Consider the following 112939-nt stretch of genomic DNA (forward strand, 5'->3'; position numbering starts at 1 on the left):
TCAGCACCGACCCCACACCGCCATCGGCAAGCTCCCGCCCATCACTCGGCTCACAAACAACCTGCCTGGGCACTACACCTAGCGCGGCACGGTCCCCACGATCGTGAGGCCCCGGGCCCGCAGCAGGCGCGCATCCGCGTCCAGAGCGCGTTGGAGCCGCTCGTGCGTGCCGACGATGTGGCGATGGATGCTGTCCGCCGCGGCGTCGGCGTCCCGTGCGGCGAGCTGATCGACGATCGTCCGGTGCTCCTCCCAGGCCGTTCGCCGCGCCTCGGGCGTGCGCACCTCGAGCCAGCGCGTGCGCGCCAGGCGCGTCATCGCCGACGAGACGGTGTCGGCGAAGAAGTGGTTTCCGCTGAGCTCGGCGAGCCGCACGTGGAAGTGGGCGCCCTCACCGACCGCGTCGTCGCTCGGGCGATCCGGGTCGTAGCCGCCGAGAGCGTCCCGCAGCGCGCTGAGCGCGTCGTCGGAGGCGCGCGCGACGCTGAGGCGGACGCCCGCCGACTCCACGGCGTCCCGCAGCTCGCTGAGTCGGGCGATCTCGCCGAGGTCGATGGGGGAGATCTGCCACGCGCGTCCGTCGCGCTGCACGAGGCCCTCCGCCTCGAGTCGCATGAGCGCTGCACGCAATGGGGTGCGGGAGGCTCCGAGGTCTGCCTCCAGGCCGCGTTCGGTGACCCGCGAGCCGGGGATACGTTGCAGATCGAGGATCTCGGAGCGGAGTCGCTCGTAGACGTGGGGCTGCTCTGCCATCGCACTCCTTATTGGTATACCAAGCCGGTATACCGCTAGGGTATACCGCATGAGCGATCCGACGCGAGCAGACACCCGGAAGGTCCGAACCCCGCGCCCATGGCTGATGCTCGCGCTCGGCGTCGCCGGGCAGGCGAGCTCGACGGTCTTCGTGTCCACGCCGGCCTTCCTCATCCCTCTGCTGCACACGGAGCGCGGGCTCAGCCTCGCGCAGGCCGGTCTCCTGGCGTCGGCGCCCACGCTCGGCCTGGTGCTGTCTCTCATCGCCTGGGGCGCGCTGAGCGACCGGATCGGCGAGCGCTGGGTCATCGCCGCCGGACTGGCGATCACCGCGGGCGCCGCGGTCGCCGCGATGTTCGTGTCGTCGTACGTCGCGCTGGGTGCGCTCTTCCTCGTAGGAGGCATGGCCGCCGCGAGCCCCAACGCCGCGAGCGGGCGGGTGGTCATCGGCTGGTTCCCCAAGGAGCGGCGCGGCCTGGCGATGGGCATCCGGCAGATGTGTCAGCCCTTGGGCGTCGCCATCGCGGCGATCAGCGTCCCGCTGCTGGCGGCGTCCGGTGGGATCCCCGCCGCACTGGCGGTGCCCGCAATACTGTGCGGTGTCTCCGCCGTGCTGTGCGCGATCGGCATCGTCGACCCGCCGCGCCCGCAGCGGAAGACCGCCGAGGGCGAGGCCGCTCACCCGCACGCCGCGTGGCGCCCGTATCGCGAGACCTCGCTGCTGTGGCGCATCCACATCGTCTCGATGCTGCTGGTCGTTCCGCAGTTCACCGTGTCGACCTTCGGGCTGGTCTGGCTCGTCACCGAGCTGCATTTCACCTCCCTCGCCGCCGGCATCGTGATCGGGGTCAGCCAGTTCGTCGGCGCAGTCGGACGCATCGGCGTCGGAGTGCTCAGTGATCGGGTCGGCAGCCATCTGGTGCCTCTGCGTTGGGTGTCGGTCGCCGCGGTGGCCGTCATGCTGCTGATGGGCGTGGCATCGGCCCTCGGCTCGGTCGCCGCGGCCGTGATCCTCATCGCGGCGGCGGTCGTGACCGTGGCGGACAACGGCCTCGCCTACACCTCGGTGGCGGAGATCGCAGGCCCGTTCTGGTCCGGGCGTGCACTCGGGGCGCAGAACACCGGGCAGTTCCTGGCCGCGTCAGTCGTCGGTCCGGCGGTCGGCGCGCTCATCGGCTGGGTGGGCTTCCCGCTGGCGTTCGCCGCGGTGGCCGTCTGCCCTGCGATCGCCGCCCCGCTCGTTCCGCGCGACCAGGAGCTCGTCGTCGTCCCCGAATAGACTTCCCTGCATGCGCATCGACATCGTCACGATCTTCCCGACCTTCTTCGATGTGCTGGACATCTCGCTCCTCGGCAAGGCGCGGCAGTCCGGGATCATCCGGCTCGGTGTCCACGATCTTCGTGACAACACCCACGACCGGCACCGCACCGTCGACGACACGCCCTACGGCGGCGGCGCGGGCATGGTCATGAAGCCGGAACCGTGGGGGGAGGCGCTCGACGGGATCCTGGAGGGCTCCGACGACCCGGTGCTGATCTTCCCGTCGCCCGCGGGCGACGTCTTCACGCAGGCGATGGCGCGCGAGCTCGCCGCGGAGTCGCACCTGGTCTTCGGCTGCGGGCGCTACGAAGGCATCGACCAGCGGGTCTTCGACGAATACGCCGGCCGTGCCCGGGTGCGGCTGGTCAGTGTCGGCGACTACGTGCTCAACGGCGGGGAGGTCGCCACGATGGCGATGATCGAGGCGGTCGGCCGACTCATCCCCGGCGTCGTCGGCAACCCCGAGAGCCTCGTGCAGGAGTCGCACGAGGACGGCCTCCTCGAGTACCCGTCGTACACGAAGCCCGCGGAGTGGCGCGGCCACGACGTCCCTGCGGTGCTGCTCTCCGGCAACCACGGCGCGATCGAGGCCTGGCGTCGCGAGCAGTCGCTCGAGCGCACCGCTCGGGTGCGCCCCGACCTGCTGCCGTAGCGCCCACCGGGCGCCGTTCGCGGTTCGCTAGGGAGCGCTGAGGATGAGCGGGCCGTTCTCGGTGATGGCGACGGTGTGCTCGGAGTGGGCGCCGCGGGAACCGTCGGCGGAGCGCAGCGTCCAGCCGTCGGGGTCGGTGAAGATCTCGTCGGTCGTCTCCAGGAACCACGGCTCGATCGCGATGACCAGCCCGGGGCGCAGTGGAAAGCCGCGGCCGGGGCGACCGTCGTTCGGGATGTGCGGGTCGCCGTGCATCGTCCGCCCGACGCCGTGACCCCCGAACTGCGTGTTGACCGAGTAGCCCTCCGAGTGCGCCACGGCCGCGATCGCGGCAGAGATGTCACCGACCCGGCTCCCGGGCTGGGCAGCGGCGATCCCGGCGGTCAGTGCGCGCCGGGTCGTGTCGATGAGGCGCAGATCCTCATCGCGCGGAGAGCCGACCACCAGGCTCACGGCCGAGTCGGCCACCCAGCCGTCGACGCTCGCGGCGAAGTCGAGGCTCAAGAGGTCGCCGTCGCGCAGCCGGTAGTCGTGGGGGAGCCCGTGCAGGACGGCGTCGTTGACCGAGGTGCAGATCACCTTGCCGAACGGGCTGGCTCCGAACGACGGGTGGTAGTCGATGTAGCACGACTCGGCTCCGCGCGCGCGGATCAGGTCGTGGGCGAGGGCGTCGAGCTCCAGGAGGTTGACGCCGACCCGTGCCGCCGCTGCGGTCTCGGCCAGAACGTCGGCGACGAATCGTCCCGCCGGCCGCATCTGCTCGATCTCGGCAGGGGTCCTCAGCTCGATCACGTTCTTCCTCTCTCGCGTGCTCGACTCCAGTCTTCCATGCGGGCGCCCTCCAGCCCTCCCGCGAGGTGCGGTCCGCCTGTGGCGAACCCGCAGCCGCCGCACAGCCGTGCGACGCTACGCTGAACGCGTGATCATCCGCAAGGCGTTCTACTGGTGGCTCTTCCCGTCCGCCGTGGTGCTGCCCGTCTGGTTGCTGATCGGCTGGGCGGCCTTCCACCAGGGCAGCGGCTGGACGTTCCTCGGCCTCCTGGTGCTCTGCCCGATCCTCTTCGTGGCGCTGATCGCCGTCGGCGGACTCATGATGGCCCGCAAGAGCGTCCGCGACGCCCGTGCCGTGTCGTGGTACGACACCGGACTGCTCGCCGGCTGGAGCGCCTCCATCATCGCGTTCGGCTTCTTCCCGCCCGGCGTGACCGGCTGGCTCGCCGTCCTCGGAGTCCTGTTGTTCCTCGGACTCTTCTGGGTCGGGCTGTGGGAGCTGGTGTCCGAGACGCGCTCACGCGTGCAGGTGTCGTACGCCGCCTACCAGCGCGCCGCGAACCCCGAGCAGGTGAACAGCCCGCAGAGGGAGCCCGTCGTCGACGACGCCGATGTCATCATCATCGAGGAGCGCCGCGAAGACCGACCGTCGGCCTGAGCGGCTCCCACGCGGCGCGCTTTGGCATAAGGGCCGCGCGCATGGCAGAATAGATCTTCGTGCCGCCGCCAGGCTCTGCCGCAGGGGAGCCAGCATCTCGAGCGCGCACACCCCAATCAAATCCCGGCCGCTCCGCCTGTCATGCAGCATGCGGCCCCGAGTCCGTCCCCGACCTGCCGGCGGGTACAGAGAGCGAACAGCAATGCACATCCTCGATCAGGTGGACGCCGCGTCCCTCAAGCAGGACATCCCCGCGTTCCGCGCCGGCGACACCGTCAAGGTGCACGTCAACATCATCGAGGGCAGCCGCTCTCGTATCCAGGTCTTCCAGGGCGTCGTGATCGGCCGCTCGGGCGAGGGCGTCCGCGAGACCTTCACGGTCCGCAAGGTCAGCTTCCAGGTCGGCGTCGAGCGTACCTTCCCGGTGCACTCCCCGGTCATCGACCGCATCGAGGTCGTCACCCGCGGTGACGTCCGTCGCGCCAAGCTCTACTACCTCCGCGAGCTGCGCGGCAAGAAGGCGAAGATCAAGGAGAAGCGCGAGAACTGAGCGTTTCGCGCGCATCCTCCACTGAGCTCCCGGTCCTACACTGGACCGGGAGCTCAGTGCTTTGAGCGGCCCGGAACGAGACGTAAGGCGAGCGAATGACAGATGAGACGCTGCCGACCCGCTCAGCCGGGCGGACGCGCAGCCGGCGCGGAATCCTGCTCTTCCTCCGCGACGTGTTCATCGTGGTCGTGATCGCGCTACTGGTCGCCTTCCTGATCAAGACCTTCGTCGTCCGGTCGTTCTACATCCCGTCGGGGTCGATGGAGAACACCCTCCAGATCAACGACAAGATCCTCGTCAACGAGCTCCAACCGTCGGTCGTCGGCCTCAGCCGCGGCGACGTGGTGGTCTTCCGCGACCCGGGAGGCTGGCTCCCGTCGTCGCCGCCGGTAGCCCGCAACCCGCTGGCTCAGGCGGCGGACACCGCACTCACATTCGTCGGGCTTTCGGCCTCCGACAGCGACGACCACCTGGTAAAGCGGATCATCGGCCTGCCGGGGGACCACGTGGTCTGCTGCGACACGGCCGGCCGGATCACGGTCGACGGCACGGCGATCGTCGAGCCGTACATCCAGATCCCGCTCGGGCAGACGAACGCCGCGACGCTCGCGTTCGATGTCACGGTGCCGAAGGGGCATCTCTGGGTCATGGGGGACAACCGGTACGACTCGCAGGACTCCTCCCGCAACCAGGCGCTCCCGGGACACGGTTTCGTGCCGCTCGACCATGTCGTCGGGCGAGCGGTGGTGATCAGTTGGCCCGTGAACAGATGGACCTGGCTGGACGACTATCCTGAAGCTTTCCGAGGTGTGAAGGAGGACCGGTGATGATGGCCCCGATCGCACCGTCACTGCGCTTCGAGAAGGCGCTGTACCGCGACGGCGTCACGTCGATCGTCGCCGTCGACGAGGTCGGGCGCGGCGCCCTCGCAGGTCCGGTGGCGGTGGGAATGGTGGTCATCGACACGGCCGTCAAGCGGATCCCACCGGGGTTGCGCGACTCCAAGCTGCTCCCGGAGCCCGTGCGTGAGGCGCTGGAGCCGGCGTGCCGGCGCTGGTCGCTCTTCCACGCCGTCGGCCTGGCGTCGGCCGAGGAGGTCGACTCGCTCGGCATCATGCGCTGCCTGGGACTCGCCGGCGCACGCGCGTTGGCGAGCCTCGAAGAACAGGGCGCCCCGCTGCAGGAGAGCACTCTCATCCTCGACGGCAACTACGACTATCTGAACCCGGCGCTGATGCGGCCGGCCCGCGTGGTGACGCGGATCAAGGCCGACCGCGATTGCGCGTCCGTGGCCGCCGCTTCTGTCATCGCCAAAGTGCATCGCGATCGGCTGATGATCCAGCACGACGTGCAGTACCCGGGCTACGGCTGGGTGAGCAACAAGGGCTACTCGACCCCGGAGCACTTCGCGGCGATCGCCTCGCTCGGGCCCAGCGCGCTGCACCGGCTGACGTGGCTGAAGGACCTTCAGACGCTCGACATGCCGAGTGAGCCCGTCTCGCAGCTAGACTTGACGAACGATGGATGAGGACGAGTTCGACGACTACGACCGCGAGGTCGAGCTGGCTTTGTATCGCGAATACCGAGACGTCGTCTCGCAGTTCAAGTACGTGATCGAGACCGAGCGCCGCTTCTACCTCGCGAACGAGGTGGAGTTCGTGCGGCGGGACACGGAGCATGACTTCTATTTCGAGCTCACGATGAACGATGTGTGGGTGTGGGACGTCTACCGTGCCGACCGCTTCGTCAAGTCGGTTCGCGTGCTGACCTTCAAGGACGTCAACATCGAGGAGCTCTCGAGCAAGGAGTTCGAGCTTCCCAAGGAGCTCGCGCTCGACGAGTGAGGCGGCGCGGGAGTACGAGCCTGGTACCTGGGTTCTCCACAGCCCGCTGATTCGCCCACTTCTCCACTGATTCCCGCCCGACGCCTCGCGCCCCCGCCTCCCCGGCCAGTCTGGTCGTGGGAGGACACATGGCAGAGAAAGACCGATTGGGTCGTGACGGAGAGGCGCTGGCCGCGCGCTGGCTCCAGGAGCGCGGATACACGGTGCTCCAGCGCAACTGGCGTTGCACGGCGGGAGAGCTCGATCTGATCGTCCGGCGCGGAGCGACGACGGTGTTCGTCGAGGTGAAGACGCGCAGTTCGATGGCGTACGGGCATCCGTTCGAGGCGATCACCGTCGAGAAGGCGGCGCGGCTCCGGCGGCTCGCCGCCGAATGGTGCCGCGTGCATGGGCCGGTCCCGGGCGGGACGCGCATCGATGCGATCGCGGTTCTCGCCGCTCGGGCCTCGGAACCGTCCATCGAGCACCTCGAAGGGGTGGTCTGATGGCGGTCGCACGCACGTTCGCCGTCGCCCTGACCGGAGTGCGCGGCGACATCGTCGAGGTGGAGGCCGACATCTCGGCAGGCCTCCCGGCGTTCGTGCTGATCGGGCTGCCGGATGCCGCCCTGGGCGAGTCGCGCAAGCGCGTCTCTGCAGCGGCGACGAACGCCGGCTGCTCCCTCACGCAGCGCAAGCTCACCGTCAACTTGTCGCCCGCATCCCTGCGCAAACAGGGCTCGGGGTTCGATCTGGCGATCGCCGTCGCAGCGCTGGCGGCCTCGGGAGAGATCCCGGCGGAGGCCGCGGCCTCGGCCGTGCACCTCGGGGAGCTCGGCCTCGACGGGCGTTTGCGTCCGGTACCCGGAATCCTGCCGTCCGTCCTCGCGGCGCGCGACGCCGGCTTCCGACGGGTGCTGGTACCCGCCGCCAACGCCGACGAGGCCGGGCTCGTCGCCGGAATCGACGTGGTTCCCGTCGTGGGGCTGCGCGCGGCGGCGATCCTCCACGGCGCGGAGCTCGAGCCGGTGGACGAGCAACCTGTCCCGCTGACGGACGATGTGCCAGTCGCGGCCGCCGAAGCCGACATGGCCGACGTCTCGGGCAACGACGAGGCGGTCGACGCGTTCGTCGTGGCCGCCGCCGGTGGCCACAACGTGTCGATGGTCGGGCCGCCCGGGGCAGGCAAGACGATGCTCGCCCGTCGGCTTCCCTCGCTGCTGCCCGACCTCACAGCGGAACAGGCGTTGGAGTCCACCTCGATCCGCTCACTCGCCGGCAGGGGAGTAGGCGGTGCCTTGGTGCACCGGCCTCCGTTCGAGGCGCCGCACCACACAGCGTCGGCTGTCGCTCTGGTGGGTGGCGGAAGCACACGAATCGTCCCGGGTGCGATCGTTCGCGCCACCAACGGTGTCCTGTTCCTCGACGAAGCAGCCGAGTTCCCGCCGAGCGTACTCGACGCCCTGAGGCAGCCGCTGGAATCCGGGGGGATCACGATCCACCGGGCCACGGGCACGGCGGCTTTCCCCGCGCGCTTCCAGCTCGTGCTCGCGTCGAACCCCTGCCCGTGCGGCCGCTATGGCTCCTCCGACGAGGAGTGCAGCTGCACGCCGATCGCCCGCCGCCGCTACTTCGCGCGGCTGTCCGGTCCGCTGCTCGACCGCATCGACATCCGGCTCACTGTGCGCCGCCTCGGCTTGGGCGCTTTGCGCACGGCGACAGACGAGGGACCGCCGGAACGAACGAGCGCGGATCTCCGAGCACGTGTCGAGCATGCGCGGGCGAGCGCATACGAACGGCTCGCGGGCACCGGCTGGACCACGAACGCGCAGGCGGCCGGCCCGTGGCTGCGGTCCGCGCAGCGCCGGGTGCCGGCCGCCGCGCGTGCAGCTCTCGACAGAGCTCTGGAGCGCGGAGGCATCACTATGCGCGGCTACGATCGCGCGCTCCGCGTCGCCTGGACCCTCGCCGACCTGGACGGCGCAGCCAGCCCGACCGCCGACCACATCGGCCGTGCGTTGTATCTGCGTCGAGGGGCGGGGGCATGACAGAGGTGGGCGATGGCATCCCGGGCCTCTCCTCGAGCGAACTGGCCTCGGTCCTGGGTGCGGTGACGCCGGGGGAGCCGTACCCGGACGAGAGGTCGGCCGTGGCGGCCGTCGCCCGGGTCGCACTGTCGGCCGCGTGCGAGCCCGGCGACACCGACGCGGCGTCGCTCGTCGTGGCACTCGGTGCCCAGTGCGTACTGAACGCCGTCGTGGGCGACGCGACGGCTGAGCAGCTGCAGAGCGCCCTGGAGGCAGCGGGCGCGTCGCCGATCGCGACGGCCACGCGGTTGCGGGATGCCCTCGCGCGCTGGCGCTCGCGGCTCCCGGGCGGCCCGGTCTGGGCTCCGCTCGTGCGTGGCGCGCGCATCGGCGCACGGTTGGTGACACCAGAACACCCGCTCTGGCCCGAGCCGGTGGACGATCTCGATCATGGTGCACCGATGGCACTGTGGTTCCGCGGCGACCCGCAGCGTCTGGCGCTGCTCTCCCGCTCGGTCGCTCTGGTCGGCGCGCGGGCGGCCAGCGGCTACGGCGAGCATGTGGCTCTCGAAAGCGCAGCCGGGCTCAGCGATCGCGGTTTCGCGATCGTCTCCGGAGGCGCCTACGGTGTCGACGCCGCCGCACATCGCGCCGCGCTCTCCAGCGACCAGGTAACGGTCGCGTTCCTCGCCGGCGGCGTCGACCGTCTCTATCCGGCAGGCAACGACGACCTCCTCAAGCGCGTCGCCCGCGACGGTCTGCTCATCGCCGAACTGCCGCCGGGGTCGACCCCGACGCGCTGGCGTTTCCTGATGCGCAACCGGCTGATCGCGGCGGCGAGCAGCGCGACGATCGTCGTGGAGGCCGGTGCGCGCTCCGGATCGCTGAATACGGCGGCGCATGCCGCTCAGCTCGGGCGACCACTCGGGGCGGTGCCTGGACCGATCACGTCGAAAGCATCAGAAGGGTGCCACAGGCTGATCCGCGAATATGCAGCGACCTGTGTCACCACCCCCGACGAGATGGCCGAACTGGCCGACACGTTCGGCGTGCTGCAGAGCGCCGAGCGGCCGATCGACGACGATCAGCGAGTGCGCGCGCCGGAGGGCGATCCCGATGACCGCGTCCGTGCGGAGCTCTCGGCCTCGCGGGGGCGGGGCATCCACGAACTTGCCGAGCGCACGACCCTGTCGCGTGAATCGGTGGTCGCGGCCCTCGGGCGGCTCAGCGCGCACGCCGTGGCCCGGCAGGCGCACGACGGATGGCGTCGCCGATGACCGGCGCCACCCGTCGGACGGCTGTGCGCAAACGTGCCGGTTCATCCCTCGGCGTTCGTCGCACGTGCGTGCTGTGGCACCGAACACCCGTCAGCGGTGGCCTTCACCGTGTTCCGATGACTCTCGTCAACGCTCGGATCGCTGAACGACGATTCGTCGGCGCCGGTGCGTCAGGTGCCTCGCGCCGCACCGGATGGCGGAAGCTGAAGGGGTGGAACTCCGGCTCGCGGTCGACGGCTACCTCCGTCATCTCACGGTCGAGCGCGGGTACTCGGCGCAGACGGTGCGTGCCTACCGGTCCGACTTGACCCAGCTGGAGCAGTTCGCCCGTGATCGGCACGTGACGTCGACGGAGCAGCTGACGCTCGACCTGTTCAGGGACTGGCTCTGGGAAGGCGCTCAACGACAGCTCGCCAAGGCGACCCTCGCCCGACGATCCGCCGCTGCGCGCGGCTTCAGTGCGTGGACCGCGCGCGGCGCCGGCACAGATCTCGACCCGGGCGACGCGGCCTCGACAGCAGCGGTGTCCGACCCCGCGGCCCGCCTGCGGGCGCCGAAAGCTGACAAGCACCTCCCACGCGTGATCACGAGGGAGCAGATCGACGGACTCCTCTCGACGCTCGGCGAACGCGCTGAGGATGGCGATCCGGCGGCGATGCGCGATGTCGTCGTCATCGAGCTGCTCTATGCGGCGGGCATCCGCGTGAGCGAGCTCACCGGTCTCGACACCGACGACGTCGACCTCGAACGGCTCACGCTGCGTGTCATCGGAAAGGGCAACAAGCAGAGAGTGGTGCCGTTCGGGGTTCCCGCGCTCCGTGCAGTGCAGCGCTACCTCGCGACAGCACGACCGGCTCTCGCCACCGAACGCTCCGGTCCCGCGCTGCTCCTGGGGTCACGCGGTGGACGCCTCGGCACGCGCGCGGTCTACCAGCTGGTCGCGTCCCTGCTCATCGACCTGCCCGGTGGAGGGCCGGCCGGACCCCATACGCTGCGGCACACCGCCGCGACCCATTTGCTCGACGGGGGAGCGGACCTGCGGGCGGTCCAGGAGATCCTCGGCCACGCGAGCCTCGGCACAACCCAGATCTACACGCACGTCTCCACCGAACGGCTCAAGGAGACGTACCGGATCGCTCACCCGCGCGCGTGACCGCGACGGCCGCCCCGCGAAGCGACTGCATGCCGTGCAATGGCAGCAGCACCGAGTGAGGCACCCGGTCGAAGAACAGCAGGGGTGACACGTAGGCGCCGTCGATACGCACCCCTACGTGCAGGCAGACCTCCGAGCAGTGTGCGCCGACGTCGACGACCCCGATCGGGGATCCGCGTGCCACGAGGTCCCCCGGTTGCAGGCCGTCCGCGACCACGGGCTCGTACGACGACAGAATCCCGGAACCATGATCGAGCGTGAGGACGGGTCGGTCGACGACGACTCCCACAAAGCGCACCGTCGCATCCGACGGAGCGAGTACGGTGCTTCCCGGCGCGGCTGCCAGGTCGATGCCCCGATGACCGGCCGCGTAGGGGGACGACGGTGCCGCATACGACTGGACGATGCGAGACGGCAGCAGTGGCCACTGCCACCGAGGAGTCGCGACCTCAGCACTCCGGGATCGCGCGGCCCGCGCTATCGCACCCCCATCCGCATCCGCGCTTCGGCTCGCGACCACCGCGCTCGCCCCCGGCGAGAACACCACCCAACCGAGCATGACGACCGCCGCCACGCTCACCAGCCCGCGCCAGACCCTCATCAGCCGTCCACCTCTCGTGATGCCTCGAACCTCTCCATCCACTCTGCTCAGCCCACGGCGCCCGCGCGCCCGGATCGCGCGATCTGTGGAAGGCCCGCCGATCGCCGGACGCTGTTGAGGACTCTTCTGCCCGCCCGGAGAGCGGCGTACCGTGTGCAACGCCGCGACTTTTCACTCGCGCGCTACAACCGAAGAGGGATGACATGTCTGATCCACGCAGCACCACCTCCGACGGGGAGGAAAGGGTCCCCGAGCCCACGGCGGCGATGAAACGCAAGGTCGTCGGCCTCGCGACCGCGGCAGCGGTCGGCGGGTTCCTGTTCGGATTCGACTCGTCGGTCATCAACGGCGCCGTCGACTCGATCCAGCACCACTTCGCGCTCAACGCGTTCGTCACCGGCTTCATCGTCGCGATCGCCCTCCTCGGCTGCGCCGTCGGCGCGTACTTCGCGGGTCGGCTCGCCGACCGGTGGGGCCGCATCCGGGTGATGCTCATCGGTGCGGTGCTGTTCCTGGCGAGCTCGATCGGCGCCGGGCTCTCGTTCTCGGTCTGGGATCTCGGGTTCTGGCGCATCATCGGCGGTCTGGGCATCGGCATCGCGTCGGTCGTCGCGCCGGCGTACATCGCCGAGATCGCGCCGAAGCAGCGCCGCGGCGGCCTCGCATCGCTGCAGCAGCTCGCGATCACGATCGGTATCTTCGTCGCCCTGCTCTCCGACGCACTCCTCGCGGGTGCTGCGGGCGCCGCGGCCAACCAGCTCTGGTTCGGCCTGGAGGCCTGGCGCTGGATGTTCCTCGTCGGCGTCATCCCGTCTGTCGTCTACGGAATCCTCGCCCTGCTGCTGCCCGAGTCGCCGCGCTACCTGCTGTCGACCGGCCGGCACGACGAGGCTCGGGCCATTTTCACGACTCTCGTCCCCGAGGAGGACGTCGACCGCCAGGTGCGCGACATCGAGCAGGCGATCGAACAGGACAAGGACTCCGCGAAGGGCACACTGCGCGGAAACCGCTTCGGGTTGAAACCGATCGTCTGGATCGGCATCATCCTGTCCGTCTTCCAGCAGTTCGTCGGCATCAACGTGATCTTCTACTACTCGACGACCCTGTGGAAGGCGGTCGGCTTCACGGAGAGCAACTCGCTGCTGATCACCGTGATCACCTCGGTCACGAACGTGGTGGTGACCATCGTCGCCATCCTCCTGGTGGACCGCGTCGGCCGCCGACCGATCCTGCTCACCGGCTCGGTGGGAATGGCGCTGTCGCTGGCGGTGATGGCGCTCTCGTTCAGCTTCGCCAGCAAGTCCGGAGGTGAAGTGTCGCTCCCGAACCCGTGGGGCCCGATCGCCCTGGTCGCCGCGAACCTGTTCGTGATCTTCTTCGGCGCATCGTGGGGGCCGCTGGTGTGGGTGCTGCTCGGCGAGATCTTCCCGCCGCGCATCCGCGGCGCTGCGCTCGGCGTGGCGGCATCCGCGCAGTGGATCGCCAACTTCCTGGTCACGGTCTCCTTCCCGCCGATGTCGGACTTCTCGCTGACGTTCACGTACGGTATGTACGCGGTGTTCGCCGCTCTCTCGTTCTTCTTCGTGTTCTTCAAAGTGCCGGAGACGAACGGGATGGCCCTCGAGCACGCCGAGACCCTCTTCGCCAATGCCGGCCGCAACCGCGGCCCGCAGGTGAGGTCGTCGGGAGACACCGTTCCGCGGTCGTGAGATCGCGCCTGGCGCGTCGCCGTTCCTGATAGGATGTTCTTTGCACTCCGCACGTCGGAGTGACTACGCGTGTCCGCAACGCCCTCTTCGCAGGGCGGGCGCGTCTCCACCGGTCTCCTGATCATCCACCACGGCTCGTCCGTGCGGGTGCGCGGGTGCGGAGCAGCGCAGGGCACCAGGCGCGACGATCGACCGATCGCCGCGGGACAACCGAGAGTCGCGACCCCGCCACTTGGCCGGGCGCGCAAGACAGGAGAACGGCAATGGCCGTCGTCACCATGCGCCAGCTGCTCGACAGCGGCGTCCACTTCGGACACCAGACCCGCCGCTGGAACCCGAAGATGAAGCGCTTCATCCTCACCGAGCGCTCGGGCAGCTACATCATCGACCTGCAGCAGTCGCTCGCGTACATCGACAAGACCTACGAGTTCGTGCGCGAGACCGTCGCCCACGGCGGCACCATCCTCTTCGTCGGCACCAAGAAGCAGGCGCAGCAGGCGATCGCCGAGCAGGCCACCCGCGTGGGCCAGCCCTACGTGAACCAGCGGTGGCTGGGTGGTCTGCTGACCAACTTCCAGACCGTCTCCAAGCGCCTCGCGCGCATGAAGGAGCTCGAGGAGCTCGACTTCGAGGGCACCACCAGCGGCTTCACCAAGAAGGAGCTGCTGATCAAGAAGCGCGAGCTCGACAAGCTGCACAAGTCGCTCGGCGGCATCCGCAACCTGTCGAAGACGCCGAGCGCGATCTGGGTCGTCGACACCAAGAAGGAGCACCTCGCGATCGACGAGGCGAAGAAGCTGGGCATCCCGGTCATCGCCATCCTCGACACGAACTGCGACCCGGACGAGGTCCAGTACCCGATCCCGGGCAACGACGACGCCATCCGCTCGGTCACGCTCCTCACCCGTATCGTCGCCGACGCCGCGGCCGAAGGCCTCATCCAGCGTCACCAGAAGCCCGAGGAGGGCTCCGAGCAGGCCGAGCCGCTCGCCGAGTGGGAGCAGGAGCTCCTCGCGCAGTCGAGCGACGAGGTCCAGGCCTCCGCCGAGAACGAGAAGGCGGCCGACGCCGACCTCGCTGAGGCCAAGGCGGACTCCGCCGAGGTCGTCGCCGAGGGCGAAGCCGACGCCGAGGCCAAGTAACCAACTTCCAACTTCGAGTCAGAAGGTTCCAGTCAGAACATGGCAAACATCAGCATCGCTGACATCAAAGCCCTGCGCGAGCAGCTCGGCACCGGCATGGTCGACACCAAGAAGGCGCTCGAGGAGGCCGGTGGCGACATCGAGAAGGCCACCGAGATCCTGCGCCTCAAGGGTGCGAAGGGCAACGCCAAGCGTGCCGACCGCTCCACCTCCGAGGGCCTCGTGGCCGCGAAGGAGAACGGCAACGGCACCGCGACGATGATCGAGCTCGCGTGCGAGACCGACTTCGTCGCGAAGGGCGAGAAGTTCATCGCCCTCGCCGACAAGGTGCTCGACGCGGCAGCCGCCGCCGGCGCCACCACCGTCGAGGAGGCGCTGGCCGCCCCCGCCGGGTCGCAGACCGTCGCCGAGCTCATCGGCGACGAGGCGGCGATCCTCGGCGAGAAGGTGGAGCTCCGCCGTATCGCGGTCGTCTCCGGCGAGAACTTCGCGGTCTACCTGCACAAGACCTCCAAGGACCTGCCGCCGCAGGTCGGCGTGGTCGTCGGCTACGCCGGCGCCGACGCGGAGACTGCTCGCAGCATCGCGCAGCACATCTCGTTCGCCAACCCGACCTACCTCACCCGCGAGGACGTCCCGGCCGACGAGGTCGAGAACGAGCGTCGCATCGTCGAGGAGATCTCGCGCAACGAGGGCAAGCCGGAGGCCGCGCTCCCGAAGATCATCGAGGGTCGCCTCGGCGCGTACTTCAAGCAGGTCGCCCTGCTCGAGCAGGAGTACGCCCGCGACAACAAGATGACCATCGCCCAGGTCCTCAAGGACTCGGGTCTGACCGTCTCGGGCTTCGCCCGCTTCAAGGTCGGCGCCTGACCCAGGCATGAAGGAGTCCGGATCGTGAATCACGATCCGGACTCCTTTTCTGTGCGCACGCGAACTGTTCACGCGCCGCACGCACTAGCGTTAACGAAACACACGGAAGGACTCGTACACGTATGTCGGCATCCACTCAGAGACGCAGGGTCCTCCTCAAACTCTCCGGCGAGGCGTTCGGCGGCGGGCAGCTCGGGGTGAACCCCGACATCGTCAGCAGCATCGCCCGCGAGATCGCCCAGGCCGCGACCGATGTCGAGATCGCGATCGTGGTCGGCGGAGGCAACTTCTTCCGCGGCGCCGAGCTTTCGCAGCGCGGCATGGACCGCGGGCGCGCCGACTACATGGGCATGCTGGGCACGGTCATGAACTCGCTGGCCCTGCAGGACTTCCTCGAGCAGGCCGGCGCGGAGACCCGTGTGCAGTCCGCCATCGCGATGACCCAGGTCGCGGAGCCATACATCCCGCGACGCGCCGAGCGGCACCTCGAGAAGGGCCGCGTCGTCATCTTCGGCGCCGGCGCCGGCCTGCCGTACTTCTCGACCGACACGGTCGCGGCGCAGCGCGCTCTGGAGATCAGCGCCGACGTCGTGCTGGTCGCCAAGAACGGCGTCGACGGGATGTACGACTCCGACCCGCGCACCAACCCGGACGCACGCAAGATCGACCAGATCAGCCACCAGGACGCCCTCCAGCAGGGTCTCAAGGCGGTCGACTCCACCGCGCTGAGCCTCTGCATGGACAACGGGATGCCGATGCGCATCTTCGGCATCGAGCCCGCAGGCAACGTGACGGCCGCGCTGCTCGGGGCCGAGATCGGCACCCTGCTCGGCTGAGTCCGGGCCGAACGCCCGCCGGCGAAGGCCGCCTGCCCCTGGCCGTGCACGGGCCGCCGGGCACCCTGGCCCTAGACTAGACACCGACTCACCGATCTGAAGGAGAAACCGTGATCGCCGATGTGATTTCCGACGCCCGCCAGCGTATGAGCAAGACCGTGGACGCGGCGAGGGACGACTTCGGCACGGTGAGCGCGGGGCGTGCGAACCCTGCCCTCTTCCAGAAGGTGCTGGTCGACTACTACGGTTCGCCGACGCCGCTCGCGCAGCTCGCCGGCCTCCAGAACCCGGAGGCGCGCGTCCTGCTGGTGACGCCGTACGACAAGTCCGCGCTCAAGGAGATCGAGAAGGCGATCGTCGCCATGCCGAACCTCTCGGCGAACGTCGGAAACGACGGCGAGATCGTCCGGGTGTCCCTGCCCGAGCTCACGGAAGACCGCCGCAAGGAGTTCGTGAAGATCGTCCGCAGCAAGGGCGAAGACGCCAAGGTCGCCATCCGCAACATCCGCCGCAAGGCGAAGGACGACCTGGACGCGCTCAAGGGCGAGGTCGGGGACGACGAGGTGGCTCGTGGTGAGAAGGAGCTGGAGTCCCTCACCCGCTCGCACGTCGACGCCGTCGACGAGGCCCTGAAGCGCAAGGAAGCTGAGCTCCTCGAGGTCTGAATGAGCGAGGGGAGCAGCCCCGGCGCGCCCCGCACGCCGGAGTCGGGCAGACGGGGGAAGGCGGCGGCACGCGCGGAGATCCGTGCGCAAGTGCAGGCCACCCGCGCCGATTTCGAGCGGCAGGTGCTGGCCAGAAAAGCTCAACTCGACGCGACCAACGAGCGGATCGCCGCGCGGACCGGTCGCAACCTCATCCTGGCGATACTGATCGGCCTGGGGGCAGGGGCTCTCCTCATCGTGAGCCTGATCTTCGTCAAGGAGTTGTTCCTGGTGTTCGGGGCGGCGATGATCGGGTTCGCCGCCTTCGAGCTCACGCAGGCATTCCGCGGCGCAGGCAGGCGCGTGCCCCGCATCCCCACGGTGATCGCTTCGCTGGCGATCGTGCCGGCGACCTTCTGGTTCCACGCGGGCGGCCAGCTGGTCGCCCTGGCGGCGGGCATCCTGCTGGTCGTCATCTGGCGGCTGGTGGAGGAGGCGGCGCTTCCCGCCAGACGCGCCGGGGGAGTGGCGCTCGCGCGCGATCTCGCCTGGAGCGTCCTCGTGCAGATGTACGTGACGCTGCTGGGATCGTTCGCGATCCTCCTCCTCGCCGAGAAGGGCGGGGAGTGGTGGGTGCTCGCCTTCCTGATCGTCGTCGTGGCTGTCGACACCGGCGCGTACGCGAGCGGGCTGTCGTGGGGCCGCCATCCGATGGCGCCGACCATCAGCCCCAAGAAGACCTGGGAGGGCTTCGCGGGAGCGGCCGTCGCGGCCATCGTCGCCGGCGTCCTCCTCTCGCTGTTCATGATCGGGCAGCCGTGGTGGTTCGGCGTCGTATTCGGTCTCGTGGCCTTGCTGACGGCCACGGCGGGCGACCTCGCGGAGTCGTTGATCAAGCGCGATCTCGGCATCAAGGACATGAGTTCCTGGTTGCCCGGGCACGGCGGTTTCCTCGACCGCCTCGACTCGATCCTGCCGTCGGCGGCGGCTACCTACGTGCTGTTCCTCATCTTCACCTGACAGAATGACGTGGTGAGCACCTTTCCCCGGAGCCCCAAGTCGAAGCTCGGATACGACGTCGACCAGGTCGACGACTTCCTGGTGAACGCCCGTGTGGCGTACGACGCGGACGCGTCGTCGAGCAACGCGCTGACGGCGGCAGACATCCGTCACACGGCGTTCTCGATGGCCAAGGGCGGCTATTCGACCTCGCACGTGGATGCTGCGCTCGAGCGTCTGGAGGACGCCTTCGCCGCTCGGGAGCGGGAGGCGGCGCGCGGTGACCTCAGTGACGCCCAGTGGTTCGAGCAGGCGCGCACGACGGCTCAGGCGATCCTCGATCGCCTCGAACGACCCGTCGGCCAGAGGTTTCAGAGAGTCAGCCTCTTGACTCTCGGCTACAACCGCCAAGACGTCGACCGCTTCGCCGGCCGGCTCGTGAAGTACTTCCAGGACGGCCGGCCGATGAGCGTCGACGAGGTGCGCACCGTGACTTTCCGCGAACAGCGCGGGGGGTATCGTGAGGCGCAGGTGGATCTCCTCCTGGACAGCGTCACCGACGTGATGCTGGCAGTCCGCTGAGCCTGGTCATTAGCTGAGGCTGGTCATTACCTGAATTTGGGTGTCTCTCCTTGGAAACTCGTGAATTGTTCGTTATGGTCTTGTGATCGTGGGTAGACGAGAAGCAGCAGAGATCGTTCCGCTGACCCCTGCCAACCCGGTCGGAGTCGCATTCCGCCGTTCGCGGCGCCCTCACATCAGGTCGCGAGCGGCCATCTGGGGATTCGCCTTCACGGCGGCCGTCGGCTTCGCGCTCGTCAATGTGGTCGACCCGTACTCGGGCAGCGCAGCCACTCCGGCGTATGCCGACGCCCTGCAGAACATCGACCAGACCTCCCGCTACGGAGACGCGCCGGTCCAGAGCCTGACGGCTCCGGATGCCTCCGCGACCACGGTCACGCGCGATGTCCTCGGCGTGAAGCCGAAACCCACGCCGACCCCCACGCCGACTCCGACGCCGACCAAGTCGTCTTCGAGCGGCAGCAACAGCGGCAGCGGTTCCAGCGCTCCCTCGGCACCCGTTCCCGACCCGGGGACGGCCAAGGCCATCGCGTACCAGATGGTGCAACAGCGTGGATGGGGCGACGACCAGTACAGCTGCCTCGTCGCGCTCTGGAACCGTGAGTCGGGCTGGCGCGTGAACGCGTCCAACCCCAGCGGCGCCTACGGCATCCCGCAGGCCCTTCCCGGCAGCAAGATGGGACCGGGCTGGCAGACGGACGCTTCCGTGCAGATCTCGTGGGGCCTCGGCTACATCGCGGGCCGGTACACGAACCCCTGCGGCGCCTGGGGCCACTCCCAGTCGAGCGGCTGGTACTGAGCGAGCGCTACTCCGCGTCCGGGTCCGAACCCGGGTTGTGCGGGGCGTAGTCGCGCCAGAATCGGTTGTAGATCCGTGCGCCGAACCACGTCGACGCGACGATGAAGGCGAGCGCACAGAGTAGCCCGACGGTCCAGGACCACCCGACATCGACGCCGTTCGTCACGAGCACCACACCGAAGAACAGTCCCAGCAGGGAACCGTTCACGACGAAGGTGAACATCATGCTGCTCCCGAAGACCTGGCTCTGACCCCGCCGCCCCAGGAAGTAATACGTGTGGGTCACGCCGGCCTGGTCGTCGTGCGTGGAGGCGAAGAGCCCGCGGGCCACGTCCGGGGCCAGCCGGACGTACTGCGCCCGAAGACGGTTCATCGCCAGCACGTACATCAGATCCTCCATAGCCACGTTCGTGACTCGGACCTGTGTGAGGACTCCCACAACGACCAGGAGGCCGAGCAAGGCGTCCGCGAAGGCCGGGAAAATTCCCGCGAAGTCCGTGGCCTGCCCGACGAGCGCGATGCTCACCAGCGCAGCCGACATCAGCGTCAACAACATGCTGATCCGCGTGAGGACCTCGTTCTGCGTAGTGCTGCGCGACGCGAGGAGGCTCCAGTGCTCGGTGGCGAGCAGCTGCGCCGCGAGGGCGTCGGTGTTACGAGCCTCGTCGCTCATGCGGCGATGGTACTGCGCGCGGGGAGGCAGGCGACACCCGGGCCTGCATAGACTGGGGGAGTGCCCCGCAGCAATCGCCCCCGCCGCCGTCATGGCGAGCAGCGTGAGGAGGAGCAGGACGGCTTCGACCGCCTGTTGGCGGGCTGGAAGCGGGTAGAGGTGCGGCGCGGCGTCGAATGGAACGTGCAGCCCGTGTCAGCGCTCCAGGCGCAGAAGAGCTACCTGTGCCCGGGCTGCGGCCGCGAAATCGCGCCGGCGGTCGCTCACCTGGTCGCTTGGCGCGCGGACGGCGTGCTCGGTGACTCGGCCGACCTCGCTGCGCGACGGCACTGGCACGTGACGTGCTGGAAGATCGCCTGAACGGGTGAAGGAGACGACGGACGTGACAGACACACCGACCGAGATCCGCGGCGGCATCGAGCTGCCTGCGCGTCGCGAGGACATCGAGCTGCGCACGAGGGACGGCCTGACTCTCGTGGGAGAGCTCGCGAGCCCGCTGGAGCGCGAGCCGGTCGCGACGCTGGTCACCCTGCACCCGCTCCCGACCGGCGGCGGCTTCATGGACTCCCACATCCTCCGCAAGGCCGCCGGGCGGCTGCCCGCGCTAGCCGACATCGCCGTGCTGCGCTTCAACACGCGGGGCACCGCGTCGCCGCGCGGTCGCAGCCAAGGTGAGTTCGGCCACGGCATCGACGAGCGCTACGACGTGGAGGCGGCGATGGCCTTCGTCGGCGAGCGCGGCCTCCCGCACCCCTGGCTGCTCGGGTGGTCCTTCGGCACCGAACTCGCGCTGATGTACGGCCGGGAGTGCCCGGTCGATGGCATCATCCTGCTCTCGCCCCCGCTGCACCGCGCCAAGCCGGAGCACCTCGCGGCCTGGGCCGGTGACGAGAGACCGATCGTGGCGCTCATCCCGGAGCACGACGACTACCTGAAGCCCGCGGAGGCCGCGGAGCGGTTCCGGCCGCTGCCGCAGATCGAGCTGGTCGACGTCGAGGGCGGGAAGCACCTCTGGGTGGGTGAGAACCAGACACGTCGGGTGCTCGACGAGATCGTCGAGCGGCTGAACCCGGCCGCGCTGCCGTTGCCCACGCAGTGGCCGCCCGCCTGAAACCCCACTAGAGCTCGTTCTGCCGCGGGATGACCACCTGCTTGATGATGAGCAGGATCGCAGCGGCGAACGGGATGGCGACGAGAGCGCCGAGGATGCCCAGCAGCGTGCCGCCGGCCAGCGCGGCGACCACGACGAGGGCGCCCGGAACGGACACTGCGCGGTTCATGATCCGCGGGCTGAGGATGTATGCCTCGACCTGCATGTACGCGAGATAGTAGATCGCGGCGGCGATCGCGGTCGGAGTTCCGGAGAGGAAGCAGACGGCGACGATGATCACCGAGCCGGTGATCGTGCCGACCAGCGGGATCAGCGAGAATAAGAACGCGATCGATGCGAGCAGGATGGGGAACTTGGCGCCGATGATCGTCAGGAAGATCGCGCTGAGCACGCCGTTCACCAGCGCCAGCGACACCTGGCCCATCACGTACTTGCCGACGGAGTCGGTGATCTGGTCGCCGAGGTCGGCGAACCGCGAGCGGCGGGAGGCGGGTACGAGCTGGTAGGCGGCGCGCTTGATGCTCGGCAGGGAGGCCGTGAAGTAGATCGTGAGGATGACCACGATGATCACGCCGAAGGCGCCTTGAACGATCCCGATGCCCGTCTGCAGCACCTTCGACGTGATGTCCGGGAGGTTCTTCTGCAGCCAGTCGGTGACCGCGTTGATGTTCTGCTGGTTGACGATCGTCGGGAACTGGTGCTGGAGGCTGAGGAACCAGCTCTCGGCCCCGCCGTTGTTGACCCAATTGATCGTGTTGTTGACCAGTTGTGTGGCCTGGCCGACGGCGACCGGGACGATCGCCCAGATCAGAGCGACGAACAGACCGAGGATGACGACCAGTGTGAGGACGAGTGCCAGCCAGCGCGGGAACTTCCGTCGCTCCAGGAACGAGATGGACGGCTCGATGCCGAGCGCGAGGAACAGCGCCGCGCCGATGTAGGTGATGATCGTGGCGAGGCTGACGATCGACGTGAGGATGAGGACGCCGAGTCCCACCCCCAGCGTGCCGATCAGCCCCACGCGGAACGCGTTCTGGATCTTCACTGAGTTCCCCTCCGCAGCCGACCCCTCCGGCCGGCCGGAGGTCAGTCGTCGGCTGACACCTTGTCGGCCTGCTGGAGCATACCCCGCAGGTTCTCGAAGTACCCGGCCACAGCCTCGCGCTCAATCCTAATCTGGGACAGGCGCTCTTCCGCGTCGGCGACCAGGCGTTGCGTGCGCTCCTCCGCCTCCTCGATGAGGGCGTCGGCCCGCTCCTGGGCGTCGCGGACGATGCCGGCGGCGACCTTCTCGGCCTCCTTGCGGGCCGACTTCACCGTCTCGCGGGCCTCGGTGTCGAAGGTCTCGGCCTCCGTGCGCGCCTGCGCGGTGCGCTTGACCGCGTCGGCGAGCTGCACGTTGGCCTCGTCGAGGTACTTCTGGGTCTGGGCCACGGCCTCCTGGTGGCGGCCGAGGTACTCCTTCTCGGCCTCGTCGCGCCGGGCGCGCAACTCGACGTCGAGGTCGATCCGCGCCTGCTCGATCTCGTGCGTGCGCCTGTCGAGCTCGGCCAGAGTGGAGGTGCGCTGCGCGGCGAGTTCGGCCTCGAGGGCCGCACGCGCTGTGGCGTCCTCCTGATCGAAGGCTGCCTGCTGCTCGGCGAGTTCGGCGTCGAGTGCAGTGCGCGCCTCCGCTGTCTCGCGCGCGATCTCGGCGCGGGCCTTGGCCGTCTCGGCGTCGAGCGCTACGCGAGCCCGCTCGGTCTCCTCGGCGAGGGTGACGCGGGTCTGCTCCGCCTCACGTTCGAGCTCGAGCCGCTGCTGCTCGCGGTCGTTCTTGAGCTCCTGCGCGGTGGTCGCCCGCTGGTCGGCGAGATCGGCGGTGGTGCGCTTCACCTGGGCGGCGAGTGCGCTGCGCGTCTGCTCGCGGTCGTCGGCGAGGCGCGATCGGGTCTCTTGCTCTTCGGCGGCGAGGGCGGACTTGGTCTGCTCGACCTCGGCGGCGAGAGCGGACTTCGTGGTGGCGACTTCGGTTTCGAGAGCCGACTTGGTCTGCTCGACTTCGGCGGTGAGCGCGGACTTCGTGGTGGTGACCTCGGCTTCGAGGGCCGACTTTGTCTGCTCGACCTCCGCCGCCAGCGCCGACTTTGTCTGCTCGACCTCCGCGGCCAGGGCGGTCTCGGTGGTGACGACCTCGGTTTCGAGGGCGGACAGAGTCTGCTCCTTCTCGGTCGCCAGGCGCACTGCGGTCTGATCGACGTCGGCGGCGAGCTGGGCGCGCGTGGTGGCGACCTCGGCGGCCAGGACGCTGCGCTCGGTCGCCAGCTCCTCGGCGAGGGCGGTGCGGGCCTCTCCGACCTCGGCGGCGAGGTCGGCACGGATGCGTGTGGCTTCGGAGTCGACCTCCTTGCGGAGCGCGTCCACCTCGGTGGCGAGCTGTGAGCGGGTGGTCTCGACCTCGGCGGCGAGGGCGGCCTGAGTGGTCTCCACCTCTTCCGCGAGTTCGGCGCGGGCGGTCTCAACCTCTTCCGCCAGCGCGGCACGCGTGGTCTCGACCTCCTTCGCGAGGGCGGAGCGGGTCTTCTCGACCTCCTTCGCGAGCGACGCCTGCGTGCGCTTGACGTCTGCGGCGAGGGCCGCCTGCGTGCCCTCGACCTCTGCGGCGAGGTCGGCGCGCGTGCTCTCGACCGTCTCGGCGAGTTCGGCGGCGGCGCGCTCGCGGTCGGCCGCGAGCTGGGCGCGGGTGTTCTCGACCTGGGTGGCGAGCTCGTTGGCCGTACGGTCGCGGTCGGCGGCGAGCGTGGCCGCCGTCGAGATGCGGTCGGCTTCGAGGGCAGCCCGCGTCTCCGTCGTCTCGCGCTCGAGCGTGGTGCGGGTCTGCAGGACCTCGTCGGCGAGCTCCTTCTTGGTGCGCTCGACCTCGTCGGCGAGCGCGGACCGCGTCGTCGTGACGTCGGTCTCCAGCTGCGAGCGCGCCGCCGTGACGTCGGCCTCCAGCTGCGAGCGGGTGCTGGTGACCTCGTCGGCGAGGGCCGACTTCGTGCGGGTGACCTCGTCGGCGAGCTCGCCCTTCGTGCGCGCGACCTCGTCGGCCAGGGCAGCCTTCGTCGTCGTCACCTCGTCGGCGAGTCGCGCCTTGGTCTGCTCGACCTCCGCCGCCAGCGCACTCTTGGTCTGCTCCACCTCGGCGGCGAGGGAGGTCGTCGTCTGTTCCACGTCGTCGGCCAACGCCTGGCGCGCCGTCGTGTCTTCGTGCTGGAGGTCGGCGCGGGTCTGCGCCGCCTCTGCCGCAAGGGCGGCGCGCTGCCGCTCCACCTCGTCGGCGAGCTCGGCGCGCGCCTCCGCCAGCTCGGCGGCGAGGGTGTCGCGGGCGGAGGTCTGCTCGGCGGCGAGGCGGTCGGTGGTCTCGGCCACCTTCTTGTCGAGTTCCAGGCGCGTCTGCGCGGACTCGCGCTCGAATACGGCCCGGTCGGCGGCGAGGGCGTTCTCGAGCTCGCTGCGGCGTGCGGCGATCGTGCGGTCGAGCTCCGCCGTCTCGGCGCGGGCGGCTTCGGCCTCGCGCAGTGCGACGGCCTTGAGCTCCGCGCCCTCGCGGTCGGCCTCCGCGCGGACCGCGGCGGCCTCGCGCTTGCTCGTCGCGCGCAGCTCGGCGGCCTCGGTGGCGACGGCGCCGCGGATCGCTGCCGCCTCGCGCATCGCGTCGGTGAGGAGCGTCTCCTTGTCGGCACGGGTACGGGCGAGCAGCTCGGCCGACTCGATCTGGGCGTCCTCGAGCGCGGTCGTGGCACGCGCCTGGGCGTCGGCCAGCACGCGCTCGGCCTGCTGTGCGGCGGTCTTCTTGATCTTCTCGACGTCGGCGGTGACGCCCGAGCGCAGCTTCTCGGCGTCGATGTCGGCCTGCGCGATCAGCCGGGTCGACTGCTCCTCGGCGACGCGGAGGGTGTTCTCGAGCTTCGTGCCGAGGCCGGAGTAAGTAGGGCTGCCGACTTCTTCGATCTCGGCGCTGAGCTCGTCGATGCGCAGCTGGAGGCGCTTGATCTCCTTGGTCTGGTCGGCCGACTGAGTGTTGGACTTGATGAGTTCGCGCCGGAGGTCCTGGACGGCCTGGTCCACTTCATCCTTGTCGTAGCCGCGGAAGACCTGGGTGAAGTTCGATTCGTCGGTGGCCACTGTGTTACTCCTGAAGGGGGATTCCGGGTGAGCGAGCCGCACGCGCGCCGCATCGATCTTACATTTCGACGCCCGTACCCGCATGGGGGACTGCGTGAGCGTGCAGACAACGGTTAGATGCCTCTCAGGGTGCTCCACTACTGTTGTGTGACTGTGCCCGCCCCTCCCGGCACATGAGGAGTCTGTTTGCGTTTCGTACTGGCCATCGTCGCGTTCGTGGTCGCTGCCGTCATGATCGTGGCCGGCATCGCCCAGCGCACGATCTTCGCACCCCCCTCGCAGATCGCTGCCACGGCGACCGTCGGCGGCGACGCACGCTACATCGTGATCGACAGCGCGGTGCTCAACGCCCACCCCGGACAGCAGACGCTGTCGATCGCGGGGGCGTCGGACGCCAAGACCCAGCTGGTCGCCTATGGACGCACGGCGGACGTGAAATCGTGGCTCGGCGACCAGAAGTACGCCGCCGTGAGCTACAAGGCGGCCTCGGGCGCCCTCGCCGTGAAGACGGTCACACCTCAGGCCTCCACCGACTCCGACTCCTCCGACGGGTCGACCGCGACCCCGGCTCCGACGGCGACGCCGACGCCGGCCCCCACGGCCGGATCCGGGTCGACGGCGGCCGCGACACCCGGACCCAACCCCGCGGGCTCGGACCTCTGGCTGGAGGAGTACGACGGGCAGGACGCCCAGACCACCAAGATGAACGTGCCGAGCGGCGTGAGCGTCATCATCGCGAGCGACGGCACCAAGCCGGCGCCCGACAAGATCCTGCTGACCTGGCCGGTCGACACCAGCACGCCGTGGGCCTTCCCGCTCATCATCGGCGGCCTCGTGCTCCTGGTGATCGGCATCGCGCTGTACCTGTGGGGGCTGTACACCCACCGCAAGTCGCGCGGCCCCCGACGCAAGAGCGGACCCAAGATGCCCAAGCTCCCCAAAGCCCCGAAGTACAAGCCGACGGCCTCCATCGAGGCGACCCCGCGCGGACGCCGTGCGAGCCGTCGTACCCGTGTGATGGTGCCTGCCGTGCTCGCCGGCGTCCTGGCGTTCACCGGTGCCGGAGCGGGCGCCGCGTTCGCCGACGGCCCGACCGGCACGCCGACGCCGACGCCGACGAGCGCGCCGAAGGGCGACAACCAGCTCCCACCCGCGGTCACGGTTCCGCAGCTCGAGCGCATCGTCAAACGCATCTCGGTGGCGGCGGCCAACGCCGACGCCAAGAACGACCCGGCGCTCGCGAAGCTCCGGTTCATCGGCCCCGCCCTCCAGCTCCGGGAGGCCAACTACGCCATCCGCGCCAAGAAGGCCGACCAGCCGGCCCTGCCTGCCATCCCGGCCGGACCTCTGGAGCTGTCGCTGCCGCAGGCGACCGACAGCTGGCCGCGAACGGTGACGGCTGTGCTGAAGATGCCGAACGACGCGACGGGCAAGGCCCAGGCCCCCCTCGCTCTCGCCCTCGTGCAGCAGACGCCGCGGGACAACTACATGGTCGAGTACGCCATCGCGCTCGAGCCGAACGTCAAGGTGCCCAACCTCGCTCCCGCCAGCATCGGCGCGGCGGTCGTGCCGCCGGATTCCAAGCTGCTCAAGGTGCAGCCGAACGAGATCGCCGCCGCGTACGGCGACATCCTCCTCAACGGCGACAAGAGCAAGTGGCTGTCGAGCTTCGACCTGACGGACGACAAGCTCGTCGCCCAGGTCGGCGCCTCGTGGAAGCAGCAGGAGCAGGCGCGCCTGGCGCAGCAGTTCGGCAACACGTCCTCGTTGACCTTCGCGAGCCGGCTGGGCACGGGGCCGGTGATCTCGATGGCGACCAACGACTCGGGAGCCATCGTGTGGGTCAACCCCGAAGAGGTGCAGCTGCACAAGGTCCAGGAGGCCGGCGCCCAGGTCATCGCGGGCGCGACGACGGCCGCGCTGAGCGGGGTCGCCCAGTCGAACACCGGCATCGAGTCGGTGTACGGCTACCAGCTCGCGTTCTACGTGCCGCCGGCGGGCTCGTCGGAGAAGGTGCGCCTGCTCGGCTTCTCGCAGGGCCTGGTCTCTGCTCGAGAAGTGCAGTAGCCGGCCCCGCGGGGCGCACTAGCCGCTCGCGACGTGCCGTGGCCCGCATCGCCGTATCCTGTTAACTCGTTCGGACGTGTCGTCCATGAACCGCCAGCCTCAGGAGAACCGCATGAGCCAGATCCCGCCCACCCCGACCAACCTCCGCGGCGCCGTCGACCTGAGCGGCCTCGTCAACCGGCCGCAGGGGGCAGCCGACGGTGCAGCCGCGGGCGGCTCCGCAGAAGCGGGCGCCGGAGAGCCGATCGAGCTCCCCAGCCTGTTCTTCCAGGGCACCGACGCGAACTTCAACGACTTCATCGACCTGTCGATGCGGGTGCCGGTCGTCGTCGCGCTGTCGGCCTCGTGGGCAGATCCCGATCGGAGGCTGGCCACCGTGCTCGACAAGGTCACCTCCGACCTCGCGGGCCGGATCGTGCTGGTGCAGGTGGATGTCGACGCCAACCCGCAGCTCGTGCAGGCGTTCCAGGCGCAGTCCGTGCCCACCGTCGCCGGCATCGTCGCGGGCCGTCCCGTGCAGCTGTTCGCCGGCGCGCTTCCTGAGGACCAGGTGAAGGACGTCGTCGCCCAGCTGCTCGAACTGGCCGCGCAGAACGGCGTCGCCGGCACCGCGAAGGTCGATGTCGCCGCGGGCGAGACCCCCGAGGGCGAAACGCCCGAACCCGAGCCGGAGCCGTTGCCGCCGCTGCACGCGGAGGCCTACGAGGCGATCGACCGCGGCGACTACCCGGCGGCGATTGCCGCGTACAAGACCGCGATCGCGCAAGACCCGCGCGACACGATGGCGATCGCGGGGCTCGCCCAGGTGAGCCTGCTCGACCGCCTCGCCGGTCGCACGCTGGACGAGATCCGCTCCGCCGCGGCGGCCGACCCCTCCGATCGGGAGGCCCAGCTCGCCGTCGCCGACCTCGACCTGTCTGGCGGGCACGTCGACGACGCGTTCGACCGGCTGCTGACGCTGTTCCCCACCCTCGACGCCGCGGGCAAAGAGGCGGTGCGGGCGCGCATCCTGGAGTATTTCGAGATCGTCGGTGTGGACGACCCCCGCGTCGGCAAGGCGCGGGCTAGGCTGGCCTCGCTGCTCTACTGACGGCCAGCCTCCGCTTTCGGGAGGAACCGGCGAGATCGTGGACGGCTGACACCCCCTCGCCTGGAAGGCTCGCGCATGTCCCGTGTGCTCGTAGTCGGCGGAACCGGTCTGGCCGGTCGCGCCGTCGCCGCCGAGGCCGTGGAGCGCGGCCATCGCGTCGTGGTCGCGGCCCGGCGCATCCCCGACGACGACTCCGAGAGCTATGTCGTCGGCGCCGACTATGTGACCGTCGATCTCGTGTCAGGCGATGGACTCGAGGAGGCCGTCGACGGTGTCGACGTCGTGCTCGACGCGAGCAACGCGACCGGGCGACGCGCGTCGCACGTGTTCGCGCACGGATCCCGCAACCTCCTGCACACGGCGGCGCGTTTCGGAGTGGGCCAGGCCGTGCTGCTCTCGATCGCCGGCATCGACGACGCGCGCTATCCGTACTATCGCGCCAAGCTGGTGCAGGAGCGCACCTACCTCGACTCTCCGCTGGAGACCCGGATCGTGCGCGCGACCCAGTTCCACGATTTCGTGACCGCGGTCTTCGAGCGCGGTCGCCGCTTCGGCATCCTGACCGCGCCCTCGGCCACACGGTTCCAGCCCATCGCGGTGGCCGACGTCGCCCGCGTGCTCGTCGACGCGGTGGAGGGAGCGGGCGACCCCGACTCGATCCGCACTGTGGGCGGACCGCGCGTCGAGTCCGCGCGCTCGCTCGCCCGGCAGTGGAAGCAGGCCAGCGGCAGCCGCCGCCCCATCCTCCCGGTGCGACTCGGCGGACCGCTCGGGTCGGCCTGGCGCTCCGGGCGGAATCTGGCGCCCGAGCACGCCGTCGAGGGCCTCGGTTATGCGGCCTGGCTCCGCCAGGCGGCGGTCTGACCCGCTTCTCAGCGGCTCAGCGCCGCCGTCTGTTCAGCGCCGCGGCCGGAGGTACAGCGCGCCCAGCGGAGGCAGGGTCAGCACGGCAGAGGCCGGACGGCCCATCCACGGCTCGTCGTGCGCCGTCACGCCGCCGAAGTTGCCCACTCCCGAGCCTCCGAAGTCGCTCGCGTCGGTGTTGAGGAGCTCCTCCCACTCGCCGGCGAACGGCAGGCCCACGCGGTAGCCCTCGTGGGGGGCTCCGGAGAAGTTGAGCAGCACCGCGATCGGCGAGCCGTCGCGATCCTTGCGGAGGAACGCCAGCACGTTGCCGGCAGCGTCGGACCCGTCGAGCCATTCGAAGCCGGCCGGGTCGTTGTCGAGCGCCCAGAGCTGCGGGTTGTCCCGGTAGACGGCATTGAGCTGTGCGACGAGATTCCACAGCCCGCGGTGGCTTGGCTGGTCGAGCATCCACCAGTCGAGGCCGCGCTCCTCGCTCCATTCGGAGTACTGCCCGAACTCCTGGCCCATGAACAGCAACTGCTTGCCCGGGTGCGCCCACATGAACGAGAGGAAGGCGCGCACGTTCGCCAGCTGCTGCCAGTGGTCGCCCGGCATCTTGCCGATGAGGGAGCCCTTGCCGTGCACGACCTCGTCATGGCTGATCGGCAGCAGGAAGTTCTCGCTCCACGCGTAGACGAACGAGAACGTGATCTCGCTGTGGTGGTAGCTGCGCCACATCGGGTCCTCGTGGATGTACTGGAGCGCGTCGTGCATCCAGCCCATGTTCCACTTGAGTCCGAAGCCGAGACCGCCCGAGGAGGTCGGCGCGGTGACGCCGGCGTAACTGGTCGACTCCTCGGCGATCATCACCGTGCCGGGGTTGCGCTTGTAGGAGGTCGCGGTGACCTCTTGCAGGAAGCCGATGGCCTCCAGGTTCTCGCGACCCCCGTGGATGTTGGGCTCCCACTCGCCCTCGTTGCGCGAGTAGTCGAGGTAGAGCATCGACGCCACGGCATCGACGCGCAGCCCGTCGATGTGGAACTCCTCGAGCCAGTACAGGGCGTTGGCGACGAGGAAGTTGCGCACCTGCGAGTTGCCGTAGTCGAAGATGTACGTACCCCAGTCCTTGTGCTCGCCGCGACGGGGGTCCGAGTGCTCGTAGAGCGCCTGTCCGTCGAAGCGGGCGAGCGCCCAGTCGTCCTTCGGGAAGTGGCCGGGCACCCAGTCGAGGATCACGCCGACGCCCGCCTGGTGCAGTCGGTCGATCAGGTACTTGAGGTCGTCGGGGGAGCCGAACCGGCTGGTCGGCGCGTAGTAGCCGGTGACCTGGTAGCCCCATGAGCCCCCGAACGGGTGCTCGGCGAGCGGCAGGAACTCCACGTGCGTGTAGCCGAGGGCGCCGACGTAGTCGATGAGCTGGTCGGCTGCCTCCCGGTATCCGAGGCCGGGTCGCCAGCTGCCGAAGTGGAGCTCGTAGACGCTCATCGGCCCGGCGTGCGGGTCGCTGGCGGCCCGATGCCTCATCCACTCGCCGTCCTCCCACGCGTGGCGGCTGACGGTGACGACGGAGGCCGTGTTGGGAGGGGTCTCGGCGGCCTGGGCCATCGGGTCGATCTTGCGCACCCATTCGCCGTTCGTGCCGAGCAGATCGAACTTGTAGAGGGCGCCTTCGCCGAGGCCGGGGACGAACAGCTCCCAGACGCCGGAGGCTCCCATGTTACGCATCGCGTGGAGGGTGCCGTCCCAGCCGTTGAAGTCGCCCACCACGCGCACGGCTCGTGCGTGCGGCGCCCAGACGGTGAACGCCGTCCCCGCCACGCCGCCCAGGTCGCGCACGTGCGCGCCGAGGGCCGTCCAGAGCTGCTCGTGCCTGCCCTCTCGGATCAGGTGGAGGTCGAGCTCGCCGATGGTCGGCAGGAAGCGGTAGGGGTCGTCGGTGGTCCAGGTGGCGCCGCCGGAGTAGCGGGCCTCGATCTCGTAGGCGCCGGGCCCGACGATGTCGACGCCCTGCCAGATCCCGTGGGCCAGGTGGGCGAGTTCGATGTGCGCGCCGGTCGGAAGGATCGCGAAGACCGCCTCGGCGAGCGGCCGCAGCGCGCGGATGACCGTGATCGGGTCCTCCACGCCGCGTGCCGCGACCTGGTGCTGACCGAGCACCGCGTGCGGGTCGTGGTAGCTCCCGGTCGCGACGGCGTGCAGGACGGCGTCGTCGAGGGCGGGCAGGTCGACAGCGGCAGCGCCTTCGGGGATCGGGGTCATCGTGCGGCCTCCAACGGCTTGATGGTCAGGATGTGCACAGGTTCGGTGAACGCGTCGAGGCGCGCGTAGTTGTCGGCGCCCCAAGTCCACCGCTGGCCGGTCACCAGGTCGCGCACCTCGAACTGCGCCCCCGGTGCGATGCCGAATGCGGCGACATCGAGGTGCACCATCGTCTCGCGCACCGAGTGCGGGTCGACGTTGGCGACGACGAGGACGGCGTCGGGCTTGCCGCTTCGCGTGAACTCGCCGGCGAGGAACTTCGAGTACACGAGGACCGAGTCGTCTTCGCTCCCGTGCACATGCAGGTTGCGCAGCTGCCGCAACGCGGGGTGCTCGCTGCGCGCGCGGTTGAGCATGGTGAGGTAGGGCGCGAGCGAGCGGCCGAGCGCGGCGGCGCGGGCGTAGTCGCGCGGACGGTACTCGTACTTCTCGTTGTCGATGTACTCCTCGGCGCCCGGGCGCGCGACGTTCTCGTAGAGCTCGAACCCGGAGTACACGCCCCAGGTCGGCGCTCCCGTCGCCGCGATCGCCGCGCGGATCTTGAAGGCCGCAGGGCCGCCGAACTGCAGGTATTCGGTGAGGATGTCGGGCGTGTTCACGAATAGGTTGGGCCGCAGGAAGTCGGCGGTGTCGTCCGCCAGGCCGCTGAGGAACTCCTCGAGCTCCTCCTTCGTGTTCCGCCAGGTGAAGTAGGTGTACGACTGCTGGAAGCCGGCCTTGGCGAGCGTGTGCAGCAGCGCGGGCCGCGTGAACGCCTCCGCGAGGAAGACCACGTCCGGGTCGGTCTCGTTGACCGTGTGGATCAGCCACTCCCAGAAGTGCAGCGGCTTGGTGTGCGGGTTGTCGACGCGGAAGATCCGCACGCCCAGCGACATCCAGTACCGCACGATCCGCAGCACCTCGGTGCGGAGCCCGTCGTAGTCGTTGTCGAAGTTGATCGGGTAGATGTCCTGGTACTTCTTCGGCGGGTTCTCCGCGTAGGCGATGGTGCCGTCGGGGAGGGTGGTGAACCACTCCGGGTGCTGCGTGACCCAGGGGTGGTCGGGGGAGGCCTGGAGGGCGAGATCGAGGGCGATCTCGAGGCCGGCCTGCTTGGCCTTGCCGAGGAAGAAGACGAAGTCCTTCTCGGTGCCGAGGTCTTTGTGGATGGCGTCGTGACCGCCGTCGGGGCCGCCGATCGCCCAGGGTGAGCCCGGGTCGTTCTCGCCGGCCTCCAGCGTGTTGTTCGGGCCCTTGCGGAAGGTGCGGCCGATCGGGTGGATCGGCGGAAGGTAGACGACATCGAAGCCCATGGCGGCGACCTCCGGCAAGCGCTTGGCCGCGGTGCGGAAGGTGCCGGACTGCCAGCTGCCGTCCGGGAGGCGCTTGGCGCCCTCCGACCGGGGGAAGAACTCGTACCAGCTGCCGACGCCGGCCCGCGTGCGCTCGACCAGCACCGCGCGCGTCGGCGACAGCGACGGCAGAGCCACGACGGGACGCTCGGTGAGGATCCGCTTGATCCGGTCGTCGATCGCCGCTTGGAACCGCTCGTCGACTCCGCGATCGGCGTCGGCGACCACGCGTGCGGCTTCGGAGAGGTGCCGGCGCTCGGCGGTGCTGCGGCGCTTGTCGGCCGCGGCGGTGGTGAGGAGGTCATGGGCGATGGTCAGCATCAGCTCGACGTCGATGCCCGCGGGCACCTTGACCTCGGCGTTGTGCCGCCAGGTGGCGTACTCATCGGCGTAGGCCTGGACCCGGTAGCGCCAGAGGCCCTCCTGCTCCAGCTGGACCTCGACCTCCCACCGGTCGGTGCCCGGCGCGATGGCGTGCATGTGGTGCTCGGTCTGGGCGCCGGACGGGTCGAGCAGGAGCAAGTCCACGCCGATCCGGTCATGGCCTTCCCGGAACGCCGTGACCCCGAACGGAACGACCTCGCCGCTGAACGCCGTGGCCGCCCAGTGGCCCTCGTCGACCTGGGGGGAGAGGTCGAGGATCGGGATGCGGGGGAGCAGGGGCTCGTACTCGGCGGTCGCCGCCTGGGTGGATCCCGTCTCGACGGGTGCCGACGCCGGTTCTGCTGCGGCGGCTGATGGTTTGGTCGCTGCGCTCTTTGCCACATGCCGACCGTACACTCATTCATCCGCCCGTCATGAGCCCGACTTAACCATCCCGTCACGAGCCTCGTTTATGCTCGTGCGAGTGAAGGCCATCCGTAGATTCACCGTCCGCGCCGTCCTCCCCGAGAACCTCTCTGCTCTGGAGAAGATCGCAGGAAACCTCCGCTGGTCGTGGCACGAGCCGACCAAGGAGCTGTTCGCCCGCATCTCTCCCGAGCTGTGGCAGGAGGTCGGGCACGACCCCATCGCCCTGCTGGGCTCCGTCGAGCCGTCGCGGCTCGCCGAGCTGGCGGCAGACTCCGGTTACGTCGACTGGGCGAACCACGTCAGGGACGAATTGCGGTCCTACATCCACGACCCGCGCTGGTACCAGTCGCTCGGCGACGCCGCGCCGGCCTCCATCGCATATTTCTCGCCCGAGTTCGGGATCGCGGCGACCCTGCCGCAGTACTCCGGCGGCCTCGGCATCCTCGCCGGCGATCATCTGAAGGCCGCGAGCGACCTGGGGGTCCCCCTGGTCGGCGTCGGGCTCTTCTACCGCTCCGGCTACTTCTCGCAGGCGATCACGCCCGACGGCTGGCAGCTGGAGAGCTACCCGGTGCTCGACCCGGACGGCCTCCCCCTCAGCGTCCTGCGCGACCCGGACGGGTCGCCGGTGCAGATCACGCTCGCGCTGCCCACCGGCGAACTGCACGCGCGCGTCTGGCAGGCCGCGGTCGGCCGGGTGCGGCTGCTGCTGCTCGACACCGACATCCCCGAGAACGACGAGAGCCTGCGCTCCGTCACCGACCGGCTGTACGGCGGAGGCGGGGAGCACCGGCTGCTGCAGGAGCTGCTGCTCGGCATCGGCGGCGTGCGCGCCGTCAAGGCCTGGACCGAGCTCACCGGCGCGCCTGCCGCGGAGGTGTTCCACACCAACGAGGGTCACGCCGGCTTCCTCGGCCTCGAGCGCATCTCCGACCTGATCGGAGAGGGGCTCACGTTCGACGAGGCCCTCCAGGTCGTCCGCGCCGGCACCGTCTTCACCACCCACACGCCCGTCCCCGCCGGCATCGACCGCTTCGACCGGCCGCTGGTGGAGCGCTACTTCTCTGCGCCGCTGCTGCCGGGCGTCGAGGTGGAGCAGGTCCTGCCGCTCGGCGCCGAGGACTACCCTGGCGGCTCCGACGCTGTGTTCAACATGGCGGTCATGGGCCTGCGGCTGGGCCAGCACGCGAACGGCGTGTCCCGGCTGCACGGGGAGGTCAGCCGGCAGATGTTCGGCGGTCTGTTCCCCGGGTTCGACAGCCCCGAGGTGCCGATCGACTCGGTGACCAACGGCGTCCACGCGCCGACCTGGACGGACCCGATGCTGCGGTCGCTGGCGCTCGAGCGCCTCGGCACCGCCGACACCACGCACGCCGACTGGGCGAACTCCGGCGCGGTCAGCGACCTCGACCTGTGGAGCGTCCGCACCCGCATGCGGGAGCAGCTCGTCCGTGACGCGCGCCGGCGGCTGGCGGCGGCGTGGGAGGCCCAGAACCCGGGCGGCATCGCGCCGGTCTGGATGAGCGACCTCCTCGACCCGAACGTGCTCACGATCGGCTTCGCGCGACGCGTGCCGACCTACAAGCGGCTCACACTGATGCTGCACGACCCGCAGAGGCTGCGGAACATCCTCCTGCACCCGGACCGCCCCGTGCAGTTCGTGATCGCGGGCAAGTCGCACCCGGCCGACGACGAGGGCAAGCGGCTCATCCAGAAGCTCGTGCAGTTCGCGAGCGAGCCCGAGATCCGGCAGCGGATGGTGTTCCTGCCCGACTACGACATCGGAATGGCCCAGCAGCTGTACCCGGGCACCGACGTCTGGCTGAACAACCCGCTGCGACCGCTGGAGGCCTGCGGGACCTCCGGCATGAAGGCGGCGCTGAACGGCGGGCTCAACCTGTCGATCCTCGACGGCTGGTGGAACGAGTTCTACGACGGCGAGAACGGCTGGGCCATCCCGTCGGCGGACGCCGCGGGCGACGGCGCCGAGCGCGACGCGCTGGAGGCCGAGGCGATGTACGACCTGATCGAGCACCAGATCGCGCCGCGCTTCTACGACCGCGACAGCGACGGTGTGCCCGACGCCTGGGTCGCCCAGATCCGCCACACGCTCGCGACGCTGTCGGCCCCGCTGAGCGCGGAGCGGATGGTGGGCGAGTACGTGGAGCGCCTGTACATGCCCGCGGCCGCCAACGAGAAGCGCCTGAGCGCCGACGACTACCGCGACGCGCGCGACCTCGCGGCGTGGAAGGACCGCGTGCGATCTGCGTGGCCCGGCGTCAACGTGGCCCATGTGGACGCGGGAGGACTCGACGCCGTGCCGCAGGTCGGAGACCAGCTGCGCGTGCGCGCGCTGGTGCACCTGAACGGCCTCCGGCCGGAGGACGTCGAGGTACAGCTCGTCTACGGCCGGAGTTACGACAGCGAGGACCTCACCGGTGTGCGCTACGAGCGTCTGCACCTCGATCACACCATCCCCGGTGCGGACCCCTCCGTGGCCCTCGAGTTTTCGGGGGGAGTGACGCTCACCTGGGCGGGTTCCTTCGGTTATACCGTCCGTATCGTCCCCGTCAACGACCTCCTGCTGTCGGCGGCCGAGCTCGGCCTGGTCGTCTCCGCCTGAGGGGACGAACGGGGCTACTTGGCGAGCGGCGCGTAGGTGGCGGCCGTGGCGGCGAGGAGATCTGCAGGGCTCAGCTCCACGTCGAGGCCCCGGCGGCCTCCCGAGACGAAGACGGTGTCGAAGAGCTGCGCGGTCTCGTCCACGACGGTGACGTGACGGCTCTTCTGCCCGATGGGGGAGATGCCGCCCACCACGTAGCCGGTGCGGCGCTCGGCGACGGCCGGGTCGGCCATCGTGGCGCGCTTGGCGCCGACAGCCGCGGCCAGCGCCTTGAGGTCGAGCATCCCGGTCACCGGAACCACGCCGACGACGATGCCCAGTTCGGTGTCGGCCAGGAGGGTCTTGAAGACGCGCTCCGGTTCGACGCCGAGTGCCGCGGCGGCCTCCAGACCGTAGGAGGTCGCGGCCGGGTCGTGCTCGTACGGGTGCAGGATGAACGGGATTCCCGCCGCGGCGAGCGCCGTGGAGGCCGGGGTTCCGGCGCCGGCGGGTCGCTTCGCCATCAGGAGGCGGCCTCGGCGGTCGCTTCCTCGGCCGCTCCCGCGGGCGTCTCCACGCGTGGCCCGTTGGCGCGGTACAGCTGCATCGACGTGCCGCCGACCATGCGCATGGCGCCCGGTTCGAGCTCGACGCCGTCCTCGGCGATCGGGACCTGGGTGGCGCTGTCCCACAGCAGCTGGTACGATGTGACCCCCGGCGCGACCGGGAGGGACACCTCCACGTCGTCCTCCACGCCGTGCACGATGAGGAGCACCCGGTTGAAGTCCTCCTTGTCGGGGGTGGAGGCCGCGAGGTACTGCAGTGTGCGGTTCTCGGGCGAGTTCCAGTCCTCGTCGTCCATCAGCGCGCCGGTCGAGTCGTACCAGTCCATGTGGCTGGCGTTCGGCGTGGTCTGCCCGAGCACGGCGAACCGGCTCGGCCGAAGCGCGGGGTTGTCGCGGCGCAGCTCGAGGAGCCGCCGGGTGGTGTCGAACATCTCGCGCTGCTCCCGGGTGCGCAGCCACGACATCCAGGTGAGCTCGTTGTCCTGGCAGTAGGCGTTGTTGTTTCCGCGCTGACTGCGCCCGAACTCGTCGCCCGCCGTGATCATCGGCACGCCGGCCGAGAGCAGCAGTGTGCCCATCAGGTTGCGCATGGCCTTGCGCCGGTCGAGGAGGACGCGCTCGTCGTGCGTCGGCCCCTCCGCCCCGTGGTTGAACGAGCGGTTGTTGTCGGTGCCGTCGCGGTTGTCCTCCCCGTTGCCGAGGTTGTGCTTCACGTTGTAGGCCGTGAGGTCGGCCATCGTGAAGCCGTCGTGAGCCGTGACGAAGTTGATGGAGGCCAGCGGGCCGCGCTCGGGCGAGAACGTGTTGGACGAGCCGGCGAGGCGCGTGGCGAAGCCGCCGATGCCGATCGGTGCCTGGCCGTTCCGCCGCGCGTCCGCGATGTCGGCGAGCCAGAAGTTGCGCACGCGGTCGCGGTAGCGATCGTTCCACTCCGACCAACCGTCGGCGAAGTCGCCGGTCTGCCAGCCCCCCATCCCGACGTCCCACGGCTCGGCGATGAGCTTGCTGCCGGAGAGCACCGGGTCGTCGAGCATGGCGGTGAGCAGGGGATGATCGCGGTGGTAGGCGTTGTCCTCCCCGCGGCCGAGGGTGACGGCGAGATCGAAACGGAAGCCGTCGATCTGCACCTCCTCGGCCCAGTACCGAAGCGAGTCGAGCACCAGCCGCTGGGGCACCGGGTGGCCGAAGTCGACGGTGTTGCCGCAGCCGGTCACGTCGATGTAGACGCCGTCGGCGTCTTGGCGGTAGTAAGTGGCGTTGTCGATGCCGCGGAAGCTGGTGCGTGGACCGCCGATGCCCTCTTCGGAGGTGTGGTTGTAGACCACGTCGAGAATCACCTCGATGCCCGCCTCGTGGAGCAGCTTCACCATGCCTTTGAACTCACGGAGGACGCCCTCGGGCCCTTCGGCCTGCGCGGCGCGTGTGGCGTACGGAGCGTGCGGGCTGAAGAAGTTCAGGGTGTTGTAGCCCCAGTAGTTCGTCAGACCCTCGCGGATGAGTCGCTGCTCGGAGGTGAACGCGTGCACGGGGAGGAGCTCGACAGCAGTCATGCCGAGGCTCTGCAGATAGGCGATCGTGGAGGCGTGCGCGAGACCCGCATAGGTTCCGCGCAGCTCCTCCGGCACCTCCGGGTTCTGGTGGCTGATGCCGCGCACGTGCGCTTCGTAGACCACCGTATGGTCGAGCGGGGTCGCGGGCTTGCGCGAGTCCCCCCAGTCGAAACCGTCCGAGACCACGGTCGAACGCCACTCCTCGGGGCCGACCCGGGTGAGCCCGCGCGCGTAGGGGTCGAGCAGCAGACTCTCCGGGTTGAACATGTTCTGCGGCGACGCGGGCCCGGAGGCCCGGATGGCGTAGAGGCTTCCGACCTGGAGGCTGCGCGAACGGCCCAGCCACACGTTGTTCGCATCCCGGTGCATCTCCACGGTCTTGGTACGCCAGTCCGGGTCCTTGGGATCGAAGAGGCAGAACTCCATCGCGTCGGCGTGCTCGGAGTAGACCCGAAGCTCGCCGCCGTGCGGACCGATACGGACGCCCAGGTTGCGCAGAGGATCCACGGAAGTCATGCGTTCTAGAGTAGTGACACACCGTGCCGCACCCTGAGGAGGCCCCGGTGCCCGTCTACCTCGACCACGCCGCCACCACGCCCCTGCGTCCAGAAGCGCTCGCCGCCTTCACCGACGCGCTGGGGCTCGTCGGCAACCCGTCGAGCATCCACAGTCAGGGCCAGCAGGCCAGGCGGATGCTGGAGGAGGCGCGCGAGGCGGTGGCCTCCACTCTGGGCTGCGACCCGATCGAGGTCGTGTTCACGTCGGGCGGCACGGAGGCGATCAACCTGGCCGTCAAGGGCATGTTCTGGGCCAGGAACGGCCAGGATGCTCGTTCGCGCATCCTGGTGCCGGGCGGTGAGCATCACGCGACCGTCGACGCGGTCGAGTGGCTGGAGCGCGCGGAGGGCGCCCGGCCCGACTGGCTGCCGCTCGACGACGAGGGGCGCATCCGCCTCGACGCGGTCGAGTCGGCTCTCGCCACGCCGGACGACGTCGCGCTGCTCACGTTCCTGTCGGTGAACAACGAAGTGGGGACGATCCAGCCCGTCCCCGCGCTCGCGGCGCTGGGGCGCTCGGCGGGAGTTCCCGTCCATGTCGACGCGGTCGCCGCCTACGGGCACCTCCCCGTCGACTTCGCCGCCCTCGGCGTGGACGCCCTCAGCGTCTCGGCGCACAAGATCGGCGGCCCGGTGGGGATCGGTGCGCTGGTGCTCGGCCGTCGATCGGCGGTCGTCCCGCTGATCCACGGTGGCGGCCAGCAGCGTCACGTCCGCAGCGGGACGCAGGACGTGGCCGCGGCCGTGGCGTTCGCGGCGGCGGCCCGGGCCGCCGAAGCCGAACGCGTCGAGGAGGTGCGGCGCCTGACAGCGCTGCGCGACCGGCTGATCCGCGGGGTGCGGGAGGCCGTTCCGGAGGCCGTGCTGAGCGGGCCGGAGCGGGCGGACGGATCCGCGGTCGACGAGCGGGTGGCCTCCAATGCGCACTTCGTCTTCCCGGGCGCCCAGGGCGACTCGCTGCTGTTCCTGCTCGACCTCGCGGGCGTGTCGGTGTCGACCGGCTCCGCCTGCCAGGCGGGCATCCCCGAGCCGTCGCACGTGCTGCTGGCCATGGGGCGCAGCGAACAGGAGGCCCGAGGGGCGCTCCGGTTCACGCTCGGGCGCACCTCCACCGACGCTGATGTGGACGCTCTGCTGGCGGCGCTGCCCCCGGCGTACGCGCAGGCCTCGCGGGCCGGGCTGGCCGAGCGGGCGCCCGGCCGCCGCTCAGGAGCCCCGGCGTAGACTCTTCGGGTGCGAGTTCTGGCAGCGATGAGCGGTGGCGTCGATTCCGCCGTGGCGGCGGCGCGCGCCGTCGAGGCGGGGCATGACGTCGTGGGCGTACACCTGGCCCTCAGCAGGATGCCGGGCACCCTGCGCACGGGCAGCCGCGGCTGCTGCACGATCGAGGACTCGATGGACGCGCAGCGCGCCGCGAACATCATCGGTATCCCGTACTACGTGTGGGACTTCTCGGAGCGGTTCAAGCTCGACGTCGTCGACGACTTCATCGCCGAGTACTCGGCCGGCCGCACGCCCAACCCGTGCATGCGCTGCAACGAGCGCATCAAGTTCGCCGCGCTGCTCGAGAAGGCGCTCGACCTCGGCTTCGACGCCGTCTGCACGGGGCACTACGCGAGCGTCCTCACGGACGCCGACGGCAATCGGGAGCTGCACCGTGCGAGCGCCTGGGCGAAGGACCAGTCGTACGTGCTCGGCGTGCTCACGAGCGAGCAGCTCGCGCACGCGATGTTCCCGCTGGGCGCCACGCCTTCCAAGGCCGAGGTGCGCGCCGAGGCGGCCGCACGCGGGCTGAGCGTCGCGAACAAGCCGGACTCCCACGACATCTGCTTCATCCCCGACGGCGACACGCGCGGCTGGCTCGCCGAGCACGTCGGCGCGGCGCAGGGCGACATCCTCGACCGCGAGGGCAACCGCCTGGGCTCGCACGAAGGGGCCCACGCCTACACCGTCGGGCAGCGCAAGGGGCTCAACATCGGGTATCCGTCGCCCGATGGCCGGCCGCGATTCGTGCTCGAGGTGCGGCCGAAGGACAACACGGTCGTCGTCGGCCCGAAGGAGGCGCTCGACATCGCCGAGATCGCCGGGTCGCGCTTCACCTGGGCCGGCCTGCCGCCCGCCGACCTCGAGACGCCGTTCGCGTGCGAGGTGCAGATCCGGGCCCACGCCGATCCGGTACCCGCTGTCGCGCAGGTCCGCGACGGCGAGCTGGTGGTGCGGCCGGACGACCCGCTGAACGGCGTGGCCCCCGGCCAGACCGCCGTCGTCTACGTCGGCACCCGCGTCCTCGGCCAGACCACCATCGACCGCACCGTCTCCGCCGTCCCGGCCTGAGCGTCGGCAACTCCGGAGGCCACGGGCGACAGGCCGCCGGGTGTACCGCAACTCCGGAGAACGGGTCGTTTCCGGCCCCCGACCTCCGGAGTTGTGGTGCAGCTGGCCGCGTTTGCAACTCCGGAGATATCCGGGGATCTCGACCCTATGTCCGGAGGAACGATACACGCGGCGGCGTGTCGTGTACGGACTCCGGAGATACGGCGTCGGCTCCCGCCGGTGTCGGAGCCCGTCCCTAGAATTGCTCTGTGAGCGACATCTCTGAGACGGACGGCCGGCCGATCGAGTTCGACGGTCTCGACTTCGACGGGGCGCGGGCCGAAGCGCGGCGCCTCGCCGATCGGATCGACGCCGCCCGGATGGCCTACTACGGCGACGGCGACTCTTCGCTGTCCGACGCCGAGTACGACGCCGACTTCCACCGGCTGGAGGATCTCGAGCGGGTCTTCCCCGAGCTCGCAGGGCAGGACAGCCCCACCCAGCAGGTCGGGGCCGCGGTCGTCTCCGCCGGGTTCCCCGAGCACGAGCACGCCGAGCGGATGCTGAGCCTCGACAACGTCTTCTCGATCGACGAGTTCCGCGATTGGGCCGCCAAGACGGCCGCGGCGGCCGGCCGGCCGGTCCGTTGGCTCACCGAGTTGAAGATCGACGGCCTGGCGATCAGCCTGGCCTATCGCAACGGCGTACTCGAGACCGCGACGACCCGCGGCGATGGCCGGGTCGGCGAGGACATCACCGAGAACGTCGACTGGGTGCCGGCCATCCCGCGGCGGCTCAGCGGCTCCGGCTACCCGGAGTTCTTCGAAGTGCGCGGCGAGGTCTTCCTCCGCAGCGCCGATTTCGAAGCCCTGAACGCGCGCCAGCACGCCCTCCAGGCCGCGTTCACCGAGCAGGAGCGGGTGAAGGGCAAGCCCGAGGAGGCCATCAAGACCCGGTATCCCGAGTTCGCGAACGCGCGCAACACCGCCGCTGGCAGCCTCCGTCAGCGCCGCGAGAAGAAGAGCGCGACCGAGCTGGAGCTCATGCGCGACCGTCTCGGCCGCCTGTCGCTGTACCTGCACGGCATCGGTGCGTGGCGGAACCCCGAGGTCACGGCCCAGTCCGAGATCTATGAACTGCTGGCCGGCTGGGGGCTCCCGGTCTCACCGCATTCGCGCGTGTTCGGCTCGGTCGACGAGGTCGCGGCGTACATCGCCGAGCGCGGCGAGCACCGGCACGAGGTCGAGCACGAGATCGACGGCATCGTCGTGAAGGTCGACGAGCTCGCCCTGCACGACGAGCTCGGGGCCACGAGCCGAGCTCCGCGCTGGGCTATTGCTTACAAGTACCCGCCCGAGGAGGTGTACACCACCCTGCTCGACATCGTCGTGAGCGTGGGCCGCACCGGACGGGCGACGCCCTTCGCCGTGATGGCGCCGGTCACCGTGGCCGGTTCGACCGTTCGCCAGGCGACGCTGCACAACCAGGAGGTCGTCCGCGCGAAGGGCGTGATGATCGGAGACCGCGTCGTGCTCCGCAAGGCCGGCGACGTCATCCCCGAGATCCTCGGAGCCCTCGAGCAGGAGCGCGACGGCACGCAGATCGAGTGGCACATGCCCGAGAACTGCCCGGAGTGCGGCACCCGGCTCGCCCCGGCCAAGGAGGGCGACATCGACCTCCGCTGCCCGAACGCCGAGTTCTGCCCGGCACAGGTGCGCGGCCGTGTGGAGCACATCGGCTCCCGCGGCGCCCTCGATGTCGAGGCGTTGGGGGAGGTGGCCGCAGCGGCCCTCACGCAGCCGCGCTTCCCCTCGACAGCTCCGCTGCCGACCGAGGCCGGCCTCTTCGGCCTCACCCTGAGCGACCTCTTCCCGATCGAGGTCGTCGTCCGCGACTCCGAGACCGGTCTGCCCAAGCTCACGGAGTCGGGCGACGAGAAGGTGGTCGCACCGTTCCGTCGCCGTCGGCAGAAGGCGGACGGCGCCTTCGAGCCCGAAGCGGCCGAGTTCGGCGGCGACGAGCTCTTCGTGCCCTCCAAGAACGCCCTCGACCTGGTCGCGAACCTCGCCACGGCACGGACCAAACCACTCTGGCGCATCCTCGTCTCGCTGAACATCCGCCACGTCGGGCCGGTGGCGGCGCGAGCGCTGGCCGATCACTTCGGCTCGCTCGATGCGATCCGTTCCGCCACCCGCGACGAACTCGCCGCGGTCGACGGCGTGGGCGGGATCATCGCGGATGCCGTGCTCGCGTGGTTCGAGGTGGACTGGCACCGCGAGATCGTCGAGCGCTGGGCCGCTGACGGCGTGCAGTTCGCCACCCCCGGCCATGCCGGGCCCGGCGCGCAGGCGGAGGCAGGCGGCGTGCTCGCCGGGCTCACCGTCGTCGCCACCGGCTCGCTGGACGGCTTCACCCGCGAGGGGGCGCAGGAGGCGATCATCGCTGCCGGAGGCAAAGCCGCGTCGAGCGTGTCCAAGAAGACCGACTTCGTGGCGGCGGGTCCCGGTGCCGGATCGAAGCTGGCCAAGGCCGAGGAACTGGGCGTGCGCATCCTCGATGCGGCGCAGTTCGCGATCCTTGTCGAGAAGGGACCAGCAGCGCTGGACGAGTAGTCCGCCGGTTTGTGGACAGACGACAAGTTATCCCCCTGAATCGGGGGTAGAACGACCATCCGTCCACCGCTCTGGTGCCGGTAGAGTCGAGGTGTGCGCTCGCCCGGTGCACACAAGGGCTTAGCTCGCTCGCTCTCGGAGGGACCCGGACGGAGTGCTGGTCGGCTTTGCAGCAGCTTCCATCGTCACCTCGGTCGTCACAGGACTGACCGGGGTCGTCGTCATGCCCGCTGAGAGCGCTCACGCGGCCGTCGCGCCCGTCGCAGCAGTCTCCACGATCGAGCAGAGTTCCCTCGGCCGCAGCATCGGCCCCGCGTCGATCGGGGACGCGCCCACGAGTTCCGGGCCGGCCGAGGCCGTCGCCCCGGGCCATAGCGCGGCGACCGTCTTGAGCTCGATCCAGGCCGTCGACCCGGCTGCGTTGCCCGGTTTCCTCAGCGCGCACGCCTCCGACCTCGACCGGCTGCTCGTCGACCCGCCCGCGGCCTCCGATGTCAGCCAGCTCTGGAAGCTGCTCGACCCGGGCCGCCAGGCGGAACTCGTGAAGGTCGCCCCGCACGTGGTCGGAAATCTCGAGGGCGTGCCGTACGACATCCGCGGCAAGGCCAACCGCCTCGACCTCGAGCGGACGATCAGCTCCGCTCAGACGAAGCTGCGCACCGAGCGCGGGAAAGCTGCGCGCGTCGCGCTCAAGCGCCAGCTCACGACGCTCGGCAACGTCAAGACGGCGCTGGCGAAGAAGGACGGCGTGACCCGCACGCTGGTCGCTCTCGATCCGTCGGACGACGCCAAGGCCTCGATCGTCGTCGGCGACCTCCGCACGGCGACCTACGTGAGCGTGCTCGTCCCTGGAATGTACATGGCGGTGGGCGAGCAGATCGAGGCGTGGTCGCAGGTCGCGCAGAACCTCTACGACCAGCAGACCGGCTTCCTCAAGCGGCTCGGCGGCGCGGGCACCACGAAGCGCACACCCGGCGTGGCGGTCGTCGCCTGGATCGGCTATCAGACCCCCGTCCTGACGAACATCGGCGGCCTCGACCTGGCCCGGCAGGGCGCGGACAGCCTGGAGCGGACGCTCATGGGCATCCAGTCGCTGCGGGTGTCCCACCCTCCGTACCTGAGTGTCCTCGCGCACTCGTACGGGTCGACGGCGGCGCTGCTCGCGCTGGAGCGCGGCACGGTCACCGTCGACGCGCTGGCGTTGATGGGGTCGCCGGGATCGGACGCGCAGTCGGTGAAGCAGCTGGGCGTGCGCGGCGACAACGTGTTCGTCGGCGAGGCGCCCTTGGATCCCATCGTGAACAGCGCGTTCTTCGGCAGTGATCCGGGATCGCCGACGTACGGGGCGAAGCCGATGGGGGTCGGCGGCGCCGTGGATCCGATCACGCACCGTGCGCTCACCGGGTCCAGCGGGCACAACGAGTACTTCACGGCAGGCACGGAATGCATGCGCAATCTCGCGCTGATCGGCATCGACCGGGGTGACTTGGTCCTCGGCGGGCGCGGGACGGCGGCGACGCAGCCGGCATCCACCCACTGAGCCCCGGTTACGACCCGCGCGCATAATGGGACCGATGGATCCGGACGAGAACGAACAGCGCGACCCCGAAGTCACCCGTCGTCCTCCCGCGTCCTCGCGCCGCGCCTTCCTGAAGGGGGCGGGGCTGGTGGCCGCCGGAGCAGTCGCCGGGGGAGCGGCCGGAGGCGCGATCGGCGCGGCCACCGCTTCGCAGCAGTCGGGAGCCCCCGGCACGCACGACGAGCAGGGCGAGGAGTACCCGACGCTGCCGCCGCCGTCGAAGCCGGGGTTCGACCACCTGGTCGTGCTGATGTATGAGAACCGATCCTTCGACAACCTCCTCGGCTACCTGTACGACGAGAAGACCCTCCCGGAGGGCGCCCGCTTCGAGGGGCTGGCCTTCGGCGACTACAGCAACCCTGATCCCGCGGGCGGCGAGATCCCCGTGCACCCGTACGACGGGTCGACAGACTTCATCATGCGCCAGCCGTCCCCCGACCCGGGGGAGGTCTATCCGCACGTCAACACGCAGCTGTTCGGCGTCGTCGACCCGCCCTCCAACGAGGACGCCCGGGTGCGCGAGATGCAGCCGCCCTACAACGCGCCGCCGGCCGGGATGAAGCCGACGATGAAGGGCTTCGTGCGCGACTACATCGGCGTGCTGCGCAAGGACACCGGCGCCGAGCCGGGCCCGGACGACTACCGGCGCATCATGGGATCCTTCACCCCGGAGATGCTCCCGGTGTTCTCGACGCTCGCCCGGCAGTTCGCGGTCTACGACGACTGGCACTGCGCCGTGCCGAGCCAGACCTTCTGCAACCGCTCGTTCTTCCACGCTTCGACGTCGCACGGCTACGTGGACAACGCGGGCGCCGGAGGCCTGCGCAAGTGGTTCGATCCCTCCCACGACGCGCCGACGATCTTCAACCGACTGCAGGAGGCCGGGCGCAGCTGGCGCGTGTACTTCGACGACCGGCAGCTCATCTCGCTGACCGGGTTCATCCACGCGCCGGTGCTGGAGGCGTACTGGAAGACGCATTTCCGGACCATGACCGACTTCTACGCCGACGTCGCGGAGGGCACACTCCCGGACTACGCATTCATCGAGCCGCGCCTGCTCTACGACCACAACGACATGCACCCGCCTGGCGGCCCTGAGACCTCGGAGGACGTCGACGGCACGCTGATCGCCGGCGGCGGAATCTCCGACGTTCGGGCAGGTGAGCTGCTGCTGCATCAGGTGTACTCGGCGATCCGCGGCGCCCGCAGCGCGAAGGGCTCGAACGCGCTCAACACCATGCTCCTGGTGACGTTCGACGAGCACGGCGGCACCTACGACCACGTCGCGCCCGGCCCGGCGGCACCGCCGGACGGCGGCGGACCGGGCGAGAACGGCTTCACGTTCGACCGGCTCGGTGTTCGGGTCCCTGCGATCGCGATCTCCGCCTACACCGCTCGCGGCACGATCATCCACGACGAGATGACGCACGCCGCCGTGATCGCGACGCTGTGCCGCGACTTCGGGATGCCGCACCTCACCGAACGCGATCGCGGCGCCCGCACGATCCACAACGCGGTGAACCGCACGACCCCACGTCAGCCGGGGACCTGGCCGGACACCCATCCGCAGTACCTGCCGCCGAACCCCGAGGCGGCCTCGCCGGCAGCCGGAGACGCCGACCGCCCGCTGAGTCCTCCCGGCGTCGGGCTCGTCGGCCTGCTGACCGCGCGGTACGGCGCTCCCGGCGAGCCGGTGCCGCGCACGTACAAGGAGGCGTACGACGCCGTCGACCGCCTGGGGCGCGGTCTGTTCGGCTGACCATAGAATTGGTTCCGTCCACCCAGAAACCAGCACGGAGACGCATGTCCGAAATCAGCGCAGAACAGGTCGCTCACCTGGCGAACCTCGCCAGGATCGACCTCAGCCCGGAAGAGATCGAGAGCCTCACCAGCGAGCTCGGTCAGATCGTCGAGGCGGTCGCGAAGGTGCAGGAGGTCGCCGGCCCCGACGTCCCCGCCACGAGCCACCCGCTTCCGCTCACCAATGTGTTCCGCGCCGACGAGGTGCGGCCGTCGCTGACCGTGGAGCAGGCGCTCTCCGGTGCTCCCGAGCGCGAGGGCGACCGCTTCAAGGTCGCCACCATCCTGGACGAAGACTGAGCCGAGGAGCGACCGAATGACCGACCTGACCAGGCTGTCCGCCTCTGCCCTCGCCGACCTCCTCACCGCGGGCGACGTCACCTCCGTGGAGGCCACCCGCGCCCATCTCGACCGCATCGAGTCGGTGGACGCCGACGTGCACGCGTTCCTGCACGTGGCCGGCGAGAACGCGATCCGCACCGCCGCCGAGATCGACGGCCGCCGGGCCGCGGGCGACCCGCTCGGCGCGCTCGCGGGCGTGCCCGTCGCGATCAAGGACGTGCTCGCCACCCACGACATGCCGTCGACCTCCGGCTCGCGCATCCTCGAGGGCTGGATCCCGCCGTACGACGCCACCGTGGTGCGCAAGCTGCGCGAGGCCGACCTCGTGCCGCTGGGCAAGACCAACATGGACGAGTTCGCCATGGGCTCCTCCACCGAGCACTCGGCCTACGGGCCGACCCGCAATCCGTGGGACCTCGAGCGGATCCCTGGAGGCTCCGGCGGTGGTTCGGCCGCGGCGGTGTCCGCGTTCGAGGCGCCGTTCGCGCTCGGCTCCGACACCGGAGGTTCGATCCGTCAGCCGGCCGCCGTCACCGGTTCGGTCGGCGTCAAGCCGACCTACGGAGGCGTCAGCCGCTACGGCGCGATCGCGCTGGCGAGCTCGCTCGACCAGGTCGGCCCCGTGTCCCGCACCGTGCTCGACGCCGCGCTGCTGCACGACGTCATCGCGGGCCACGACCCGCTCGACTCGACGTCGCTGACCGACTCGTGGCCGTCGATGGCCGACGCGGCCCGCGCCGGCCTCCGTGACGACGCGCTGCGCGGCGTGCGCGTCGGCGTCGTGCGCGAGCTGAACGGCGCAGGCTTCCAGGCCGGTGTCAAGCAGCGTTTCGACGAGACGCTGGCGCTCCTCCAGGCCGCAGGCGCCGAGGTCGTGGAGGTCGGGGCCCCGAGCTTCGAGTACGCCGTCGCGGCCTACTACCTGATCCTCCCGGCCGAGGCCTCCAGCAACCTGGCGCGCTTCGATTCGGTGCGGTTCGGCCTGCGGGTGAACCCCGAGGACGGCCCGGTGACGGTCGAGCGCGTGATGGCCGCGACCCGCGACGCCGGGTTCGGCACCGAGGTCAAGCGCCGCATCATCCTCGGCACCTACGCGCTGAGCGCGGGATATTACGACGCCTACTACGGCTCGGCGCAGAAGGTGCGTACGCTCATCCAGCGCGACTTCTCCGCCGCTTTCGAGAAGGTGGACGTGCTGGTCAGCCCGAGCGCCCCGACGACGGCGTTCAAGTTCGGCGAGAAGCTGGCCGACCCGATGGCGATGTACCTCAACGACATCACCACGATCCCGGCGAACCTGGCCGGCGTGCCCGGCATGGGCCTGCCGATCGGGCTGGCTGCGGAGGATGGCCTCCCCGTCGGCATGCAGCTGATGGCCCCGGCCCGCGCGGACGCGCGGCTGTACACGATCGGCGCAGCGCTCGAGCGACTGCTGGAGCAGCAGTGGGGCGGCCCGCTGCTGAGCCAGGCGCCCGACCTGAGCGCCACCGAGATGTTCGCGAGCGAAGAGGGAGCGGTCTGATGGCCACGGCCGAGTTGATGGACTACGACAAGGCTCTCGAGCTGTTCGAGCCGGTGCTCGGGTTCGAGGTGCACGTCGAGCTGAACACCGCGACCAAGATGTTCTGCGGCTGCGCGAACGAGTTCGGCTCGGGCGCCAACACGAACACCTGCCCCACCTGCCTCGGTCTGCCCGGCGGCCTCCCGCAGGTCAACGAGAAGGCGATCGAGTCGAGTATCCGGCTCGGGCTCGCGCTCGGCTGCGACATCGCGGAGTCGAGCCGGTTCGCTCGCAAGAACTACTTCTATCCCGACCTCGCGAAGAATTTCCAGACCTCCCAGTACGACGAGCCGATCGCCCACGACGGCGCGGTCACCATCGAGCTCGAGAACGGGCGCGAGCTGCACATCGAGATCGAGCGCGCGCACATGGAGGAGGACGCAGGCAAGCTCACCCACATCGGCGGCGCCACCGGACGTATCCAGGGCGCCGACTACTCGCTGGTCGACTTCAACCGCGGCGGCGTGCCGCTCGTCGAGATCGTCACCAAGATGATCGAGGGCGCAGAGGGTGATGCTCCAGAGGTCGGCCGCACCTACGTGCGCGCCATCCGCGACCTGGTGAAGGCCCTCGGCGTCTCGAACGCGCGCATGGAGGAGGGCAACGTGCGTTGCGACGCGAACGTCTCGCTCCGCCGTCGCGGCTCGTCCGAGCTGGGCACGCGCACCGAGACGAAGAACGTCAACTCGCTTCGCTCGATCGAGCGCGCCGTGCGCTACGAGATCCAGCGGCAGGCGGCGATCCTCGACGCGGGCGGCACGATCGTGCAGGAGACCCGGCACTGGCACGAGGACACCGGTTCGACCTCCGCGGGCCGTCCGAAGTCCGACGCCGACGACTACCGCTACTTCCCGGAGCCCGACCTCGTGCCTGTCGCTCCGAGTCGCGAGTGGGTGGAGGAGCTGCGCGGCACACTTCCGGAGGCCCCGGCCGCGCGTCGCAAGCGTCTCACCGCCGAGTGGGGCTTCACCGCGCTGGAGTTCCAGGACGTCGACAACGCCGAGCTGCTCGACGAGCTGGAGGCGACCATCGCCGCGGGTGCGACCCCGGCGGCCGCGCGCAAGTGGTGGACCGGCGAGATCGCCCGTCTCGCCAACGCGCAGGGCGTACCGGCCGGCACGCTCGTGAGCCCGCAGCACGTCGCCGAGCTCGCCGCCCTGGTCGACGGCGGCACGCTCACCGACCGCCTGGCCCGCCAGGTGCTGGAGGGCGTCGTCGCCGGCGAGGGCGCGCCGCAAGAGGTCGTGGACGCCCGCGGGCTCGCGGTCGTCTCCGACGACGGCGCGCTGATCGCCGCCATCGACGAGGCGCTGGCCGCCCAGCCGGACGTGCTGGAGAAGATCCGCGACGGCAAGGTCCAGGCCGCCGGAGCCGTGATCGGCGCGGTGATGAAGGCCATGAAGGGCCAGGCCGACGCCGCGCGGGTGCGCGAGCTGGTGCTGGAGCGCGCCTCGCAGTGACGATCACGATCGAACGGGTCACAGGTGCGAGCGCTGCCGCTGCGGCGGCGCTCGCGCCCGTCCTGATCGACACGGTCGACTCGGGAGCGAGCGTCGGCTGGATCGAGCCGCCGACGCCGGAGGAGGCGACGCTCTGGTGGTCGTCGCTCTTCGCCGACCCCGACGCCGAGACCTGGGTCGCCCGCGACGACGACCAGGTGCTCGGCACGATCACGCTCGTGCGCGCGGCCAAGCGCAACGGCCCGCATCGCGCCGAGGTGATCAAGCTCATGGTGCATCGGGAGGCGCGGGGCCGCGGCCTCGCCCGCGCCCTGATGGCGGCTGTCGAGGAATACGCGGCAACGCACGGGCTGACCCTGCTCGTGCTCGACACCGAGACCGGCAGCCTCGCCGAGTCGCTGTACACGCGCTGGGGCTGGCAGACGGTCGGTGGCATCCCGCACTACGCGGTCAGCCCCTCCGGCGCACTCGGCGGGACGACGATCATGTACAAGCTGCTTCCGGCTCGAAGCGGGGCAACGCCCGCGCTAGCGTAGGCGCATGGGCGTCTTCACTCTCGGCGGGCTGACCACGGCTCCCGCCTCCTCCCGCACCGATCTGCTGGCTCCGGCCACGCTGGCGACGCTGACGGCCCTCGGCTGGCTGGACGACGTGGGCGTCGTCGAGATCGATCCCGACGTGTCCGACACGGCCGCGACTCAGGAGCGGTTCGGCCTGACGGCGGACACACTCGCCAACTGCGTCGTCGTCGGCGGCAAGCGCGAGGGCGTCGAGCGGATCGCCGCGTGCGTCGTGCTCGCGACCACGCGCGCCGACGTGAACAACACGGTGAAGCGCCTGCTCGACGTCCGCAAGGCCTCCTTCCTGCCGATGGAGCGCGCCGTGGAGCTGACGGGTATGGAGTACGGCGGCATCACCCCGATCGGGCTCCCGCCGGAGTGGCCGCTGCTCGTCGACTCCCGTGTGGTCGCCGACGGCGTCGTCGTGATCATCGGCTCAGGGGTACGCCGGTCGAAGATCCTGCTGCCCGGGAGGCTGCTCGCCGACCTCCCGTCGGCGCAGGTGATCGACGGGCTCGGCCAGGGGTTGTCGCCGAGATGACCGGAGCCGCCGTCGATCGCCTCCTCGGCCCGGTGCGATCGCACCTGATCGAGACGCTGTCGGGGCGCTCCGATCGGATCCCGGCGTGGATCCTGCGGCTCGAGGACGGCGAGGACGAGGGATTTTTCCCGGCGGGAGGAGCCGCGTGGACGGTACACGGGGGGATGCCGACCCTGGTCGCCGGCGTGCGCGCTCTGCTGCTGCAGGCCCTGCATCCCGGGGCACTCGCCGGCGTGCGAGAGCACTCCCGCTACCGGGAGGATCCGCTCGGCCGGCTGGCGGGCACGATCCAGTGGATCCACACCGTCACGTTCGGCAGCCGGGCGCAGGCGATCGCCGGGTCGGACATGGTGCGGTCGCTGCACGAGCGCGTGCGTGGGAGCTACGTGGACGGCCATCGTGTCACCCGCGCCTACAGCGCGAACGATCCCGAACTCGCCTCCTGGGTGCACCTGGCGTTCACCGATGCCTTCCTCACCGCCCACGAGCGCTGGGGATCGCCGATCCCGGGCGGAGCTGACGGGTACGTGGCAGAGTGGGCGACCGCCGCGGAGCTCATGGGCGTCGACGATCCGCCGCGTTCGGCGACCGAACTGCGCGCGCGCATCGACGCGGTGACCGACGCGGGGGAGCTGCGGGGCGGGCCGGAGGTCGAGGAGATCGTGCGTTTCATCCGGCGCGCGCCGCTGCGGCGCACGCTGCGGCCGTCGTACCGGGTACTGTTCCGTGCCGCCGTGTCCACGCTCGAACCGCGGCACCGTGCTCTGCTCGGTCTGCCGACCGTCGACCGGCTCCCTGTGCACGGTGCGACCACTCTCGTGCTCGGCGGTGCGCAGGTGCTGCTGGGGCCGCGGACGCAGGCGGAACTGGCGGCCCGGCGGCGCCTGGCCCGGCTGGCCGACGGCGTGAGCGGCGCGACGGCCTGAGTCCTCTCGCAGGATCGGTGCAGTCCGCAAACGCCGTCGCGGAGCTACGCTGTGCTGCGGTGGCCCGTTCACCGGTGAGCGGACCCGAGTCACCGGAGGTTGTCATGACATCCACCAGCCCGTCCGCCATGGACGAAGCAGGGAACAAAGGCCTGAAAGGCGGTGCGCTCGGCCTGGTGTCGAGCGTCGTCGTCGGAGTGGCCTCCACAGCACCCGCCTACAGTCTGGCGGCGAGCCTCGGCTTCATCGTCGTGGGCGGGACGCTCGCGGCGGGCGTCAAGGCTCCCGGCATCGTGCTGCTGGCGTTCATCCCGATGTATCTGATCGCGGTCGCGTATCAGGAGCTCAACAAGGCCGAGCCGGACTGCGGCACCACCTTCACCTGGGCGGCGCGGGCATTCGGCCCGATCACGGGCTGGCTGGGAGGCTGGGGGATCGTGATCGCCGACGTGATCGTGATGTCGAACCTAGCCCAGATCGCGGGCAGCTACTCCTACACGTTCGTCGGCGGCTTCGGGCTGCCGGGGGTGGCGGCACTGGCGACCAACGACGTCGCGGTGACGATCGCCGGCCTGATCTGGATCGCGCTGATGACCTGGATCTGCTACCGCGGCATCGAGGTGTCGGCTCGCGTCCAGTACGTGCTGCTCGCGTTCGAGGTCGTCATTCTGATCTTCTTCGCGGCGTTCGCGCTCGTGAAGGTCTACACCGGCAACGCCGAGCCGTACTCCCTGATCCCGCAGTGGTCGTGGTTCAACCCGTTCACACTGGACTTCGGTCAGACGATCGCACCGGCGCTGCTGACCGCGATCTTCATCTACTGGGGCTGGGACACCGCGGTGTCCATCAACGAGGAGACCAAGAACCCGGAGAAGACCCCGGGACGCGCCGCAGTGATCAGCACCCTGCTGCTGCTGGCCACTTACGCGCTCGTAACGGTCGCCACCGTGGCCTTCGCCGGTGTCGGCGAGAAGGGCATCGGGCTCGCCAACCCGGCGAACTCGGGCGACGTCTTCTCGGCGATCGGACCGACGCTGTTCGGGAGCGGGCCCGTCGGGGCGATCCTGATGACGTTGCTGGGCTTCTCGATCCTGACGAGCGCATCGGCATCCACCCAGACCACCATCCTGCCGACGGCGCGCACGACGCTGTCGATGGCGGTCTACAAGGCCATCCCGGAGAAGTTCGCCCGCATCCACCCGAGGTTCCTCACGCCCACCTGGTCGACGATCGGCATGGGTATCGTGTCCGCGGCCTTCTACCTGGTGTTCACGGCGATCAGCGTCTCGCTGCTCAACGCGCTGATCGGCTCCATCGGCCTGATGATCGCGTTCTACTACGGGCTCACCGGCTTCGCGTGCGTCTGGTACTACCACCGCACGCTGTTCACCAGCTTCCGGCACGCGATCATGCGCGGGCTCTTCCCGCTGGTCGGCGGCCTGATGCTGCTCGCGGTGTTCATCTACGGCGCCTACAACTTCGCGCAGCCGGACTGGCTGACCGACGACCAGGGCAAGAACGTCACCATCTTCGGCATCGGTGCCGAGGCGGTCGTCGGGATCGGCGGCATCCTCATCGGCGTCGTGCTGATGATCATCTGGCGGTTCATCCGGCCCGACTACTTCAAGGGGCTCACTCTGCCGCGGCAGAGCGACGACATCATCCTGGAACCCATGGCCGTCGGCGACGAACTGCCGTTCGGCACGGCGGCGGCCCGCATCCCGGCGACCGTCATCGCGCCCGACTTCTCGAACCTCCCGGAAGGACAGACCCCGGTCAATGCGGATACGCTCGAGGTCGTCGACGAGCCAGCGGACCTCCCGCCGGCCGATCCCGACCTTCCGCGGAAGGGGAGCGAGTGAGCGAACGCAGCCGAACCGTCCACTGGGAGGATCCGGCGCCGGGCGTCGCCGTCATGCCCACGGTGAGCGGCCTGGACTACCTCCACAAGATGATCGCCGGCGAGCTGCCGCCACCGCCGATCACCAACCTGATGCGAATGACTCTGACGGAGGCCGAACCCGGCCGCGCGGTGTTCGTGTGCGAGCCCGACGAATCGCACTACAACCCGATCGGCACGGTGCACGGAGGGCTGGTGTGCACCTTGCTCGACTCCGCTCTCGGCTGCGCCGTGCAGACGACGCTCGCGGCAGGGCAGGGGTACACGTCGATCGAGATCAAGGTCAACTACCTGCGGCCGGTGTTCGCGAGCAGCGGCCCGCTGACGTGCAGCGCGACGGTGACGAAACCGGGCAACCGCGTCGCGTTCGCCGACGGGGTCGTCACCGACGGGTCGGGCAAGACCGTCGCGACGGCGACCGGGTCGCTGCTGGTGTTTCCCATCGGGTGATCCGGCCAATCGGGTGCTCCGGCCCATCGGTGATCCCACCGATCAGGCCTGCTCCTGCTTCGCCGCCAGCAGCTGGTCGCGCACCTTGCGCCGGATGACCTTGCCGACGATGCTGCGCGGCAGCTCGTCGAGCTGCATCACATGCTTCGGCACCTTGTAGGCGGTCAGGCAGTCGCGGGCGAAGGCGCGGATGGCCTCCTCGTCGAACGACGCCCCGGGTTCCATGACGACGGCGGCGACCACGTCCTCCCCGCCGCGACGGTGTGGGAGTCCGACGACGGCGACGTCGGCGACGCCCTCGAAGCCGCGCACCGCGTCCTCCACCTCGGTCGGTGAGACGTTGAAGCCGCCCGTGACGATCAGCTCCTTGATGCGGTCGACGATGCGCACGAAGCCGTCGGAGTCCATCGTGACGATGTCGCCAGTGCGGAACCAGCCGTCCTTCGTGAGCACCTTCGCGGTCTCGTCGGTGTTGCGCCAGTAGCCCGAGAAGACCTGGGGGCCGCGGGCGAGCAGCTCGCCCTCCTCGCCGAACGGGCGGTCGGTGTCGGGGTCCTCCGGGTCGACGACGCGCAACTCGGTCCCCGGAAGGGGAAGGCCGACAGTGCCGGCCCTCCGGGTCGCGCCGACCGGGTTCGCCATCAGCACCGGCGAGCACTCCGAGAGCCCGTAGCCCTCGACGAGATAGCCGCCGGTCTTCGACTCCCAGAGGTCGACGATCGACTGGGGCAGGCTCATCGCGCCCGAGATCGCGATATCGATGCCCGACAGCGAGACCTTCCGCTTCTCGGCGGCCTCCACGAGCCGTTCGTAGATCGGCGGCACCGCGGGCAGGAACGTCGCCGGGTGCTTCTTCACGACGTCGAGCACCAGGTCAGGGTCGAACTTCGGGAAGAGCACCAGCCGCGAGCCCATGCTCATCGCGAAGGTCAGGCAGAGGGTGAGCCCGTAGGCGTGGAAGAGCGGGAGGACGGCGTAGACGACGGACGTGCCGCGCGCGATGGTCGGCACCCAGGCCCGGGCCTGCGCGGCGTTCACGGCGAGATTCAGGTGGGAGAGCATGACGCCCTTCGGGCGCCCCGTGGTGCCGCTCGTGTACTGGATGAGCGCGAGATCGTCGCGCTCGGGGCGCGGCACGGAGGCCTTCAGCCGGCGGGATGAGGCCAGGGACTCCCACGTGATCGTGCCGGACACTTTCGCCGTGAGCTGCTCGCGGGCCTTGCGCGCGGCGGGGACCGGCAGGCGCAGGGCGAACCGCTTGGTCGCGGGCATCCCGCGGGTGATGTCGACGGAGATGATCGTCGTCACCCCGAGGTCGGCCGGGAGCTCCTGAACGGTGCGGGCCACCTTGTCCCACACGATCGCGACCGTGGCGCCGTGGTCTTCGAACTGATGGCGGAGTTCCCGCGGGGTGTACAGCGGGTTGTGCTCGACCACCACGGCGCCGAGCCGCAGCGCTGCATAGAAGGCCACGACGTGCTGGGGGCAGTTCGGCAGCACCAGCGCCACGCGGTCGCCCTTGCGCACTCCGCGCTTGCGGAGCCCCTCGGCGACGCGGGCGATCTGGTCGCCGAGCTCCGCGTAGGTCGTGGTAGCACCGAAGAACTCCAGCGCAACGTGTTTTCCGTAGGTCGCGACGGACGCGTCGATGAGGTGGGCGAGGGATCCGTCCGGCAGGTCGATGTCGGCGGGCACGTCCGGCGCGTAGCCGGCGACCCAGGGGCGATCGCTGTAGATGCTCACGGAGTCAGATCCTACGGGGCGGGCGACGCTACGGGGCCTGCGTCAACGCGCGCACGGCCTCCGGGATCGGCGTGTCGCCGGAGACGGCCTCCCAGGTGCGGCCGATGGTGGCCGGATCCGCGAGGCAGGCCGCGATGAGCCGCGCGACGTCCTCGCGGGGGATCTCGCCGCGCGGCACGCTCTCGCCGAGCAGCACGTCGCCGGTTCCCTCGTCGAAGGTGAGGCGGCCAGGGCGCAGGATGGTCCAGTCGAGGCCGGAGGACCGCAGCTCGGAGTCGGCGTCGCGCTTGGCCTCCACATAGGCGCGCCACTGCGGATCGGCGTCGGGCTCGACGGGGGAGTCGACACCCCACGCGCTCACCTGGACGAAACGGCGGATGGCGGCGCGCGCGGCGGCCTGCGCCGACTTCACCGAACCGGCGTAGTCGACCGTGCGCTTGCGCTCGACGCCGGAGCCCGCACCGGCGCCCGCGGTGAACACCACCGCGTCGCAGCCGGCGATCGCCTGCGCGATCGCGTCGGGGTCGGCGTGCTCGATGTCGAGCACGACGCCCTCCCCGCCGAGCCGGTAGACGTCTTCGGCGTGCTCGTCTGCGCGGACGAGACCGACGAAGTCGTCCCCGCTGTCGTAGAGCACCCGCATGAGCTGCTGGGCGACTTTTCCGTGGGCTCCGACGATCGCGACTCGAGACATGCCTCCATCTTGCCCCTCTTGCGGGCCGGTCCGCTGACGGCGAACGTTCCGCTGCGCACGGCAGCCGATGCGCTAGCGTCGTCCCCATGACCCCCCTGCTCGAGTTCGTCGCGCGCCTCCTGGCGTCCGCGCCCTCGAGCGCGACTGCGCTCTCCAGCGCATTCGGACACTCGAGCGTGTCGGGCCTGGTGGCCCTCGCCGGTCTCGCCGGAGCCGTCGGGATCGTGGCGGTCGTCGCGGCCGCCGCCGTGCGCTCCGTCGCGGCGCTGGCGGCCTCCCTGCGCGTGCGCGCGGTCTGGTCGAACCCGCTGCAGCCGACTGCGGGATGGCTGCTCGAGAGCCAGGCCGATCCGGACGCCGACGGTCGTCCGCGCCCGCGAGCACCGGGCTTCTCGCTGCCGGTCGCGTAGCAGGGCGCCACTCGCCCCGAGTCACACTCGGCTCCTGCGCGTCCAGACGACGTCATCGTCCGTTCCGACAGCAGGGATCACTTCAATGGACTTCTTCTCGTGGCCGCCGATCGCGGCCGTCCTCGACGCCGCCTACGGCTTCGTCACCGCCCTCTCCGCCTCCGTCGCGCCGGTCGCCGGCTCGGCGTCGGCTCTCGTGGCCATCGTCGTCCTGACGGTGCTCGTGCGTGCCGTCCTCATCCCGGTCGGCGTCAGCCAGGTGCGCGCCGAGTACACCCGGCGACGCCTTGCACCCGCTCTGGCCGACCTCCAGCGCCGGCACGGCTCCGACCGGGAGCTGCTCGCCCGCAAGACCATGGAGCTGTACCAGGCCGAACGCACCTCCCCGTTCGCCGGGATGCTGCCGCTGCTGGCGCAGCTCCCGGTGATCTCGCTCGTCTACGCGATCTTCACGCACGCGACGATCGCGGGACACTCCAACGCGCTCCTGGGCGAGCACGTCTTCGGCGCCCCGCTCGGCACGAGCTTCGTCGGCCTCACCGGGTCCGCCTCGGTGTGGCCGGGGTTCTGGGTGTACGCCGTCGTGCTCGCTCTCATCGCCGCGGTGACGACCGTGTCGCGGCGGGTGCTCGCCCTCCCGCAGCCCGACGGCACCGCTGCCCCGACCGGTGCGCTCCGCGCGCTCTCGTTCCTCCCGTACGTCACGGTCGTGTTCGCCGCGTTCGTGCCGCTCGCGGCAGCCGTGTACATTCTGACCTCGACGGCGTGGACCGTCGTCGAGCGGGCGACGCTGCGCCGCCTGCTCGATCCGGAACGAGGGAGGCCGGCGCCATCGCCGACGCACTGAAACCCGTCGACCCGATCGAGATGGGATGCTTGAGCCATGTGGAAGCGTGACCGGCCCCGAACTCCCCACGACCCCCGGGCTGCCGTGCCCGGGCTCGGCGTGGGCGTGCAGGTCTACGTCGTCGAGCACGAGCCCGCCGGGGCCACCGACTGGCCGGACGAGCCCACCGGCGTGATCATCGCGCCTGGCGACCGCGGGCTGCGCCAGGTGTCGCTGCCTACGGACGGCTTCACCACGTGGGTGGTCGCCTTCAGCGAGCCGCAGCGGCGCCGCGACGGGAGCGGGCCATTCGAGACGGCCGTCATCCCTTCGGCGCTGCTCGTCGCCGCAGACCCGGTCGCCGAAGGCTGAGGGCTGAGCGATGCTGGGCGTCGGGCTGATCCGCGGGATCAATGTGGGGGGCAACGCGCGGGTCGCCAAGGCCGACCTCGCCGCTGCGTTCGCGGCAGCGGGCTACGACGACGTCGTCACCTTGCTGCAGAGCGGCAACGTCGTGTTCCGCTCGGAGGCCGCGCCCACGGCGAAGGACACAGCGACCATCACCGCCGCACTCAAGGAGTCGTCCGGGGTGGAGGCCGGGGTCGTCCTGCTCGAAGAGCGCGTCTTCCGCGAGCTCGCCGCGGCGAATCCTCTCCTGGATGCCTCGGACGACGATTCGCGACTGGTCGTCACCTTCCTCGACCACGACCTCCCTGGCGACCTCGTCGCGCCGACGGACGACGAACTGGCTCCCGAGCAAGTGCGGCTCGGAACGCGCGCGGTCTACCAGTGGAGTCCGCTCGGCGTCTCGAAGTCGACTGTGCCGATGGCGTTCTGGCGTCGCGTCGGGCAGGTCGCAACGGGCCGCAACCAGCGGACCGTGCTTCGGCTGCTGGCGGAGCTCGACCGGCGCGCCTGATGCCGCGGGAAGATCTCCCTGCTGAGTGTCACCACCTGCTCCTACAATGTCGGCATGTTCGTCGAGGGCACCCTTCGATGGCAGGTCACAGAGGACTGTCCCTGGGACCTGCTGATCGCGCTCGCCCTCCGCGACCTGGCCGGCATCGACGGCGCCGGAGCGCACGCGTTGCCCCGGGTGACGCCGGCCGTCGTACCGGTGCTGCAGGGGGGCATCGCGGGAGGCGGCGGCCACGCGGTCACGCCGGCGATGCGGGGCGCACTCACGGCCCAGTGGGACGCCCTCTTCGAGGCGGCGGCCGATCGCGAGCACCGCCCGCTGACCGCGCTGCTGCAGCCTCCGCACTTCGCCGCGCTCGACCGCGCACTGGAGCTGCAGGACTTCGTGCTGGCCCACCACGACGCGGCGGCCCGGTGGGCCCGCGACCGGCACGCCGAATACGCGCGCGCCAGCGTCGAGCAGCACGCCCGTCGCGCGGCGGACATCGTGGACGTCGTGCACGAGCGCGAGCACGACCTCCGGCGCCAGGCAGGCTATTTCCGGTTGGACATCGACGTTCTGCCGCTCGCCGAGAGCGGCGCCTGGATCGTCGGTCCGCACACCGTGGTGATCAGCACGTCGCTGCGCGACGACTCGGCGGCGTTCCGGGCGTGGTTCCGGCCGCTCGTGGCCGCGCTGGTCTGACCGCGCGGTGGCGAGATCGCCTTCGAGAGGCGATTGTCGCCGCCGGGTGGGAGAATCGGCTGATGGGCAAGACGGACGGCAGCGACCGGCGGGTGACGACCGCCGCGGTCGACGACTCCGACGCCACCATCCTGCACGTCGACATGGACGCCTTCTTCGCGTCGGTCGAGCTGCTCGATCGTCCGGACGCGCGCGGCAAACCCGCCATCGTCGGCCACGCGGGAGGCCGCGGTGTCGTCACGAGCGCGACCTACGAGGCACGCCGGTTCGGCGTCCGGAGCGCGATGCCCGTCGCACAGGCGCTGCGGCTCTGCCCGACCGCGATCATCCTGCCGCCGCACTACGAGAAGTACACCGAGTATTCGGCCAAGGTGATGGAGATCTTCCACGAGGTGACTCCGCTGGTGGAGCCGCTCAGCATCGACGAGGCGTTCCTCGATGTCGCCGGCGCCCGGCGCCTGCTCGGGTCGCCGCGCCGGATCGCCGAGCTCATCCGAGCACGCGTGCGCGACGAGACCGGGCTGACCTGCTCGGTCGGGGTCGCCGGAACCAAGTTCATGGCCAAGCTGGCGTCCGGTCACGCGAAGCCGGACGGGCTGCTCGTCGTCCCTCCGGCTGAGACCGTGGCCTACCTCCGGCCGCTGCCGGTCGGCGCGCTGTGGGGCGTCGGCGCGAGCACCCAGGCATCGCTCGAGCGAATGGGCATGCGCACCGTCGCCGATCTCGCGGATGCGCCGTACGCCGTGCTGCAGCGCGCCGTCGGCGACGCGACGGCGCGCCGGCTGCACGACCTGGCGCACGGTCACGATCCGAGGCAGATCGTCACGGTGTCGCGCGAGAAGAGCATCGGGCACGAGAACACTTTCGCGGTCGACGTCGACGACGCCGACACGCTGCGCCGAGAGCTCCTGCGGCTCTCCGGGCGGGTGGGTGAGAGGCTGCGCTCGCACGGCATGGTCGGTCGGACGATCGCACTGAAGATCCGGTACTCCGACTTCCGCACGATCTCGCGCTCGCGCACGCTCACCGAGCCGACGAACGTCGGCCGACGGCTGTTCGAGGAGGCCTGGGACGTCTTCGAGAGCGTGGGCATCGACCTCCGCGCCACCCCGATCCGCCTGATCGGCGTCCGCGCGGAGCAGCTGGCGGACGCCGGAGGCGATGCGCCGGCGCTCTGGGACCCGGACGAGGAGTGGCGGGAGGCCGAGCGCACGCTCGACGCGGTCAGCGCGCGGTTCGGTCGCGGCGCGATCGGGCCGGCCTCCCTGGTGCGCCGATCGCCCGATGCCGAGCAGGCCGAGCGCGACGGCCGCAACCCGCGCTGGCTGAGCGACTGAGGGCCGCGGCGCGGCTGCCATCCGTCAGCGCAGGCGTCAGCGCAGCCCCACCTCGATGCCGCGATGGTCGGAGCCGTTCGAGTCCAGGACAGCGCTCCCGACCGTCGTGAGGCCCCGGACGAACGCGTGGTCGAGGCGTGCGACCGGGAACGCGGCCGGCCAGGTGAAGCCGAGGCCGACCGTGCTGTTGCTAGCCTCCGACAGTTCGTCCTGGAGGGGAGCAAGGGTCCGGTCCGTGCTCGCCGCGTTGAAGTCGCCGACGACCACCAGCCGCTCGGCGTCGTCCGCAGCCACGGCCTGGGTCAGCTGGTCGAGCATGCGGTCCCGGGTGGCGTACTGCAGCGGCCGGACCGATGCGAGGTGCACGACATAGATCCGCGTCGGCGTGCCGGGGGTGTCCACGTCGACGCTGAGCGCGCGGCTCCAGCCCAGCTCGAGGTCGAGCTTCGAGCCGCCCGTCAGCGGGTAGCGACTCCACAGACCGACGGTGCCGACGACGTAGTGGTGCGGGTACGGCGCGTCGAGCACGCCCTCCACGGCGCGGAGGTTGGTGGCGTCCAGCTCCTGCAGTGCGACGACGTCGGGGGAGCCTGCGGCGAGCGATCGGGCGATGTCGGCGGCGCCGGTGTTCTGCGCCCGGATGTTCTCGCTCACGACGGTGAAGCGCGGCGATCCCGCGCTCATCGAGGGAAGCAGGGCCACACCGAACGCCGACCACCAGACCGCCATGGCCGCGGCCACGGCGAGGCCGGCGAAGAGCGAGAACCGCACGAGCGCCGCGACTCCGAGCGCGATGAGCACGACCCCGGCCCAGGGCAGGAAGGTCTCGATCATGGAGGCCGCGCCTCCGACATCGGGGAGCAACCCGTGCCAGAGCAGCAACGCGCCGACGGCCAGCGCCACCAGACCGGTCAGGATCCCGCGGGTTCGGCGGCGGGGACGGGAGCGTGGCACTCGCCCGATTATTCCGGCTCCGCCGGGGAGAACCCGCCGCGAACGCTGTGCGCGGGGTGCGAACCGCCCTGGTCAGGCTGGGAGGCGGCGGGTACGGTGATCCCATGACGAACCTTTCGCTCAAGCTCGCGGAGACCATGAGCTCCTCCGGAATCAAGTCGGTCTACGGCGAGCCGATCGTCGTCGACGGCACGACCATCGTCCCCGTGGCCGCCGTCCAGTTCGGCTTCGGCGCCGGGGAGGGACCCGGCGACGACTCCGCTCCGGGAGGGGCGGGAGGCGGCGGTGCTGCCGTGCCGTTCGGCGCCTATGTGAGCGACGAGACCGGCGTGCGGTTCCGTCCGAACATCATCACGCTGCTCGCCGTCGCCATCCCGTTCGTGTGGGTGGCCGGCCACGCGTGGGCGCGCGTCATCAAAGCGCTCAAGCGCTGATTCCGGCGGCGAACCCGGCTGCTCGCCCTGCGTGTCACACGGCCCGCGCGCCGCAGGGATACACTGGCTCCTGAACACGGGAGTCCGGTGAGCCGGGCTGAGAGGAAGCTTCTCCAAGTTTCGACCGTCGAACCTGATCTGGGTCATGCCAGCGCAGGGAGGCCATCTCATATCCCGTGCCCTCGTTTCGTCAAGAGAAGGGGCACGATCAGTGCACGCAACCATTTCGTCCGTCTCCGCGCCGTCCAGGCGCGTCCTCCGCTGGCGTGTCGTCGACATCGTCGTCGCCAGCGTCGTGGCCGTCGCCTCCGGCGTCGTCTTCTGGGTGTGGGGTCAGGCCTACAACCCGATCTCGGGGCCGGTGACCGCTGTCCTCCCCGGCTTCCAGGGCATCCTGAACGGCCCGTGGCTGTTCGCCGGCGTTCTCACCGCCCTGATCGTCCGCAAACCTGGCGCGGCGCTGTACGGGGAGGTCGTCGCCGCCGTGGTGTCGATGCTGATCGGCACGCAGTGGGGCTTCGCGACCCTGCTGTCAGGTGTCGTGCAGGGCCTCGGTGCCGAGATCGTCTTCGCACTGTTCCTCTACGCGCGCTGGACGCTCGGCACCGCGCTCCTCGCGGGCGCCGGTACCGGAATCGCCGAGTCGATCCTCGACCTCCTCTACTCCTACCCCGGCGCGAAGCCCGAGTTCGCCGTCGTCTACACGATCACGACCGCGATCTCCGGCGCGGTGGTCGCGGGTCTGGGCTCGTGGCTGCTGGTCAGGGCGCTCGCGCGGACCGGCGCGCTCAGCCGGTTCGCGGCGGGCCGCGAGGCGACAGGGCGGGTCTAGGCCGAGACACGGCTTCCGTGATGTCGGACTCTCATCCTCCGAGGCCGCCGGCCCCGGTCGCCGTTCGGGTCGGCGACTGGGGTTGGCGCTACGCCGGGCGCAACGCCTGGGCGGTACGCGGCCTCACGCTGGCGGTGGAGCCGGGCGAACGGGTGCTCCTGCTCGGCGCCTCCGGGGCGGGCAAATCGACGGTGCTCGCCGGACTCGCCGGGGTGCTCGGCGGTGACGACGACGGCGAGACCGAGGGGACGTTGCGCATCGACGGCCGCGCTCCCGCGGAGGCGCGCGGGCGCTCCGGCCTGCTGCTGCAGGACCCGGATGCGCAGGTGATCCTCGCGCGCGTGGGCGACGATGTGGCATTCGCGTGCGAGAACCTCGGCGTGCCGCGGGACGAGCTCTGGGCACGCGTCCACGATTCGCTGGACGCGGTGGGCCTCGACCTGCCGCTCGACCGCTCGACCGCGCAGCTGTCGGGTGGCCAGAAGCAGCGGCTCGCGCTCGCCGGCCTGCTCGCGATGCGCCCGGGGCTGCTGCTGCTCGACGAGCCCACGGCGAATCTGGACCCGGAAGGTGCCGGAGAGGTGAGAGACGCGGTCGCCGCGGTGCTCGCCGCCTCCGGTGCCACGATGATCGTCGTGGAGCACCGGGTGGCGGTGTGGCGCGACCTGGTCGATCGCGTCGTGGTGCTCGACGCAGCCGGCGGCGTGCTCGCCGACGGCGCACCGGACGACGTGCTCGCCGACGGCGCCGGCGCGCTGCGGCGTGCCGGAGTGTGGCTGCCCGACGAGGGAGCGCCCGCGGCGCCGTCGGTGGCGATCGGCGCCCCGCTGCTGGAGACGCGCGACCTCGCCGTCGGCCGTGCGCCCCTGTTCTCCGGTCGCCTCTCCGGTCGCCGTCGCCGGGCCGGAGGGAGGGGTCGCCAGAGCATGCCCTCGGACGTTCTGCTCGAGCGTGCCCTCCCGTTCCGCACCCGCCTCGAGGTGGCGGAGGGCTCCGCGTTGGCGCTGACCGGGCGCAGCGGGGCGGGCAAGTCGACGCTCGCACTGACGCTCGGCGGTCTGCTGCCGCGGCTGGGCGGCGAGCTGAGCGCGTTCACGGCTCTCGCACAGGGCGCCGGCGTCGATCCGGGGGCGTGGCGGTCCCGCGAGCTGCTGACCCGCATCGGGAGCGTCTTCCAGAACCCGGAGCACCAGTTCATCGCCTCCACCGTCCACGACGAGCTCGCGGCCGGCCCGCGCGCGTTGCACCTGGCGCCGGACGAGACCGATCGGCGGGTGGACGAGCTGCTGGACGCTCTCGGACTCGTCGCCCTGGCCGAGGCCAACCCGTTCACGCTCTCGGGCGGACAGAAGCGCCGGCTGTCCGTCGGCACCGCCCTGGCGACGCGCCCGCGAATGCTCGTGCTCGACGAGCCCACCTTCGGACAGGACGCGAACACCTGGCGCGGCCTCGTCGAACTGATCGCCGGGTTGCGGGCCGACGGCCACGCGATCGTCGCAGCCACCCACGACGCGGAGTTCGCGTCGGCGGTCGGGGCGACCGAGCTCCGGGTCGACGCGCACCAGGAGGCGGCGGCATGACGATCGCAGAAACCGTCCGCAGCGGCCCGCTCGCCACGCTCAATCCGGTCTCGAAGCTGGGTGCCGCCCTCATCGTGACCGCCGTGCTGCTCGTCTCGATCGACCCGGTGTCGGCGGGTGTGGCCCTGGCGCTGGAGGCCGTGCTGCTGTGCTTCGCCGGCATCCCGGCACTGGTCCTTCTCGCTCGAACCGCTCCCGTGCTGATCGCGGCACCGCTCGCGGGTCTCACGACCGCGCTGTACGGCCGCACGAGCGGCACCGTCTTTCTGCACTGGTGGGCGATCGAGGTCAGCGCCGGTTCCCTGCAGCTGGCGCTCGCCACCCTGCTGCGCGTCCTGGCGATCGGGCTCCCGGCCGTCCTGCTCTTCGTCACCATCGACCCGACCGACCTGGCGGACGGACTGGCGCAGCTCCTGAAGCTGCCGGCGCGATTCGTCGTCGGGGCGCTCGCCGGCCTCCGGCTGGTCGGGCTGTTCATCGACGACTGGCGCGCGCTGTCGCTGGCGAGGCGGGCGCGCGGCGTTGCGGAGTCGGGCGCGTTCCGCCGGTTCCTCGGCCAGTCGTTCGCGCTGTTCGTGCTGTCCATCCGGCGCGGGTCCAAGCTCGCGACGGCGATGGAGGCCCGGGGATTCGGGGCGTCGACCGAGCGCACCTGGGCGCGGCCGTCGCGGTTCCGCGCCCGGGATTGGACGGCGCTGGCCGTCGCTCTCGCCGTGGCGGGGACGGCCGCGGCCGTCGCGATCGCGGTGGGGAGCTGGAATGTCCTGGGCTCCTGACGCCGAGCACGGCCTGGAGGCGCTGCTCGCGGCAGTCGCCGCAGCAGCCGAGGGCGCAGGTCCAGGCACGCCCGTCGTGCTGATCGACGGACCGAGCGGTGCGGGCAAGAGCTCGCTCGCCGACCTGCTCGTGTCGCGTTGGCCCGCATCCGCGTCCTGCGGCGGGTCGCCGCGGATCGTGCGGATGGATGACCTCTATCCGGGCTGGGACGGCCTCGACGCCGCGAGCTCAGCATTGCACTCCGAACTCCTCGAGCCGCTCGCGACCTCCGGCAGCGGTCGATGGCAGCGCTGGGACTGGGAGCGTGACCGCCCCGCCCGATGGAACGAGCTGAGCGGGCCTGCTCCGGTCGTCGTCGAAGGCTGCGGCACGCTCGCTTCGGCGAACGTCCGCTGGGCCCACCTCGCGCTGTGGCTCGACGCGGATGACGCTGTGCGCAAGGAGCGCGCACTCGACCGCGACGGCGCGACCTTCGCCTCCCACTGGGATCAGTGGCAGCGCGCGTTCGAGCGGTACGTCGAGCGGGAGGCCCCGCGGGCGAACGCCGACCTGGTGCTCGACGTCACCGACTGGCCGCTCGCATCTCCACCCTGGCGCACGACCGGGACTACGGTGGTGCCATGAGCGAGACACCCCACTCGGACCCCGAATACATCGTCGAGTACGCCGACGGCCCGCTGGTCGGAACCGCGGAGCGGCGGTATCTGGTCGGAGGCGTCGTGGACGAGCGCATCGGCGCCGTCGCCGCGGTCGAAGGACTCGAGTCCGTGTTCTGGTACGTCGCGGGGCAGGAGCGCGTCGTGAACGGCGAGCGTCACGTCGAGTACCACTTCGACGCTCCGGACAGCGACCCCGTCGAAGCCGAGAAGGACGAGGAGTCCTTGTAGGCCTCGACGGGGCTGCCGTCCTGATCGAGCTGTCTACTCTGTCGCCCTGCGTCGACGGGAGGCCATGATCGCGACTCCGGTGCCGGCGATCCCGAGAAGCGCGGCGAGCGGGACGAGCCAAGGCGCGACCACGCTTCCGGTGTCGGCCAACGGAGAAGCGGGAGTCGCGGGTGCAGCCGGCACTGCGGCGATGACGACATCGACTTCGGCGCGGGACTCGCCCGAGACGACGGCGTCACCGGCAGGGTCGGAGCCCTCGGCGGTGGCGACATTGACGATCGTCGCCGTACCGAGATCGGCTTCAGTCACCACGTAGTCAGCGGTACAGGTCGTGGTGGCGCCCGACGCGAGGGACGTGGCGGGGCATGTCACGTCCAGCGTGCCATCTGTTCCCGAGAAGCTCCGCTCGTCGATGGCGATGTCGTCGATGGTGACATTGCCGCTGTTGGTGACGGTGAACGAGTAGCGGATGGTATTTCCCGCCGCTGCGACGCTCGTCGGGTCGGCCGTCTTCGTCAGCGTCAGCGCCGGCGCTGCAGGGATGGTGACTGTCGCCGTCGAGGCGGAGGAGGCCACCGGTGCGCCTGCGGGGTCGAGCCCGTTCGCCGTCGCGGTGTTCCCGACCTGCCCGTCGTCGGCATCCTGCTGCGTCAACACATACCGTGCTGTGCACGTGACGCTGTCGCCGGGCGCCAGCGATGCCGCTGCGCTCGGACAGGCGACGACAGGGCTGGCTCCGGTTCCGCTGAATGCAGTCTCGGTGACGTTCACTCCTGTCACCGGCACATTGCCGGTGTTGGAGATCAGGTACGAGTAGGTGATGATTTGCCCCGGGCCGTGTGCCGTCGACGAATCCACGGATTTGGTCAGGCTCAAAGCAGGCATCGGGGCCAACGTCACGGTCGCCGTCGCCGGCGCGCTCGCCACGGCTCCCCGCACGGCGTCCTGTCCGGAGGTTTCAGCGGTATTGGTGATAGAGCCGGCCGTGACGTCGGTGGCGGTGGTCAGGTAGCTGGCGGTGCATTGCGTGCTCTGTCCCGGGTCGAGTGCAGTGGTCGGGCAACTCGGCACGGGCGGCGTCCCCGCGCCGGAGAAGGCCGTCTCCGTGACGTCGATACCGGTGAGTGGTGTATTGCCGGTGTTGTCGACCGTGTAGGTGTAGCTGATCGTTTCGCCCGCCCCGGTGTAGGTGGTCGGGGTCGCGGCCTTGGTCAGTGTCAGCGAGGGGCTGCGCCCCTCGTTCGTGAATGTACAGACCACCGATGGTGATTCGCCGGCGAACGAGTCGAGCGCGAAGCTCGCAGTCGTCCCGGACCCGGTGAGCGGGAACTCCGGATTCGTGGGGTTGGCGGCATCGACGCAGCTGTAGGTGGTCAGGTACTCGGCGAGGTTCGTGGTGCCGGCGGCGACCTCGGTGATCGTATACGTGTCACCGAAGCGAGCGAGCGCCGGACCGGCTTGCAGGGTCCGGCCGTTGGCGGCCTCCTGAACACCCGTGGCGGAACCGATCGTGGTCGCGGTGGCGGGCAGGCTGATCGTCGGGCCGGTGACATCCATCGTGAACTGGTCTGTCGGGTTGACACGCGACACGACATTCTTCTGGAGGCTGACCGTGGGCGGGAACGAACAGCTCGCCAGGTCGACGAGCCCCCGTCCAGCGGCGCCCGCCAGCGCAGGGTCGAGTGGCGTCAAAGCGCCCCGTGTCGTCCCCGTCCCGGGATCGATCGAGAAGACGCCGGTCCCACCACCGAGATAGAGCGTTCCGGTGCCGTCGAACGCGATTCCGCTGACCGCACCCGTAACCGCGAACGTGCTGAGAATGGTCGACGGAAGCTCGGTGGCTTCCGCCGCGTTCACTGGCAACGGACCAGGGATCACTTCGAGGGTGCCGGCCGATGTCGATGATGTGACGATGTAGAGATTGCCTGAGCCGTCGAACGCGATGTCGCCGTTACCCTGGCCCGCGTTTTCCGCGAACGTGAGCAGGGGGTCATCGCTGACCATCTGGTTGGTCGCGGTGTCGAAGCCCCAGAGGTGGCCCAGTCCGTCCGCCGCGCCCAGGTTGCCGAAGTAGTAGATGCCGGTGATCGGATCGACCGCGCCGGCTGCCGAACCGCCGCCGGTGGTAGGGCCTGGAAAGGTCGTCCAGGTTCCGGCCACGGCATCGTAGCGATGGATGAGGGTACCCGAATCCGAAGCCCCGAAGGCGCCCAACCCGTCCGCGGAGACTCCGAGCCCGTTCTGATTCAGCCCGACCGTCGACGTCGTGGACTCTATCGCAGCCGTCATCTGCGGACTTCCGATGGACGCTCCGTCGATGCTGAGCAGGTGTGCGACCCCCGGCGTGGCCGAGACGGTGTCCGGGACCTGGCCGAAAATGGCGGTTCCGCTGCAGTCCAATGCTCCGGCTGCTTTCGCTGGAACGAGGGCTCCTGGCCAGACGATCCCGAGGAGGGAGAGCAGCATGGCGAGGAGGACGGCGAAAGCCAGCGGGGTGCGGGCGTCGCGCCGTGCGGTGTCGGGTGTGGTCATCATGATCTGTCGTTCATCCACTTCTGCGGGCTCGGCTCAGCGAGTCTGCTTGTTCGTGCGTCGGCGGGAGGTGATGATCGCAAGACCTGCACCGATGATCGTGAGGAGTCCGGCGAGCGGGGCGAGCCAGGTCAGGATCATGCTGCCGGTGTCGGCAAGCGGAGGTCGGGCAGGTGTCGCCGGGGGCGCGAGCACAGGATCCTCGTGGACGACCGCACTCGAGTCGGGCGACTCCACGGGGCTGCCCGAGGGATCGGTGGATGTCGCCCGTGCCGTGTTGGTGATCTGTCCGGCCGCGAAGTCGGCGTCGGTGACGCGGTAATCGGCGGTGCAGGTCACCGACTCTCCTGCTGCCAGGGTCGTGTTCGCGGGGCAGTCGACGGTGAGGGGGCCGGTGCCCGAGAAGCTCTGCTCGAGCACGGCCACGTTCGTCAGAGTGAGGTTGCCCGTGTTGGTGACGACGAACGTGTAGGTGATGGTGTCACCTGCAGCGCTGATCCGGCTGGGATCGGCGGTCTTGTGGAGGGTGAGGGCAGGCGCCGGCGGAATCAACAGATCGACGTGCGATTCCGGAGTGTCGACGTTTCCGCCCGTCGGATCGTTTCCGCTCGCGGTGGCGGCGTTTTCGATGCGGCCCGCGTCAGCGTCCTGTTGCGTCAGCACATAGGGTGCCGTGCAGATGACGCTGTCACCGGGTGCGAGTGTCGTGGTCGGGCAGCTCGGCTCGGGCAGGTCTCCGGTTCCGGAGAAGGCGGTTTCCGTCACCGATACCGCGCTCACCGAGACGTTGCCTGTGTTGGTCACCAAGAACGAGTACGTGACGGCCTGACCGGGACGCTCGCCAGTGGTGGGGTCGACGGTCTTGGTGAGGGTGAGCGCGGGTGCGGCGGTGGCGGTGACGTCGGCGTCAGCCGGGGGGCTGGTGATGGGGTCGCCTGTGGGGTCGTTTCCGGTGGCGGTGGCGTCGTTGCTGATCTGTCCGGCGTCGATGTCGGCCTGAGTGGTCTGGTAGGTGGCGGTGCAGTCGGTGGAGGCCGCCGGTGCCAGGGTCGTGGCGGTGCAGGTGATCGGGGAGAGGCTGCCGGTTCCGGAGAACGCGCCTTCCTGGATGGCGATGCTCTCGATCGGGACATTGCCGGTGTTGGTGACGTGGAAGGTGTAGGTGATGGTGTCACCGGCCGCGGTCACCCTGGTCGGGTTCGCCGTCTTCGTCAACGCCAGAGCCGCGTTGACGGCGGTGACGGTGGCGGTCGCGGGTGGACTCGTGACAGTGGTGTTGCTGGGGTCGAGTCCGGTGGCCTCCGCCGCATTGTCGATGATGCCCGCGGCGATGTCAGCGGCCGTGGCGGTGTAACTGCTGGTGCAGTCGGTGCTCTGGCCGGGGTCGAGGGTGGTCGTGTCGCAGGTCGGTGTGGGCAGGGTGCCGGTGCCGGAGAACGCGGTCTCAGCGATCCCGATGCCGGTCATGGTGACGTTGCCGGTGTTGGTGACGTGGAAGGTGTAGGTGATGGTGTCACCGACAGTGACGATGGTCGTCGGGTTGGCGGTCTTGATGAGGGCGAGTGCGGGTGCGGGTGGCAGGGGGAGAGTGACGGTGGAGGTGTTGCTGGTGACGATGTCGTCGCCGGGGTCGTTTCCGGTGGCGACGGCGGTGTTGTCGACGTGTCCGGCGTCGATGTCGGCCTGGGTGAGGGTGTAGGGGGCGGTGCAGATGGTGCTGTCACCGGGGGCGAGGATGACGCCGGTGGGGCAGTCGATGACGGGCGCGGCTCCGGTGCCGGTGAAGGTGACTTCGGCTGCGGTGGGGTCGGTGATGGTGGTGTTGCCGGTGTTCTCGATCAGGAAGGAGTAGGTGACAGTCTGACCGACGGTGGTGGCGCTGGTCGGGTTGACGGTCTTGGTCAAAGTCAGTGCCGGTGCGGCGGCGGCGGTGACGTCGGCGTCAGCCGGGGGGCTGGTGATGGGGTCGCCTGTGGGGTCGTTGCCTGTGGCGGTGGCGTCGTTGCTGATCTGTCCGGCGTCGATGTCGGCCTGAGTGGCCTGGTAGGTGGCGGTGCAGTCGGTGGAGGCTGCGGGGGCGAGGGTGGTGTCGGTGCAGGTGATGGGGGAGAGGCTGCCGGTTCCTGAGAACGCGCCTTCCTGGATGGCGATGCTGTCGAGGGGGACGTTGCCAGTGTTGGTGACGTGGAAGGTGTAGGTGATCGTGTCACCGGCCGCGGTCACGGTGGTCGGGTTCGCCGTCTTCGTCAACGCCAGAGCCGCGACGGCCGGAGTGACCGTGACGACGGCCGAGGCGTCGGGGCTCGTGACGGTGCCTGTGGCAGGGTCCTGCCCGGTGGCGACAGCGGTGTTGTCGATGGTGGGCGCGCCCAGGTCGGCGGCGGTGGTCGCGTAGCTGGTGGTGCACTGCGTGCTCTCACTGGGAGCCAGGGTGGTCGTGTCGCAGGTCGGTGTGGGCAGGGTGCCGGTGCCGGAGAATGCGGTCTCCGCGATCGCGATGGCGGTGAGAGTCGTGTTGCCGGTGTTGGTCACCTCGAACGTGTAGACCACGTTCTGGCCGGCCGTGCTCACGATCGTCGGGTCGGCGGTCTTGGTCAGCGTCAATGCCGAGTTGTTCGGGGCGGTGACGTCGGCATCGGCCGGGGGGCTGGTGATGGGGTCGCCTGTGGGGTCGTTTCCGGTGGCGGTGGCGTCGTTGGTGATCTGTCCGGCGTCGATGTCGGCTTGAGTGGCCTGGTAGGTGGCGGTGCAGTCGGTGGAGGCTGCGGGGGCGAGGGTGGTGTCGGTGCAGGTGATCGGGGAGAGGCTGCCGGTTCCGGAGAACGCGCCTTCCTGGATGGCGATGCTGTCGAGGGGGACGTTGCCGGTGTTGGTGACGTGGAAGGTGTAGGTGATCGTGTCACCGGCGGAAGTCACCGTGGTCGGGTTCGCCGTCTTCGTCAACGCCAGAGCCGGGGCCGCCGGGGTTGCGGTGACCTGGGCGGAGTCCGGCGGGCTGGTGACAGTGGAGTTGCTCGGGTCCAGACCGGTGGCCTCAGCGGTGTTGTCGATGACGCCCGCAGCGATGTCGGCGGCCGTCACGGTGTACGCGAAGGTGCACGTGGTGCTGTCGCCCGGGTCGAGCGTGGTGGTCGGGCAGTTCGGCACCGGCACCGGTCCTGTGCCGGAGAAGGCCGTCTCGTCGATGGCGATCGAGCTGACGACGGTATTGCCCGTGTTCGTGACGAGGAACGAGTAGGTCACGGTCTGACCGGGAGTGCTCACGGTCGTCGGGCTCGCTGTCTTGTCCAGCGTCAGCGCGGACGCCGACGCCGCGTTCGTGAAGGTGCACACGATCGAGGGCGACTGGCCGGCGAAGGGATTGAGCGGGAAGTTCGCGGTAGTGCCCGTGCCGTTGATCGGGAACTGAGGATTCGTGGGATTGACCACGTCCAGGCAGCTGTAGGTCGTGGCGTATTGCGACAGGTCGGTCGTCCCGGCTGCGGTCTCGGTGGCCGTGTAGGTGTCAGCGAACCTGGCGAGAGCGGGGCCCGCCTGGAGGACATTGCCGGCGGCGGTCTGCTGCTGCCCGTCGGCGGTGCCGACCGTCGTCGCCGTCGCGGGAAGGCTGACCGTCGGACCGGTCACGGTCAGCGTGAACTGGTCCGTCGGATTGACCCGGGAGACGACGTTCTTCTGAACGCTGACGCTCGGTGGGAAGGAGCAGCTGGCGAGGTCGACCAGACCGGTGCCACTCGGGCCGATCAACGCCGCGGACAACGGCGTCAGTGCTGACTGGGCCGCACCGGTGCCGGGATCGATCGAGAACACTCCGCCCGCGGCTCCGGAGAGGCTCAAGTAGAGGGTCCCGGCCGCGTCGAACGCGATGCCGTTCACGGCCGCCGCGGCTGCGGGAGGCACGGTGAAACCGCTCAGCGATACCGGCTGGACCTGTTGCGCCTGGGCTGCGATCGTCGGAAGCGGTCCGGGGACCGCCTCCAGGCTGCCGTGCGTCGTCGCCGAGGTGACGATGTACAGGTTGCCGGCCCCGTCGAAGGCGATATCCCCGTTGTCCTCACCGGCGATCGCCGGGAACGTGAGCAAAGGACTCGGACTGATGAGCTGGTTGGTGCTGGTGTCGAAGCCCCAGAGGTGACCGAGCGATGGATCGGTCGGCCCTGCGCCGATGTCGCCGAAGTAGTAGATGCCGGACACCGGGTCGACCGCTCCGGCCACGACGTTGTCGCCACCGGCCGGCAACGGCCGTCCAGGGTATGAAGTCCACGAATCCGTGAGCATGTCGTAACGCCTGACCGTGGTCCCATGGTCGGCCGCGGAGTACCCAGAGGAGCCGTCGACGGTGATGCCGAGACCGTTCTGGAGGCCCACATCGCCTGGGCTCCGCGTCACCAGCGACCCGCTCAACTGGGCGTTGCCGACCGACGAGCCGTTGATCTCCACGAATGCGGTGTTGGTCGGACTGGCCACGGGGTTGTCCGGCACGACACCGAACAGTGTTGTTCCACCGCACCATGGCTGGGCCGCGCCAGCCGGCGACGGGCCCGTCGAGATGACCGCGAACATCGCCATCAACAGCGCGATGATCGTGGCGAACGCCACCCTCGACATCGTGGATGGCTTCCCCGCAGTTGCTGACATCGACATGAGCACCTCACCTGTGTGGCCGGACCGGGAATCGGTCTTCCCGTGGACTTGACAGGCTGTATAGCAGGCGCGGATCGCGGTCTTTCGCCGTGGGGCAGCGATCACCGGCGGGCGTAATGCCAGTAATTTGGCGGCAAACGCCCCTCCGTGGCGGGCAGCTCGAAATGAACCCACGACCGGGATTCACCCGCGCCTTAGTACGAGAAATCCGTCACGCACTGCCCAGGGTGATGGGTGCTGCCCCTGTCGGGTTCAGGCCCAGCCGAGCTCGTGCAGCCGCTCGTCGTCGATGCCGTAGTAATGCGCGATCTCGTGCACGAGTGTCACGTGGATCTCGTCACGGAGCTCGTCTTCGTTCTCGCAGATCGAGAGCAGCGGCTCGCGGTAGAGGATGATGCGATCGGGCATCTCGCCGAAACCGTAGGCATCGCGCTCGGTCAGCGCGACACCGTCGTACAGGCCGAGGAGGTCGAGCGAGCCGTCCTCCGGCCGGTCCTCCACGACGAAGACGACGTTGTCCAACCCGTCGATCATGTCGTCGGGCAGCTGATCGAGCTCGTCGGTGACGAGGCTCTCGAAGGCGTCCGCGTCGAGATCCACGGCGACCGTCACCAGGCTTCGGCGATGGCGGCGTGGAGATCGAGCAAGCCGACGGTGCGCTCCGACGGGCCGCGGCCGAAGCCGCACTCCGTCGCCACCCCGAACCGCGGCAGTGCCGTCGCAGCGGCGGCGGCGCGACGGCGTGCACCGTCGATCCCGTCCTCGTGGTGCAGGAGGCCGAGGTACAGCTCGGTCTCGACGGCGAGCTCGATCGCGGCGAGCGGGGCGAAGTAGCCGGGGTCGTCGCGCGCGATCGGGACCGGGAGGTGGAAGAAGGTGATCGGGCGCGGCGAGACCTGGAGGACACCGGTGATGACCGCGGCGAGCCGACCGGCGTCGGTGGGCTGGACGAAGTGCTGCTCTTCGACGTCGCCGTAGCAGAGGTGGAAGCCGACCTCCACGTCGGCGGGCACGGACGCGGCCTGGCGGGCGGCGCGCTCGACGACCCCGTCGAGGACGCCGTCGGATCCGGGCTCCGCGAACCACGGCTCGATGCGGCCCTCGAGCAGCGCGAACTCGACGGCGGTGTCCCACTGGATGGCCAGGTCGACGCGCGGGATGCCGTCGAGGATCGACGCGAGCTCGCCGAATAATGCGCGTTCGTAGGCGGGCTCGACGGCCGAGCGGTCCTCCGGCACGACGAACGCTCCGATGACCGCCGCGGGTGTGGGGAGGGAGACCTGGAACCGCGTGCCGGACGCGATCACGCCGGCCTCACGCAGGCGGGCGAACTCGGCGTAGGACTCCAGGGCGGCCTCCGCGTAGCCGAGATCGGGGAAGACGAGGTCGTCGGCGCTCACGCCCTCATCGAGGCGGAAGGGCCGGCCGTCGAAGATCCCGCGGAGGTAATACGGCTCGACCGGGATGCGGGAGAGGCCGCTCATGGTATCGAAGCGCTTGGTCTGGAACTGGATCCAGTAGAACCGTTCGCCGACCTCGCCGTCGGGGATGCGGCGCAGGCGGTCGCCGAGGTGCTCGCTCACCGTGTCGAACACGGCCGCGGCATCGGGGAGGTTGACGCTCCCGACGAGGTGCGCCCCTCGGATGTCGGGAGACGACGAAGGGACGGGGGCCGGGCCGGTGCTCACCTGGGCGAGTCTACCGGCGCGGCCGCCGTCCCTCGTGTCGCGGGATGGACCGGGCGCAGCCGATCAGTACCAGTTGACGGACTGCGAGTGGCCCCAGGCGCCACACGGGGTGCCGTAGCCGCGCTTGATGTAGTCGAGACCCCACTTGATCTGGGTGGTCGCGTTGGACGCCCAGTCGGTGCCGAACGACGCCATCTTGCTGCCGGGCAGCGCCTGCGGGATGCCGGTGGCGCCGCTGCTGCCGTTGGAGGCCTGGTAGTTCCAGCCGGACTCCTTGCTCCACAGGCTGCTGAGGCACTGGAACTGGTCGTCGCCCCAGCCGTAGGTGCTCGCGGCGAGGCCGCGTGCGGTGGCCTTGGCGCCGTCCGGAGTGTTGGCCGCGGCCTGAGCGGCGGCTGCGGCAGCGGCGGCCGCTGCGGCGGCAGCGGCAGCGCGCTGATCGGCGGCGACACCCGCTGCGGCGAGCGCCGCGGTCGCGGAGTCGGTGGTGTCGATGCTCTTGCGGAGCTTCGTGTCGTCGAGCTTCTTGTAGTCGTCGAGCCCGGCGATCGCGGTCTTGGCGGCGGAGGCGTCGGCCTTCGCCGCGTTGGCCTGCACGGTGGCCTGGGCCTTGGCGAGGCTCTGCTGCGCGACGCCCTCGAGGCGGTCGCGCCAGAGCTTGTCGTAGACGCCGAGCTGGTCGTGGTGGATGCCGGTGGACTGCGAGAGTTCGCGGGTCGCGCGCTCGCTTTCCTGCTGCTGGGCGATCATCGGCGTGACGATGCTCGCCGACATGATGATCGCCGCCGCGCCGGAGAGCACTCGGCCGAAGGAGAGGTTGGAGGAACGCAGAGTGGAACGGAGAGAACTGAGCATTGGTTTCCTGGGTCGGGCTTCCCCGCCATGCCGCGCGGGAGCTTCTCGGCTACGCGCGCAGCGGAGACCACTCCCGGGGGGTGAGTGGTCGTAGGGCGGGCTGGAACCGCGCCAGGACGCACAGGAGCGCTCGTGGACCCGTGGTCCGGAGCGCGGCGTTCGACGCGGGTGTGCCGCACCAGGTTCTTCGGGGGTGTCGTCCGCGGGTCGGGGTGGGACGCACGGCGCAGCACGGACGGCGATCGATGCCGTCGGGAAGCCACGTTAGACGCCTACTCTGGACAATTCGGGCATGATCCCTGGCAAAGTCGTGAGCGCGTCAGCGGGTCAGCGCTCCACGGCTGCGGTGTGCGCCTCACCGTCCAGCCGCTCCGACTCCTCCTCGGCCGCGTTCATCCGCGCGTCCGTGACCCAGATCATCCCGATCGTCAGGCACAGCACGATGGCGCCCATGACGAGGAAGACCGCAGGAATGCCGAAGAACTGGGCGATGATCCCGGCTGCAGCGGCTCCCAGCGGCATGGTGCCCCACGCCAGGAGTCGGTAGGCGGAGTTCAGCCGGCCCAGCAGGCGCTGCGGTGTCACGCGCTGGCGCAGGGACACGGTGATCACGTTCCAGATCGAGACGGTGATGCCGCCGACGAAGAAGCCCGCGCCGATGATCACGGGGCTTGTCGTGAACGCGGGCGTGGCGACGGTGAGGAGGGAGCCGAGAATGGTCAGGGTCAGCGAGCGCGACCTCCCCAGGAGTCGCTCGGCCGGCTCGGCCAGGAACGTCCCGAGCACGCTGCCCAGCGCCGACGCCGTGAGCAGGAGACCGTAGCCGGGATCGGTGAGCTTCATCGCGGAGGCCGGCCCCACGGCATAGAGCACGAGGACGGTGAAGACGGCGCTGCTGGCGAAGTTGAAACCGCCGACCATCACGGCGAGCGTGCGCAGCAGGGTGTTGCCGCGGAGGAAGCGCAGCCCCTCGGCGATGTCGGCGCGGATGGTCGTGGTGCGCGGGTGGTCGGTGGTGAAGCGCCCGCGGACGAGCAGCAGCATCCCGATGGCCGCCACCCAGAGCAGCACCGGTGCGCCGAAGGCCAGGCCGACGCCGAGGGCGACGAGGAAGCCTCCGAGCGGAGGCCCGATGAACTGGTTGGTCGTGAGTTCGGCGGCATAGAGGCGCCCGTTGGCGCGCGACAGGAGGTCCCTGCTCACGAGCTGGGGGAGGATCGACTGCGACGAGGTGTCGTAGACCGTCTCGGCGATGCCGATGCAGATGGCCGCGGCATAGAGCAGCCAGATGGATCCGGCACCTGCGACCGCCGCGACGGTGAGGCAGGCGAGGAACGCGGCGCGTGCCGCGTTCGCGATGAGCATGAGGCGACGGCGGTCGAACCGGTCTGCGAGCGCTCCGGCCAGGAGGGCGAACAGGAGCCAGGGGAGCGTGAAGGCGAATGTGAGGCCGGCGATCAGCGCGGGCGAGTCGGTGAACCGGATCGCGACCAGCGGCAGCGCGACCTTCATGACTCCGTCCGCGAGGTTGGAGAGCGCGGACGAGGTCCACAGTTTCCAGTAGCCCGATCCGAGACGTTTCGATGTCACGACTCTCACGATCCCACAGTGATTGAGAAAACTCAATCGGTGTGAGGAAACTCAATCAGTGGATACCATTGCTGCATGTCCTCGCACGATTCCGCCGTGCCCCTTCCGTCGGGCGACCCCGACGCCAAGCGGCGACCGGCGACCGTCAAAGAGATCAAGGCGATGTCGCACCCGTTGCGGGTGCGCATCCTGCGGCTGTGCGGCGACCGCGAGCTGACGAACAAGCAGCTGGCGGATCGCCTGGGGGAGGACCCGGGCACGGTCTACTACCACGTGCGACAACTGGTGGATGCGGGGTTCCTGGAGTCGGCCGCGGTGCGCTCGGGCGAGAGCGGCGCGCTCGAGAAGCCGTACCGCTCGACGCGGAAGAGCTGGTGGCTGTCGGTGCCGGCGGACGACTTCGCCTCCGCGGACGGATTCGCCCCGGTCGATGCGTTCCAGCAGGAGCTCGCGGAGGCCGGGCCGACCTCCATCGCCACATACGCGCGGTTCTCGCTGCATCTGTCGCCCGAGGATGTCGCCGAACTCGACCGTCGCATCGTCGCCGTCATCGACGAGTATGTCGAGACCGATCGAGAGCGCAGCCATCTACCGGCGCACGGCGGCATCTTCCTCCTGCACCGGTCGGCGGAGTGAGGTGGCAGAAGACGAAAGGCACGCCCCGTGGAGGACGTGCCTTTCGTTCAGTGGGGTGAGTAACGGGGCTTGAACCCGCGACCTCCTGGACCACAACCAGGCGCTCTACCAGCTGAGCTATACCCACCATGTTCTCGTTCGAACCGGCTCACCGTGGTGGCCGTTCCGGTCGAGGCAACTCGTCGATTCTAGTACATCCGAGCGGACCATTTTTCCACTACGCCCGCGGCGGCCTCCTGGGTCTGCTCGGTGGTGGGTCCCGGCTCGCCCACGAACGCGGCCGCGCGGTAGTAGTCGAGCTCGCGGATGGATTCGAGGATGTCGGCGAGCGCCCGGTGGCCGCCGTTCTTCTCCGGGGCGTTGAAGTAGATGCGGGGATACCAGCGGCGGGCGAGCTCTTTGATGGAGGAGACGTCGACGTTGCGGTAATGGAGGTGGGTGTCGAGGCGCGGCATGTATTTGGCCAGGAACATCCGGTCGGTGCCGATCGTGTTCCCGGCGAGCGGGGCCGTGCGCGCGGTCGGTGCGTACTTGAGCACGTACTCCAGCACCTCGTACTCGGCTTCGGCGAGGCTCTTGCCGTGCGGGATCTCCTCGATGAGGCCGGATGTCGTGTGCATGTCTCGCACGAAGTCGTTCATGTTGGCGAGGGCGGACGCGTCGGGCTTGATGACGATGCTGAGGCCCGGGTCGAGCACGTTCAGCTCGAAGTCGGTGATCACCACGGCGATCTCGACGAGCTCGTCGACCTCGAGGTCGAGTCCGGTCATTTCGCAGTCGATCCAGACCAGTCGATCCGTTGAGGCAGCCATGCGGGCCAGTCTAGTGCGGGCCTCCGACCATCCGCGGGTGGCCCAGGGGCTGGGGCCGCAGGGGCTGGGACCGCTGGGGCTGGGAGCGCAGCGGCTGGGTGTGGACGGGCTGCGCCTCCGGGAGCTTGGCGCTGAGCCCGTCGCCGGAGGAGATCCCGCGCAGCCGCCGTGCCGCCCACGGGATGGCGTGGACGCGCAGCCAGGTGCGGAACGGCAGGTCGTCCGGCGTCTCCGCGAATGCGAGGGGCTCGTCGCGACCGTCGGAGGCGTCGGCGACCGTGGTCTCCGCATACGGCACGCCGAGTGCGTGGGCCGCGTGCGTGGCGAGGAGGCGGTGGCCGCGGGAGCTGAGGTGAACGCGGTCGGCGCCCCACATCGCCGGGTCGCGGAACTCGCGCACGCCCCAGACGTCGAGCACGACGGCGTGGTGGTCGCGAGCGATGCTCCAGATGTTCGCGTTGAACACCGCGGCTCGCCCGCGGAACGGCTTGAGGAAGAAGGCGAACTGCGGGTCGAACAGGTTGGCGAGCAGCACGGTCGTGCCGTGCGCCCGGAGCATCCGCACGCCGTCGGAGAGCCGCTCGGCCAGGGCGTCCGGGTCGGCGGCGGGGCTCATCAGGTCGTTCGCGCCGACGAGCACCGACACCAGGTCCGGTTTCAGCGCGAGCGCGCCTGGCACCTGCTCGCCGACCACGTCGGCGATGCGGCGGCCGCGCACGGCGAGGTTGGCGAATTCGACGGAGTGCCCGGACAGCCTGGCGTCCCCGTCGAGGATCCCCGCGAGCCGGTCCGCCCAGCCCAGCCAGGTTCCCGGCCGTGCCGGCGCAGGGTCGCAGAGCCCCTCGGTGATCGAGTCCCCGAGGGCCACGTACCGCGTATAAGTGGTTCGGCTCACGTCCCGATTGTCGGTCGCAGTGGTTGCGTTCGGGTGACGCGCCGGGGGAGGTAGCGGGATCGTCGCCGGGAATTCGCCGGACGTACACTGGTGGTCGTGGATGCGACACCCGCTGTTGACCGTCCCGTCACCCGGGAGGTCGCGCTGACCCTGTACTCGTCGGCGTTCTGCGAGCCGTGCATGCAGACCAGGGCGGTGCTCGCGGAGGCGATCCGGCTGGTCCCTGCTCTGTCGGTGACGGAGCGGGACGTCGCTCGCGAACCGGAGCGCGCCGAGCGCGACGGCATCCGCTCGACGCCGACGGTGATCGTGCTCGGCGAGGACGGCTCGGAGGTGTTCCGCGCCGAGGGCGTACCGACGCTCAACCAGGTGCTGGTCGCCGCCGCGCGGGCGATCTGACGTGCCCCCGGCAGGAATCGAACCTGCGACCAAGAGATTAGAAGGCTCCTGCTCTATCCGCTGAGCTACGGGGGCGCGGCCTCCACGATACCGTAGCGGGCGAGGGCGGCCCGGACCTCGCCGGGGCTTACAGCGAGGCGCCCGCCTTGCCAGCGCGGTTGACGATCGCGATGACCGGGCGCCTGCCGCGGAGGCCGAAGCGCAGTCGCAGGCTCGCGTGGCGGGCGATCATCAACGCCACGATCACCGAGGCGAGGGCGGGGACGAGCCCGGAGATCGCCATCGCGATGTGCGGGCCGGCGGCCTCCACGATCCAGCCCATGAGCGGGCCGCCGAGCGCCTGTCCGCCGAGGAGGACGAGGATGTAGAGCGAGATCACGCGCCCGCGGATCTGCACGTTCGACGACATCTGCACCAGGGAGTTGGCCGCGGTGATGAACAGGAGGTTCCCCACGCCGATGCCGACGAGCAGCACGCTGAAGGCGATCTCGCCCGGTGCGAACCCCGCGAGGGCCTGCACGACGCCGAGCGCGGCGGCCGTTCCGACGACCATCGAGAGCCGCACCGAGGTGCGGCGGGTGGAGGCCAGGGCGCCCGCCAGTGCGCCGGCGGCGACGAGCGCGTTGAACATTCCGTAGCCCTGGGCGCCGACGTCGTAGACGTCGTTGGCGTACGCGGCGAGGAACACCGGCATGTTGAACGCGAAGACCGCGAGCACCGCGACCATGACTACGGTCCAGAAGATGACCGGCTTGCGGCGTACGTAGCGCATCCCTTCTGTCAACTGGCCCTTGCCTCGCGGGGCGGCGGGGGAGTGGTGCAGCTCGCCGCGGCGGAGGCTGAGCAGCGACCCGACGACCGCCAGGCAGGCGACGGAGTTGATCGCGAACGACCAGCCGCCGCCGACCGCGGTGATCAGGATGCCTCCCAGCGCCGGGCCGATCAGGCCGCCGAGCTGGAAGATCGAGGAGTTGAGGCTGATCGCGTTGCGGAGATACGCAGGGCCGACGAGCTCGTTGACGAACACCTGACGGGCGGGGTTGTCGACCACGGTGACCAGGCCGAGGGCGAAGGAGATCGCATAGACGTGCCAGACCTCCACGGCGCCGCTGAGGGTCAGCACGGCGAGCAGCGCGGCGAGGGCGGCCGCGGCCGACTGCGTGCAGACGAGCAGGCGCTGCTTCGAGTAGCGGTCGGCGATGACGCCGCCCCAGAGGCCGAAGATCAGCATGGGCGTGAACTGCATGAAGACCGTGATGCCGACGGCTGCCACGCTTCCCGAGAGCTGGAGGACGAGCCAGTCCATCGCGATGCGTTGCATCCACACCGCAGTGTTGGCGACCAGGTTGCTGCCGGCGAAGCGCCGGTAGTTGGTGACGCGAAGCGAGATGAAGGTCTCGCGCCACGGAGGCCGGGCCGAGAGCACCGGCATCGGGCCGGTGGGCGGCGCCGAGGGGGTGGAGGTGGCTGGGGCGGGGACGGCTGCTGCGGGGTTCGCCACGGGGATTTCCTGCGTTCCTGGTTTCGTATACTGATCTGCTTGCTTCAACGCTACGGAATCCGCGCTATTCTTTCAGCGAATCGACCCTATAACTCCCATTGGGTTTCGCAATGATCCGCTCGACGCGATGGAGGCCGCATGTTCGACCCGGTCCTGCTCCGGACGTTCCTGGCGATCGCAGACACGCGCTCGTTCACGCGCGCGGCCCAGCGCCTCGGCATCAGCCAGCCGACGGTCAGTCAGCACGTGCGGAGGCTGGAGCAGGCGGCGAAGCGGCAGTTGGTGGCCCGGGACACCCGGGAGGTCCGGCTCACCGACAACGGGGATGCGATGGCCGGGTTCGCGCGTACGATCCTCGCCGCCCACGCCGAGGCCGACAGCTACTTCAGCGGATCGGCGATGCGCGGCCGGCTGCGTTTCGGCGCGGCGGACGACCTGGCGATCACGACCCTCCCACGTATCCTCCGGCACTTCCGGCAGCAGAACCCCCAGGTCAATCTCGAGCTCACGGTCGACCAGTCCGGGCCGCTGCACCGCCGCTTGCAGGCGGGTCACCTCGATCTGATCTTCATCAAGCAGAACCCGGGCACCACCGAGGGCACCGTCGTCGCCACCGACGAGCTGGTCTGGATCGGGCAGGAGAAGACCGCTCTCGATCCGGACGCCCCGGTGCCGCTGATCGCCTACCAAGGGCCGAGCTTGAGCCGGCAGATCACGATCGAAGCGCTCGAGCAGGCCGGGCGCACTTGGAGGATCACCTGCAACACGCGCGAGGTCAACGGTGTGCTCGCCGCGGTGCGCGCCGGGCTCGGGGTCGCCGTCTTCCCTCGGTCGCTCATCCCTTCGGACCTGATCAAGGTGACGAACCGCTTCGGGCTGCCGGAACTCGGCCATGTCGACTTCACGTTGCTGTCGAACCCGTCGGCGGCACGCGAGCCGGTGGAGGCGCTCACCACGGCGATCCTTGCCCGGGCGGTCACGCGCGTGCCCTGAGCGGGACGGCTGAAGGGGCCGCTGTCTCAGCCCTCCACGGCCACCTGGTCCGGGTCGGGAGGCCGAAGGCCGCCGTCGGAGGAGCGGCGACGCAGCGTGAGCGCGATCACCGGGAAGATCAGCACCGACAGCATCCCGGCGCCGACCAGCGCGGTCGCCGTGCCGGACGTCAGATCGCGGTCGGCGACACCGATGCTGGTCACCGCCACGATGATCGGCAGCCCGGTGGCGCTGAACAGCGTCAGGGAGGCCCGGTCGGCGAACGTGGACCCGGGCGGCGCCGCGATCGAGCCGGGCAGTCCGCGGACGACGAGCAGCAGAACCACGAGGAGGGGAAGCAGCAGCAGCGCGTGCGGGTCGGTGACGAGCGTGCGGAGGTCGAAGGTGATTCCGGTCTCGATGAAGAACACCGGGACCAGCACGCCGAACGCCACAGCCTCCAGCTTCGTCTCGATGAGGCGCGCGTCGCTCTCCCTCGCCCCGCTCAGCAGCACACGGCAGATGACACCGGCGGCGAAGGCGCCGAGCAGCATGTCCAGCCCGAGGGCGAGACTCAGCCCGACGAGCGCGGCCACCACCAGGACGACGAACCGGATCGCGAACTGGCCGCTCGTGTGCAGCGTCGCCCGCACCAGGGCGTGGAAGCGCTCGTGGCCTCCCCGTGCGGCGAACCAGACCGCGGCGGCGGCGATCACCGCGAATGCGATCAGCACGAGCGCGGCCGCGAGCGGCCTGCGCCCGCTGAGGAAGAGCGAGATGGCGAGCAGCGGGCCGAACTCGCCGACGGCACCCACCGCGGTGACCGCGAGCCCGAACGGCGTGCGCAGTTCACCGGCGTCGCGCAGCATCGGCATGAGTGTGCCCAGCGCGGTCGAGCACAGCGCGACGCCGATGTAGACGCCGGCGATCGGATCGGGCGCCAGCAGCACGCCGATCAGCACGCCGGCGACGAGGGAGACCAGCCAGCCGAGGGAGGCGCGGCGCAGCGGCCGCCCGCGGATCGCGTGGAAGTCGATCTCGTTGCCCGCCATGAAGAAGAGGAACGCCAGGCCGAACTGGCCGACAGCGTGCAGGGCGTCGGAGGCGGGCACCCAGCCGAGCACACTCGGCCCGACCACGATGCCGAGCACGATCTCGAAGACGACGAGGGGGATCTTCGCGACCCGTCCGACCAGCGAGGCGAGGAGGGCGGCCACGACCGCGAGCAGGGGGACCAGGACGATGGTGGCGACCTTCGGATCCATGGTGCCGATGCTAGAGGCCCGCGCGGTGGACGGGGAGTTCATACGCACGAAATCCGCGCGGGCTAGGGTGTCGTCATGCGCGATCTCCAAGCCAGAATCATCGACGAGCTGAATGTCTCCCCGGTCATCGACCCCGCGGGGGAGGTCGAGCGCAGAGTGGACTTCCTGGTGCGGTATCTGAAGGCGACCGGGGCCTCCGGTTTCGTGCTCGGCATCAGCGGCGGGCAGGACTCCTCGCTCGCCGGTCGGCTGTGCCAGCTCGCGGTCGAGCGCCTCGCGCAGGACGGCACCGAGGCTGAGTTCTTCGCGGTGCGGCTTCCGTACGGCGTGCAGCACGATGAGGCCGACGCGCAGCTGGCGCTCTCGTTCATCAAGCCCCAGCAGACGGTGACGTTCAACATCCAGCGCGGCGTCGACGGCGTGCAGGCCGAGTTCGCCGACGCTCTCGGCGAGTCGCTGACCGACTTCAACAAGGGCAACGTGAAGGCGCGACTGCGGATGGTCGCGCAGTATGCGATCGCCGGTCAGCGCCGGCTGCTGGTGGTCGGCACCGACCACGCCGCGGAGGCCGTCACCGGCTTCTTCACCAAGTACGGCGACGGCGGCGCGGACGTCCTCCCGCTGACCGGGCTCACGAAGCGTCAGGGCCGGGCGCTGCTGGAGCATCTCGACGCGCCGGCGCGACTCTACGAGAAGGCGCCGACAGCCGACCTCCTCGACCTGGACCCCGGGCAGACCGACGAGGCGAACCTGGGCATCCAGTACGACGACATCGACGACTTCCTCGAGGGCCAGGACGTGTCGGAGCACGTTGCGTCGGCGATCGAGACCCGGTACCTGGCGACCGAGCACAAGCGGCGGGTGCCCGCGAGCCTGTTCGACGACTGGTGGACCGAGCGCGGCGACTACACGCGCTGATCCGGCGTTCGCACGCTTTGGCGAACGGCGAAGGGGCGCCGACCGGGTGGTCGGCGCCCCTTCGTTTCCGTGGTGGGTGGCCCGGAGCGGATTCGGGTCGCTGAAAGCGCTCGGGTCAGCCGACGGGCTGGCCGAAGCGCGGGCTCGGGGATGTGTCGTTGTCGTCACCGGAGGCGGCGAAGGCCGACACCGGGAGGGGCGTCTGCTCGTCCGTGGCGCCCGGGTCGGTGGCGAAGCGCGTCGTATGGGGAGCGGTCGGAGCCGCGGACGCGGTGGGTGCGGCGGGAGCGACGGGAGCGGCCGGCGTGCTCGAAGCCGCCGCAGGCTGCGCGTACTGCTCGTGGTGCTGCTGGGCGACCCACGCATCCTGCTGGGCCACCAGCGTCCGGTCGGTGTCCGTGGACTCGAACCGCCAGCGCTCGAGGTCGCCCTGGAAGATGCGGCGCGCCCGACTCGGCTTGTTCTGCCACTCGATCAGACGGTCGCGGAACTCCGCGACGGCGGGGTCGAGCTGGTATCCGAAGGTCGCCGACGCGCGCTTCATCTCGGCGAGCTGGTGGCCCGCCCAGTTCGCGGCGATGCCCGACCCCTTGATCGGGAGCAGCCGCACCAGGATGTCGGCCTGACCGACGGCGCGGTCCGAGAGCACCTGCTCCGCGGGGGTCAGCGAGTTCCAGACGGACGCCTCCGTCGCCGCGTCGACGAGCGCGGCGATCGCACTGGCCTTCTGCTGGCGGTCGGTGCGCTTGAGGAGTCCGCGGAGGGCGCCGCGTGCGATCCACGCGGCGAGCAATCCGGAGACGATGACGGCGATCGCGAGGACCACCGCATTGAAGACCGCGGGCTGGGCGGCCGACGAGTTGAGCCAGTCGACGAAGTCATTCCACCACTGCATGCCGCGATGCTAACGGCGTCTTGCTTCCGGGCCGGGCAGCCCGGGCGCTGTGTCGCGCATCCCGCGGGGGAGAATGAGGGTGACACGGATCGAAGGGAATGTGAGCGATGGAGACTTTCGTCGTCGCCGGCGGCTGCTTCTGGTGCCTGGACGCGGTGTACCGCGTTCTTCGGGGCGTGCAGGACGTGGTGTCCGGCTATACGGGCGGCACGACCGTCGACCCGACCTATGAGGAGGTGTGCACCGGCACGACGGGGCATGCCGAAGCCGTCGCGGTGACCTTCGATCCGGAGGTCATCCCGGCAGACGTGATCCTGGACGTGTTCTTCACGCTGCACGATCCCCGGCAGCTGAACCGCCAGGGTGCGGACGTCGGCACGCAGTACCGCTCGGCGATGTTCTACGACGGCGACGGGCAGCGCGAGCTGTTCGAAGCGGCACGCGAGCGCGCCTCCGAGTACTGGGAGGGCGGCATCGTGACCACGATCGAGCCGCTCGGCCTGTTCTATCGGGCGGAGGAGTACCACCAGGACTTCTTCGCGAAGAACCCCAGCCAGGGTTACTGCCTGGCCGTCGCGCTGCCGAAGGTCAACAAGATCCGGGCGTCGTATGCGCCGTACGTGATCGCGGCCTGACGGCTTCTCTCCTCCACACTTTCTCGGCGCGACCGGCTTCTCCACTGATCCACGGCTCGCCGCTGCGGCGGAGGCTACGTCGGCGAGAGTGGTCTCGACCTCACCAGGAGGTCGGAGACGGGGAAGACGATGCCGGATGCAGTGGCGGTGCGCGGGGTGGTGGCGACCAGCCCGAGGCATGTGACGCCGGAGGCCGGCGCGCCGGTCACGATCTTCCGGCTGGTGACCGGTGACGGGCCGCTCGGGCACAACTGGTACACCGTGAGCGCGACGCACCAGCTGGCGGTGAGCGCCGCCGCCTGCGTCGCTCGCGGCGATCCGTTGGTGGTCTGCGGACGGCTGCGGGTGCGCGACTGGGAGGGTGAACCGGAAGGCGTCACCGCCGAGATCGAAGCGCACGCCATCGGTCACGACCTGAGCTGGGGGAGCAGCGTCTTCACACGGTTCGTGGCCCAGGCGCCACTCGTGGCCCGTGAAGAGGTTCGAGGAGATCCCACAGGCCTGGAGCCCTAGTGTGGTCAGCATGACAGCGAAGGCCCGTCCGACCGCCGCCCGACACCGGTGGAGGTCGCGCGCGGCGGCCCTCGCCGGCGCGGCCCTGGCTCTGGCCGTCGCTCTCAGCGGGTGCAGCGCGATGCCGCACGCGACCCCGACGGAGACGCACTCCGCACCGACTCCCGGCGCGACACCCGGCGCGAGTCCGGGCGCGACTGCCACGCCGACCTCCACGGCGGCCGCCGGTCCCGCGCTCGTCCCGGGCGGCACGGCCACCCAGAACCTCCCGTACTTCGACAAGATCAACCAGGCGACCATCGCCGCCAATGCCGGGGCGCAGGGTCGCGACTTCATCGACGCGCTCGTCGCCGCCGGGTTCACCAAGAGCGACATGCAGGTGACGGCGGACACGACGACGATCGGCCTCAAGGCCAACTCGATCCAGTTCTCGGTTCAGCTGGGCGACACCTGCCTCATCGGACAGTACGGCGCGGATGCGGGCGGCTACGAGAGCACGACATCCGCCACATTGTCGACCGGCGGGTGCCTGATCGGCCAGACCCGACCTATCGACTGGTAGTTGCCGGTATCCTCGTACAGGGCTGTGCACCGGGCGGTCGAACCGCCGTGGCGCCGATGGTCTGTGCGAATCCAGGGCTGTGCGAATCCACGACAGGGAGTTTAGGAAGAAGAGTGGCCGAATACATTTACTCGATGGTCAGGGCGCGCAAGGCGGTCGGCGACAAGGTGATCCTGGACGACGTCACGATGGCGTTCCTCCCGGGAGCCAAGATCGGCGTCGTCGGCCCGAACGGCGCCGGTAAGTCGACCATCCTGAAGATCATGGCCGGCCTCGACACCCCGTCCAATGGCGAGGCGAAGCTTTCGCCGGGCTATACGGTGGGCATCCTCATGCAGGAGCCGCTGCTCGACGAGAACAAGACGGTCCTCGAGAACGTGCAGGAGGGCGTCGGCGACATCAAGGGCAAGGTCGACCGCTTCAACGAGATCTCCGGCCTGCTCGCGGACCCGGACGCCGACTTCGACACCCTGCTCGCCGAGATGGGCACGCTGCAGGAGCAGATCGACGCGGCGGACGCTTGGGACCTCGACTCGCAGCTCGAACAGGCGATGGACGCGCTCCGCTGCCCGCCGGGCGACTGGCCTGTGAACACCCTCTCCGGCGGTGAGAAGCGCCGCGTCGCGCTCTGCAAGCTGCTGCTGCAGAAGCCCGACCTCCTGCTGCTCGACGAGCCGACCAACCACCTCGACGCCGAGAGCGTGCTCTGGCTCGAGCAGCACCTCGCCAAGTACCACGGCGCCGTGCTGGCCGTCACCCACGACCGGTACTTCCTCGACCACGTGGCCGAGTGGATCGCCGAGGTCGACCGCGGACACCTCTACCCCTACGAGGGCAACTACTCGACCTACCTCGAGAAGAAGCGCGAGCGTCTCGAGGTGCAGGGCAAGAAGGACGCCAAGCTGGCCAAGCGCCTCTCCGACGAACTCGACTGGGTGCGCAGCAACGCCAAGGGGCGCCAGGCCAAGTCCAAGGCGCGTCTGGCGCGCTACGAGGAGATGGCGGCCGAGGCGGAGCGCACCAGGAAGCTCGACTTCGAGGAGATCCAGATCCCGCCGGGGCCGCGCCTGGGCCAGATCGTGATCGACGCGAAGAACCTGCAGAAGGGCTTCGGCGACCGCGTGCTCATCGACGGGCTCACCTTCACGCTGCCGCGCAACGGCATCGTCGGCGTGATCGGCCCCAACGGCGTCGGAAAGACGACGCTGTTCAAGACGATCGTGGGCCTCGAGCCCCTCGACGGCGGCGACCTCAAGGTCGGCGAGACGGTGCAGATCTCATACGTCGACCAGACCCGCGGCGGCATCGACCCCAACAAGAACGTCTGGGAGGTCGTCTCCGACGGCCTCGACTACATCCAGGTGGGCAAGACGGAGGTGCCCTCGCGCGCTTACGTCTCCACCTTCGGGTTCAAGGGGCCGGACCAGCAGAAGAAGTCCGGCGTGCTGTCCGGCGGCGAGCGCAACCGCTTGAACCTGGCGCTCACGCTCAAGCAGGGCGGCAACCTCCTGCTGCTCGACGAGCCGACCAACGACCTCGACGTCGAGACGCTGTCGAGCCTCGAGAACGCCCTCCTCGAGTTCCCGGGCTGCGCCGTGGTCATCACCCACGACCGGTGGTTCCTCGATCGCATCGCGACGCACATCCTCGCGTACGAAGGCACCGAGGAGAACCCGTCCGACTGGTACTGGTTCGAGGGCAACTTCGAGGCCTACGAGGAGAACAAGGTCCAGCGCCTGGGCCCCGACGCCGCCAAGCCGCACCGGTCGGCCTACCGCAAGCTCACCCGCGACTGAGGCGCGCTCGATGCGACTGCACGTCCCGATCAAGCTGCGCTGGAGCGATCTCGACGCGTACGGCCATGTCAACAACGCCGAGATGCTGCGCCTCCTCGAAGAGGCGCGCATCGAGGCGTTCTGGGCGCCCGACGACTCGGGTCAGGGCAGCGGCGAAGCGGTCGGCGGTTCGACCGCCGTGCTCGACGGTCGCCCGGGGGCGGACACCCTGACGCTGATCGCGCGGCAGGAGATCGAATACCTCGCGCCGATCCCGTACCTCCGGCAACCCCTCGACGTGCAGCTCTGGCTCGGGCGCCTCGGCGGCGCGAGCCTCGAGGTGAACTACGAGGTGTGGTCGCCCGAAGGCGTCGAGCCGCGGACGATGTTCTCCCGAGCGGCGACGACGATCGTGCTGGTCGACGCCACGACTCAACGACCGCGCCGCATCAACGAGCACGAACGAGCCGCCTGGACGCCCTACCTCGACGACCCGGTCACCTTCGCCAAGCGCTGATCTCCGCAGCGCTGAAGCGCTACGACGTGATGGTGACCTTGCTGCCCGAGACGGCGGCCGTGAGCTTGGTGAGCGGCTTGCTCGCGGGGCCTTGCAGAACGTCACCCGTGGTGCCGTTGAAGCGCGAGCCGTGGCAGGGGCAGTCGAACTCGTCGCCCTGCGGAGCGACGGTGCAGCCCTGATGCGTACACACGGCGCTGAACGCCACCACCTCGCCCGCCTTCGGCTGCGCGACCACGATCGGCGTCGAACCGAGGGAGGCGGAGACCGCACCGCCGACCGGGATCGACGAGAGGTCGACGGTGGCCGTGCCGTCGTTGCCCGACCCACCGGTCGCTCCGGACCCTCCTGGCGTGCACGCCGCGAGCAGGAGCACCCCCGCTCCCGCTGCGGACGCGCCGCCGATCTGGACGAGGGTACGTCGCGTGAGCGGTGTGGAATCGGTCATCGTGGATCCTCCCGGTCGGCGGTGCTTTCTCCTAGCGTAAGCACGAGACAGCAGAGGCTTCGGTTCACACATCGGGTTCTGAACCTTTTCATCAGCGGCTTCGTGCTTAAGGTCAGGAGGTGACCATGCCGGATGAGGACGCACGCCTGTTGCGGGAGCTGCACGACCAGCACGCGCAGGCCGTGTGGCGATATGTCGTCCACCTCACCGGCGATCGAGCGATGGCCGACGATGTCGTGCAGGAGACCCTGCTCCGGGCCTGGCGCAGACCCGCCGTGCTGGACCAGTCCCAGCAGTCCGCACGCGCCTGGCTGTTCACCGTCGCACGCAACATCGTCATCGACGACAAGCGCAGCGCGCACAGCCAGCACGAGTTCGGCACCGACACCCTCCCGGAGCGGCCCACGGCCGACGACGGCGCCGACGCGGTGCTGGATGCGTGGCTGGTCTCGGACGCGCTGGCCGAGCTCTCCGACGAGCACCGCGCGGTCATCGTGCACGCGTACTACGGCGGCCGGTCCATCGCCGAGATCTCGCGCGAGCTCGAGATCCCGGAGGGCACGGTGAAGTCCCGGCTGCATTACGGGCTGCGCGCCATGCGGTTGGCGCTGCAGGAGAGAGGGGTGACGGAACGATGAACCACGACGAGTTCGCCACCTGGGATGCGGCCTACGTCCTCGGCTCCCTCTCGCCCAGCGAACGGAAGCAGTACGAAGAGCACCTCCACGAGTGCGATCGGTGCGCCTCAGCGGTCGGCGAGTTGGCCGGGATGCCCGGGCTGCTCGGCCGGGTGCCGCGGGAGCAGGCGTTCGCCCTCCTCGACGCGGAGGCGCCTCAGGACGCAGGGCTGGGTGCCGAGGTGCTGCCCTCGCTGCTGGATCAGGCGCGCAAGCGCCGGCGCCGGTCGCGCTGGCTGGTCGGCGGCCTGGCGGCCGTCGCAGCCGCGGTGCTCGTCGGCGTCCTGGCGATCGCGATCCCCGGTGTGCTTCCGTCGTCGTCGCCCGGCACGAGCGTCGCGATGGAGCAGGTCGTGCCGAGCGCGCTGGCCGCCGACGTCCGGCTCACCTCCGAGCCGTGGGGAACCCGGATCGACTCCCGGTGCTCCTACGCGAAGGTCCCGGGAGACGACGGCGGTCACACCTGGACCTACGCGATGGTGGTGACCGACCGCTCCGGCAAGCAGACCCAGATCTCGACGTGGACCGCCGCCGAAGGCAGCACGGTCGCCCCGATCGCGACCACGAGCGTTCCGCTCGCCGACATCGCGGCCATCGACATCCGGTCGGCGGCGAACGGCACGGTGCTGCTGCGCAGCACCTTCGGCTGACGCGCTGAGAACCGCAGGTCGGCGTCAGTCGCGCTGGGCGGCTCCGGGAACCCGGATGGTCGCCTCCTGCGCCACGCTTGCGACCAGGCGCCCATCGCGGCTGAAGATCCGACCGAGCGACAGCCCGCGTCCGCCGCTGGCGCTCGGGGACTCCTGCACGTAGAGCAGCCACTCGTCGACGCGTGCGGGGCGGTGCCACCACATGGCGTGGTCGAGGCTGGCCGCCTTGAGGCCGGGGGTGGCCCACGCCACGCCGTGCCGGCGCATCACCGACTCCATGATCGTGTAGTCGCTCGCGTAGGCGAGCGCCGCGCGGTGGAGGGCAGGGTCGTCCGGCAGGGTGCCGATCGCGCGGAACCAGACCGCCTGGTGTGCGACGTGCGGGCCTTCGACCGTGAGGTATATCGGCGACGGCACGTGCCGCATGTCGAACGGACGCTGGCTCGCCCAGTACTGCGCGACGGGGTGCTCGACGTCTTCGAGGGTGTCGGCGGAGTTCGGCAGCGTCTCCGGATCGGGCAGGCCCTCCGGCATCGTCACCTGGTGCTCGACCCCGTCGTCTTCGGTCTGGAACGACGCGATCATCGACAGGATCGGCAGGCCGTTCTGATAGGCCTGGGTGCGGCGGGTGGAGAACGACCGGCCGTCGTGGATGCGGTCGACCGAGAACGTGATCGGGAAGTTGACGTCTCCGGGGCGGAGGAAGTACCCGTGCATCGAGTGGATGCTGCGGTCGTCGGTGACCGTGCGTGTGGCCGCGACGATCGATTGCGCGAGCACCTGGCCGCCGAACACGCGGCCCAGCGGCATCCACTGGGAAGGGCCGGTGAAGATGTCTTCGCTCGTGCGTGCACCGGTGTCGGTGAGGTCGAGCGCGGCGAGCAGCGATTCGAGGGGCTCTGTCACAGTGTCTCCGTCCGATGTCTCTAGTAGCTTAGAGCGCAGATGAACGAGTCGTTTTCTCTCCAGGACACCCTCGCCGCCGCCGACCTGCAGACCTACCTGTCCCGGGCCGCCCGCGTCGAGGAGGGGTCGGTGCGCCTGATCGCCGGATCGGGTGTGCTGGCCGTGTACACCGCCATCCTCTATCCACGGGGGCTGCTCGATCAGACGCCGACGGTGCTCGGGCTGCGCACCTTCCTGACCGGCCCCGACGTCGCCTTCGACGTGGTAGTCCCCATCCGCTCGCTGCTCGACCGGTTGGCGCGCGTGCGCGAGGCCGCCGAGAGCGCTGCGGCGGCCTCCGAGCAGGGGTCGGTCGAAGAGGAGGCGCGCGATGGCGACGAGAGCGGCGCCGTCGACGGTGCCGTCGAGAGTGCCCCTCTGGAGGTGCGGCTGCCGATGGAGGCGCCCTCCGTGACGTGGGCAGGCATTTCGCCGCCCCGGGGCGGGTGGCGTCAGGTCGGTGAGACGACGTACGAGCTGATGGAGTCGACGGCGGCCGCGGGCATCGCGGAGGTCGCGGACGCCGTCCCGACCGGCACGGGCGAGCAACTCGTCCAGCGGGTGCGCGCCGAGGTGTGGGGCCGTCCCATCGAGGGCCTCGAGTACGTTCCGGCGGGCGCCGCCTTCGCCACCGAGAGCCTGGGATTCCTGGCGTCCGGCGAGCCGGTCGCGATCCTGGAGACCGGCCCGTGGACCCGGCTGACGACACGGCGCGGACACACGCTCATCCGCCGACAGGCCTGGAGCCTCCGCGGCTGAGGCGAAGGCGGCTGAGGCGAAGGCGGCTGAGGCGAAGGCGGCTGGTCAGATCGCGCGGGCGATCGCGCGTCCTGCCTGCCTGCCCGAGAAGAGGCAGCCTCCGAGGAACGTGCCCTCCAGCGCGCGGTAGCCGTGCACGCCGCCCCCGCCGAAGCCGCTCGCCTCGCCGGCCGCATAGAGCCCGGGGATCGGCGTTCCGTCCGCCGAGAGGACCCGCGCGTCGAGATCCGTCTCGATGCCGCCGAGGCTCTTGCGGGTGAGGATGTGCAGCTTCACCGCGATCATCGGGCCGGCCTTCGGGTCGGTGAGCTTGTGCGGTGACGCGACCCGGATGAGTTTGTCACCCCGGTACGCGCGGGCGGCCCGCACCGCGGCAAGCTGCAGGTCCTTGCCGAAGTCGTTGTCGAGCTGGCGGTCCCGCTCGCGCACGTGGCGCGTCACGAGCTCGACGTCCAGCGGCACCTCCGACAGCCGCTGCATCCCGGCCAGCAGCTCGTCGAGCGTGTCGGCCACGATGAAGTCCGCGCCCTTCTGCTTGAACGCCTCGACGGGACCGGGCGCTCCGGGCCCCACCCGCTTGGCGAGCAACCCGAAGTCCTTCCCGGTCAGATCGGGGTTCTGCTCACTGCCGGAGAGCGCGAACTCCTTCTCGATGATCTTCTGCGTGAGGATGAACCAGCTGTAATCCGAGCCGGTGCGGCTCAGGTGCTCCAGGGTGCCGAGCGTGTCGAAGCCGGGGAAGAGCGGTGCGGGGAGCCGGTCGCCGCGGGCGTCGAGCCACAGCGACGACGGGCCGGGGAGGATGCGGATGCCGTGGCGCTGCCAGATCGGATCCCAGTTCTGGATGCCCTCGGTGTAATGCCACATCCGGTCCCCGTTGATGAGGCGGGCGCCCGCGGCCTCGGCGATTCCGAGCATGCGGCCGTCCACGTGGGCGGGCACGCCGGAGAGCATGAAGTCAGGGGGAGTGCCGAGCCGCTCCGGCCACGCGGCCCGCACCAGGTCGTGATTGCCGCCGATCCCACCGCTCGCGACCACCACGGCGGGTGCGCGCAGTTCGAAGTCCGCGATCCGCTCGCGGTTGCTGGGCGCCCCACGACGGGCGGCGTCCGGCTTGAGGATCGTGCCGCGCACACCGGTGACCCGGCCGTCCTCGACGATGAGCTCGTCGACGCGGTGGCGGTGAAGCAGGCGTGCCTGCCCGGAGGCGGCGGCCTCCTGCACGCGACGCGCGAACGGCTCCACGACTCCGGGTCCGGTACCCCAGGTGATGTGGAAGCGCGGCACCGAGTTGCCGTGACCTCCCGAGGTACCGTCGCCGCGCTCCGCCCAGCCGACGACCGGGAAGAACCGCACCCCCTTCTCGTGCAGCCAAGCGCGCTTCTCGCCGGCGGCGAACTGGAGGTAGGCCTCCGCCCAGCGCTTCGGCCAGTGGTCCTCGTCGCGGTCGAATGCGGCGCTCCCGAACCAGTCCTGCCGGGCCAGCGCCAGCGAGTCGTGCACGCCCATCCGACGCTGCTCCGGCGAGTCGATGAGGAACAGGCCTCCGAACGACCAGAACGCCTGACCCCCGAGGGAGGCGGCGGGCTCCTGATCGACGATCGTCACGGTCCTGCCGGCGTCGAGCAGCTCGCTCGCAGCGACCAGTCCGGCGAGGCCGGCGCCCACCACGATGCAGTCGGGCTCTGGGGTCATGGCGTGTCTCCTTCGGCACGTCGGGAGAGGAGCCGGGCCGCTCCTCGAGACGGGATCACTCCTGGAATGTGTTGACCATAGCGAACGCCGCGCGCTCCAGGTAGTTCCAGAGGGTCTCCTCCAGCAGTGGAGGCAGGCCGAGCTCATCGACTGCGACCCGCATGTGCGCGAGCCAGCGGTCACGCGCGTCAGGGTTGACGCGGAACGGATTGTGCCGCATGCGCAGACGCGGGTGCCCGCGCTGCTCGCTGTAGGTGGTGGGCCCTCCCCAGTACTGCTCGAGGAAGAGTGTCAGACGCTCGCGGGCCGGCCCGAGTTCGTCCTCGGGGTACATCGGACGCAGCACCGGGTCGTCGGCGACGCCGCGGTAGAACGCGTCGACGAGCCGGACGAACGTGTCGTGCCCGCCGATCTGCTCGAAGAAGGACGGGCCGCTGGGCGGCCCGACAGGGATGGTGGTCATCTCACTCCGTCGGTGGCTGGGTGGGAGGCTGTGCTGGAGGCTGCTTCGGCGTGCGCGGAGCGCGGGGAGGGGGCGGGGCGGCGGGCGTCTCGGCGGCGCCCGCACCCTCGATGGCGGGCCGAATCCGGATGGCTCCGGGGTCGGCCACGGCCTTCGGGGCCCGCTTGGCGGCGGCGCGCGCCTTGCGGCCGGTCGCCGGCTTCTCCGGAACCACCGGGGTCGGGCGGGTGCGCGGCGGCTTCGCGCCGTTGACGCTTCCGGCGCTGTCGAAGCCGCTCAGCACGACGGCCTCCAGCGACGGCAGCTTGATTCCCAGTTCGTCGGTCGCCTGCTTCAGCCGCGCCCGGAGCTCGCGGGACACGTCGTCCTTCGCCGTCGTACGAGTCTTCAGCACGATCCGGATGACCATCGCGTCGGCCGAGACCGACTCGAGCCCCCAGAGCTCGGGCTTGTCCAGGATGCGAGAGCGCCACTTGGGGCTCGTGGCGAGCGCCGTGGCGGCCTCGAGCATCTTGGCCTGCACAACCTCGATGTCGGTGTCGTACGGTACCGCGAGGTCGACGATCACGCGCGACCAGCCCTGCGACATGTTGCCGACCCGGACGATCTCGCCGTTCCGGACGAACCAGAGCGTGCCGTTGACGTCGCGCACCTGGGTGATGCGGATGCCGACGGCCTCCACGACACCTGTCGCCGAGCCGAGGTCGACGACGTCGCCGACGCCGAGCTGGTCCTCCATCACCATGAACAGGCCGTTCAGCACGTCTTTCACGATGTTCTGCGCGCCGAAACCGAGCCCGGCGCCGATCGCGGCCGTGAGCAGCGCGAGCGAGGTGACCGCGGTCGGGGCGACGACGCCGAACACCATCACGATCGCGACGATCCCGATGACCACGTTGACGATGTTGCTCAGCACCGAGCCGAGCGTCCTCGTGCGCTGCACGACGCGCACGGCGGCGAGCGGGGACGCGACGAGCGCCTGGGTGTCCGTGACGCTCTGGCCCTTCTTGACGCCGCTGACGATCTGCTTGACGACGCGACGGATGATGACGCGCAGCAGCCAGCTCAACAGGAACGCGCCGACGATGATACAGACGACGTTGAGCAGTGTCCAGCCGGTGGCGACGAGCCAGCTCCCGACCTCGGTCCAGAAGTTCGCTTTCAGAATTCCCATACGCACGGAATCCTATCGAGTGGGTCCTTGGCGTCCCCTGGACCCCGCCGAGTGGTCGGCGGTCAGCGGTCGACGAGTCCGTTATCGTAGGCGAAGATGACGGCGTGCACGCGGTCTCGCAGCTGGAGCTTCGAGAGCACCCGCCCCACGTGCGTCTTCACGGTCGACTCGGTGAGGAAGAATCTGGCTCCGATCTCGCCGTTCGTGAGACCGTCGGCCATGGCGAGCAGGATCTCGCGCTCGCGCGGCGTCAGGGCGGCGGCCGGATCGACTCCGGTCGGTGCGCCGCCGGATTCGGGAAGCCGGTCGGCGAAGAGCTCCAGCATGGCACGGGTCACCCGGCCGCTGACCGCGGCGTCGCCGGTCGCGACGGCACGGATCGCCGCGGTCAGCTCGGAGGGCCGCGCGTCCTTGAGCAGGAAGCCGGACGCTCCCGCGCGCAGGCCGCCGAAGGCGTACTCGTCGAGGTCGAACGTCGTGAGGATGATGATCCGCGCCTCCGGGTTGGCGGCGACGATGCGGCGGGTCGCTTCGATCCCGTCGACGATCGGCATGCGCACGTCCATGAGGATCACGTCGGGCCGGGTCTCGACGGCCAGCCGTACCGCCTCGGCGCCGTCGGCAGCCTCGCCCACCACCTGGAGGTCGGGTTCGGCCTCCAGGACCATCCGGAAGCCGAGGCGCACCAGGGCCTGGTCGTCGACGAGGAGGATGCGCAGCGGGCGGTCGCGATCGGGACGGGGGTCGATCATTCGGGACTCCTGCGTTCTGGCGCTGCGGCGGTGGCCGCGTCTGGATCGGACGACGAGGCTGTGGACGGTGCCGCGGCCGGCCGGACGGTCGGGAAGTCCGCCGCGAGCCGCCAGCCGCCGCCACGTCGTGGCCCCGCCTCCAAGGTGCCGCCGTAGAGGGCGACCCGCTCCCGGAGGCCGAGCAGACCGGCGCCGGAGCCCTGGACGGAGTCCGTGTGCACGGTGGCGTCGTCCTCCACGACGATGCGGATGCGCTCGTGGCCGAAGTCGATCGTCACGGTGACGGTGGTGGCGAGCGCGCCGTGCCGGAGGGTGTTCGTGAGGGCCTCCTGCACCACCCGGAACACGGTGAGCTGCTGGCCGACATCGGTCGGCGCCGAGCCGGAGACCGTGATCCGTACGGGCAGTCCGGCGGCCCGGAACCGTTCGACCAGCTCGCCGAGCTCGCCGAGCCCGGGTTGCGGCGCGTGGGTGGCGCCCTCCTCGTCTCCGGCTCGGAGCACCCCGAGCAGCCGGCGCATGTCGCCCAGGGCGCTGCGGCCGGTCTCGGCCACGAGCCGCATCGTCTCGGCCGAGCGTTCCGGAGCAGTGGCGACGAGCCCGGCCGACCCGTCGGCGAGCGTGATCATCACCGTGAGACTGTGCGAGACGATATCGTGCATCTCGCGTGCGACGCGGCTGCGTTCGGCCGCTGTAGCGATCTCGGCCTGCTGGTCGCGCTCGCGCGCCAATTGCCGCGCACGGTCGATGAGGGCGTCGAGGTAGCGACGTCGGTTGCCGACGTTGGTGCCGACCAGAACGGCGACCGTGCAGAAGGAGAGCGCTGCGAAGCCGGAGGGGATCGCCTCCGTCGAGAGCGGCGCGAAGTCATGGACCGAGACCACGATCTCGGTGACGCTGAGGACGCCGACGGTCGCGACCGCGGTGATCGCGTAGGCGATCCACGCCGAACGCGCCGATCGGTACACCGCGAGGGCGTACAGGGCGAAGACGGTCGGCACGAAGTCGACGTTGCGGCCGACGAACACGCTCAGCACGAGCACGGCGAGCGCGATGGCGAAAACCGTGCGGGGGGACCGGCGGCGGGCGAACAGCGCCCCGCCGGCCACGCTCGCGAGGATCACCCGGAGTACCACCGACCAGCTCGGGTCTCTGATCATCTCGACGACGCCCTCGGCGAGCGCCGGCACGAGGTACACGCACGCGACCAGGGAGTCGACGAGAAGCGGATGCACGCCGAAGAAGCGCCGCACCGCCCCGGGCGGCCTCGGAAGCTCGAGGTCGGCCGGGGCGGCGTCGGGAGCGGTCACCTGAGAGGTCACGCGTCCCGTCGCTGCAGCAGGATCGCTCCGGCGATGAAGGAGACGGCGGTCCAGATCACCACGGTGAGGATGTTCTGCCACGGCTCGAGGGAGCCGTTCGCGAGGCCGGCCAGACCGTCGCCGTTGTTGCTGATCAGGTAGTGCGACCAGTCGGCCAGCCAGGTGACCTTCGGCAGCAGCCCCACGGCGACCTGGACGAGGATCGGCAGGAGGAACAGCACGCCGACGACCGCGGCGATTCCGCCTGCGCTGGCCTTGATGATGGTGCCGAGGCCGAGAGCGAAGACGGCGATCAGCCCGAGATAGACGGCGCCGCCGAGGATCGACCAGAGCGTGGAGGCCTCGAACAGCTCGCGCTCGTAGCCTTTGCCGCTCATCACGCCGATCGCGATCGACCACGATGCCGCCAGACTCACCAGGCCGATCACGAACGAGACGATGAAGAGCATGATCGCCTTGGCGGCGAGGACGGGGAAGCGATGCGGAACCGCGGCGAACGACGAGCGGATCATCCCGGTGGAGAATTCGCCGCTGATCGCGAGCACACCGAGCACCGCCACCACGAGCTGGGCGAATCGAAGCCCGAAGGTGGCCGCTGTGGCGACGATGTTGTTCAGATCGAGGGTCGCACCGCGTGGTCCGGACTCGGTCGAGAGGGTCGTGGCCGACGGGATCGCGAAGCTCAGCAGCGCCGCGAAGCCGACGACGAGCACGACAACGCTGATCAGCGTCCAGAACGTCGAGCGGAGCGAGCGGAGCTTGATCCACTCCGAGCGCAGCACGCGCGGAAAGCTGAGACGGCCGATCTCCGAGTGCTGGTGCGGTGCGGCAGTGGTGGTTGCGGCGCTCATCGGGCGACCTCCGAGTGGTATTCGACTTCGTCCTGAGTGAGTTCGAGGTAGGCCTCCTCGAGGGAGGCGCTGAGCGGGGTGAGCTCGTGGAGCGCGATGCCCGCGGCGGCTGCCGCGTCGCCGATCTGCGCGGCCGAAAGCCCGCTGATCTCGAGCAGTTGGGCCTCCACACCGGTGACCGTCACGTCGGGACCGTTGATCGCGTTGACGAGCCGCTCGATCTCCGGGGTGCGCACGCGGACGGCGGAGCGGGTCGCTCCGGCGAGGATCTGGTCGACGGGAGCGTCGGCGAGGACACGGCCCCGGCCGAGCACGATGATGTGGTCGGCGGTCTGTGCCATCTCGCTCATCAAGTGGGAGGACAGGAACACGGTGCGGCCCTGTGCGGCCAGATGGCGCGCGAACTGGCGCACCCAGAGCACGCCCTCGGGGTCGAGGCCGTTGACCGGCTCGTCGAGGATCAGCGTGGCAGGGTCACCGAGCATCGCGGCGGCGATGCCGAGGCGCTGGCCCATGCCGAGGGAGAACCCGCCGACACGCTTGGTGGCGACCGACTCCAACCCGGTCAGTGCGATGACCTCGTTGACGCGGTTCTTCGAGATGCCGTGCGTCGCGGCCATCGCCAGCAGGTGGTTGTAGGCCGTGCGACCGGTGTGCACCGCCTTCGCATCCAGCAGCGCGCCGACCTCTCCGAGCGGCGAACGCAGCTCGCCGTACCGCTTGCCGTTGATCGTCGCGGAGCCGCGGGTGGGGCGGTCGAGGCCCATGATCATGCGCATCGTGGTGGATTTGCCCGCGCCGTTGGGGCCGAGGAAGCCGGTGACTTTGCCCGGCTGGATCGTCGCCGAGATGCCGTCGACAGCGGTCTTGCTGCCGAAGGTCTTGGTGAGGTTGTCGAGTTGGATCATGAGACCGAGACTAGGGCCGCGCCGGGGTCCGCGTCATCGAACCCGAGTACTACCTGTGTGGGGCCCGCATGGCCCGGCAGTGCGAACGGGGGTCGTCGCTCGACGCGAACCACGACCCCCGTCGCCCGGTGCGGTGCGGGTCAGCCCGCGTCGCGTGCCTGGGCCGCGAGCGCGCGCTCCACGCCGGCGAGGTTCTCGACCACCAGGCGGCGCAGCGCGGCCGGCTCGGGGTTGGCGTCGAGCCAGGCGCGCGTGGCGTCGCGCAGAGCGGCGTTCGCGAGCGGCGCCGGGTACATGCCGGCCACCAGGTACTCGGCGATCTTGTAGGTGCGCGAGGTCCAGACCTCCTGCAGCGCCGCGAAGTACGGCTCGACGAACGCGGCCAGCACCTCCCTGTCCGCTGCACGCTGGAAGCCGAGGCCCGTGAACCGCACGATCGTGTTCGGCAGGCCGTCCGAGCCGAACACCGAGTCCCACGCCGCCTGCTTGCCCGCGAGCGTCGGGATGGAGGCGCGAGCCTGCGCCGCGAACTGGGCGCCGTTGGCGGTGTTGTCGGCGGCGAGCGCGGCATCCACCTCGGCATTGCCGGCCGCACCGCCCGCGACCAGGGCCACGAGCAGCTCCCAGCCCAGGTCGGTGTCGACGATGAGGCCCTGCAGGGTCAGCGAACCGTCTCGCAGTTGCGCGACGGTGGCGAGCTGTTCGGGGGTGGAGGCCAGGGCCGCGAAGAACTTGACGAACTGGAACTGCGCGTCGCTGCCGGCCTCTGCCTGCTGCGCCAGCTCCCAGAGCGCCGAGGCGGCCTCCTCGCTCGTCTTCTTCTGACGCTCCGGCGCCACGTAGCTTCCGGCCGCGAGCACGAGCTGGTTCAGCGTCGTGCGCAGCGTCGTCGACTCGGTCTCGGAGGCGATGTTGCCGAGCACCAGGCGCACGTAGTCGCTGGCGCTCGACTCGGCGTCGCGGGTGGCGTCCCACACCGCGCCCCAGACCAGCGACCGGGCGAGCGGGCTCGCGATCGACGAGAGGTGCTCGAGTGCGACGCGATGCGACTCCTCGTCGAGACGGATCTTGGCGTATGCCAGGTCGTCGTCGTTGAGGAGGACGAGCGCCGGACGCTTCAGTCCGATGAGCTCTGCGACCTCCGTGCGTTCGCCGTCCACGTCGAGCTCGACGCGGGAGGTGCGCACGAGGCGGTCGTTCACCAGGTCGTAGAAACCCACCGCGAGGCGGTGTGGACGGATCGTCGGGTAGTCGGCCGCGGCCGTCTGCAGGATCGCGAACCCGGTGATCGTGCCGTCTGCGTCCACCTCGATCTCCGGTCGCAGCGTGTTGACGCCGGCGGTCTCCAGCCACTTCTTCGACCACTCGGTGAGGTCGCGGCCGCTGGTGGCCTCCAGCTCGACCAGGAGGTCGGTCAGCTCGGTGTTGCCGTGCTGGTGCTTCTTGAAGTACTGGGCGACGCCCGCGAGGAAGTCGTCCTGGCCGACCCAGGCGACGAGCTGCTTGAGCACCGAGGCGCCCTTCGCGTACGTGATGCCGTCGAAGTTGACCTGCACGTCCTCCAGGTCGTTGATCGTCGCGACGATCGGGTGGGTGGAGGGCAGCTGGTCCTGCTTGTACGCCCAGCTCTTCTCCATCGCGGCGAAGGTCGTCCACGCCTCGGTCCACTCGGTGGCCTCCGCGGTGGCGAGGGTGGAGGCGTACTCGGCGAAGGACTCGTTGAGCCACAGGTCGTTCCACCACTTCATGGTGACCAGGTCGCCGAACCACATGTGCGCGAGTTCGTGCAGGATCGTGACGACGCGGCGCTCCTTGATGGCGTCGGTCACCTTCGACCGGAACACGTAGGTCTCGGTGAAGGTGACGGCGCCCGCGTTCTCCATCGCGCCGGCGTTGAACTCCGGCACGAACAGCTGGTCGTACTTCTCGAACGGGTAGGCGTAGTCGAACTTCGCCTCGTAGAAGGCGAAGCCCTCTCGCGTCTTCGTGAAGATGTAGTCGGCGTCCAGGAAGCCCGCGAGGCTCTTGCGCGCGTACACGCCGAGCGGGATGGTGCGGCCGTCGCGGCTGGTCAGCTCGCTGTGGACCGACTCGTACGGGCCCGCGATCAGGGCCGTGATGTAGGAGGAGATGACCGCGGTGGGAGCGAACGACCAGGTCTTCGCGCCCTCGCCGGCGTCGCTCGGCTCGGGGGTGGGGGAGTTGCTCACGACCGCCCAGTGCTCGGGGGCCGTCACGGTGAAGGTGAACTGGGCCTTGAGGTCGGGCTGCTCGAACACGGCGAACATACGGCGCGAGTCCGGCACCTCGAACTGCGAGTAGAGATACACCTCGCCGTCGACCGGGTCGACGAAACGATGCAGGCCCTCACCGGTGTTGGTGTAGATCGCGTCGGCGTCGACCGTGAGCTCGTTCTCCGCCTGCAGCCCGTCCAGTTGGATGCGCACCCCATCGGCGACGACGGCCGGGTCCAACTCCACGCCGTTCAGCACGACGGAGTGGACGGTGCGGGTGATCGCGTCGATGAAGGTCGAGGCGCCCGGCGTCGCGGAGAAGCGCACGGTGGTGGTGCTTCGGAAGGTCTCCGGACCCGTCGTCAGGTCGAGGGCCACGTCGTAGCTGTGGGTGCGGACGAGCGACGCGCGCTCCTGGGCTTCGATGCGGGTGAGGTTTTCTCCGGGCAACGCTGACTCCTTGGAAAAGCGGATCGGGGTGTGGATCGTGTCCACCGCATCCACCTTAGTGAGGTCGCGCTCCTGCCGCTCCTGCGGCGTCGGCGGCCTTCCCTAGACTGTGAGCATGCGAATCCACATCGCCACCGATCACGCCGGTCTCGAGTTCAGCACGCACCTCCAGCAGCACCTGTCGCAGGCCGGCCACGAGGTCGTCGACCACGGTCCCACCGAGTACGACCCGATCGACGACTACCCGGCGTTCTGCATCAACGCGGCCAAAGCCGTCGTGCGCGACCAGCAGGCCGGTGTCCAGGCGCTGGGCGTGGTGTTCGGAGGCTCGGGCAACGGCGAGCAGATCGCGGCGAACAAGGTCCTCGGCGTGCGTGCGGCCCTCGTCTGGAACGAGAGCACCGCGCAGCTGGCGCGCCAGCACAACGACGCCAATGTCATCTCGATCGGCGCGCGTCAGCACACCGTCGAGGAGGCCACGCGCTTCATCGACGTCTTCATCGCCGAGCCGTTCTCGCTCGAGGAGCGTCACGTGCGCCGAATCGCGCAGCTCGCCGAGTTCGAGGCCACGGGCGACATCGCAGGCAAGAACGTGGACCGCTGATGCCCGAGGGCCACTCCGTCCACCGCATCGCGAAGCAGTTCGCCGTCAACTTCGTGGGCCACCGCATCGCGGTTTCCTCCCCGCAGGGCCGGTTCGCCGCCGATGCCACACGAATCGACGGCCACACGATGGTGGCGGCCAAGGCCGTCGGCAAGCAGATGTTCCTCGAGTTCGACAACGAGCTCTGGCTGCGCATCCACCTCGGCATCTACGGCGCGTGGGACTTCGCCGGCGACATCAGCATCGATCCGACCATCGCGAGCGCGAACGGGCGGATGGGCCAGACCCAGCAGAAGGGTACGGCGAACCAGACCGGCACCGTCTTCGACGAGGCCGGCGAGAACTCCCTGCACTCGATCGGCGCTCCCCGCCGCACCCGGCTGCGCATGTCGGAGTCCGAGAAGGTGGAGGCCGACATCGACGTCTTCCCGCCGGAGCCCGTCGGCCAGGTGCGGGTGCGCCTCCTCAGCGACACGGCCGTGGCCGACCTCCGCGGCCCGACCGCGTGCGAGGTGCTCGACCCGGCCGAGGTCGACGCCGTGATCGCCAAGCTCGGCCCCGACCCGCAGGTCGACTCCGGCCCGGCGGCCGAGGAGGCCTTCGTCGCGAAGGTGCGCAAGAAGCCGACTGCGATCGCACTGCTGCTCATGGACCAGAGCGTCGTCAGCGGCATCGGCAACGTCTACCGTGCCGAACTGCTGTTCCGTGCCAGGCAGAACCCGCACACGCCGGGCAAGCTCGTGCCGGAGGAGACCGTGCGCGAGCTGTGGCGCGACTGGGTGCACCTGCTGCAGATCGGCGTCGAGACCGGGCAGATGATGACGATGGACGACCTCGACGAGGAGTCGTACCGCAAGGCGATGGCCAAACGCGAGGACCGGCACTGGGTCTACAAGCGCGAAGGGCTGCCATGCCGGGTGTGCGGCACGAACATCCTCATGGAGGAGCTGGGCGGCCGCAAGCTGTACTGGTGCCCGAAAGATCAGGCCTAGGAGGCACTCGTGCGTCAGAATCCCAGCTTCGCCCTCGGAGAGCGGGCCGAGATCGAGCGGATCATCCGCGAGAACCCGTGGGGCACGTTCGTCAGCAACGCCTCGACGGGTCTCGTCGCCTCGCACTACCCGGTGATCCTCGACGACACGCGCGACGAGCTCAGTATCGTGAGCCATGTGGGCCACCCCGACGAGCAGCTGCACGAGCTGGGTGAGCACGAACTGCTCGTCATCCTCCAGGGGCCGCACGGGTACATCTCGTCGTCGTGGTACGACGCCGACCCCGCCGTACCCACCTGGAACTTCGTGGCCATCCACCTCTCCGGCGTGCCTGAGATCCTGAGCGCGGAGGAGAACCTCCAGGTGCTCGAGAAGCTCGTCGACCATTTCGAGCGCGAGCTGCCGAACCCCCGGCAGATGCGCGGCACGCTGGAGGACGAACGCTACGCCGAGCGCATCTCGTCCGGAACGGTCGGATTGCGGCTGACGCCGACCAAGATCGTCGCCAAGCAGAAGATGAGCCAGAACCGGCCCGACCACATCGTCGACTCGATCATGACGGAGCTCGGCGGCGATTCGGCCTACGCGAGCCCGTCGCTGCTGCGCGAGATGCAGCTCGTGCACGACCGCCGCCGCGCGGCTCGATGAGTCTCGTCCTGGCCGGAGCCCGGCTGCCGGGCTCCGATCAGGTCGTGGACGTGACCGTGCGCGACGGGTCGATCGCGTCGGTGCTGCCCGCAGGTGCCACGGCCGAGCGAGGGCTCGAGCGCATCCCGCTCGACGGCCGGTGGCTGATCCCCGGGCTGTGGGACCAGCACGTCCATTTCACCCAGTGGGCGCAGACGGCTCGACGCCTTGATGTGTCGCCGGCGTCGTCGGCAGCTGAGGCCGCTTCGCTCGTGCGCTCGCGAGCCTCAGCGGATCCGGGTACGGCGGTGCTGGTCGGTTTCGGTTTCCACGATGCGCTGTGGCCCGACCTCCCCACTCGCGAACTGCTCGACGCGGCGGCTGGTGACCGACCCGTCGTCCTTATCGCCGGTGACCTCCACTGCTCGTGGCTGAATTCGGCCGCGATGGCCCGGTATGCGCCCGGGGTGGAGGGCGCACTGCTGCGCGAGGACGACAGCTTCGCCTTGACGAGTGCGCTCACGCCGTCAGACGAGGCGACGCTCGACCGCTGGGCGTCGGACGCGGCGGATCGGGCGGCGGCGCGCGGAGTGGTCGGGATCGTCGACCTCGAGTACGGCGGCAACCTGGAGACCTGGACGCGCCGGATGGCGGCAGGAGCGGGTTCGGTGCGTGTCGAGTTCGGCGTCTACCGCGACCGTTTGGACGACGCGGTCCGGCTCGGCCTCCGCACCGGCGCGCCGGTCGAGGGGACCGGTGGCCTTCTGACGATGGGCCCGTTCAAGGTGATCTCAGACGGCTCGCTCAACACCCGCACGGCGCTCTGCCGGCACCCGTACCCGGACGGCGGCCACGGGGTCGCCAATCTCACGCCCGCCGAGCTGCTGGTCGATCTGCAACTCGCCGCGCGCAACGGCATCGAGCCCGCAGTGCACGCGATCGGCGACGAAGCGAACCGGCTCGCACTCGACGCCTTCGAGCGACTCGGCTCGGGAGGCCGCATCGAGCACGCCCAGCTGATCGATCCCGCCGACATCCCGCGGTTCGCGGCTCTCGGAGTGGTGGCGAGCGTGCAGCCCGAGCACGCCATGGACGACCGTGACGTCGCCGACCGGCTCTGGGCCGGCCGGACGCAGGATGCATTCCCACTCGCGTCCTTGCTGGCCTCTGGGGCCCGCCTCGCCTTCGGCTCCGACGCGCCTGTCGCGCCGCTCGACCCGTGGCTGGCGATCGCGTCGGCCGTCGGTCGCGCCCGCGACGGCCGAGAGCCGTGGCATCCTGAGCAGCGCATCTCGGTGGAGGCCGCCCTCGACGCATCGACGCGATCCCGCGTGGCCGTCGGCGAGCTCGCCGACCTCGCGATCGTCGAGCGCGATCCCTCCGCGGCGACCCCTGACGAGCTCCGCGTCATGCCCGTTTCCGCGACCCTCCTCGCAGGCCGCTTGACCCACGACACCCTCTGAGCAGCACGCCCACCTGAAACGCCGAAGGGCACGTCGTTGTCGCTTTCGAGGCCCGAAAGCGACAACGACGTGCCCTTCGGCACACGCGGGGCGTTACTCGCTGATGTGCGCGAACAGGAACCAGCGGTCCTTGTCGAGACCGCGGGCGATCTCGATGGCGACGTCCTGGCTGGTCTGGTCGAGCTCGTCCAGCTCGGTGACCGCGGTGTTGACGCTCGCGAGCGCGGCGTCGATCTGGGCGATCACTTCGCGAATGGTCTCGTTCGACGGACGGAATCCGGCGGTGAGCTCGGTCGTGGTGGTCTTGGCCGCCACGGTGCCGAGGCGCGCATCGACGGGGAGGCCGAGGGCGACGATCCGCTCGGCGGCGAGGTCGGCCCACTCCTGGGCGTGGTCGACGATCGTGTCGAGGAGCTCGTGCACGCCGATGAAGTTGGCGCCGCGCACGTGCCAGTGCGCCTGCTTGCCGTTCACGACGAGTGCGGTGAGGTCGATGACCACGGGGGTGAGGAACTGTGCGACTCCTGCAGCGACGTCGGGGTTCGAAACGCTCTGGCTTGCAGCGATGTCCGTCATGGTGGCGTCCTTTCTTCTGCCTGACGACAACGCTACTGCGCGCCCGTAATTCCGCAACGAAGCTGAGGCTGCGCTAACGAAGGCGACCCTTGGTCGGGTTAACCCCCGCACGGATCCGGCGGCGGACGGGATGGGGGCGACCAACGCCCGAACGGGAGGCTGGAGCCATGAACGAATCGACCACCGCGACTCTGCCCGGGGGAAGCACCGACCCCGCCGGCACGTCTGCCAGTCTGGACACTGTGACCGCCTCCACCGTCCCCCCGGCTCCCGCCGAGCGCACGACCTACGGGTCGCTGTGGCGACGCGTGCCCCGGGAGCTCGGCTTCCTCCTCCTGACCATGCCGATCGCGATCATCGGGCTCTCGGTGCTCGCCTCCCTGTTCTGGACGGGCATCGGCACCGTCGTCATCTACGTGGGCTTCTTCATCGTCGTCGCGACGTTCTATGTGGCCCGGGCGTTCGGAACCGTGGAGCTCACGCGTCTCGACTGGGCAGGCGCTGCGCCGGTCCCGCGCCCGGTGTGGGAGCCCACCGACCGCCCGCGCACCTTCTGGCGCGCGATCTTCGGCCCGTGGGCGAACGGCCATTACTGGCTGTACCTCCTGCACGGCATGATCATCAACCCCATCGTCAGCGTGATCAGCTGGAGCATCACGATCACGTGGACGGCCGGCGCGCTGGGAGGCCTGACGGGCTGGATCTGGCTGGGCTTCATCCCGTCCGGGCATCGCGACTTCTTCCTCTCGCGCGTGCTGGCGGATTCGATCTTCGGTATCCACTCGACTTTCGATCCGGTCGCCGGCGACCGCGTGCTGTACGTGATCTTCGGCGTGATCTTCGCCGTGACGCTGCCCTTCGTGACCCGTGGCCTCACCCTGCTGCACCACGCGATCGCGCACGGAGTGCTCGGCGCGTGGCGGTCCGAGGCGCTGCAGCGGGAGGTCGCCGACCTGTCCGCGCAGCGGGGCGCCGCGGTCGCAGCGGAGGACCAGTCGCTGCGCCGGTTGGAGCGCGACCTCCACGACGGTCCGCAGCAGCGCCTGATCCGCCTCCAGATGGACATCGCGTCGGCCGAGCGCAAGCTCACCGACGACCCGGAGGCCGCGGCTGCGCTGCTCGCCGAGGCGCGCAAGCAGGCGGGCGACACGTTGGAGGAGCTTCGCGCGCTGTCTCGCGGTTTTGCGCCTCCGATCCTGCAGGACCGCGGCCTGCAGGCCGCCGTCGAGTCGCTGGCGGCGCGCAGCCCCATCCCGGTGAGCGTGGAGTCTTCGCTGCGGCCGGGGGAGCGGTTCAGCCCGGAGGTGGAGCGGAACGCGTACTACGTGCTGGCCGAGCTGTCGGCCAACCTGGCGAAGCATTCGGGGGCGACCGCCGCCCGGCTCGTGCTCGATCGTGCTGTCGATGCGGCCGGACGCGCCTGGCTGGCGGTGTGGCTGACGGACAACGGCAACGGTGGCGCTACGACGGTCGCCGGTCACGGCCTCAGCGGCCTGGCCGAGCGCGTCCACGGTCTCGGCGGCGAGTTCGTCGTCGACAGCCCGGCCGGAGGCCCGTCGCGGATCGGAGCGCGCATCCCGCTCGCCTGAGGCGGCGGCGCGCCCGAGGCGGGCAATAGGGTGGTGGCGTGCCTGCCACCACCCCGCTCCGTCTCGTCGTCGCGGACGACTCCGTCCTGTTGCGCGAAGGGCTCGTTCGCCTCCTCGACGAGGCCGGCTTCGAGACGGTCGGAGCGTTCGGCGACGCCGAGTCGCTGCTCGCCGCCCTCCCGTCGCTGCATCCCGACGTCGCGATTCTCGACGTGCGGATGCCCCCGACCTTCCGCGACGAGGGAGTCCGTGCGGCGCTCGAGCTGCGATCGTCCTTTCCCGGCGTGGGTGTGCTGCTGCTCAGCCAGTACGTGGAGGGCACCTATGCGCAGGAGCTGCTGGCGAGCGGCCGAGGCGGCACCGGCTATCTGCTCAAGGACCGCGTCGCCTCCCTCGACGAGCTGCGCGACGCCGTGACGCGCGTCGCCGCCGGCGGCACGGTGCTCGACCCGGAGGTCGTGCGTGAGCTGCTGGTGCGGCGTACCGACCCGCTCGAATCGCTGACGCCGCGCGAGCGCGACGTGCTGGGCTTGATGGCGGAGGGCCGCACCAACGCGGCGATCGCCTCCCGCCTGGTCATCGGAGTGGGCGCGGTGGAGAAGAACGTGACGTCGATCTTCCAGAAGTTGGGGCTGGAGGACTCGGGGGACGACCACCGGCGAGTGCTGGCCGTGCTGGCGGTTCTGCAGCACTGAGGCGACAATGGCGGACAGTAAGGACACCCCGTGAGCTCGACCGCAACCGCCATCGACCGCAAACGGCATGGCCAGCACTACACGCCTGCTTTGCTGGCGGAGTTTCTCGCTGAGGAGGGTGCTGCGCATCTCGACCCTTCGGCCGGCTCCGTATCGGTTCTCGACCCGGCCTGTGGCGACGGTGAGCTTCTCTTCGCGGCGCACCGGGCGATCGCGGCGATGCGTCCGCACACGTCGGTTCGTTTGGTGGGGTACGACATCGACCCCGCCGCGATCGAGGCGGCGAAGGCGAGAGCGGCCGATCTCGGTCTGGAGATCGAACTCGCTCGATCGGACTTCCTCAGCGGCGCCGACGACCACGCTCGCGAATTCGATCTCGTCATCACCAACCCGCCTTATGTGCGCACCCAACAGCTCGGCGCTGAGTTCGCCCAGACCCTTGCGGAACAGCATGGGCTCACGGGTCGTATCGACCTCACCCACCCGTTCGTATCGGTCGCCCCTGCCGTCCTGAGCGACGGCGGCGTTCTTGCCTTGCTGTGCTCGAACCGCTTCTTGACGACCAAGGCAGGCTCGAACATGCGGCGAGTCCTGACCGATCGGCTGCACACGGCTGCGCTCTACGATCTCGGCGACTCGAAGTTGTTCGAGGCTGCCGTCCTCCCTGCCATCGTCATCGCCACCACGACGAAACGATCGGAAGCATGCAGATTCGCCGCGAGCTACGAGGTCCCTGGAGACACATCCGGTGCGACCGAGCTCTTCGAGGCTCTGCGCGGCCGCGAGGACAGCTTCGCGAAATGGGGCGGCAAGACCTACGAGGTGCGCGTGGGCACGCTCGACTCGGCCGATCCGGCCAGCCCGTGGCGGATGAGTGGGCGGCCTGACGACGCGTGGCTCGACGAGGTGAGAACGGGCACATGGAAGACCTTCGGCGAGGTGGCGAAGATTCGCGTCGGGATCAAGACCACAGCCGATTCGGTCTTCCTCAGCGATCGGTGGCACGCGCTGCCCGACGACCTCCGACCGGAGGACGAGGTGCTTCTGCCGCTGACGACGCATCGGAATGCACGAACCTGGACATCGGACGCCGGTGAACACGCCGTCCTGTACCCGTACGACCCGACCGCGCAGCGCCGTGTGCCGCTTGCGATGGAGAGCTATCCTCGAGCGCTCTCCTACTTGGAGACGCATCGCGAGCGACTGGCGTCGCGCAAGTACCTGATCGATGCCGGGCGACAGTGGTTCGAGATCTGGGTCCCGCAGAAGCCCGCGATGTGGGCCATCCCGAAGATCGTCTTCCCTGACATCAGCACGGAGCCGCGCTTCTCGTGGGATGAGTCGGGGGCAGTGGTCAACGGCGACTGCTACTGGATGAGTCTTGACGACATCGGGAGCGAACGTCTCGCGATGCTGATGCTGGGTATCGCGAATTCGAGCTTTGCGGTGCGCTTCTACGACGTCGTGTGCGGAAACAAGTTGTACGCGGGAAAACGTCGATGGATTTCGCAGTACGTCTCGAAGTTCCCGATCCCGGATCCGAACTCGAGCGCGTCGGACATCATCGTCGAACTCGTCCGCGGATTCGTTTCGGATCCACAGACTGCGAACGGCGACAGCCTCGATACGCTCGACGCCGCCGTCGAGGTCGCCTTCCGCTCTCAGCGATGAGGCCAGTGTTTACAAGGGAGGGGATGACGGGAATCGAACCCGCGTAATCAGTTTGGAAGACTGAGGCTCTACCATTGAGCTACATCCCCGAAGGCCGCCTTGCGCAGACGGCCGACGACCATCGTAGTACACGCGGGCGACTGCTCGCGTGCAGTAGACTTGCGCACGGTCTTTCGCACCGCTGAAGCCGGGGCGTAGCTCAGCTTGGCTAGAGCGCCCGCTTTGGGAGCGGGAGGTCGCAGGTTCGAATCCTGTCGCCCCGACGAGGACCTCGTTCCTTGCGAGTAGACCATCGTTCGAACATCAGGAGAACCCAGACATCGTGAAGACCACGGTCGAGAAGCTCAGCCCCACCCGCACCAAGCTCACCATCTCGGTGACGCCGGAGGAGCTGGAGCCGTCAATCAAGCACGCTTACGAGCACATCGCCGAGCAGGTGACCATCCCCGGTTTCCGCAAGGGCAAGGTGCCGCCGCCCATCATCGACCAGCGCGTCGGCAAGGCCGCGGTGCTGGAGCACGCGGTCAACGAGGGTCTCGACACCTTCTACCGCCAGGCGGTGGAGGAGAACGACGTGCGTCCCCTCGGCCGTCCGGAGGCCGACATCACCGAGTGGCCGAACGAGAAGGACTTCTCGGGCGACCTGCTGCTGACCATCGAGGTCGACACGCGCCCGGAGATCACTCTTCCCGACTTCAGCGACGTGACCCTCACGGTCGACGCGGCGGAGGTCTCGGTCGACGACGTCGAGGAGGAGCTCGACCGCCTGCGCAGCCGCTTCGGCACGCTGGTCACCGTCGACCGCCCCGCCAAGTCGGGTGACTTCGCCCAGATCGACCTGGTCGCCACCATCGGCGACGAGGAGGTCGACACCGCCGCGAACATCTCGTACGAGCTCGGCTCCGGCGAG

Annotated in this window: 106 protein-coding genes, 4 tRNA genes and 1 riboswitch (1 of these 111 cut by a window edge); of the genes, 72 read left to right on the top strand and 38 right to left on the bottom strand. The window is 69.9% G+C overall.

Features of this window, described 5'->3' with window-relative positions:
- Positions 1–78: 78 nt before the first annotated feature.
- The gene (locus AC0HS0_RS18195; RefSeq protein ID WP_472965557.1) at positions 79–753 is read right to left on the bottom strand and encodes a GntR family transcriptional regulator; all 675 of its coding nucleotides are present in this window, start codon (positions 751–753) and stop codon (positions 79–81) included.
- Between the two features lie 49 nt (positions 754–802).
- On the opposite strand from AC0HS0_RS18195, the gene AC0HS0_RS18200 reads away from it, so the two are divergent.
- Positions 803–2032 carry an MFS transporter gene (locus AC0HS0_RS18200; RefSeq protein ID WP_472965558.1) on the top strand — a complete coding sequence of 410 codons (1230 nt, stop codon included), beginning with the start codon at positions 803–805 and terminating at the stop codon, positions 2030–2032.
- A 10-nt stretch (positions 2033–2042) separates the two neighbouring features.
- Positions 2043–2726, top strand: a complete 684-nt coding sequence (gene trmD, locus AC0HS0_RS18205; protein WP_472965559.1) for a tRNA (guanosine(37)-N1)-methyltransferase TrmD — start codon at positions 2043–2045, stop codon at positions 2724–2726.
- A gap of 27 nt (positions 2727–2753) precedes the next feature.
- Here the strand turns inward: trmD and map are convergent, their stop codons facing one another.
- Positions 2754–3518, bottom strand: a complete 765-nt coding sequence (gene map, locus AC0HS0_RS18210) for a type I methionyl aminopeptidase (protein ID WP_472965560.1) — start codon at positions 3516–3518, stop codon at positions 2754–2756.
- A 127-nt stretch (positions 3519–3645) separates the two neighbouring features.
- Here map and AC0HS0_RS18215 point away from each other — a divergent pair, with 127 nt between their 5' ends.
- The 9 genes from AC0HS0_RS18215 (at position 3646) to AC0HS0_RS18255 (ending at position 10984) form a co-directional block, all read left to right on the top strand.
- On the top strand, positions 3646–4155 hold the full coding sequence (locus tag AC0HS0_RS18215) for a hypothetical protein (RefSeq protein WP_472965561.1): 510 nt from the start codon (positions 3646–3648) through the stop codon (positions 4153–4155).
- Positions 4156–4357: 202 nt separating this feature from the next.
- Positions 4358–4705, top strand: a complete 348-nt coding sequence (rplS, locus tag AC0HS0_RS18220; protein ID WP_472965562.1) for a 50S ribosomal protein L19 — start codon at positions 4358–4360, stop codon at positions 4703–4705.
- A 95-nt stretch (positions 4706–4800) separates the two neighbouring features.
- Entirely contained in the window at positions 4801–5532 is a 732-nt protein-coding gene (gene lepB / locus AC0HS0_RS18225; RefSeq protein ID WP_472965563.1) for a signal peptidase I, read from the top strand.
- A 2-nt stretch (positions 5533–5534) separates the two neighbouring features.
- Positions 5535–6233: a ribonuclease HII gene (locus AC0HS0_RS18230; RefSeq protein ID WP_472965687.1), complete on the top strand. Its 699-nt coding sequence runs from the start codon at positions 5535–5537 to the stop codon at positions 6231–6233.
- Positions 6226–6549, top strand: a complete 324-nt coding sequence (locus tag AC0HS0_RS18235) for a DUF2469 family protein (RefSeq protein ID WP_018190696.1) — start codon at positions 6226–6228, stop codon at positions 6547–6549. The genes AC0HS0_RS18230 and AC0HS0_RS18235 overlap by 8 nt, the downstream gene beginning before the upstream one ends.
- A 128-nt stretch (positions 6550–6677) precedes the next feature.
- Positions 6678–7034, top strand: coding sequence for a YraN family protein (locus AC0HS0_RS18240; RefSeq protein WP_472965564.1), 357 nt, complete (start codon positions 6678–6680; stop codon positions 7032–7034).
- Positions 7034–8575, top strand: coding sequence for a YifB family Mg chelatase-like AAA ATPase (locus AC0HS0_RS18245; protein ID WP_472965565.1), 1542 nt, complete (start codon positions 7034–7036; stop codon positions 8573–8575). Before AC0HS0_RS18240 ends, AC0HS0_RS18245 begins: the two co-directional genes overlap by 1 nt.
- Positions 8572–9831, top strand: a complete 1260-nt coding sequence (gene dprA / locus AC0HS0_RS18250) for a DNA-processing protein DprA (protein WP_472965566.1) — start codon at positions 8572–8574, stop codon at positions 9829–9831. The genes AC0HS0_RS18245 and dprA overlap by 4 nt, the downstream gene beginning before the upstream one ends.
- 211 nt (positions 9832–10042) lie before the next feature.
- Positions 10043–10984, top strand: a complete 942-nt coding sequence (locus AC0HS0_RS18255) for a tyrosine recombinase XerC (RefSeq protein WP_472965567.1) — start codon at positions 10043–10045, stop codon at positions 10982–10984.
- On the opposite strand, the gene AC0HS0_RS18260 is transcribed toward AC0HS0_RS18255, so the two are convergent.
- A complete protein-coding gene (locus AC0HS0_RS18260; RefSeq protein ID WP_472965568.1) occupies positions 10947–11585 on the bottom strand; it encodes a murein hydrolase activator EnvC family protein in 639 nt (212 codons plus the stop codon). The genes AC0HS0_RS18255 and AC0HS0_RS18260 overlap by 38 nt on opposite strands.
- A 203-nt stretch (positions 11586–11788) precedes the next feature.
- Between AC0HS0_RS18260 and AC0HS0_RS18265 the strand changes: the two genes are divergently transcribed.
- From AC0HS0_RS18265 to AC0HS0_RS18300, 8 genes are all read left to right on the top strand, one after another.
- Positions 11789–13294 carry a sugar porter family MFS transporter gene (locus tag AC0HS0_RS18265; protein ID WP_472965569.1) on the top strand — a complete coding sequence of 502 codons (1506 nt, stop codon included), beginning with the start codon at positions 11789–11791 and terminating at the stop codon, positions 13292–13294.
- 263 nt (positions 13295–13557) lie between these two features.
- Positions 13558–14436, top strand: coding sequence for a 30S ribosomal protein S2 (rpsB, locus tag AC0HS0_RS18270; RefSeq protein WP_472965570.1), 879 nt, complete (start codon positions 13558–13560; stop codon positions 14434–14436).
- A gap of 39 nt (positions 14437–14475) precedes the next feature.
- A complete protein-coding gene (gene tsf / locus AC0HS0_RS18275; RefSeq protein ID WP_472965571.1) occupies positions 14476–15306 on the top strand; it encodes a translation elongation factor Ts in 831 nt (276 codons plus the stop codon).
- Positions 15307–15428: 122 nt separating this feature from the next.
- Entirely contained in the window at positions 15429–16142 is a 714-nt protein-coding gene (gene pyrH / locus AC0HS0_RS18280; protein ID WP_472965572.1) for a UMP kinase, read from the top strand.
- 110 nt (positions 16143–16252) lie between these two features.
- Positions 16253–16807: a ribosome recycling factor gene (gene frr, locus AC0HS0_RS18285; protein ID WP_472965573.1), complete on the top strand. Its 555-nt coding sequence runs from the start codon at positions 16253–16255 to the stop codon at positions 16805–16807.
- Positions 16808–17806, top strand: coding sequence for a phosphatidate cytidylyltransferase (locus AC0HS0_RS18290; RefSeq protein WP_472965574.1), 999 nt, complete (start codon positions 16808–16810; stop codon positions 17804–17806).
- Positions 17807–17818: 12 nt separating this feature from the next.
- Complete coding sequence (locus tag AC0HS0_RS18295; RefSeq protein ID WP_472965575.1) at positions 17819–18367, top strand: DivIVA domain-containing protein; 549 nt, start codon at positions 17819–17821, stop codon at positions 18365–18367.
- Positions 18368–18455: 88 nt separating this feature from the next.
- Positions 18456–19166 (top strand): aggregation-promoting factor C-terminal-like domain-containing protein, encoded by a 711-nt coding sequence (locus AC0HS0_RS18300; RefSeq protein ID WP_472965576.1) that lies wholly within the window; start codon positions 18456–18458, stop codon positions 19164–19166.
- 7 nt (positions 19167–19173) lie between these two features.
- Here the strand turns inward: AC0HS0_RS18300 and AC0HS0_RS18305 are convergent, their stop codons facing one another.
- Positions 19174–19839, bottom strand: coding sequence for a hypothetical protein (locus AC0HS0_RS18305; RefSeq protein WP_472965577.1), 666 nt, complete (start codon positions 19837–19839; stop codon positions 19174–19176).
- Between the two features lie 60 nt (positions 19840–19899).
- Between AC0HS0_RS18305 and AC0HS0_RS18310 the strand changes: the two genes are divergently transcribed.
- Complete coding sequence (locus tag AC0HS0_RS18310; protein ID WP_472965578.1) at positions 19900–20199, top strand: hypothetical protein; 300 nt, start codon at positions 19900–19902, stop codon at positions 20197–20199.
- Between the two features lie 22 nt (positions 20200–20221).
- Positions 20222–20950 carry an alpha/beta hydrolase gene (locus tag AC0HS0_RS18315; protein WP_472965579.1) on the top strand — a complete coding sequence of 243 codons (729 nt, stop codon included), beginning with the start codon at positions 20222–20224 and terminating at the stop codon, positions 20948–20950.
- A gap of 7 nt (positions 20951–20957) precedes the next feature.
- Here AC0HS0_RS18315 and AC0HS0_RS18320 read toward each other — a convergent pair whose 3' ends face one another.
- Both AC0HS0_RS18320 and AC0HS0_RS18325 read right to left on the bottom strand, forming a co-directional pair.
- The gene (locus AC0HS0_RS18320) at positions 20958–21995 is read right to left on the bottom strand and encodes an AI-2E family transporter (RefSeq protein WP_472965580.1); all 1038 of its coding nucleotides are present in this window, start codon (positions 21993–21995) and stop codon (positions 20958–20960) included.
- Between the two features lie 41 nt (positions 21996–22036).
- On the bottom strand, positions 22037–25099 hold the full coding sequence (locus AC0HS0_RS18325) for an apolipoprotein A-IV repeat region-like domain-containing protein (protein WP_472965581.1): 3063 nt from the start codon (positions 25097–25099) through the stop codon (positions 22037–22039).
- A 186-nt stretch (positions 25100–25285) separates the two neighbouring features.
- On the opposite strand from AC0HS0_RS18325, the gene AC0HS0_RS18330 reads away from it, so the two are divergent.
- The 3 genes from AC0HS0_RS18330 to AC0HS0_RS18340 all read left to right on the top strand — a co-directional run bounded on the left by AC0HS0_RS18330 (position 25286) and on the right by AC0HS0_RS18340 (position 29120).
- On the top strand, positions 25286–27166 hold the full coding sequence (locus AC0HS0_RS18330) for a DUF8094 domain-containing protein (RefSeq protein WP_472965582.1): 1881 nt from the start codon (positions 25286–25288) through the stop codon (positions 27164–27166).
- A 112-nt stretch (positions 27167–27278) separates the two neighbouring features.
- A complete protein-coding gene (locus tag AC0HS0_RS18335; RefSeq protein WP_472965583.1) occupies positions 27279–28256 on the top strand; it encodes a tetratricopeptide repeat protein in 978 nt (325 codons plus the stop codon).
- Between the two features lie 60 nt (positions 28257–28316).
- Complete coding sequence (locus tag AC0HS0_RS18340; RefSeq protein ID WP_472965688.1) at positions 28317–29120, top strand: SDR family oxidoreductase; 804 nt, start codon at positions 28317–28319, stop codon at positions 29118–29120.
- A gap of 33 nt (positions 29121–29153) precedes the next feature.
- Here AC0HS0_RS18340 and glgB read toward each other — a convergent pair whose 3' ends face one another.
- Together glgB and AC0HS0_RS18350 are read right to left on the bottom strand one after the other, a co-directional pair.
- Positions 29154–31361, bottom strand: coding sequence for a 1,4-alpha-glucan branching protein GlgB (glgB, locus tag AC0HS0_RS18345; RefSeq protein WP_472965584.1), 2208 nt, complete (start codon positions 31359–31361; stop codon positions 29154–29156).
- Positions 31358–33457 carry an alpha-1,4-glucan--maltose-1-phosphate maltosyltransferase gene (locus AC0HS0_RS18350; RefSeq protein ID WP_472965585.1) on the bottom strand — a complete coding sequence of 700 codons (2100 nt, stop codon included), beginning with the start codon at positions 33455–33457 and terminating at the stop codon, positions 31358–31360. The genes glgB and AC0HS0_RS18350 overlap by 4 nt, the downstream gene beginning before the upstream one ends.
- Positions 33458–33539: 82 nt before the next feature.
- Between AC0HS0_RS18350 and glgP the strand changes: the two genes are divergently transcribed.
- Positions 33540–36107 carry an alpha-glucan family phosphorylase gene (glgP, locus tag AC0HS0_RS18355; protein WP_472965586.1) on the top strand — a complete coding sequence of 856 codons (2568 nt, stop codon included), beginning with the start codon at positions 33540–33542 and terminating at the stop codon, positions 36105–36107.
- A 14-nt stretch (positions 36108–36121) separates the two neighbouring features.
- Here the strand turns inward: glgP and ybaK are convergent, their stop codons facing one another.
- Both ybaK and glgX read right to left on the bottom strand, forming a co-directional pair.
- Positions 36122–36610 carry a Cys-tRNA(Pro) deacylase gene (gene ybaK / locus AC0HS0_RS18360; RefSeq protein WP_472965587.1) on the bottom strand — a complete coding sequence of 163 codons (489 nt, stop codon included), beginning with the start codon at positions 36608–36610 and terminating at the stop codon, positions 36122–36124.
- Entirely contained in the window at positions 36610–38718 is a 2109-nt protein-coding gene (glgX, locus tag AC0HS0_RS18365) for a glycogen debranching protein GlgX (protein WP_472965588.1), read from the bottom strand. Before glgX ends, ybaK begins: the two co-directional genes overlap by 1 nt.
- 47 nt (positions 38719–38765) lie before the next feature.
- Between glgX and AC0HS0_RS18370 the strand changes: the two genes are divergently transcribed.
- The 13 genes from AC0HS0_RS18370 to AC0HS0_RS18430 all read left to right on the top strand — a co-directional run bounded on the left by AC0HS0_RS18370 (position 38766) and on the right by AC0HS0_RS18430 (position 54803).
- Positions 38766–39983: a cysteine desulfurase family protein gene (locus tag AC0HS0_RS18370; protein WP_472965589.1), complete on the top strand. Its 1218-nt coding sequence runs from the start codon at positions 38766–38768 to the stop codon at positions 39981–39983.
- 9 nt (positions 39984–39992) lie between these two features.
- Positions 39993–41093: a tRNA 2-thiouridine(34) synthase MnmA gene (gene mnmA / locus AC0HS0_RS18375; RefSeq protein WP_472965590.1), complete on the top strand. Its 1101-nt coding sequence runs from the start codon at positions 39993–39995 to the stop codon at positions 41091–41093.
- 257 nt (positions 41094–41350) lie between these two features.
- Positions 41351–43684 carry an NAD-dependent DNA ligase LigA gene (gene ligA / locus AC0HS0_RS18380; RefSeq protein WP_472965689.1) on the top strand — a complete coding sequence of 778 codons (2334 nt, stop codon included), beginning with the start codon at positions 41351–41353 and terminating at the stop codon, positions 43682–43684.
- Positions 43685–43907: 223 nt separating this feature from the next.
- Positions 43908–45224 (top strand): alpha/beta hydrolase, encoded by a 1317-nt coding sequence (locus tag AC0HS0_RS18385; protein ID WP_472965591.1) that lies wholly within the window; start codon positions 43908–43910, stop codon positions 45222–45224.
- A gap of 34 nt (positions 45225–45258) precedes the next feature.
- On the top strand, positions 45259–47022 hold the full coding sequence (locus tag AC0HS0_RS18390) for an alkaline phosphatase family protein (protein WP_472965592.1): 1764 nt from the start codon (positions 45259–45261) through the stop codon (positions 47020–47022).
- 44 nt (positions 47023–47066) lie between these two features.
- Positions 47067–47363, top strand: coding sequence for an Asp-tRNA(Asn)/Glu-tRNA(Gln) amidotransferase subunit GatC (gatC, locus tag AC0HS0_RS18395; protein ID WP_472965593.1), 297 nt, complete (start codon positions 47067–47069; stop codon positions 47361–47363).
- A gap of 16 nt (positions 47364–47379) precedes the next feature.
- Positions 47380–48927, top strand: coding sequence for an Asp-tRNA(Asn)/Glu-tRNA(Gln) amidotransferase subunit GatA (gene gatA / locus AC0HS0_RS18400; RefSeq protein WP_472965594.1), 1548 nt, complete (start codon positions 47380–47382; stop codon positions 48925–48927).
- Positions 48927–50426, top strand: a complete 1500-nt coding sequence (gatB, locus tag AC0HS0_RS18405) for an Asp-tRNA(Asn)/Glu-tRNA(Gln) amidotransferase subunit GatB (RefSeq protein WP_472965595.1) — start codon at positions 48927–48929, stop codon at positions 50424–50426. Before gatA ends, gatB begins: the two co-directional genes overlap by 1 nt.
- A complete protein-coding gene (locus AC0HS0_RS18410) occupies positions 50423–50962 on the top strand; it encodes a GNAT family N-acetyltransferase (RefSeq protein WP_472965596.1) in 540 nt (179 codons plus the stop codon). The genes gatB and AC0HS0_RS18410 overlap by 4 nt, the downstream gene beginning before the upstream one ends.
- Before the next feature lie 4 nt (positions 50963–50966).
- A complete protein-coding gene (locus tag AC0HS0_RS18415; protein WP_472965597.1) occupies positions 50967–51527 on the top strand; it encodes a YbaK/EbsC family protein in 561 nt (186 codons plus the stop codon).
- Complete coding sequence (locus AC0HS0_RS18420; protein WP_472965598.1) at positions 51524–52453, top strand: oxygenase MpaB family protein; 930 nt, start codon at positions 51524–51526, stop codon at positions 52451–52453. The genes AC0HS0_RS18415 and AC0HS0_RS18420 overlap by 4 nt, the downstream gene beginning before the upstream one ends.
- A 104-nt stretch (positions 52454–52557) precedes the next feature.
- The gene (locus AC0HS0_RS18425; RefSeq protein WP_472965599.1) at positions 52558–54315 is read left to right on the top strand and encodes an APC family permease; all 1758 of its coding nucleotides are present in this window, start codon (positions 52558–52560) and stop codon (positions 54313–54315) included.
- On the top strand, positions 54312–54803 hold the full coding sequence (locus tag AC0HS0_RS18430; RefSeq protein ID WP_472965600.1) for a PaaI family thioesterase: 492 nt from the start codon (positions 54312–54314) through the stop codon (positions 54801–54803). The genes AC0HS0_RS18425 and AC0HS0_RS18430 overlap by 4 nt, the downstream gene beginning before the upstream one ends.
- Positions 54804–54845: 42 nt before the next feature.
- Here AC0HS0_RS18430 and AC0HS0_RS18435 read toward each other — a convergent pair whose 3' ends face one another.
- Both AC0HS0_RS18435 and AC0HS0_RS18440 read right to left on the bottom strand, forming a co-directional pair.
- Positions 54846–56546 carry a long-chain-fatty-acid--CoA ligase gene (locus AC0HS0_RS18435; protein WP_472965601.1) on the bottom strand — a complete coding sequence of 567 codons (1701 nt, stop codon included), beginning with the start codon at positions 56544–56546 and terminating at the stop codon, positions 54846–54848.
- Between the two features lie 28 nt (positions 56547–56574).
- Entirely contained in the window at positions 56575–57240 is a 666-nt protein-coding gene (locus AC0HS0_RS18440) for an SDR family oxidoreductase (protein ID WP_472965602.1), read from the bottom strand.
- Positions 57241–57326: 86 nt separating this feature from the next.
- On the opposite strand from AC0HS0_RS18440, the gene AC0HS0_RS18445 reads away from it, so the two are divergent.
- The 6 genes from AC0HS0_RS18445 to AC0HS0_RS18470 all read left to right on the top strand — a co-directional run bounded on the left by AC0HS0_RS18445 (position 57327) and on the right by AC0HS0_RS18470 (position 61416).
- Entirely contained in the window at positions 57327–57650 is a 324-nt protein-coding gene (locus AC0HS0_RS18445; protein WP_472965603.1) for a DUF6412 domain-containing protein, read from the top strand.
- An 85-nt stretch (positions 57651–57735) separates the two neighbouring features.
- Positions 57736–58497 carry a YidC/Oxa1 family membrane protein insertase gene (locus AC0HS0_RS18450; protein ID WP_472965604.1) on the top strand — a complete coding sequence of 254 codons (762 nt, stop codon included), beginning with the start codon at positions 57736–57738 and terminating at the stop codon, positions 58495–58497.
- Between the two features lie 36 nt (positions 58498–58533).
- Positions 58534–58848, top strand: a complete 315-nt coding sequence (locus AC0HS0_RS18455; protein ID WP_472965605.1) for a hypothetical protein — start codon at positions 58534–58536, stop codon at positions 58846–58848.
- 10 nt (positions 58849–58858) lie between these two features.
- A complete protein-coding gene (locus AC0HS0_RS18460) occupies positions 58859–59395 on the top strand; it encodes a DUF1697 domain-containing protein (RefSeq protein WP_472965606.1) in 537 nt (178 codons plus the stop codon).
- A 54-nt stretch (positions 59396–59449) separates the two neighbouring features.
- Positions 59450–60079, top strand: coding sequence for a hypothetical protein (locus tag AC0HS0_RS18465; RefSeq protein ID WP_472965607.1), 630 nt, complete (start codon positions 59450–59452; stop codon positions 60077–60079).
- Positions 60080–60141: 62 nt separating this feature from the next.
- A complete protein-coding gene (locus tag AC0HS0_RS18470; RefSeq protein WP_472965608.1) occupies positions 60142–61416 on the top strand; it encodes a DNA polymerase IV in 1275 nt (424 codons plus the stop codon).
- 36 nt (positions 61417–61452) lie between these two features.
- Here AC0HS0_RS18470 and AC0HS0_RS18475 read toward each other — a convergent pair whose 3' ends face one another.
- Positions 61453–62370, bottom strand: a complete 918-nt coding sequence (locus tag AC0HS0_RS18475) for an endonuclease/exonuclease/phosphatase family protein (RefSeq protein ID WP_472965609.1) — start codon at positions 62368–62370, stop codon at positions 61453–61455.
- A 104-nt stretch (positions 62371–62474) separates the two neighbouring features.
- On the opposite strand from AC0HS0_RS18475, the gene AC0HS0_RS18480 reads away from it, so the two are divergent.
- The 6 genes from AC0HS0_RS18480 to AC0HS0_RS18505 all read left to right on the top strand — a co-directional run bounded on the left by AC0HS0_RS18480 (position 62475) and on the right by AC0HS0_RS18505 (position 66880).
- Positions 62475–62804, top strand: coding sequence for a GerW family sporulation protein (locus AC0HS0_RS18480; protein WP_472965610.1), 330 nt, complete (start codon positions 62475–62477; stop codon positions 62802–62804).
- A 66-nt stretch (positions 62805–62870) separates the two neighbouring features.
- Positions 62871–62981: riboswitch (TPP riboswitch) on the top strand.
- Positions 62982–63015: 34 nt separating this feature from the next.
- Positions 63016–63636, top strand: a complete 621-nt coding sequence (locus AC0HS0_RS18485) for an ECF transporter S component (RefSeq protein WP_472965611.1) — start codon at positions 63016–63018, stop codon at positions 63634–63636.
- A 20-nt stretch (positions 63637–63656) separates the two neighbouring features.
- Positions 63657–65216, top strand: a complete 1560-nt coding sequence (locus AC0HS0_RS18490; RefSeq protein WP_472965612.1) for an ABC transporter ATP-binding protein — start codon at positions 63657–63659, stop codon at positions 65214–65216.
- Positions 65213–65992: an energy-coupling factor transporter transmembrane component T family protein gene (locus AC0HS0_RS18495; protein ID WP_472965613.1), complete on the top strand. Its 780-nt coding sequence runs from the start codon at positions 65213–65215 to the stop codon at positions 65990–65992. Before AC0HS0_RS18490 ends, AC0HS0_RS18495 begins: the two co-directional genes overlap by 4 nt.
- The gene (locus AC0HS0_RS18500; protein WP_472965614.1) at positions 65976–66617 is read left to right on the top strand and encodes a nucleoside/nucleotide kinase family protein; all 642 of its coding nucleotides are present in this window, start codon (positions 65976–65978) and stop codon (positions 66615–66617) included. Before AC0HS0_RS18495 ends, AC0HS0_RS18500 begins: the two co-directional genes overlap by 17 nt.
- Positions 66614–66880, top strand: coding sequence for a hypothetical protein (locus AC0HS0_RS18505; protein ID WP_472965615.1), 267 nt, complete (start codon positions 66614–66616; stop codon positions 66878–66880). The genes AC0HS0_RS18500 and AC0HS0_RS18505 overlap by 4 nt, the downstream gene beginning before the upstream one ends.
- A 33-nt stretch (positions 66881–66913) precedes the next feature.
- Here the strand turns inward: AC0HS0_RS18505 and AC0HS0_RS18510 are convergent, their stop codons facing one another.
- Entirely contained in the window at positions 66914–69415 is a 2502-nt protein-coding gene (locus AC0HS0_RS18510; protein ID WP_472965616.1) for a DUF7507 domain-containing protein, read from the bottom strand.
- Positions 69416–69448: 33 nt separating this feature from the next.
- Entirely contained in the window at positions 69449–73894 is a 4446-nt protein-coding gene (locus tag AC0HS0_RS18515; protein ID WP_472965617.1) for a beta strand repeat-containing protein, read from the bottom strand.
- A 67-nt stretch (positions 73895–73961) separates the two neighbouring features.
- Here AC0HS0_RS18515 and AC0HS0_RS18520 point away from each other — a divergent pair, with 67 nt between their 5' ends.
- Complete coding sequence (locus tag AC0HS0_RS18520; RefSeq protein ID WP_472965618.1) at positions 73962–74108, top strand: hypothetical protein; 147 nt, start codon at positions 73962–73964, stop codon at positions 74106–74108.
- 200 nt (positions 74109–74308) lie between these two features.
- On the opposite strand, the gene AC0HS0_RS18525 is transcribed toward AC0HS0_RS18520, so the two are convergent.
- From AC0HS0_RS18525 to AC0HS0_RS18540, 4 genes are all read right to left on the bottom strand, one after another.
- Complete coding sequence (locus AC0HS0_RS18525; protein WP_472965619.1) at positions 74309–74656, bottom strand: metallopeptidase family protein; 348 nt, start codon at positions 74654–74656, stop codon at positions 74309–74311.
- A gap of 8 nt (positions 74657–74664) precedes the next feature.
- The gene (locus AC0HS0_RS18530) at positions 74665–75744 is read right to left on the bottom strand and encodes a hypothetical protein (protein ID WP_472965620.1); all 1080 of its coding nucleotides are present in this window, start codon (positions 75742–75744) and stop codon (positions 74665–74667) included.
- Positions 75745–75807: 63 nt separating this feature from the next.
- Positions 75808–76599 (bottom strand): aggregation-promoting factor C-terminal-like domain-containing protein, encoded by a 792-nt coding sequence (locus AC0HS0_RS18535; protein WP_472965621.1) that lies wholly within the window; start codon positions 76597–76599, stop codon positions 75808–75810.
- 327 nt (positions 76600–76926) lie between these two features.
- Positions 76927–78189, bottom strand: coding sequence for an MFS transporter (locus AC0HS0_RS18540; RefSeq protein ID WP_472965622.1), 1263 nt, complete (start codon positions 78187–78189; stop codon positions 76927–76929).
- Positions 78190–78264: 75 nt separating this feature from the next.
- On the opposite strand from AC0HS0_RS18540, the gene AC0HS0_RS18545 reads away from it, so the two are divergent.
- On the top strand, positions 78265–78825 hold the full coding sequence (locus AC0HS0_RS18545) for an ArsR/SmtB family transcription factor (protein ID WP_472965623.1): 561 nt from the start codon (positions 78265–78267) through the stop codon (positions 78823–78825).
- 51 nt (positions 78826–78876) lie between these two features.
- Here AC0HS0_RS18545 and AC0HS0_RS18550 read toward each other — a convergent pair.
- From AC0HS0_RS18550 to AC0HS0_RS18560, 3 genes are all read right to left on the bottom strand, one after another.
- Positions 78877–78952: transfer RNA gene (locus AC0HS0_RS18550), tRNA-His, on the bottom strand.
- Between the two features lie 61 nt (positions 78953–79013).
- Positions 79014–79637: an oligoribonuclease gene (orn, locus tag AC0HS0_RS18555; protein WP_472965624.1), complete on the bottom strand. Its 624-nt coding sequence runs from the start codon at positions 79635–79637 to the stop codon at positions 79014–79016.
- Between the two features lie 10 nt (positions 79638–79647).
- Positions 79648–80532: an SGNH/GDSL hydrolase family protein gene (locus AC0HS0_RS18560; protein WP_472965625.1), complete on the bottom strand. Its 885-nt coding sequence runs from the start codon at positions 80530–80532 to the stop codon at positions 79648–79650.
- 96 nt (positions 80533–80628) lie between these two features.
- On the opposite strand from AC0HS0_RS18560, the gene AC0HS0_RS18565 reads away from it, so the two are divergent.
- A complete protein-coding gene (locus AC0HS0_RS18565) occupies positions 80629–80931 on the top strand; it encodes a YbbN family protein (protein ID WP_472965626.1) in 303 nt (100 codons plus the stop codon).
- A 2-nt stretch (positions 80932–80933) separates the two neighbouring features.
- On the opposite strand, the gene AC0HS0_RS18570 is transcribed toward AC0HS0_RS18565, so the two are convergent.
- Together AC0HS0_RS18570 and AC0HS0_RS18575 are read right to left on the bottom strand one after the other, a co-directional pair.
- A tRNA-Arg gene (locus AC0HS0_RS18570) sits at positions 80934–81006 on the bottom strand.
- Between the two features lie 52 nt (positions 81007–81058).
- Positions 81059–82363: an MFS transporter gene (locus AC0HS0_RS18575; protein WP_472965690.1), complete on the bottom strand. Its 1305-nt coding sequence runs from the start codon at positions 82361–82363 to the stop codon at positions 81059–81061.
- Positions 82364–82570: 207 nt separating this feature from the next.
- Between AC0HS0_RS18575 and AC0HS0_RS18580 the strand changes: the two genes are divergently transcribed.
- The gene (locus AC0HS0_RS18580) at positions 82571–83425 is read left to right on the top strand and encodes a LysR substrate-binding domain-containing protein (protein ID WP_472965627.1); all 855 of its coding nucleotides are present in this window, start codon (positions 82571–82573) and stop codon (positions 83423–83425) included.
- Positions 83426–83451: 26 nt separating this feature from the next.
- Here the strand turns inward: AC0HS0_RS18580 and AC0HS0_RS18585 are convergent, their stop codons facing one another.
- Positions 83452–84669 carry a cation:proton antiporter gene (locus AC0HS0_RS18585; RefSeq protein ID WP_472965628.1) on the bottom strand — a complete coding sequence of 406 codons (1218 nt, stop codon included), beginning with the start codon at positions 84667–84669 and terminating at the stop codon, positions 83452–83454.
- Positions 84670–84744: 75 nt separating this feature from the next.
- Here AC0HS0_RS18585 and nadE point away from each other — a divergent pair, with 75 nt between their 5' ends.
- Positions 84745–85587 (top strand): ammonia-dependent NAD(+) synthetase, encoded by an 843-nt coding sequence (gene nadE, locus AC0HS0_RS18590; RefSeq protein WP_472965629.1) that lies wholly within the window; start codon positions 84745–84747, stop codon positions 85585–85587.
- Between the two features lie 115 nt (positions 85588–85702).
- Here nadE and AC0HS0_RS18595 read toward each other — a convergent pair whose 3' ends face one another.
- On the bottom strand, positions 85703–86482 hold the full coding sequence (locus AC0HS0_RS18595) for a hypothetical protein (RefSeq protein WP_472965630.1): 780 nt from the start codon (positions 86480–86482) through the stop codon (positions 85703–85705).
- 107 nt (positions 86483–86589) lie between these two features.
- On the opposite strand from AC0HS0_RS18595, the gene msrA reads away from it, so the two are divergent.
- From msrA to AC0HS0_RS18620, 5 genes are all read left to right on the top strand, one after another.
- Positions 86590–87117 carry a peptide-methionine (S)-S-oxide reductase MsrA gene (gene msrA / locus AC0HS0_RS18600; protein WP_472965631.1) on the top strand — a complete coding sequence of 176 codons (528 nt, stop codon included), beginning with the start codon at positions 86590–86592 and terminating at the stop codon, positions 87115–87117.
- Between the two features lie 129 nt (positions 87118–87246).
- Positions 87247–87630, top strand: coding sequence for a single-stranded DNA-binding protein (locus AC0HS0_RS18605; protein WP_472965632.1), 384 nt, complete (start codon positions 87247–87249; stop codon positions 87628–87630).
- A 10-nt stretch (positions 87631–87640) separates the two neighbouring features.
- Entirely contained in the window at positions 87641–88192 is a 552-nt protein-coding gene (locus AC0HS0_RS18610; protein WP_472965633.1) for a DUF6993 domain-containing protein, read from the top strand.
- Between the two features lie 113 nt (positions 88193–88305).
- Positions 88306–89988 (top strand): energy-dependent translational throttle protein EttA, encoded by a 1683-nt coding sequence (gene ettA, locus AC0HS0_RS18615; protein WP_472965634.1) that lies wholly within the window; start codon positions 88306–88308, stop codon positions 89986–89988.
- Between the two features lie 10 nt (positions 89989–89998).
- Complete coding sequence (locus tag AC0HS0_RS18620) at positions 89999–90484, top strand: acyl-CoA thioesterase (protein WP_472965635.1); 486 nt, start codon at positions 89999–90001, stop codon at positions 90482–90484.
- 19 nt (positions 90485–90503) lie between these two features.
- Here AC0HS0_RS18620 and AC0HS0_RS18625 read toward each other — a convergent pair whose 3' ends face one another.
- Positions 90504–90932: a QcrA and Rieske domain-containing protein gene (locus tag AC0HS0_RS18625; protein ID WP_472965636.1), complete on the bottom strand. Its 429-nt coding sequence runs from the start codon at positions 90930–90932 to the stop codon at positions 90504–90506.
- Between the two features lie 125 nt (positions 90933–91057).
- Here AC0HS0_RS18625 and AC0HS0_RS18630 point away from each other — a divergent pair, with 125 nt between their 5' ends.
- Both AC0HS0_RS18630 and AC0HS0_RS18635 read left to right on the top strand, forming a co-directional pair.
- Complete coding sequence (locus AC0HS0_RS18630) at positions 91058–91570, top strand: sigma-70 family RNA polymerase sigma factor (protein WP_472965637.1); 513 nt, start codon at positions 91058–91060, stop codon at positions 91568–91570.
- A complete protein-coding gene (locus AC0HS0_RS18635; protein WP_472965638.1) occupies positions 91567–92259 on the top strand; it encodes an anti-sigma factor family protein in 693 nt (230 codons plus the stop codon). Before AC0HS0_RS18630 ends, AC0HS0_RS18635 begins: the two co-directional genes overlap by 4 nt.
- A 24-nt stretch (positions 92260–92283) precedes the next feature.
- Here AC0HS0_RS18635 and AC0HS0_RS18640 read toward each other — a convergent pair whose 3' ends face one another.
- Entirely contained in the window at positions 92284–93165 is an 882-nt protein-coding gene (locus AC0HS0_RS18640; protein ID WP_472965639.1) for an acyl-CoA thioesterase, read from the bottom strand.
- 39 nt (positions 93166–93204) lie between these two features.
- Between AC0HS0_RS18640 and AC0HS0_RS18645 the strand changes: the two genes are divergently transcribed.
- Positions 93205–93963, top strand: a complete 759-nt coding sequence (locus tag AC0HS0_RS18645; RefSeq protein ID WP_472965640.1) for a DUF8185 domain-containing protein — start codon at positions 93205–93207, stop codon at positions 93961–93963.
- A gap of 45 nt (positions 93964–94008) precedes the next feature.
- Here AC0HS0_RS18645 and AC0HS0_RS18650 read toward each other — a convergent pair whose 3' ends face one another.
- The 8 genes from AC0HS0_RS18650 to pepN form a co-directional block, all read right to left on the bottom strand.
- Positions 94009–95658, bottom strand: a complete 1650-nt coding sequence (locus AC0HS0_RS18650) for an FAD-binding dehydrogenase (protein WP_472965641.1) — start codon at positions 95656–95658, stop codon at positions 94009–94011.
- Between the two features lie 55 nt (positions 95659–95713).
- Positions 95714–96121 (bottom strand): globin, encoded by a 408-nt coding sequence (locus AC0HS0_RS18655; RefSeq protein ID WP_472965642.1) that lies wholly within the window; start codon positions 96119–96121, stop codon positions 95714–95716.
- A gap of 1 nt (position 96122) precedes the next feature.
- The gene (locus AC0HS0_RS18660; protein WP_472965643.1) at positions 96123–97295 is read right to left on the bottom strand and encodes a mechanosensitive ion channel family protein; all 1173 of its coding nucleotides are present in this window, start codon (positions 97293–97295) and stop codon (positions 96123–96125) included.
- 62 nt (positions 97296–97357) lie between these two features.
- Positions 97358–98047: a response regulator gene (locus AC0HS0_RS18665; RefSeq protein WP_472965644.1), complete on the bottom strand. Its 690-nt coding sequence runs from the start codon at positions 98045–98047 to the stop codon at positions 97358–97360.
- Positions 98044–99369, bottom strand: a complete 1326-nt coding sequence (locus AC0HS0_RS18670) for a sensor histidine kinase (RefSeq protein ID WP_472965645.1) — start codon at positions 99367–99369, stop codon at positions 98044–98046. The genes AC0HS0_RS18665 and AC0HS0_RS18670 overlap by 4 nt, the downstream gene beginning before the upstream one ends.
- Entirely contained in the window at positions 99366–100220 is an 855-nt protein-coding gene (locus AC0HS0_RS18675; protein WP_472965646.1) for an ABC-2 family transporter permease, read from the bottom strand. The genes AC0HS0_RS18670 and AC0HS0_RS18675 overlap by 4 nt, the downstream gene beginning before the upstream one ends.
- On the bottom strand, positions 100217–101128 hold the full coding sequence (locus AC0HS0_RS18680) for an ABC transporter ATP-binding protein (RefSeq protein WP_472965647.1): 912 nt from the start codon (positions 101126–101128) through the stop codon (positions 100217–100219). The genes AC0HS0_RS18675 and AC0HS0_RS18680 overlap by 4 nt, the downstream gene beginning before the upstream one ends.
- 140 nt (positions 101129–101268) lie before the next feature.
- A complete protein-coding gene (gene pepN / locus AC0HS0_RS18685) occupies positions 101269–103812 on the bottom strand; it encodes an aminopeptidase N (protein ID WP_472965648.1) in 2544 nt (847 codons plus the stop codon).
- Positions 103813–103927: 115 nt separating this feature from the next.
- Between pepN and AC0HS0_RS18690 the strand changes: the two genes are divergently transcribed.
- Genes AC0HS0_RS18690 through AC0HS0_RS18705 form a run of 4 tightly spaced genes read left to right on the top strand, consistent with a single transcriptional unit; the run spans position 103928 to position 107498 of the window.
- Positions 103928–104416, top strand: coding sequence for a ribose-5-phosphate isomerase (locus AC0HS0_RS18690; protein ID WP_472965649.1), 489 nt, complete (start codon positions 103928–103930; stop codon positions 104414–104416).
- Entirely contained in the window at positions 104416–105408 is a 993-nt protein-coding gene (locus AC0HS0_RS18695; protein ID WP_472965650.1) for an Fpg/Nei family DNA glycosylase, read from the top strand. The genes AC0HS0_RS18690 and AC0HS0_RS18695 overlap by 1 nt, the downstream gene beginning before the upstream one ends.
- Positions 105409–105417: 9 nt before the next feature.
- Complete coding sequence (locus tag AC0HS0_RS18700) at positions 105418–106056, top strand: FMN-binding negative transcriptional regulator (protein ID WP_472965651.1); 639 nt, start codon at positions 105418–105420, stop codon at positions 106054–106056.
- Complete coding sequence (locus AC0HS0_RS18705; protein ID WP_472965652.1) at positions 106053–107498, top strand: amidohydrolase; 1446 nt, start codon at positions 106053–106055, stop codon at positions 107496–107498. The genes AC0HS0_RS18700 and AC0HS0_RS18705 overlap by 4 nt, the downstream gene beginning before the upstream one ends.
- Positions 107499–107591: 93 nt before the next feature.
- Here AC0HS0_RS18705 and AC0HS0_RS18710 read toward each other — a convergent pair whose 3' ends face one another.
- Complete coding sequence (locus AC0HS0_RS18710) at positions 107592–108074, bottom strand: Dps family protein (protein WP_472965653.1); 483 nt, start codon at positions 108072–108074, stop codon at positions 107592–107594.
- 167 nt (positions 108075–108241) lie between these two features.
- On the opposite strand from AC0HS0_RS18710, the gene AC0HS0_RS18715 reads away from it, so the two are divergent.
- The 3 genes from AC0HS0_RS18715 to AC0HS0_RS18725 are packed head-to-tail and all read left to right on the top strand — an operon-like array spanning position 108242 to position 112029.
- Positions 108242–109663, top strand: coding sequence for a sensor histidine kinase (locus AC0HS0_RS18715; protein ID WP_472965654.1), 1422 nt, complete (start codon positions 108242–108244; stop codon positions 109661–109663).
- Between the two features lie 38 nt (positions 109664–109701).
- Positions 109702–110358: a response regulator transcription factor gene (locus tag AC0HS0_RS18720; RefSeq protein WP_472965655.1), complete on the top strand. Its 657-nt coding sequence runs from the start codon at positions 109702–109704 to the stop codon at positions 110356–110358.
- 30 nt (positions 110359–110388) lie between these two features.
- On the top strand, positions 110389–112029 hold the full coding sequence (locus tag AC0HS0_RS18725; protein WP_472965656.1) for an Eco57I restriction-modification methylase domain-containing protein: 1641 nt from the start codon (positions 110389–110391) through the stop codon (positions 112027–112029).
- An 18-nt stretch (positions 112030–112047) separates the two neighbouring features.
- Here AC0HS0_RS18725 and AC0HS0_RS18730 read toward each other — a convergent pair.
- Positions 112048–112118 (bottom strand) — tRNA-Gly (locus AC0HS0_RS18730).
- A gap of 99 nt (positions 112119–112217) precedes the next feature.
- Between AC0HS0_RS18730 and AC0HS0_RS18735 the strand changes: the two genes are divergently transcribed.
- Together AC0HS0_RS18735 and tig are read left to right on the top strand one after the other, a co-directional pair.
- Positions 112218–112292 (top strand) — tRNA-Pro (locus tag AC0HS0_RS18735).
- Positions 112293–112351: 59 nt separating this feature from the next.
- Positions 112352–112939 carry the 5' end (the start) of a trigger factor gene (tig, locus tag AC0HS0_RS18740; protein ID WP_472965657.1) on the top strand. It continues 825 nt past the right edge of the window, so the window shows 588 of its 1413 coding nt (coding positions 1–588); it begins with the start codon at positions 112352–112354; its stop codon lies off the right edge, out of view.

This window comes from Leifsonia sp. PARNA 1/14 (assembly GCF_055720965.1).

Bases quoted from the DNA above. Each gene is read 5' to 3' on its own strand.
- AC0HS0_RS18630 (WP_472965637.1), top strand. From the start codon at position 91,058: ATGCCGGATGAGGACGCACGCCTGTTGCGGGAGCTGCACGACCAGCAC.
- gatB (WP_472965595.1), top strand. From the start codon at position 48,927: ATGGCCACGGCCGAGTTGATGGACTACGACAAGGCTCTCGAGCTGTTC.
- AC0HS0_RS18490 (WP_472965612.1), top strand. From the start codon at position 63,657: ATGTCGGACTCTCATCCTCCGAGGCCGCCGGCCCCGGTCGCCGTTCGG.
- AC0HS0_RS18660 (WP_472965643.1), bottom strand. From the start codon at position 97,295: ATGGGAATTCTGAAAGCGAACTTCTGGACCGAGGTCGGGAGCTGGCTC.
- AC0HS0_RS18650 (WP_472965641.1), bottom strand. From the start codon at position 95,658: ATGACCCCAGAGCCCGACTGCATCGTGGTGGGCGCCGGCCTCGCCGGA.
- AC0HS0_RS18415 (WP_472965597.1), top strand. From the start codon at position 50,967: ATGGGCGTCTTCACTCTCGGCGGGCTGACCACGGCTCCCGCCTCCTCC.
- AC0HS0_RS18705 (WP_472965652.1), top strand. From the start codon at position 106,053: ATGAGTCTCGTCCTGGCCGGAGCCCGGCTGCCGGGCTCCGATCAGGTC.
- AC0HS0_RS18535 (WP_472965621.1), bottom strand. From the start codon at position 76,599: ATGCTCAGTTCTCTCCGTTCCACTCTGCGTTCCTCCAACCTCTCCTTC.
- AC0HS0_RS18500 (WP_472965614.1), top strand. From the start codon at position 65,976: ATGTCCTGGGCTCCTGACGCCGAGCACGGCCTGGAGGCGCTGCTCGCG.
- AC0HS0_RS18460 (WP_472965606.1), top strand. From the start codon at position 58,859: ATGCTGGGCGTCGGGCTGATCCGCGGGATCAATGTGGGGGGCAACGCG.
- AC0HS0_RS18200 (WP_472965558.1), top strand. From the start codon at position 803: ATGAGCGATCCGACGCGAGCAGACACCCGGAAGGTCCGAACCCCGCGC.
- AC0HS0_RS18655 (WP_472965642.1), bottom strand. From the start codon at position 96,121: ATGACCACCATCCCTGTCGGGCCGCCCAGCGGCCCGTCCTTCTTCGAG.
- AC0HS0_RS18690 (WP_472965649.1), top strand. From the start codon at position 103,928: ATGCGAATCCACATCGCCACCGATCACGCCGGTCTCGAGTTCAGCACG.
- AC0HS0_RS18290 (WP_472965574.1), top strand. From the start codon at position 16,808: ATGAGCGAGGGGAGCAGCCCCGGCGCGCCCCGCACGCCGGAGTCGGGC.
- AC0HS0_RS18265 (WP_472965569.1), top strand. From the start codon at position 11,789: ATGTCTGATCCACGCAGCACCACCTCCGACGGGGAGGAAAGGGTCCCC.
- AC0HS0_RS18620 (WP_472965635.1), top strand. From the start codon at position 89,999: ATGCGACTGCACGTCCCGATCAAGCTGCGCTGGAGCGATCTCGACGCG.
- nadE (WP_472965629.1), top strand. From the start codon at position 84,745: ATGCGCGATCTCCAAGCCAGAATCATCGACGAGCTGAATGTCTCCCCG.
- AC0HS0_RS18480 (WP_472965610.1), top strand. From the start codon at position 62,475: ATGACGAACCTTTCGCTCAAGCTCGCGGAGACCATGAGCTCCTCCGGA.
- AC0HS0_RS18605 (WP_472965632.1), top strand. From the start codon at position 87,247: ATGCCGGATGCAGTGGCGGTGCGCGGGGTGGTGGCGACCAGCCCGAGG.
- AC0HS0_RS18425 (WP_472965599.1), top strand. From the start codon at position 52,558: ATGACATCCACCAGCCCGTCCGCCATGGACGAAGCAGGGAACAAAGGC.
- AC0HS0_RS18595 (WP_472965630.1), bottom strand. From the start codon at position 86,482: ATGCAGTGGTGGAATGACTTCGTCGACTGGCTCAACTCGTCGGCCGCC.
- AC0HS0_RS18465 (WP_472965607.1), top strand. From the start codon at position 59,450: ATGTTCGTCGAGGGCACCCTTCGATGGCAGGTCACAGAGGACTGTCCC.
- gatC (WP_472965593.1), top strand. From the start codon at position 47,067: ATGTCCGAAATCAGCGCAGAACAGGTCGCTCACCTGGCGAACCTCGCC.
- AC0HS0_RS18715 (WP_472965654.1), top strand. From the start codon at position 108,242: ATGAACGAATCGACCACCGCGACTCTGCCCGGGGGAAGCACCGACCCC.
- AC0HS0_RS18680 (WP_472965647.1), bottom strand. From the start codon at position 101,128: ATGATCCAACTCGACAACCTCACCAAGACCTTCGGCAGCAAGACCGCT.
- AC0HS0_RS18455 (WP_472965605.1), top strand. From the start codon at position 58,534: ATGTGGAAGCGTGACCGGCCCCGAACTCCCCACGACCCCCGGGCTGCC.
- msrA (WP_472965631.1), top strand. From the start codon at position 86,590: ATGGAGACTTTCGTCGTCGCCGGCGGCTGCTTCTGGTGCCTGGACGCG.
- AC0HS0_RS18645 (WP_472965640.1), top strand. From the start codon at position 93,205: ATGAACGAGTCGTTTTCTCTCCAGGACACCCTCGCCGCCGCCGACCTG.
- AC0HS0_RS18305 (WP_472965577.1), bottom strand. From the start codon at position 19,839: ATGAGCGACGAGGCTCGTAACACCGACGCCCTCGCGGCGCAGCTGCTC.
- AC0HS0_RS18260 (WP_472965568.1), bottom strand. From the start codon at position 11,585: ATGAGGGTCTGGCGCGGGCTGGTGAGCGTGGCGGCGGTCGTCATGCTC.
- orn (WP_472965624.1), bottom strand. From the start codon at position 79,637: ATGGCTGCCTCAACGGATCGACTGGTCTGGATCGACTGCGAAATGACC.
- rpsB (WP_472965570.1), top strand. From the start codon at position 13,558: ATGGCCGTCGTCACCATGCGCCAGCTGCTCGACAGCGGCGTCCACTTC.
- AC0HS0_RS18665 (WP_472965644.1), bottom strand. From the start codon at position 98,047: ATGATCGACCCCCGTCCCGATCGCGACCGCCCGCTGCGCATCCTCCTC.
- glgX (WP_472965588.1), bottom strand. From the start codon at position 38,718: ATGACTTCCGTGGATCCTCTGCGCAACCTGGGCGTCCGTATCGGTCCG.
- gatA (WP_472965594.1), top strand. From the start codon at position 47,380: ATGACCGACCTGACCAGGCTGTCCGCCTCTGCCCTCGCCGACCTCCTC.
- ybaK (WP_472965587.1), bottom strand. From the start codon at position 36,610: ATGGCGAAGCGACCCGCCGGCGCCGGAACCCCGGCCTCCACGGCGCTC.
- AC0HS0_RS18495 (WP_472965613.1), top strand. From the start codon at position 65,213: ATGACGATCGCAGAAACCGTCCGCAGCGGCCCGCTCGCCACGCTCAAT.
- lepB (WP_472965563.1), top strand. From the start codon at position 4,801: ATGACAGATGAGACGCTGCCGACCCGCTCAGCCGGGCGGACGCGCAGC.
- AC0HS0_RS18575 (WP_472965690.1), bottom strand. From the start codon at position 82,363: ATGCCGGTGCTCTCGGCCCGGCCTCCGTGGCGCGAGACCTTCATCTCG.
- AC0HS0_RS18420 (WP_472965598.1), top strand. From the start codon at position 51,524: ATGACCGGAGCCGCCGTCGATCGCCTCCTCGGCCCGGTGCGATCGCAC.
- AC0HS0_RS18710 (WP_472965653.1), bottom strand. From the start codon at position 108,074: ATGACGGACATCGCTGCAAGCCAGAGCGTTTCGAACCCCGACGTCGCT.
- AC0HS0_RS18445 (WP_472965603.1), top strand. From the start codon at position 57,327: ATGACCCCCCTGCTCGAGTTCGTCGCGCGCCTCCTGGCGTCCGCGCCC.
- AC0HS0_RS18440 (WP_472965602.1), bottom strand. From the start codon at position 57,240: ATGTCTCGAGTCGCGATCGTCGGAGCCCACGGAAAAGTCGCCCAGCAG.
- AC0HS0_RS18240 (WP_472965564.1), top strand. From the start codon at position 6,678: ATGGCAGAGAAAGACCGATTGGGTCGTGACGGAGAGGCGCTGGCCGCG.
- AC0HS0_RS18470 (WP_472965608.1), top strand. From the start codon at position 60,142: ATGGGCAAGACGGACGGCAGCGACCGGCGGGTGACGACCGCCGCGGTC.
- dprA (WP_472965566.1), top strand. From the start codon at position 8,572: ATGACAGAGGTGGGCGATGGCATCCCGGGCCTCTCCTCGAGCGAACTG.
- AC0HS0_RS18610 (WP_472965633.1), top strand. From the start codon at position 87,641: ATGACAGCGAAGGCCCGTCCGACCGCCGCCCGACACCGGTGGAGGTCG.
- AC0HS0_RS18245 (WP_472965565.1), top strand. From the start codon at position 7,034: ATGGCGGTCGCACGCACGTTCGCCGTCGCCCTGACCGGAGTGCGCGGC.
- AC0HS0_RS18385 (WP_472965591.1), top strand. From the start codon at position 43,908: ATGCCCGCTGAGAGCGCTCACGCGGCCGTCGCGCCCGTCGCAGCAGTC.
- AC0HS0_RS18505 (WP_472965615.1), top strand. From the start codon at position 66,614: ATGAGCGAGACACCCCACTCGGACCCCGAATACATCGTCGAGTACGCC.
- trmD (WP_472965559.1), top strand. From the start codon at position 2,043: ATGCGCATCGACATCGTCACGATCTTCCCGACCTTCTTCGATGTGCTG.
- AC0HS0_RS18195 (WP_472965557.1), bottom strand. From the start codon at position 753: ATGGCAGAGCAGCCCCACGTCTACGAGCGACTCCGCTCCGAGATCCTC.
- AC0HS0_RS18235 (WP_018190696.1), top strand. From the start codon at position 6,226: ATGGATGAGGACGAGTTCGACGACTACGACCGCGAGGTCGAGCTGGCT.
- rplS (WP_472965562.1), top strand. From the start codon at position 4,358: ATGCACATCCTCGATCAGGTGGACGCCGCGTCCCTCAAGCAGGACATC.
- AC0HS0_RS18585 (WP_472965628.1), bottom strand. From the start codon at position 84,669: ATGGATCCGAAGGTCGCCACCATCGTCCTGGTCCCCCTGCTCGCGGTC.
- AC0HS0_RS18450 (WP_472965604.1), top strand. From the start codon at position 57,736: ATGGACTTCTTCTCGTGGCCGCCGATCGCGGCCGTCCTCGACGCCGCC.
- AC0HS0_RS18695 (WP_472965650.1), top strand. From the start codon at position 104,416: ATGCCCGAGGGCCACTCCGTCCACCGCATCGCGAAGCAGTTCGCCGTC.
- AC0HS0_RS18520 (WP_472965618.1), top strand. From the start codon at position 73,962: ATGACCGCGAACATCGCCATCAACAGCGCGATGATCGTGGCGAACGCC.
- AC0HS0_RS18635 (WP_472965638.1), top strand. From the start codon at position 91,567: ATGAACCACGACGAGTTCGCCACCTGGGATGCGGCCTACGTCCTCGGC.
- AC0HS0_RS18390 (WP_472965592.1), top strand. From the start codon at position 45,259: ATGGATCCGGACGAGAACGAACAGCGCGACCCCGAAGTCACCCGTCGT.
- AC0HS0_RS18230 (WP_472965687.1), top strand. From the start codon at position 5,535: ATGGCCCCGATCGCACCGTCACTGCGCTTCGAGAAGGCGCTGTACCGC.
- pyrH (WP_472965572.1), top strand. From the start codon at position 15,429: ATGTCGGCATCCACTCAGAGACGCAGGGTCCTCCTCAAACTCTCCGGC.
- AC0HS0_RS18335 (WP_472965583.1), top strand. From the start codon at position 27,279: ATGAGCCAGATCCCGCCCACCCCGACCAACCTCCGCGGCGCCGTCGAC.
- AC0HS0_RS18625 (WP_472965636.1), bottom strand. From the start codon at position 90,932: ATGACCGATTCCACACCGCTCACGCGACGTACCCTCGTCCAGATCGGC.
- AC0HS0_RS18580 (WP_472965627.1), top strand. From the start codon at position 82,571: ATGTTCGACCCGGTCCTGCTCCGGACGTTCCTGGCGATCGCAGACACG.
- AC0HS0_RS18510 (WP_472965616.1), bottom strand. From the start codon at position 69,415: ATGATGACCACACCCGACACCGCACGGCGCGACGCCCGCACCCCGCTG.
- glgB (WP_472965584.1), bottom strand. From the start codon at position 31,361: ATGACCCCGATCCCCGAAGGCGCTGCCGCTGTCGACCTGCCCGCCCTC.
- AC0HS0_RS18545 (WP_472965623.1), top strand. From the start codon at position 78,265: ATGTCCTCGCACGATTCCGCCGTGCCCCTTCCGTCGGGCGACCCCGAC.
- AC0HS0_RS18675 (WP_472965646.1), bottom strand. From the start codon at position 100,220: ATGAGCGCCGCAACCACCACTGCCGCACCGCACCAGCACTCGGAGATC.
- tsf (WP_472965571.1), top strand. From the start codon at position 14,476: ATGGCAAACATCAGCATCGCTGACATCAAAGCCCTGCGCGAGCAGCTC.